Annotated in this window: 109 protein-coding genes and 1 tRNA gene (1 of these 110 only partly in view); 45 read left to right on the top strand and 65 right to left on the bottom strand. The window is 68.7% G+C overall.

The window, feature by feature from the left end:
• Both HFP15_RS23340 and HFP15_RS23335 read right to left on the bottom strand, forming a co-directional pair.
• A protein-coding gene (locus HFP15_RS23340; protein ID WP_168518850.1) for a salicylate synthase crosses the window boundary here: on the bottom strand, positions 1–170 show its 5' portion. The gene continues 1,105 nt to the left of window position 1, outside the view; the window shows 170 of its 1,275 coding nt (coding positions 1–170); its start codon is at positions 168–170; its stop codon lies off the left edge, out of view.
• Positions 167–1,435 (bottom strand): lysine N(6)-hydroxylase/L-ornithine N(5)-oxygenase family protein, encoded by a 1,269-nt coding sequence (locus HFP15_RS23335; RefSeq protein WP_246271964.1) that lies wholly within the window; start codon positions 1,433–1,435, stop codon positions 167–169. The genes HFP15_RS23340 and HFP15_RS23335 overlap by 4 nt, the downstream gene beginning before the upstream one ends.
• 107 nt (positions 1,436–1,542) lie before the next feature.
• On the opposite strand from HFP15_RS23335, the gene HFP15_RS23330 reads away from it, so the two are divergent.
• Complete coding sequence (locus tag HFP15_RS23330; RefSeq protein WP_168518848.1) at positions 1,543–2,487, top strand: methionyl-tRNA formyltransferase; 945 nt, start codon at positions 1,543–1,545, stop codon at positions 2,485–2,487.
• An 87-nt stretch (positions 2,488–2,574) separates the two neighbouring features.
• On the opposite strand, the gene ligD is transcribed toward HFP15_RS23330, so the two are convergent.
• A complete protein-coding gene (gene ligD, locus HFP15_RS23325; RefSeq protein ID WP_168518847.1) occupies positions 2,575–3,558 on the bottom strand; it encodes a non-homologous end-joining DNA ligase in 984 nt (327 codons plus the stop codon).
• On the bottom strand, positions 3,555–4,631 hold the full coding sequence (locus HFP15_RS23320) for an ATP-dependent DNA ligase (protein ID WP_312871712.1): 1,077 nt from the start codon (positions 4,629–4,631) through the stop codon (positions 3,555–3,557). Before HFP15_RS23320 ends, ligD begins: the two co-directional genes overlap by 4 nt.
• Before the next feature lie 173 nt (positions 4,632–4,804).
• Here HFP15_RS23320 and HFP15_RS23315 point away from each other — a divergent pair, with 173 nt between their 5' ends.
• Positions 4,805–5,710, top strand: a complete 906-nt coding sequence (locus tag HFP15_RS23315; RefSeq protein ID WP_168518846.1) for a mechanosensitive ion channel family protein — start codon at positions 4,805–4,807, stop codon at positions 5,708–5,710.
• Between the two features lie 54 nt (positions 5,711–5,764).
• On the opposite strand, the gene HFP15_RS23310 is transcribed toward HFP15_RS23315, so the two are convergent.
• A complete protein-coding gene (locus HFP15_RS23310; protein ID WP_168518845.1) occupies positions 5,765–6,145 on the bottom strand; it encodes a DUF6401 family natural product biosynthesis protein in 381 nt (126 codons plus the stop codon).
• Between the two features lie 113 nt (positions 6,146–6,258).
• Between HFP15_RS23310 and HFP15_RS23305 the strand changes: the two genes are divergently transcribed.
• From HFP15_RS23305 to HFP15_RS23280, 6 genes are all read left to right on the top strand, one after another.
• The gene (locus HFP15_RS23305) at positions 6,259–7,098 is read left to right on the top strand and encodes a mechanosensitive ion channel family protein (RefSeq protein WP_168518844.1); all 840 of its coding nucleotides are present in this window, start codon (positions 6,259–6,261) and stop codon (positions 7,096–7,098) included.
• Between the two features lie 11 nt (positions 7,099–7,109).
• Positions 7,110–7,796, top strand: coding sequence for a DUF429 domain-containing protein (locus HFP15_RS23300; RefSeq protein ID WP_168518843.1), 687 nt, complete (start codon positions 7,110–7,112; stop codon positions 7,794–7,796).
• 60 nt (positions 7,797–7,856) lie between these two features.
• Positions 7,857–8,243, top strand: coding sequence for a VOC family protein (locus tag HFP15_RS23295; RefSeq protein ID WP_168518842.1), 387 nt, complete (start codon positions 7,857–7,859; stop codon positions 8,241–8,243).
• Positions 8,240–8,875, top strand: coding sequence for a nitroreductase family protein (locus HFP15_RS23290; protein ID WP_168518841.1), 636 nt, complete (start codon positions 8,240–8,242; stop codon positions 8,873–8,875). The genes HFP15_RS23295 and HFP15_RS23290 overlap by 4 nt, the downstream gene beginning before the upstream one ends.
• Before the next feature lie 182 nt (positions 8,876–9,057).
• Positions 9,058–9,462 (top strand): nuclear transport factor 2 family protein, encoded by a 405-nt coding sequence (locus HFP15_RS23285; RefSeq protein ID WP_168518840.1) that lies wholly within the window; start codon positions 9,058–9,060, stop codon positions 9,460–9,462.
• The gene (locus HFP15_RS23280; protein WP_168518839.1) at positions 9,459–10,190 is read left to right on the top strand and encodes an SDR family NAD(P)-dependent oxidoreductase; all 732 of its coding nucleotides are present in this window, start codon (positions 9,459–9,461) and stop codon (positions 10,188–10,190) included. Before HFP15_RS23285 ends, HFP15_RS23280 begins: the two co-directional genes overlap by 4 nt.
• Before the next feature lie 100 nt (positions 10,191–10,290).
• On the opposite strand, the gene HFP15_RS23275 is transcribed toward HFP15_RS23280, so the two are convergent.
• Positions 10,291–12,234, bottom strand: a complete 1,944-nt coding sequence (locus HFP15_RS23275) for an oxidoreductase (protein ID WP_210717734.1) — start codon at positions 12,232–12,234, stop codon at positions 10,291–10,293.
• Positions 12,235–12,455: 221 nt separating this feature from the next.
• On the opposite strand from HFP15_RS23275, the gene HFP15_RS23270 reads away from it, so the two are divergent.
• A complete protein-coding gene (locus tag HFP15_RS23270; RefSeq protein WP_168518838.1) occupies positions 12,456–13,496 on the top strand; it encodes an ABC transporter substrate-binding protein in 1,041 nt (346 codons plus the stop codon).
• A gap of 61 nt (positions 13,497–13,557) precedes the next feature.
• Here HFP15_RS23270 and HFP15_RS23265 read toward each other — a convergent pair whose 3' ends face one another.
• The 5 genes from HFP15_RS23265 to HFP15_RS23245 are packed head-to-tail and all read right to left on the bottom strand — an operon-like array spanning position 13,558 to position 17,919.
• The gene (locus HFP15_RS23265; RefSeq protein WP_168518837.1) at positions 13,558–14,274 is read right to left on the bottom strand and encodes an ABC transporter ATP-binding protein; all 717 of its coding nucleotides are present in this window, start codon (positions 14,272–14,274) and stop codon (positions 13,558–13,560) included.
• Positions 14,267–14,989 (bottom strand): ABC transporter ATP-binding protein, encoded by a 723-nt coding sequence (locus HFP15_RS23260; protein ID WP_168518836.1) that lies wholly within the window; start codon positions 14,987–14,989, stop codon positions 14,267–14,269. The genes HFP15_RS23265 and HFP15_RS23260 overlap by 8 nt, the downstream gene beginning before the upstream one ends.
• The gene (locus HFP15_RS23255; protein ID WP_168518835.1) at positions 14,986–15,855 is read right to left on the bottom strand and encodes a branched-chain amino acid ABC transporter permease; all 870 of its coding nucleotides are present in this window, start codon (positions 15,853–15,855) and stop codon (positions 14,986–14,988) included. The genes HFP15_RS23260 and HFP15_RS23255 overlap by 4 nt, the downstream gene beginning before the upstream one ends.
• Positions 15,852–16,742: a branched-chain amino acid ABC transporter permease gene (locus tag HFP15_RS23250; protein ID WP_168518834.1), complete on the bottom strand. Its 891-nt coding sequence runs from the start codon at positions 16,740–16,742 to the stop codon at positions 15,852–15,854. Before HFP15_RS23250 ends, HFP15_RS23255 begins: the two co-directional genes overlap by 4 nt.
• A gap of 1 nt (position 16,743) precedes the next feature.
• Entirely contained in the window at positions 16,744–17,919 is a 1,176-nt protein-coding gene (locus HFP15_RS23245; RefSeq protein WP_168518833.1) for an ABC transporter substrate-binding protein, read from the bottom strand.
• Positions 17,920–18,066: 147 nt separating this feature from the next.
• Between HFP15_RS23245 and HFP15_RS23240 the strand changes: the two genes are divergently transcribed.
• Together HFP15_RS23240 and HFP15_RS23235 are read left to right on the top strand one after the other, a co-directional pair.
• Positions 18,067–18,819 (top strand): SDR family NAD(P)-dependent oxidoreductase, encoded by a 753-nt coding sequence (locus tag HFP15_RS23240; RefSeq protein ID WP_168518832.1) that lies wholly within the window; start codon positions 18,067–18,069, stop codon positions 18,817–18,819.
• Positions 18,820–18,830: 11 nt separating this feature from the next.
• Positions 18,831–19,622, top strand: coding sequence for an amidohydrolase family protein (locus HFP15_RS23235; protein WP_168518831.1), 792 nt, complete (start codon positions 18,831–18,833; stop codon positions 19,620–19,622).
• Between the two features lie 91 nt (positions 19,623–19,713).
• Here HFP15_RS23235 and HFP15_RS23230 read toward each other — a convergent pair whose 3' ends face one another.
• Together HFP15_RS23230 and HFP15_RS23225 are read right to left on the bottom strand one after the other, a co-directional pair.
• Positions 19,714–20,460, bottom strand: coding sequence for a FadR/GntR family transcriptional regulator (locus HFP15_RS23230; RefSeq protein ID WP_210717732.1), 747 nt, complete (start codon positions 20,458–20,460; stop codon positions 19,714–19,716).
• Positions 20,461–20,517: 57 nt separating this feature from the next.
• Positions 20,518–21,648 carry an acyl-CoA dehydrogenase family protein gene (locus tag HFP15_RS23225; RefSeq protein ID WP_168518869.1) on the bottom strand — a complete coding sequence of 377 codons (1,131 nt, stop codon included), beginning with the start codon at positions 21,646–21,648 and terminating at the stop codon, positions 20,518–20,520.
• An 80-nt stretch (positions 21,649–21,728) separates the two neighbouring features.
• Here HFP15_RS23225 and HFP15_RS23220 point away from each other — a divergent pair, with 80 nt between their 5' ends.
• The gene (locus HFP15_RS23220; RefSeq protein WP_168518829.1) at positions 21,729–22,493 is read left to right on the top strand and encodes an SDR family NAD(P)-dependent oxidoreductase; all 765 of its coding nucleotides are present in this window, start codon (positions 21,729–21,731) and stop codon (positions 22,491–22,493) included.
• Entirely contained in the window at positions 22,490–23,038 is a 549-nt protein-coding gene (locus HFP15_RS23215; RefSeq protein WP_168518828.1) for a nuclear transport factor 2 family protein, read from the top strand. The genes HFP15_RS23220 and HFP15_RS23215 overlap by 4 nt, the downstream gene beginning before the upstream one ends.
• 166 nt (positions 23,039–23,204) lie before the next feature.
• Here HFP15_RS23215 and HFP15_RS23210 read toward each other — a convergent pair whose 3' ends face one another.
• The 9 genes from HFP15_RS23210 to HFP15_RS43930 all read right to left on the bottom strand — a co-directional run bounded on the left by HFP15_RS23210 (position 23,205) and on the right by HFP15_RS43930 (position 33,065).
• Positions 23,205–24,407, bottom strand: coding sequence for a CaiB/BaiF CoA transferase family protein (locus HFP15_RS23210; protein WP_168518827.1), 1,203 nt, complete (start codon positions 24,405–24,407; stop codon positions 23,205–23,207).
• A 90-nt stretch (positions 24,408–24,497) separates the two neighbouring features.
• On the bottom strand, positions 24,498–25,955 hold the full coding sequence (locus HFP15_RS23205) for an aldehyde dehydrogenase family protein (RefSeq protein WP_168518826.1): 1,458 nt from the start codon (positions 25,953–25,955) through the stop codon (positions 24,498–24,500).
• Positions 25,955–26,416 carry a MaoC family dehydratase gene (locus HFP15_RS23200; protein ID WP_168518868.1) on the bottom strand — a complete coding sequence of 154 codons (462 nt, stop codon included), beginning with the start codon at positions 26,414–26,416 and terminating at the stop codon, positions 25,955–25,957. Before HFP15_RS23200 ends, HFP15_RS23205 begins: the two co-directional genes overlap by 1 nt.
• A gap of 5 nt (positions 26,417–26,421) precedes the next feature.
• A complete protein-coding gene (locus tag HFP15_RS23195) occupies positions 26,422–27,306 on the bottom strand; it encodes an HpcH/HpaI aldolase/citrate lyase family protein (RefSeq protein ID WP_168518825.1) in 885 nt (294 codons plus the stop codon).
• On the bottom strand, positions 27,306–28,472 hold the full coding sequence (locus HFP15_RS23190) for an acyl-CoA dehydrogenase family protein (protein ID WP_168518824.1): 1,167 nt from the start codon (positions 28,470–28,472) through the stop codon (positions 27,306–27,308). Before HFP15_RS23190 ends, HFP15_RS23195 begins: the two co-directional genes overlap by 1 nt.
• The gene (locus HFP15_RS23185; RefSeq protein ID WP_168518823.1) at positions 28,456–30,108 is read right to left on the bottom strand and encodes an AMP-binding protein; all 1,653 of its coding nucleotides are present in this window, start codon (positions 30,106–30,108) and stop codon (positions 28,456–28,458) included. Before HFP15_RS23185 ends, HFP15_RS23190 begins: the two co-directional genes overlap by 17 nt.
• Positions 30,105–31,121 (bottom strand): LLM class flavin-dependent oxidoreductase, encoded by a 1,017-nt coding sequence (locus HFP15_RS23180; protein ID WP_168518822.1) that lies wholly within the window; start codon positions 31,119–31,121, stop codon positions 30,105–30,107. Before HFP15_RS23180 ends, HFP15_RS23185 begins: the two co-directional genes overlap by 4 nt.
• Before the next feature lie 2 nt (positions 31,122–31,123).
• Entirely contained in the window at positions 31,124–31,891 is a 768-nt protein-coding gene (locus tag HFP15_RS23175) for an SDR family NAD(P)-dependent oxidoreductase (RefSeq protein ID WP_168518821.1), read from the bottom strand.
• 13 nt (positions 31,892–31,904) lie between these two features.
• Positions 31,905–33,065: an acyl-CoA dehydrogenase family protein gene (locus HFP15_RS43930; RefSeq protein ID WP_312871711.1), complete on the bottom strand. Its 1,161-nt coding sequence runs from the start codon at positions 33,063–33,065 to the stop codon at positions 31,905–31,907.
• A 129-nt stretch (positions 33,066–33,194) separates the two neighbouring features.
• Here HFP15_RS43930 and HFP15_RS23165 point away from each other — a divergent pair, with 129 nt between their 5' ends.
• Genes HFP15_RS23165 through HFP15_RS23155 form a run of 3 tightly spaced genes read left to right on the top strand, consistent with a single transcriptional unit; the run spans position 33,195 to position 35,891 of the window.
• Positions 33,195–34,370: a thiolase family protein gene (locus HFP15_RS23165; RefSeq protein ID WP_168518820.1), complete on the top strand. Its 1,176-nt coding sequence runs from the start codon at positions 33,195–33,197 to the stop codon at positions 34,368–34,370.
• Positions 34,367–35,119: an SDR family NAD(P)-dependent oxidoreductase gene (locus tag HFP15_RS23160; protein WP_168518819.1), complete on the top strand. Its 753-nt coding sequence runs from the start codon at positions 34,367–34,369 to the stop codon at positions 35,117–35,119. The genes HFP15_RS23165 and HFP15_RS23160 overlap by 4 nt, the downstream gene beginning before the upstream one ends.
• A 19-nt stretch (positions 35,120–35,138) precedes the next feature.
• Positions 35,139–35,891 (top strand): crotonase/enoyl-CoA hydratase family protein, encoded by a 753-nt coding sequence (locus HFP15_RS23155; protein WP_312871715.1) that lies wholly within the window; start codon positions 35,139–35,141, stop codon positions 35,889–35,891.
• Between the two features lie 48 nt (positions 35,892–35,939).
• Here HFP15_RS23155 and HFP15_RS23150 read toward each other — a convergent pair whose 3' ends face one another.
• The gene (locus HFP15_RS23150) at positions 35,940–36,704 is read right to left on the bottom strand and encodes an enoyl-CoA hydratase/isomerase family protein (RefSeq protein ID WP_168518817.1); all 765 of its coding nucleotides are present in this window, start codon (positions 36,702–36,704) and stop codon (positions 35,940–35,942) included.
• Positions 36,705–36,773: 69 nt separating this feature from the next.
• Between HFP15_RS23150 and HFP15_RS23145 the strand changes: the two genes are divergently transcribed.
• Entirely contained in the window at positions 36,774–37,508 is a 735-nt protein-coding gene (locus tag HFP15_RS23145) for a FadR/GntR family transcriptional regulator (RefSeq protein ID WP_210717731.1), read from the top strand.
• On the opposite strand, the gene HFP15_RS23140 is transcribed toward HFP15_RS23145, so the two are convergent.
• Complete coding sequence (locus HFP15_RS23140; RefSeq protein WP_168518816.1) at positions 37,505–37,696, bottom strand: ferredoxin; 192 nt, start codon at positions 37,694–37,696, stop codon at positions 37,505–37,507. The two genes, HFP15_RS23145 and HFP15_RS23140, sit on opposite strands and share 4 nt — an antisense overlap.
• Before the next feature lie 98 nt (positions 37,697–37,794).
• Here HFP15_RS23140 and HFP15_RS23135 point away from each other — a divergent pair, with 98 nt between their 5' ends.
• Entirely contained in the window at positions 37,795–39,030 is a 1,236-nt protein-coding gene (locus tag HFP15_RS23135; protein ID WP_168518815.1) for a cytochrome P450, read from the top strand.
• Here HFP15_RS23135 and HFP15_RS23130 read toward each other — a convergent pair.
• The gene (locus tag HFP15_RS23130) at positions 39,027–40,187 is read right to left on the bottom strand and encodes a S53 family peptidase (protein WP_168518814.1); all 1,161 of its coding nucleotides are present in this window, start codon (positions 40,185–40,187) and stop codon (positions 39,027–39,029) included. The two genes, HFP15_RS23135 and HFP15_RS23130, sit on opposite strands and share 4 nt — an antisense overlap.
• 861 nt (positions 40,188–41,048) lie before the next feature.
• Between HFP15_RS23130 and HFP15_RS23120 the strand changes: the two genes are divergently transcribed.
• The 3 genes from HFP15_RS23120 to HFP15_RS23110 all read left to right on the top strand — a co-directional run bounded on the left by HFP15_RS23120 (position 41,049) and on the right by HFP15_RS23110 (position 42,171).
• The gene (locus tag HFP15_RS23120; RefSeq protein ID WP_168518813.1) at positions 41,049–41,339 is read left to right on the top strand and encodes a type II toxin-antitoxin system Phd/YefM family antitoxin; all 291 of its coding nucleotides are present in this window, start codon (positions 41,049–41,051) and stop codon (positions 41,337–41,339) included.
• On the top strand, positions 41,336–41,614 hold the full coding sequence (locus HFP15_RS23115; RefSeq protein WP_168518812.1) for a type II toxin-antitoxin system RelE family toxin: 279 nt from the start codon (positions 41,336–41,338) through the stop codon (positions 41,612–41,614). Before HFP15_RS23120 ends, HFP15_RS23115 begins: the two co-directional genes overlap by 4 nt.
• Positions 41,615–41,841: 227 nt before the next feature.
• Positions 41,842–42,171 (top strand): site-specific integrase, encoded by a 330-nt coding sequence (locus HFP15_RS23110; RefSeq protein WP_246271963.1) that lies wholly within the window; start codon positions 41,842–41,844, stop codon positions 42,169–42,171.
• A 123-nt stretch (positions 42,172–42,294) separates the two neighbouring features.
• Here HFP15_RS23110 and HFP15_RS23105 read toward each other — a convergent pair.
• Positions 42,295–42,376 (bottom strand) — tRNA-Tyr (locus HFP15_RS23105).
• Positions 42,377–42,498: 122 nt separating this feature from the next.
• Between HFP15_RS23105 and HFP15_RS23100 the strand changes: the two genes are divergently transcribed.
• The 3 genes from HFP15_RS23100 to HFP15_RS23090 all read left to right on the top strand — a co-directional run bounded on the left by HFP15_RS23100 (position 42,499) and on the right by HFP15_RS23090 (position 44,440).
• On the top strand, positions 42,499–42,990 hold the full coding sequence (locus HFP15_RS23100) for a YajQ family cyclic di-GMP-binding protein (protein ID WP_168518811.1): 492 nt from the start codon (positions 42,499–42,501) through the stop codon (positions 42,988–42,990).
• A 48-nt stretch (positions 42,991–43,038) separates the two neighbouring features.
• Positions 43,039–43,248 carry a DUF4177 domain-containing protein gene (locus HFP15_RS23095; protein WP_168518810.1) on the top strand — a complete coding sequence of 70 codons (210 nt, stop codon included), beginning with the start codon at positions 43,039–43,041 and terminating at the stop codon, positions 43,246–43,248.
• A gap of 73 nt (positions 43,249–43,321) precedes the next feature.
• On the top strand, positions 43,322–44,440 hold the full coding sequence (locus HFP15_RS23090; protein WP_168518809.1) for a sialidase family protein: 1,119 nt from the start codon (positions 43,322–43,324) through the stop codon (positions 44,438–44,440).
• Here the strand turns inward: HFP15_RS23090 and HFP15_RS23085 are convergent.
• The 3 genes from HFP15_RS23085 to HFP15_RS23075 are packed head-to-tail and all read right to left on the bottom strand — an operon-like array spanning position 44,416 to position 46,541.
• Positions 44,416–45,060: a DsbA family oxidoreductase gene (locus HFP15_RS23085; RefSeq protein WP_168518808.1), complete on the bottom strand. Its 645-nt coding sequence runs from the start codon at positions 45,058–45,060 to the stop codon at positions 44,416–44,418. The two genes, HFP15_RS23090 and HFP15_RS23085, sit on opposite strands and share 25 nt — an antisense overlap.
• Before the next feature lie 18 nt (positions 45,061–45,078).
• Entirely contained in the window at positions 45,079–45,678 is a 600-nt protein-coding gene (locus tag HFP15_RS23080; RefSeq protein WP_168518807.1) for a TetR/AcrR family transcriptional regulator, read from the bottom strand.
• Positions 45,679–45,683: 5 nt separating this feature from the next.
• Positions 45,684–46,541: an alpha/beta fold hydrolase gene (locus tag HFP15_RS23075; protein WP_168518806.1), complete on the bottom strand. Its 858-nt coding sequence runs from the start codon at positions 46,539–46,541 to the stop codon at positions 45,684–45,686.
• Between the two features lie 88 nt (positions 46,542–46,629).
• On the opposite strand from HFP15_RS23075, the gene rfbA reads away from it, so the two are divergent.
• Positions 46,630–47,511, top strand: coding sequence for a glucose-1-phosphate thymidylyltransferase RfbA (gene rfbA / locus HFP15_RS23070; protein WP_168518805.1), 882 nt, complete (start codon positions 46,630–46,632; stop codon positions 47,509–47,511).
• On the opposite strand, the gene htpX is transcribed toward rfbA, so the two are convergent.
• Complete coding sequence (htpX, locus tag HFP15_RS23065; protein WP_168518804.1) at positions 47,508–48,371, bottom strand: zinc metalloprotease HtpX; 864 nt, start codon at positions 48,369–48,371, stop codon at positions 47,508–47,510. The two genes, rfbA and htpX, sit on opposite strands and share 4 nt — an antisense overlap.
• A 145-nt stretch (positions 48,372–48,516) precedes the next feature.
• On the opposite strand from htpX, the gene HFP15_RS23060 reads away from it, so the two are divergent.
• The 13 genes from HFP15_RS23060 (at position 48,517) to HFP15_RS23000 (ending at position 66,496) form a co-directional block, all read left to right on the top strand.
• Entirely contained in the window at positions 48,517–49,446 is a 930-nt protein-coding gene (locus HFP15_RS23060; protein ID WP_312871710.1) for a hypothetical protein, read from the top strand.
• A 34-nt stretch (positions 49,447–49,480) separates the two neighbouring features.
• Positions 49,481–50,353: an LLM class F420-dependent oxidoreductase gene (locus HFP15_RS23055; RefSeq protein WP_168518803.1), complete on the top strand. Its 873-nt coding sequence runs from the start codon at positions 49,481–49,483 to the stop codon at positions 50,351–50,353.
• A gap of 101 nt (positions 50,354–50,454) precedes the next feature.
• Positions 50,455–51,771 (top strand): nucleotide sugar dehydrogenase, encoded by a 1,317-nt coding sequence (locus HFP15_RS23050; RefSeq protein ID WP_168518802.1) that lies wholly within the window; start codon positions 50,455–50,457, stop codon positions 51,769–51,771.
• Complete coding sequence (locus tag HFP15_RS23045) at positions 51,761–52,948, top strand: glycosyltransferase family 4 protein (protein WP_376768888.1); 1,188 nt, start codon at positions 51,761–51,763, stop codon at positions 52,946–52,948. The genes HFP15_RS23050 and HFP15_RS23045 overlap by 11 nt, the downstream gene beginning before the upstream one ends.
• Before the next feature lie 142 nt (positions 52,949–53,090).
• The gene (locus tag HFP15_RS23040; RefSeq protein ID WP_168518800.1) at positions 53,091–54,422 is read left to right on the top strand and encodes a YveK family protein; all 1,332 of its coding nucleotides are present in this window, start codon (positions 53,091–53,093) and stop codon (positions 54,420–54,422) included.
• Positions 54,419–55,969 (top strand): Wzz/FepE/Etk N-terminal domain-containing protein, encoded by a 1,551-nt coding sequence (locus tag HFP15_RS23035; protein ID WP_168518799.1) that lies wholly within the window; start codon positions 54,419–54,421, stop codon positions 55,967–55,969. The genes HFP15_RS23040 and HFP15_RS23035 overlap by 4 nt, the downstream gene beginning before the upstream one ends.
• A 4-nt stretch (positions 55,970–55,973) precedes the next feature.
• On the top strand, positions 55,974–57,866 hold the full coding sequence (asnB, locus tag HFP15_RS23030) for an asparagine synthase (glutamine-hydrolyzing) (RefSeq protein ID WP_168518798.1): 1,893 nt from the start codon (positions 55,974–55,976) through the stop codon (positions 57,864–57,866).
• Positions 57,863–60,031 (top strand): bi-domain-containing oxidoreductase, encoded by a 2,169-nt coding sequence (locus HFP15_RS23025; protein ID WP_168518797.1) that lies wholly within the window; start codon positions 57,863–57,865, stop codon positions 60,029–60,031. Before asnB ends, HFP15_RS23025 begins: the two co-directional genes overlap by 4 nt.
• The gene (locus HFP15_RS23020) at positions 60,031–61,935 is read left to right on the top strand and encodes a heparinase II/III family protein (protein WP_168518864.1); all 1,905 of its coding nucleotides are present in this window, start codon (positions 60,031–60,033) and stop codon (positions 61,933–61,935) included. Before HFP15_RS23025 ends, HFP15_RS23020 begins: the two co-directional genes overlap by 1 nt.
• 14 nt (positions 61,936–61,949) lie before the next feature.
• Positions 61,950–63,461, top strand: a complete 1,512-nt coding sequence (locus tag HFP15_RS23015) for a right-handed parallel beta-helix repeat-containing protein (protein WP_168518796.1) — start codon at positions 61,950–61,952, stop codon at positions 63,459–63,461.
• Positions 63,461–64,660 (top strand): O-antigen ligase family protein, encoded by a 1,200-nt coding sequence (locus HFP15_RS23010; protein WP_210717730.1) that lies wholly within the window; start codon positions 63,461–63,463, stop codon positions 64,658–64,660. Before HFP15_RS23015 ends, HFP15_RS23010 begins: the two co-directional genes overlap by 1 nt.
• A complete protein-coding gene (locus HFP15_RS23005) occupies positions 64,657–65,826 on the top strand; it encodes a glycosyltransferase (RefSeq protein ID WP_168518795.1) in 1,170 nt (389 codons plus the stop codon). The genes HFP15_RS23010 and HFP15_RS23005 overlap by 4 nt, the downstream gene beginning before the upstream one ends.
• Entirely contained in the window at positions 65,816–66,496 is a 681-nt protein-coding gene (locus HFP15_RS23000; protein WP_312871709.1) for a phosphatase PAP2 family protein, read from the top strand. Before HFP15_RS23005 ends, HFP15_RS23000 begins: the two co-directional genes overlap by 11 nt.
• Here the strand turns inward: HFP15_RS23000 and HFP15_RS22995 are convergent.
• From HFP15_RS22995 to ddaH, 12 genes are all read right to left on the bottom strand, one after another.
• On the bottom strand, positions 66,471–67,952 hold the full coding sequence (locus HFP15_RS22995) for a right-handed parallel beta-helix repeat-containing protein (protein ID WP_168518794.1): 1,482 nt from the start codon (positions 67,950–67,952) through the stop codon (positions 66,471–66,473). The genes HFP15_RS23000 and HFP15_RS22995 overlap by 26 nt on opposite strands.
• Before the next feature lie 106 nt (positions 67,953–68,058).
• Entirely contained in the window at positions 68,059–69,363 is a 1,305-nt protein-coding gene (locus HFP15_RS22990; RefSeq protein ID WP_168518793.1) for a glutamate-1-semialdehyde 2,1-aminomutase, read from the bottom strand.
• Between the two features lie 3 nt (positions 69,364–69,366).
• Positions 69,367–69,909 carry a dTDP-4-dehydrorhamnose 3,5-epimerase gene (gene rfbC / locus HFP15_RS22985; RefSeq protein WP_168518792.1) on the bottom strand — a complete coding sequence of 181 codons (543 nt, stop codon included), beginning with the start codon at positions 69,907–69,909 and terminating at the stop codon, positions 69,367–69,369.
• Positions 69,906–71,069 (bottom strand): polysaccharide pyruvyl transferase family protein, encoded by a 1,164-nt coding sequence (locus tag HFP15_RS22980; protein WP_168518791.1) that lies wholly within the window; start codon positions 71,067–71,069, stop codon positions 69,906–69,908. The genes rfbC and HFP15_RS22980 overlap by 4 nt, the downstream gene beginning before the upstream one ends.
• Positions 71,066–72,010: a glycosyltransferase family 2 protein gene (locus tag HFP15_RS22975; RefSeq protein ID WP_168518790.1), complete on the bottom strand. Its 945-nt coding sequence runs from the start codon at positions 72,008–72,010 to the stop codon at positions 71,066–71,068. The genes HFP15_RS22980 and HFP15_RS22975 overlap by 4 nt, the downstream gene beginning before the upstream one ends.
• Complete coding sequence (locus HFP15_RS22970) at positions 72,007–73,233, bottom strand: MATE family efflux transporter (protein WP_210717743.1); 1,227 nt, start codon at positions 73,231–73,233, stop codon at positions 72,007–72,009. Before HFP15_RS22970 ends, HFP15_RS22975 begins: the two co-directional genes overlap by 4 nt.
• Positions 73,234–73,309: 76 nt before the next feature.
• The gene (locus HFP15_RS22965; protein WP_168518789.1) at positions 73,310–74,566 is read right to left on the bottom strand and encodes a DUF4910 domain-containing protein; all 1,257 of its coding nucleotides are present in this window, start codon (positions 74,564–74,566) and stop codon (positions 73,310–73,312) included.
• Complete coding sequence (locus HFP15_RS22960) at positions 74,563–75,585, bottom strand: NAD-dependent epimerase/dehydratase family protein (RefSeq protein ID WP_168518788.1); 1,023 nt, start codon at positions 75,583–75,585, stop codon at positions 74,563–74,565. Before HFP15_RS22960 ends, HFP15_RS22965 begins: the two co-directional genes overlap by 4 nt.
• Positions 75,586–75,588: 3 nt before the next feature.
• Positions 75,589–76,236 carry a PIG-L deacetylase family protein gene (locus tag HFP15_RS22955; protein WP_168518787.1) on the bottom strand — a complete coding sequence of 216 codons (648 nt, stop codon included), beginning with the start codon at positions 76,234–76,236 and terminating at the stop codon, positions 75,589–75,591.
• Positions 76,233–77,018, bottom strand: a complete 786-nt coding sequence (locus HFP15_RS22950; protein WP_168518786.1) for a sugar phosphate nucleotidyltransferase — start codon at positions 77,016–77,018, stop codon at positions 76,233–76,235. Before HFP15_RS22950 ends, HFP15_RS22955 begins: the two co-directional genes overlap by 4 nt.
• Positions 77,015–78,253, bottom strand: coding sequence for a class I SAM-dependent methyltransferase (locus HFP15_RS22945; protein WP_168518785.1), 1,239 nt, complete (start codon positions 78,251–78,253; stop codon positions 77,015–77,017). The genes HFP15_RS22950 and HFP15_RS22945 overlap by 4 nt, the downstream gene beginning before the upstream one ends.
• A gap of 231 nt (positions 78,254–78,484) precedes the next feature.
• Positions 78,485–79,315, bottom strand: a complete 831-nt coding sequence (gene ddaH / locus HFP15_RS22940; RefSeq protein ID WP_246271962.1) for a dimethylargininase — start codon at positions 79,313–79,315, stop codon at positions 78,485–78,487.
• Between the two features lie 73 nt (positions 79,316–79,388).
• Here ddaH and HFP15_RS22935 point away from each other — a divergent pair, with 73 nt between their 5' ends.
• The 4 genes from HFP15_RS22935 (at position 79,389) to HFP15_RS22920 (ending at position 83,738) form a co-directional block, all read left to right on the top strand.
• The gene (locus HFP15_RS22935) at positions 79,389–79,835 is read left to right on the top strand and encodes an Lrp/AsnC family transcriptional regulator (protein WP_168518784.1); all 447 of its coding nucleotides are present in this window, start codon (positions 79,389–79,391) and stop codon (positions 79,833–79,835) included.
• A gap of 8 nt (positions 79,836–79,843) precedes the next feature.
• On the top strand, positions 79,844–80,608 hold the full coding sequence (locus HFP15_RS22930) for an enoyl-CoA hydratase (RefSeq protein ID WP_168518783.1): 765 nt from the start codon (positions 79,844–79,846) through the stop codon (positions 80,606–80,608).
• A gap of 149 nt (positions 80,609–80,757) precedes the next feature.
• Entirely contained in the window at positions 80,758–82,665 is a 1,908-nt protein-coding gene (locus HFP15_RS22925) for a 2-oxoacid:acceptor oxidoreductase subunit alpha (RefSeq protein WP_168518782.1), read from the top strand.
• Positions 82,662–83,738 (top strand): 2-oxoacid:ferredoxin oxidoreductase subunit beta, encoded by a 1,077-nt coding sequence (locus HFP15_RS22920; protein ID WP_168518781.1) that lies wholly within the window; start codon positions 82,662–82,664, stop codon positions 83,736–83,738. Before HFP15_RS22925 ends, HFP15_RS22920 begins: the two co-directional genes overlap by 4 nt.
• 75 nt (positions 83,739–83,813) lie before the next feature.
• On the opposite strand, the gene HFP15_RS22915 is transcribed toward HFP15_RS22920, so the two are convergent.
• Together HFP15_RS22915 and HFP15_RS22910 are read right to left on the bottom strand one after the other, a co-directional pair.
• Entirely contained in the window at positions 83,814–84,887 is a 1,074-nt protein-coding gene (locus HFP15_RS22915; RefSeq protein WP_168518780.1) for a sunset domain-containing protein, read from the bottom strand.
• A 76-nt stretch (positions 84,888–84,963) separates the two neighbouring features.
• Positions 84,964–85,983: a polyprenyl synthetase family protein gene (locus HFP15_RS22910; protein ID WP_168518779.1), complete on the bottom strand. Its 1,020-nt coding sequence runs from the start codon at positions 85,981–85,983 to the stop codon at positions 84,964–84,966.
• A 213-nt stretch (positions 85,984–86,196) separates the two neighbouring features.
• Here HFP15_RS22910 and HFP15_RS22905 point away from each other — a divergent pair, with 213 nt between their 5' ends.
• On the top strand, positions 86,197–88,047 hold the full coding sequence (locus tag HFP15_RS22905; RefSeq protein ID WP_168518859.1) for an MDR family MFS transporter: 1,851 nt from the start codon (positions 86,197–86,199) through the stop codon (positions 88,045–88,047).
• A 308-nt stretch (positions 88,048–88,355) separates the two neighbouring features.
• On the opposite strand, the gene nuoN is transcribed toward HFP15_RS22905, so the two are convergent.
• The 17 genes from nuoN to HFP15_RS22820 form a co-directional block, all read right to left on the bottom strand.
• Entirely contained in the window at positions 88,356–89,918 is a 1,563-nt protein-coding gene (gene nuoN, locus HFP15_RS22900; protein ID WP_168518778.1) for an NADH-quinone oxidoreductase subunit NuoN, read from the bottom strand.
• Positions 89,919–89,920: 2 nt separating this feature from the next.
• Complete coding sequence (locus HFP15_RS22895) at positions 89,921–91,462, bottom strand: NADH-quinone oxidoreductase subunit M (RefSeq protein ID WP_168518777.1); 1,542 nt, start codon at positions 91,460–91,462, stop codon at positions 89,921–89,923.
• Positions 91,459–93,354 (bottom strand): NADH-quinone oxidoreductase subunit L, encoded by a 1,896-nt coding sequence (gene nuoL, locus HFP15_RS22890; RefSeq protein ID WP_168518776.1) that lies wholly within the window; start codon positions 93,352–93,354, stop codon positions 91,459–91,461. The genes HFP15_RS22895 and nuoL overlap by 4 nt, the downstream gene beginning before the upstream one ends.
• 10 nt (positions 93,355–93,364) lie before the next feature.
• Positions 93,365–93,664: an NADH-quinone oxidoreductase subunit NuoK gene (nuoK, locus tag HFP15_RS22885; protein WP_017986452.1), complete on the bottom strand. Its 300-nt coding sequence runs from the start codon at positions 93,662–93,664 to the stop codon at positions 93,365–93,367.
• The gene (locus HFP15_RS22880; protein WP_246271961.1) at positions 93,661–94,557 is read right to left on the bottom strand and encodes an NADH-quinone oxidoreductase subunit J; all 897 of its coding nucleotides are present in this window, start codon (positions 94,555–94,557) and stop codon (positions 93,661–93,663) included. Before HFP15_RS22880 ends, nuoK begins: the two co-directional genes overlap by 4 nt.
• On the bottom strand, positions 94,554–94,820 hold the full coding sequence (locus HFP15_RS22875; protein WP_168518775.1) for a hypothetical protein: 267 nt from the start codon (positions 94,818–94,820) through the stop codon (positions 94,554–94,556). The genes HFP15_RS22880 and HFP15_RS22875 overlap by 4 nt, the downstream gene beginning before the upstream one ends.
• On the bottom strand, positions 94,817–95,383 hold the full coding sequence (gene nuoI, locus HFP15_RS22870; protein ID WP_168518774.1) for an NADH-quinone oxidoreductase subunit NuoI: 567 nt from the start codon (positions 95,381–95,383) through the stop codon (positions 94,817–94,819). Before nuoI ends, HFP15_RS22875 begins: the two co-directional genes overlap by 4 nt.
• On the bottom strand, positions 95,370–96,689 hold the full coding sequence (gene nuoH / locus HFP15_RS22865; protein WP_168518773.1) for an NADH-quinone oxidoreductase subunit NuoH: 1,320 nt from the start codon (positions 96,687–96,689) through the stop codon (positions 95,370–95,372). Before nuoH ends, nuoI begins: the two co-directional genes overlap by 14 nt.
• 157 nt (positions 96,690–96,846) lie before the next feature.
• Positions 96,847–99,372: an NADH-quinone oxidoreductase subunit G gene (locus tag HFP15_RS22860; protein WP_168518772.1), complete on the bottom strand. Its 2,526-nt coding sequence runs from the start codon at positions 99,370–99,372 to the stop codon at positions 96,847–96,849.
• Positions 99,369–100,649 carry an NADH-quinone oxidoreductase subunit NuoF gene (nuoF, locus tag HFP15_RS22855; RefSeq protein WP_168518771.1) on the bottom strand — a complete coding sequence of 427 codons (1,281 nt, stop codon included), beginning with the start codon at positions 100,647–100,649 and terminating at the stop codon, positions 99,369–99,371. Before nuoF ends, HFP15_RS22860 begins: the two co-directional genes overlap by 4 nt.
• Positions 100,646–101,371 carry an NADH-quinone oxidoreductase subunit NuoE gene (nuoE, locus tag HFP15_RS22850; protein ID WP_168518770.1) on the bottom strand — a complete coding sequence of 242 codons (726 nt, stop codon included), beginning with the start codon at positions 101,369–101,371 and terminating at the stop codon, positions 100,646–100,648. The genes nuoF and nuoE overlap by 4 nt, the downstream gene beginning before the upstream one ends.
• The gene (locus HFP15_RS22845) at positions 101,368–102,744 is read right to left on the bottom strand and encodes an NADH-quinone oxidoreductase subunit D (protein ID WP_168518769.1); all 1,377 of its coding nucleotides are present in this window, start codon (positions 102,742–102,744) and stop codon (positions 101,368–101,370) included. Before HFP15_RS22845 ends, nuoE begins: the two co-directional genes overlap by 4 nt.
• Positions 102,741–103,493, bottom strand: a complete 753-nt coding sequence (locus HFP15_RS22840; protein ID WP_168518768.1) for an NADH-quinone oxidoreductase subunit C — start codon at positions 103,491–103,493, stop codon at positions 102,741–102,743. The genes HFP15_RS22845 and HFP15_RS22840 overlap by 4 nt, the downstream gene beginning before the upstream one ends.
• 6 nt (positions 103,494–103,499) lie before the next feature.
• The gene (locus HFP15_RS22835) at positions 103,500–104,042 is read right to left on the bottom strand and encodes a NuoB/complex I 20 kDa subunit family protein (protein WP_168518767.1); all 543 of its coding nucleotides are present in this window, start codon (positions 104,040–104,042) and stop codon (positions 103,500–103,502) included.
• A 9-nt stretch (positions 104,043–104,051) separates the two neighbouring features.
• Positions 104,052–104,456: an NADH-quinone oxidoreductase subunit A gene (locus HFP15_RS22830; protein ID WP_168518766.1), complete on the bottom strand. Its 405-nt coding sequence runs from the start codon at positions 104,454–104,456 to the stop codon at positions 104,052–104,054.
• A gap of 256 nt (positions 104,457–104,712) precedes the next feature.
• The gene (locus tag HFP15_RS22825; RefSeq protein WP_168518765.1) at positions 104,713–105,984 is read right to left on the bottom strand and encodes a geranylgeranyl reductase family protein; all 1,272 of its coding nucleotides are present in this window, start codon (positions 105,982–105,984) and stop codon (positions 104,713–104,715) included.
• A gap of 4 nt (positions 105,985–105,988) precedes the next feature.
• A complete protein-coding gene (locus HFP15_RS22820; RefSeq protein WP_168518764.1) occupies positions 105,989–106,684 on the bottom strand; it encodes a demethylmenaquinone methyltransferase in 696 nt (231 codons plus the stop codon).
• A gap of 103 nt (positions 106,685–106,787) precedes the next feature.
• Between HFP15_RS22820 and HFP15_RS22815 the strand changes: the two genes are divergently transcribed.
• The gene (locus tag HFP15_RS22815) at positions 106,788–107,654 is read left to right on the top strand and encodes a glycoside hydrolase family 43 protein (protein ID WP_168518763.1); all 867 of its coding nucleotides are present in this window, start codon (positions 106,788–106,790) and stop codon (positions 107,652–107,654) included.
• 47 nt (positions 107,655–107,701) lie between these two features.
• On the opposite strand, the gene HFP15_RS22810 is transcribed toward HFP15_RS22815, so the two are convergent.
• From HFP15_RS22810 to HFP15_RS22800, 3 genes are all read right to left on the bottom strand, one after another.
• Positions 107,702–108,058, bottom strand: coding sequence for a hypothetical protein (locus HFP15_RS22810; protein ID WP_168518762.1), 357 nt, complete (start codon positions 108,056–108,058; stop codon positions 107,702–107,704).
• Positions 108,059–108,176: 118 nt separating this feature from the next.
• Positions 108,177–109,307 (bottom strand): glycosyltransferase, encoded by a 1,131-nt coding sequence (locus tag HFP15_RS22805; RefSeq protein WP_168518761.1) that lies wholly within the window; start codon positions 109,305–109,307, stop codon positions 108,177–108,179.
• An 11-nt stretch (positions 109,308–109,318) separates the two neighbouring features.
• On the bottom strand, positions 109,319–110,440 hold the full coding sequence (locus HFP15_RS22800; RefSeq protein ID WP_312871708.1) for a glycosyltransferase family 4 protein: 1,122 nt from the start codon (positions 110,438–110,440) through the stop codon (positions 109,319–109,321).
• A gap of 165 nt (positions 110,441–110,605) precedes the next feature.
• Here HFP15_RS22800 and HFP15_RS22795 point away from each other — a divergent pair, with 165 nt between their 5' ends.
• On the top strand, positions 110,606–111,442 hold the full coding sequence (locus tag HFP15_RS22795) for an inositol monophosphatase family protein (protein WP_168518759.1): 837 nt from the start codon (positions 110,606–110,608) through the stop codon (positions 111,440–111,442).
• 474 nt (positions 111,443–111,916) lie between these two features.
• Here HFP15_RS22795 and HFP15_RS44290 read toward each other — a convergent pair whose 3' ends face one another.
• Positions 111,917–112,228 carry a DUF559 domain-containing protein gene (locus HFP15_RS44290; RefSeq protein ID WP_446680251.1) on the bottom strand — a complete coding sequence of 104 codons (312 nt, stop codon included), beginning with the start codon at positions 112,226–112,228 and terminating at the stop codon, positions 111,917–111,919.
• Positions 112,229–112,782 lie beyond the last annotated feature (554 nt).

Raw genomic sequence — 112,782 nt, 5'->3', positions numbered from 1 at the left:
GACCACGGCTCGTCCAGTTCCAGCGCGCCACGGGCACGCACGTGGGTGGCGTCGAGCGTGATCGAAGCGAGAGCGCCCGCCGCGAACGTCCAGACACCGTCCTTCTCGAAGGCGACGTAGTCCTCGAACCCGGCGCGCGCCAGCGCGGCGACCTGCCTCAACGCGTTCATGCCCACTCCTTCACGGAGAACACCGAAGGCCAGTCCACAGTGGATCCGCGACCGCCGGTGATCGAGCCGAGGATCTCCCCGACCCGCACGGCGGTGTTCGACAGCAGCGACGACGTGACGCCGTGCGTGTGCTCGGTGCCGCCCTGCAGATAGATGTTTCCCGCCAGTCCCGGCGTGACAAGCCGGTAGTCGCGCTCGACCCGCAGCCTGCCCTCGTCGTCCCGGCGGCAGCGTTCGCCCAGCTCGCCGAGCAGCGGCGCCGGATCGGCGGGCCGATAGCCGGTGGCGTAGACGACCAGGTCGGCCTCCAGCACCGACTTGTCCCCGGTGGTCAGCGATTCGAGCGTGACCCGGCCGTCCGGCGTGACCTCGATCGGACGGGAGGTGTTGAGGATCCGCAGCCGCCGCACGCCCCGCACCTTCTCGCTGTACAGCCGCCGGTACAGATCGTCGATCAGATCGATGTCCACGGCCGAGTAGTTCGTGTTGGCGTGGTAGCTCATCAGCCTGCGCTTGACGTCCTCGGGCGCCTGGTAGAACGCGTCCACGCCCTCGGGGTCGAAAATGCGGTTGGCGAAGGGGCTGTCGTCGGACGGGCTGTAGCCGTACCGCGCGAACACCGAACAGACCTCGGCCTCCGGGAACCGCTCGTGCAGGAAGGCGGTGACCTCCGCGGCGCTCTGCCCGGCGCCGATGACCACGCAGCGTTCGGGATCGTGCACATCGCCGATCCGGTGCAGCAGTTCGTGGTTGTGCCAGACCCGGTCACTCGTCGTGAAACCCTCCGGGATGTTCGGCCGCAGTCCGGTGCCCAGCACGAGATTGCGGGCCCGGTACACCGAACCGCCGGCGGTGCGCACCTCGAAACCGTCCCCCACCGACACGACTTCCTGCCCGTAGGTGACCTGGTCGCCGACCTTGGCCGCGGCCCATTCGAAATAGTCGTGGAACTCGATACGCAGCGGGAACAGGTTCTTGTGGTTGATGAAGTCGACCAGCCTGCCGCGGCTGTGCAGGTAGGACAGGAAGCTGAACTCGCTGGCCGGATTGCGCATCGTGACCAGGTCCTTCAGGAACGAGACCTGCATCGTCGCGTCCTCGAGCAGCATGCCGCGATGCCAGCCGAACCGCGGCTGTTTCTCCAGGAAATGGGCGGTCACGGGGTCGGCCGCGGCCGCGTTGTGCTCCGCGACCGCGATCGCCAGCGCAAGGTTGGAGGGCCCGAAACCCACACCGATCAGGTCGAACTCCGGCGGTATTGGCATGCCCATCCCCATCTCTCGACTTACGACCGAGGCAACCCTAACCTAAGTTAGGTGAGGCTCTGCTACTACATTCGGGCGTGATGTTGATCCCTGATCAAGGAGGACGGATGCGGGTCGCGATGTTCGGGTACCAGACCTGGGGGCAACGTACGCTGCGCGCACTGCTGGACTCGGAACACGAAGTGACGCTGGTGGTCACGCATCCGAAGAGCGACCACGCGTACGAGAAGATCTGGTCCGATTCGGTCGCCGACCTCGGCGAGGAGCACGGCGTTCCGGTCGTGCTGGCCGGCAGGCCGGACGACGAGGTGATCCGCAGGCTCGAAGAAGCCGAGCCGGACATCATCGTCGCGAACAACTGGCGCACGTGGCTGCCGCCCGAGGTGTTCGACCTTCCGCCGCGGGGAACGCTCAACGTGCACGATTCTCTGCTCCCGGCCTACGCGGGGTTCTCGCCGCTGATCTGGGCGCTGCTCAACGGCGAGCCGGAGGTCGGCGTCACCGCCCACATGATGGACGCCGAACTCGACGCGGGCGCCATCGTGCTGCAGCGATCGGTGCCGGTCGGCCCGCGCGACACGAGCGCGGATCTGTTCCACAAGACGGTGGACCTGATCGAACCGCTGGTGACCGAGGCGCTCGGGCTGATCGCGTCCGGCAGGACCGACTGGACGCCGCAGGACCGCGCGAAGGCCAGCTTCTTCCACAAGCGCTCCGTTGAGGACAGCCGGATCGACTGGACGTGGCCGGCCGAGGACATCGACCGGTTGGTACGCGCACAGTCCGATCCCTATCCGAACGCGTTCACGTTCCACAAAGGACAGCGGCTGCGCGTCACTCGTGCCTCGGTGTCGGAGGGCCGCTACGGCGGCACGCCCGGCCGGATCTTCATCAAGGAGGGCGAGGGGGTGGTGATCGTCGCGGGGGCGGACGCGCGGTTGGGCCGCAACCACGGGCTGCGCATCGAGCAGGTGCGCACCGAGGATGGCGCCGACCTCGCCGCGACGGAGTACTTCCGCACGATGGGCGGCTATCTCACCGCGCGGCCGTAGGGCATGGAGTCGTCCGCACGAGTGGCAACCACGACCCGGCAGGGCCGGACCACTTCGCGAGGCAACGCGCGAAGCCGCCCCGCCGGGTCAGCCCGGTTTCTTCGCGCGGCTCGGCGCGACCCGGGGCGGCTCGTTCGGCATCTTCGGGTACACCGGCGGCCACGGCGCGTCCATCAGACCGCTGGCCATGTCGCGGGCCGACATCTCCAGCAGCGGCTCGATCGACTGCGGTCGCGCGTCGGCCCACGGATCGCCGCGCTCGGTGACCAGCGCCGGCACCGTGGCGATCGTCAGCTCCGCCGGTTCGACGGCGTCCAGCTCCTCCCAGCCGATCGGCGCCGACACCTGCGCACCGGTCCTCGGCCGCACACACCACGCCCCGAAAACCGTCTTGTGCGGGGCGTTCTGGTTGAAGTCCACGAAAACGCGCTCGCCGCGTTCCTCCTTCCACCACTGCGCGGTGATCAACGCGGGATGCCGCCGCTCCAGCTCCCTCGCCAGCGCCACCGCTGCCGCCCGCACCTGGTAGCCGTCCCAATTCGGTTGCAGGGAAACGTAAATGTGCAATCCGCGCGATCCGGTGGTCTTGATCTGCGCCTGGATCCCCAGTTCGGTCAGCAGTTCGCGGGTCAGCCATGCCGCCTCGCGAACCTGGCCGAACGTCACGCCGGGCGAGGGATCCAGATCCACCCGCAGCTCGTCGGTGATCTCCGGGGTCGCGGCGTGAATCGGCCAGACGTGGAAGCCGATGCACCCGAGATTGACCGCCCACAGCACGTGCGCGAGATCGGCCGCGACGAGGGCATCGCTCGTCGTGCCGTTGGGCGTGGAGACCACCGTCGTGGTCAGCCACGGCGGCGCGGATTTCGGGACCCGCTTCTGGAACCACGATTTGCCGCCCGCACCGTCGGGATAGCGCTCCAGCAACAACGGGCGCCCGCCGAGCGTCGCGAGCAACGGCTCCGCGACGGCCTGGTAGTAGCGCACCAGATCGAGCTTCGTCTCGCCGCGTTGCCTGAAATAGATCTTTTCCGGATGCGAGATCGTGACGCCCTCGACAACGACGCTCATCTGGCCACCTCGGTGAACAACGACGCCAGCTCGGCGGGCGCGATCTCTTCCAGCTGCCCATAGGTACACGACTCGGGCGTGCGGTCGGGGCGGAACCGCACCAGCCTGGTGCCGTGCCGGAACCGTCCTGATTGGACATGTTCGTAGCGCACCTCGGCGACCAGTTCCGGCCGCAGCGGCTCCCAGGTGAGGTCCTTGCCCGCGCTCCAGCGACTCTGCGCACCCGGCAACCGGCCGCCGGCCTCTGCCTGCGCGACCGCCCACTCGCGCCACGGGTGATCCTCGGTCGCGTTCTCCCGCAACGGTTCCAGCTCGGTCACCAGCTCGCGACGGCGGGCGGCGGCGAAACTGCTCGCGACCCCGACGTGATGCAGCGTGCCGTGCTCGTCGAACAACCCGAGCAGCAGCGAGCCGACTCCCTCGCCGTCCTTGTGCCACCGGAAGCCGGCGACCACGCAGTCGGCGGTGCGCTCGTGCTTGACCTTCCACATCACCCGGCGGTCCTGTTCGTAGGGCTGCTCCGCCGGTTTGGCCATCACGCCGTCGAAGCCGGCACCCTCGAACCGGTTGAACCAATCCTCGGCTACCGCCGGGTCCGAGGTCATCGGCGTGAGGTGCACGCGCGCCAGCTCGCCGCCGACAACGCTTTCCAGCCTGCGCCGCCGCTGCGCGAACGGCTCGCCCATCAGGTCCTCGTCGCCGAGTGCCAGCAGGTCGAACACCACGAAGCTCGCCGGTGTCTCCGCCGCCAGTTTCCGCACGCGGGACGCCGCCGGGTGCAGCCTCAGCTGCAGGCTTTCGAAATCGAGCCCGTTCTCGGTGACGATCACGATTTCGCCGTCCACCACACACCGGGGCGGCAGGGCCTCTTTGAGCAGATCGACGAGTTCGGGGAAATACCGCGTCAGCGGCCGGTCGTTGCGTGAACCCAGTTCAACGTCCTCGCCGTCCCGGAAAACAATGCACCGGAAGCCGTCCCACTTAGGTTCGTAAAGCAAATTATCCGCGCGCGGAACCTCGTGCACGGCCTTGGCGAGCATGGGCCGCACCGGCGGCATCACTGGCAGATCCACAAAACGATGTTATGCCGCCTCCACAAGGTCTCTCCACTCATTCGGGGGATATTCAGTTCACCCGTTCCGGCAGGTCAGCGAGTTGCAGATAAACGGTTCTGCCCTTCCAATGTGTGGGACACGGCCGGAGGGGTACTCGCCGCGCATGCCCCGGCTGGGAAGGGAGTAAGGCAGTGGCAACATCCAATTTGGCCGCCGTCGACGTTGGACAGGGCATCTCGAACGCCTGGAGCACGGTCGCCACCTTCGTGCCGAAGCTAGTGGCGTTCCTGGTGGTCATGATCATCGGGTGGTTCATCGCCAAGGCGGTGGCCAAGATCGTCGACAAGGTACTGGAAAAGGTCGGCTTCGACCGCGTGGTCGAGCGCGGCGGCATCAAAAAGATGCTGGCCAAGAGCAAATACGACGCTTCCTCCATAATCAGTAAGCTCGTCTACTACGCGATCATCCTGATCGCACTGCAGATCGCACTCGGCGCGTTCGGGCCGAACCCGGTGAGCGCGATGGTGATGGGTGTCGTGGCCTGGCTGCCGCGGGCGGCCGTCGCGATCATCATCGTGGTGATCGCCGGCGCGATCGCCAAGGCCGTCAAGGACATGGTCGGCAGTGCGCTGGGTGGCCTGTCCTACGGCAAGGTGCTGGCCATGATCGCCTCGGTGTTCATCTGGGGCCTCGGCATCATCGCGGCACTGAACCAGATCGGCGTCGCCACCACGGTGACCATGCCGGTGCTGATCACGGTGCTCGCCACGGTCGCCGGTGTGCTCGTCGTCGGTGTCGGCGGTGGTCTCGTCCGGCCCATGCAGCAGCGCTGGGAGAACTGGCTCGGCCGCGCCGAGCAGGAGATGCCGGCCGCGAAGGCGCAGGCACAGGCATACCAGCGTGGGCGCGAGGACGCGACCAGGACGGGTGCGCCGAGCGAGACGCCGACGGAGCAGATGCGGCAGCCGACCGGGACCGCGGCGCGACCCGGTATGGGCGGGTCCGGTTACCAGCAGGGCACCATGCCGCAGAGCGGTCAGATGCCGCCTCACGGCCAGGGCCCCGGTCCGATGCCTCCGTCGGGTGGCCAGGGATAGATACGACCAACCGGGGTCAACGGGGCGGTCGGCCTTCGGGCCGGCCGCCCTTTTTCATGCGACGCTGACGTCGCGCCAGTCGTGGTAGTCCGGTTCGTCGATGCGCTTGGCGAGCGAACACACGGCGAGCAGGCGTGCGGTGAACCAGTCGGCCTGCGTCCAGTCCGCGGGCGAGGTCAACCGCCAGCCGGACTCCTTCGCCGCGTCGACCAGGCCGCGCGCGTAGCCCGCGAGCAGCACCACCCCGGCGACCGCGGCGGAGCCCTCCACGCCCATCGTCACGATGTCGCGGACCGCGGCGGAATGCTGATCGATCGCCGCGGTCAGCCCGGGAACCGCGGCCGCGACCAGCAGCCCGGCTCCGAGCTGGTCGTGCAGGCTCTTCAGCGTCCGGCGCGCCGAGAACTCCAGACCAAGGGCCGACAAACTCACCATGCCCACCAAGGTAACTCTTCCGTGGTTCAGTTCGGGATGCTCCGGGTCGAGATGTGACGTAGGATGCGCGACCCGCTGTGTAGAACCGCCGTCGGGTGGATATGTGATCGCCGATGCCACACACAGTCCTCGACATACTCAAACCCCTGCTCGGAATCCTCGCGATCCTGGTCGGCGCGTACCTCACGCGCTGGCTCGCGCACCGGTTGATCGACCGGATGACCACCGGGATCGCCGAGGGACGGATCTCCTCGCTACTGCACCGGCCGATCACCACGACCTCGGAAAGACGGGCCCAACGTGCGCGCACCGTAGGCTCACTGTTGCGCTCCGTCGCGTCCTTCGTGATCTACGGGATCGCGACCATCCTCGCGCTGAGCAAACTCGGCATCAACATCGCGCCCATCCTCGCCTCCGCCGGGGTGGTCGGGGTCGCCGTCGGGTTCGGCGCGCAGAACCTGATCAAGGACTTCCTGTCCGGGATCTTCATGATGCTCGAAGACCAGTACGGCGTCGGCGACGTCGTGGACCTCGGTGACGCGGCGGGCACCGTCGAGATGATCGGACTGCGCATCACCACGGTCCGGGACATCGACGGCACGCTCTGGTACGTCCGCAACGGCACGATCAGCGCGGTCGGAAACTCGACGCAGCGGTTCGGCGTCGCGGTCGTGGACATCCCCATCGGCTACACCGCCGACGTCGACCGGGCGCTGGAGATCGCCGCGCAGACCGCGCGGGTCACCGTCGAGCACCTCAAGGACGACGTGCTCGGTGAGGTCGAACTGCTCGGCGCGCAGGAACTCAGCCAGGCGTCCATCACCATTCGGCTGACCGTCACGACCAAGCCGGGACGCCAGTGGGCCGTCCGGCGCGCGCTGATGGCCGACGTCAAGATGGCACTCGACACCGCCGGGATCGCCGCCCCGCTGACCGCGTTCACACCGTCCTGAGGTGCGCGAAGATGGACCCGATGGTTCGGGTTCTCGGTGCTGACGCGTGCCGCGCCGGCTGGGTCGGCGTGACGCTGGACGACGTGCGCGCCTATGTCGCGGCCACCATCGGCGAACTGGTCGAGTTGGCCGAGGCCGACGGTCCGGTCGAGGTCGTCGGGATCGACATCCCGATCGGCCTGCCGGACCGCGGACGGCGCCAGGCGGACGTGCTGGCGCGGCAGGCGATCGGCCCGCTGCGCTCGTCGGTGTTCATGACACCTGTGCGCGCCGCGCTCGAAGCGCCGGACCATCGCACCGCCTCGGCGATCAACTGCGAACAGGCCGGCGAGGGCGTGTCGATCCAGGCCTACGGGCTGCGGATGAAGTTGCTGCAGGTCGACGCGTGGGTGCGCACGCAGGACCGGCGGGTCGTCGAGATCCATCCCGAAGTCACGTTCGCCGAACTCGCGGGCGCGCCGCTGACGGCGAGCAAGCACACGTGGGCGGGCGCGGCGACGCGAAACGGGCTGCTGGCGGACGCCGGCGTCGTGCTGTCGGACCTGGGCCCGGCCGGGCGCCGGGCCGGGGTCGACGACGTACTGGACACCGCCGCGGTCGCGTGGTCGGCACGCCGGGTCGCGGGCGGCACCGCCCGCGCGCTGCCGGATCCGCCGGAGGTGTTCGGCGACGGGCTGCCCTGCGCGGTGTGGACCTGACCGGTGAGTTTCGCGGCGCCGCGCGGTCGGTACGGACAGGACTTGTTCAGGAGGCCGAAGATGAAGATCACTCAGGTGACGACCGTGGGCGTGCCGGTCACCGACCAGGATCGCGCGCTGGAGTTCTACACCGGGACGCTCGGCCTGGCCAAGCGCATGGACGTGCCGATGGGCGGCGGGATGCGCTGGGTCGTGGTCGCGCCCGCCGGGTCGGCGGCGACGATCGCGCTGGAACTCGCGCGGCCGGACCGGCCCGCCGGTACCGACACCGGGATCCGGCTGACCACCGAGGACGCCGAGGCCGATCACGCCGAGCTGTCCGCGCGGGGTGTCGACGTCGACCCCGAGGTGATGCGCTGGCCGGGCGTCCCGCCGATGTTCGCATTCCGGGATCCGGACGGGAACCGGCTCGTCCTCGTGGAGGGCATGCCACCATCGCAGGCATGACGCCCGAGGAACTGCTGACCACCACCCGGACCGTGCGCAAGCGGCTCGACCTGACCAGGCCCGTGCCGCGCGATCTGGTCGAGAAGGCGATCACGCTGGCGCTGCAGGCGCCGACCGGCTCGAACCGGCAGGACTGGCGGTGGCTCGTGCTCACCGATCCGGAGCAGCGCGCGAAGATCGGCGAGCTGTACCGGCGGTCGTTCCGTGCCTACCGCGATGCCGGGGAGACGCCGGAGGAGCGCTACCCCGACGACGCGGCGCGAGCGGCGACCCAGCACCGCGTGATGTCCAGTTCCGACTACCTCGCCGAGCACATGGGCGAGGTTCCGGTGCTGGTCATCCCCGCGATCAAGGTGCCGGGCGGCGAATTGCCCCGCGGCAACCAGGCCGGCCTGTGGGGTTCGATCCTGCCCGCCGTGTGGAGCTACATGCTCGCCGCGCGCACCCTCGGGCTGGGCACCGCGTACACCTCGCTGCACCTGGTCTACGAGCGGGAGGCGGCGGAGATCCTCGGCCTGCCCGGCGACGTGCGCCAGGCCGCGTTGATCCCCACCGCCTTCCACACCGGCGATTCCTTCAAGCCCGCCAAACGGCAGCCGCTGTCGGAGGTGCTGCGCTACGACCGCTGGTAGGTCAGGGCGCGTCTCCGGCGAGACCACCGCGATGACGCGGTCGCTCGCCGGATCGGCCCAACGGACGCTCTCCGTACCGTCGATGTAACGGGCGACACAGCAACTCTGACGCGCCGGGGTGATCCAAGGCAAGATTTCCCTTATATTCATAGTAAGTGATTTCTTGTTGAAAGGATGCTTCGATGGATGCCCGCCTGGCCGAAGAAGTGCGGATGACCTTGTACCGGTACGCACGAGCGGTCGACGATCGCGAGCTCGACACCCTCGCCGCACTGGCCACCGACGACGTCGAACTGCGCCGCGTCGACGGCCTGCACACCGGCCGCGAGGCGTTCCTGCGGATATACCGAGATTTCTTCGCATCCGAGGTCGATTGGAGTCGCCATCTGGTGACCAACATCGAGGTCGAGGGCGATGGCGACCGGGCGTCGACGCGGGCGTACTTCGAGGCCGCGATGACCGCCGGTGCCGCGAGCTGGCTGGTTTTCGGCGAATACCGGCACGAACTCGTGCGTACCGGTGAAACCTGGCAGTTCCGGCGGAAGACGATCGACGTACAGCGCAAGATCGATGTGGTGAAGGCATGAGCGCCGTTGTCGTCACCGGTGCCGCGCAGGGAATCGGCGCCGCGATCGGGGAACGGTTCGCCCGCGGCGGGTACACCGTGTTCGGGGTCGATCTGCGCGAGGACCTGATGCGCGAACGCGTGCAGTCCTGGCCCGGCACGCACGTCGCCGTCGGCGCCGACGTGACCGACGAGGACGCCATGCGCGACGTCTGCGCCCGTGCCGGGCAGGACGGACTGGCCGCGTTCGTCGCGAACGCCGGACACGCCAAGGCCGGCACGAGCGTCGACTATGCGCGCGAGGACTGGGACAAGATGCTGGCCGTGCACGTGACCGGCGCGTTCGTCGGCGCGCGGCAGGCGGTGACCGCGGGCGCGCAGTCGGTCGTGATGGTGTCTTCGGTCAACGGCGCCACGGGTTTTCCCGGCCGGACCGCATACGGCGCGGCCAAGGCCGGGGTCGCCGGGCTCGTGCGGGGACTCGCGGTGGAGTGGGCCACGCGAGGCGTGCGGGTCAACGCGATCGCGCCCGGCTCGATCCGCACCGAGCTTTCCGCGGAGTTCATCCGGCGCGGCGTGATCGACGAGAACGAGTTCCTCGCCCGGATTCCCATGCGCCGCTTCGGCCGTCCCGAGGAGGTCGCCGAACTCGCGTTCTTTCTCGGCACGCCGGTGTCGAGCTACATCACCGGCACCGTCATCCCCATCGACGGCGGCTGGCTCGCGCAGGGCATAGCCGCACAGGAGTAGCTGCGGTTTCGTGATCCTGGTGACCGGCGCGAGCGGCGCTTCTGGCCGACCGCGTGGCCGCCCGCGCCGCCCGCCGCGATCCCGGCTGGGTCCGCAGCCGTCAGATCAGCTGCGCCAGCGCATAAGCCTGCCGGGTGGCGAAGACCAGCCGTCGCGGCGCGTACGCGTCACCCAGTACGTGCACCTGCTCGCGTCGTTCGCGAAGTTGTTCGTACAACGCCGAATCCGAAATACCGCCGCACGCCAGCACCACCGAATCGAAGCCGGTCAGCTTGCCTGCCCGGCCCGAGTAGACGTTCCGCACCGCGACGGCGTCCCCGGCGATCTCGGTGACCTCCTCCATGAACCGGAACTCGACGTCGCGCTCGCCGAGACGGCCGAGGATGCCACCGGCGATGTAGCGGCCGAGCAGCGGCGCCGGGCCGGGCGTCGCGTAGACCACCGTGACCTGGTGCCCGCGTTCGCTCACGTGGTCCGCGACGGCCAGCGGCGGCATGTGGTCGTCCTGCGCGACGACCAGCACCCGGCCCTCGACGGTCGCCGCTCCGGTGAGCACGTCGCGAATGTTCGCGGCGGTGTCGGCACCGGGGATCGCGGGCGTGCGCACCGTGGCGCCGGTCGCGACGGCCACCACGTCGGCCTGTTCGGCGAGCACGTTCTCCGCGTTGGCGGACGTGCCGAGCCGGACATCGACGCCCAGGCGGTCCAGCCGCCGGGTCTGCCAGTCCAGGTAGCGGGCGAACTGGTCGTAGGTCGGCGCGTTGACGGCGATCCGCAACTGCCCGCCGAGCCGGTCCCCGGCCTCCCAGATCGCGACGTCGTGCCCGGCCTCCGCGGTCAACGCGGCCAGCTCCATGCCCGCCGGGCCGCCACCGACCACCAGCAGGCGCTTGGCCACGTCGGCCCGCGGCCGCACCCCGTCGATTTCTTTGGCCGCGTGCGGGTTCACCGCACAGCCGAATGGCAGCCCCTCGACGTAGCGGCGGCTGATGCAGTCGTTGCCGCCGACGCACGGCCGGATGTCATCGGTCCTGCCTTCACGCGCCTTCACCAGGATCTCGGGATCCGCGATGTGTGCCCGCGCCATACCGACCACGTCGGCGTGCCCGTCCGCCAGCACCCGCTCGGCCACGTCCGGGCCGTTGATCCGTCCGGTGTGGACGACCGGAATGCGGAGGGAACGTTTGATCTCGCCGGCCAGCGCGGCCCACTGGCCCGGATCGTAGAAATGGGGCTGGATGTAGCTCGGATTGCCCCACGGCGAGCCGACCACCAGATGCACGAAATCGATGAGCCCCGTGGACTCCAGGTACTGCGCGATTTCCCTGCCTCCGCCCACGTCGTAGCCGCCGGGCACTTCCTCGCGCAGGTTCAGCCGGACACCGACGGTCATCCTGGTGCCCACCACGTCACGCACCGCGGTAAGCGCTTCTACAGCGAACCTGGCCCGATTCTCCGGCGAGCCGCCGTACTCGTCGGTGCGGTGGTTGGTCAACGGCGAAAGGAACCATTCGAGCATGTCGTCGTGGTTGAGGTGCATTTCGATGCCGTCGAGCCGCGCCTGCTGCGCGCGTTCGGCCGAATAGCGGTACTCGTCGACGAACCAGCGGATCTCGTCGCGGTTGAGCACGTGCGGCACCACGTTGGTGACCGGATTGCTCAGCGTCGGCGACGGCGCGTGCGGCACACCGCCCTGCATCGTCATCTGCGCGCTCACCGTGGCACCCGCCGCGTGCATCGTGTCGGCGAACTGCTGCACGCGCTCGACGAAGAACGGCAGCCGGTAGTAGCCCGTGTACTCCGCGCCGATGCCGGTCGGTTCGAAGCCGGGGATGAACCGGTTGCGGATGTGTCCCGAAACGCCGTCGATCCAGGCGACACCGGCCTCGGCCCTCGCCTTCCAGTAGGCGATATTGCGTTCGGCGTCCGCTTCGCTGCCCCAGAGGTTCCCGATCGCGGAGCCGTGCGGCGGCATCATCACGCGGTTCCGCAACCGCATCGTGCCGATCCTCAATGGACTGAACAGGTTGGGGTAGCCGGTCAACGTTGACCTCCTTGTGCCCGGGCGCGGGCTCGTCTACTTTCGGGAGACGCTCGAATATCTATCATAATCATTCTCAGTGTTGGAGGCCATCTCTCATGGAAGTGAAAATGCGCGGCCTACACAGGTTCGCCGTGCCACTCGCGGCCGTACTTGCGCTCTCGGCTTGCGGTTCGACCTCGACCGGATCGTCCTCGGGCGGGTTGCCCTCGACGGTGCATGTGTTGTCCATCAAGGAGATGACCGGTGCCGCGGCGTTCGCCGGCACGTCCGCCCAGAAGGGCGTCGAGCTGGCCGTCGACGAGATCAATCAGCAGCACTACCTCGGAGGCACGACACTCGCGGTCGATGTCGAGGACAGCCAGTACAGTGCGCAAACCGCGGCGAGCAAGGCCACGCAGGGCATCGCGGACAAGAAGTACGCCGCCATTTCCGGTCCCCTCTCCAGTCAGCAGGCGGCCGCGATCGCACCGGTGGCGCAGAAGTCGAAGATGCCGACGATCTTCACCCAAGCCTCCAGCGACGGGGTGCTGGTCGGCGACTACATCTACCGGGTCACCGCGCCTCAGACGACGTTCTACGCCGCCAATATCGGGCCCTATCTGCGAGACAAGAACGTCAAGACGGTGTCGGTGCTGTACAACTCCGGCTCCCCCACGCTCGTCGAACTGGCCACGAAGGTGATTCCCGACATGGCGAGGCAGTACGGGTTCACGATCAAGGACACCAACGCCGTTCAGCTATCCACACAGGACTTCACCACACCGGCCGCGCAAATGGCGGGCGGTAAACCAGACGCGGCGATCGTCCTGCTCATCGGGGCGCAGAACCCGGCGATGGTGACGCAGCTGCGACAGAGCGGGTACACCGGGCCGATCGTCGGCAACCAGTCGGCCAGCGGCAACAACATGGCCCCGGCGGGGCAGGCCGGCGTCGGTATGGCCTGGGCGACGGACTTCAACGTCGCCGACTCCTCGCCGGAGACGCAGAACTTCGTCTCGCGGTACCGGCAGAAGTTCGGCGAGGACCCGATGAACTACGCCGCCGAATCCTACGACTCGATCTGGATGCTGGCACGGGCGCTGAAGCAGGGCAACAGCGCCGACCGGCAGGAACTGCAGAAGGCACTCGACGCGGTGGCCGGCACCGGTTTCGACGGAGCGGAGGGCAAGCTGAAGTTCACCAACCGCGACCTGAGGCTGCCGGGCCTGCTCGTGCAGTGGGACGGCAAGAAGGAAGCCCTACTGAGCAAGGCAGCGGGCTGAAAGCGTGAGGGACCCCGTCATGGCGCAGAGCACCATGACGGGGTCCCTCACGGCAGGCGGATCAGGCGAGTGCGGCCGCGTCTCCCAGAAACGCGCGGACCACCGCGGCGTCCGAACGGGCCTGTTCCACCGAACCGCTGAACGCGACCTCACCGCGGGCCACGACGACCACGTCGTCCGCGATTTCCAGGCCCAGGTCGGCGTTCTGCTCGACCACCAGCAACGCGATCCCCGAATCGGCGATCTCCCGCACCGCCGCGAGCACGAGGTCCACCATCGCCGGCGCCAGGCCCATCGACGGCTCGTCGAGCATCATGACGCGCGGCGAGGACATCAGAGCCCGTCCGAACGCGAGCATCTGCTGCTCGCCGCCGGACAACAGCCCCGCCGCGCCCGTGCGCCGCTCGCGAAGGATCGGAAACATCTCGTACACCCGTTCCAGCGTCGAAGCCGCTTGCTGCTTCGACACGGTGTACCCGCCCAGCACCAGGTTCTCCTCGACGCTGAGCGGGGCCAGCACACGCCGGCCCTCGGGCACCAACGCCAAGCCCGCGCCGACGAGCTTGTGCGTCGGTCGGCCCGTGACATCCTTGCCGTCCAGCAAGACCGCACCCGACCGCACCGGTTGCAGCCCGGCCACGGCGCGCAGCGTCGTCGTCTTCCCGGCACCGTTCGCGCCGAGCACGAGCGTCACGCGGCCGGGCCCGGCCGACGCGCTCACCCCGCGCACGGCGTCGACCCGCCCGTAGGAGACATGCAGATCGCGGATCTCAAGCATGAGCACGTCCTCGCTTCCCGAGATAGGCTTCCCGCACGGCGGCGTTCTGCACGACCTCGTGCGGCGTGCCCCGCGCCACGACCGCGCCGAAGTTCATCGCCACCAAGTCGTCGCAGGTGTCGACCATCATCTGCACGTCATGTTCCACCAGCAGCTGCGCGAGGCCTTCCTCCCGAAGATCCCGCAGCAGCGCGGAAATCTCCTTGCGCTCGGCCTGGTTCATGCCCGCCGTGGGCTCGTCGAGCAGCAGCAGCCGCGGCCGCATCGCCAGCGCCCGCGCGATCTCCACCCGCCGCGCCATGCCGTAGGACAGCTCACCGGGCCATGCCGAGACGACATCGCCGATACCGGTTCGCTCGATCGCCTCCGCGGCGCCGCCCGCCTTGCGGCCGTGCAGGTCCGCGCCGACCTGCACGTTCTCCAGCACGGTCAGATCCGGTAGCAGCCGCACGGTCTGGAACGTGCGCGCGACGCCACGTTTCGCCAGCGACGCCGGTGCCGCGCGGTGGTACTCCTTGCCGTCGAGCAGTAGCCTGCCGCGCGTCAACGGAACGAGCCGCGTGATCGCCGCGAGCAGCGTGCTTTTTCCCGACCCGTTCGGCCCCAGCAGCCCGCAGATCCGGCCGGGCGTCAGCGTGAGGTCGATACCGTCGACGGCCTTGATGCCGCCGTAGTGCACGGCGACATCCTCGGCCACCAGCACATCCGAGGTCATGACGTACCTCCGATCGCCACCGCACGCCGCCGCCGGCGCCGGTACCCCTGTTGCAGCACACCGAGCAGGCCGCCCGGCACGAAGATCGCGGCGAGCGCGACGAGTGCGCCGTACACCACCGTCTGCCAGTCGCCGACGAACTCCAGCACGCTGGGCAGCCAGGTGAAGATGACCGCGCCGAGGAACGCTCCCAGCCACGACCGCGAACCCCCGACGATGATCATCGTGAGGGCGAGCACCACGAGCTGGAAGCCGATCTCGTCCGGCGAGACCGTGCTGCGCAGCAACGTGTTCATCGCACCGGCGCACGCGCCGAGTGCCCCACTGATCACAAAGGACAGTTGACGGATCGCGAGCACCGGCACACCGGTGGACATCGCCAGCTCCGGATCCTCGCGCACGGCGGCGATCCGCCGCCCGATCCGGCCCCGTTCGGACAATGCCAGCAGCACCACCACGACCACGGCGACGCCGACGACACCACCGGTGGTCAGATCACTGATGGCACCGAACAACCCTTGCGCGCCACCGGTCAGATCGCCGCCGTTGATGACGAACACCGAGAAGATGAGGGAGAACGCGATCGTCGCCATGCCCAGGTACAGCCCGCCGAGCCGTGACAACACCAGCGCGAGCACGTAACCGATGCCGGCCGCGAGCACGGCCCCGGCCGCGATCGCCGCGAACGCGGGCCATTCCAACCGGATCGTCACGATCGCCGCCGTGTACGCGCCGACACCGTAGCTGCCGATCCCGGCGAAGGAGAACACCCCGGCCCGCAACGGAACCTGGATGCTCAGCGCCAGCAGGAGACTGACGAACGTGGACTGGATGAGGACGATGTTCGCGTCGAACCAGTCGGTCATGTCCGGCGCACCTCCTTGCGGCCGAAGAGCCCACGCGGGCGGAACAGCAGCACCGCGAAGATCAACCCGAACGACACCGCGTCGACCCACATCCCGGAGGTCTGGGTGACGACCGCGGTTTCGGCGAGCGCGAGGATCATCGCGCCCGCGACGGCGCCGCCGACCGAGCCGATACCGCCGAGCACGATCGCGGCGAACGCCTTGAGCAGGAACCCGTCCCCGCTCTCCGCGGCGATCGATCCCAGGTAGTAGGTCAGCAGCACTCCGGCGACCCCGGCCAGCGCACCCGCGACCGCCATCGTCCCCAGCGCGAGCCGTCGCCGGTTCACCCCGAGGATCCCGGCGACCTCGGCGTCCACGCCGATCGCCCGCAGCGCGAGCCCGGCCCGCGCCGAGCGCAGCCACCAGCCGACGGATCCGGCCAGCACCAGTGCCGCCACGAGGATCACCAACTGCACGTTGGTCAGCTGCACCGGCCCGAGGTGGAACACCTCGACCTCGAACGTGCTCTTCGAATAGCCGAACGGGACGCTCTTGGTCAGGTGCTGCGCCACGGCGAGCGGAACGCTCGCGATGCCGATCCCGCCGACGAGGATCTGCAGTTCGGCGCGATGCGGATCGGGATTGCGCCGCTTGATCGGCTCGAACGCCAGCACCTGCACCAGCACCGACAGCGCCGCGCCCACCGCGAGCCCGATCAGGATCAGCACCGGCATCGGCAACGCGACGTGCTGCACGAGCAGGTAGCAGGTGAACGAGGAGAACATGAAGATCGAGCCGTGCGCGAAGTTCAGGATCCCGATCGTGCCCCACGCGAGGCTCATGCCCAGCGCGAACAGCAGGTACAGCGATCCGAGCGTGATCGCGTTGATCAGGTTCTGGGCCATGTCAGGACCGCGTTCCCGGGACGATGATCTCCTTGCCGCCGTCCCAGCCGGCGAGCACGCCCTGCACCCGCAGGTCGTTGCCCTCGAACGTCAGCTTGCCCTCGGCTCCGTCGAAACCGGCGGCGGCGACCTTCGCCAGCCCCTGCTGCATCTTGATGCGATCCGCGCTGCCTGCCTCCTTGATGCCGCGCGTGAGGAACCAGGCGGCGTCGTAGGCCTCGGCGGCGTAGTTGTTCGGGAGCTCGCCGTTGTACTTCGCCTTGTACGCGTCCACGAACTTCTTGCTGCTCGCGTTCTCCGCGAGCGCGCTGAAGTCACTCGGCCACACGGCACCCGCGGCGGCCTGTCCGGCGGAGGCGAGGTTCCCGGCGCCCATCGAGGTCATGCCGACGATCTCGCCGCGGTAACCGTTCTGCCGCAGCTGCATGATCGCCGTCGGGTTCTGCGGCCCGTTGAGCAGGACGAACACCGCACCGGGATTGGCCGCCGCGATCTTGCTGCCGTTGGCCGTGAAGTCCTGCGCGCTCGTTTGCACACCGTCGGAGCTGGTGATCGTGAAGCCGTACTTCTGGCCCAGCTGCGGCGCGGTCTGCTGGCCGAGTTCGGCGAGCGTCGGGTTGCCGCTGTTGTAGAGCACGGCCGCGGTCTTCACGCCCTTGCGCTGCAGGTACTCGCCCGCGAGCTGGAAGTACGAGCTCGCCGGGGCGGTGACGCGGAAGGTGTAGTCGCCGGTGAGCACCCCGTTACTACCCGCCTGCGTGTAGATGACCGGCATCTTCGACTTCTGCGCGATCGGGGAGATCGCGGCGGCCTGCGCGCTCGCGGCCGGACCGAGAATGGCCGAGTAGTTCTTGTCCGACAGTGCCTGGGTGGCGTAGCTGGCCGCCTCCTGCGGACTGGCCGCACTGTCCTTGAGGTCGATCTCGAGCTTGGTGTCACCAAGGAACTTCTGCTTGGCGATCTCGTCGACGGCCAGGTCGACGCCCTTGGTCGCGTTCGTGCCGGCGAACGCGACGGCGCCGGTCATCTCCTTGATCGACATGATCTTGATCGTCTGCGGCAGGCCGCCCCCGCTCGTGCCGGCACCGGACGAACCGCCACACGCCGTCAGTCCCGCGACCAGTACCGCTGCCCCGGCGAGCACCGTCGCCGGACGTGACCACCTAGCGATCTTCATTGACGCCTCCGATGGAGAACGAATCTATGATTATGATTCGTATGAGTTGCCATACGGTAAGCCGCGACCGTAGATCTGTCCACCCCTTCGAGACCTCTTGACAGCACTGTAATTCAATATAACGTTTATCAGCAATAGGAGGTTTTGATGGGTGTACTCCCGGCAACCACGGTGGCACTCGTGACCGGCGGTGGCTCCGGCATGGGGCGCGCCACCGCGCATGCCTTCGCCGACGCCGGGGCGCGCGTCGTGGTCGCGGACCTCGACGCAGAGGGCGGCAAGGCCGTCGCGGGCGAGATCGGCGGCCATTTCGTGCACACCGACGTGACCAGCCCGGCCGCGGTCGAGAACATGGTCGCCGAGACGGTCGCGCACCACGGCAGGCTCGACTACGCCGTCAACAACGCGGCCTGTCCTCCCGACACCACGCGGATCGTGGACGCCGACGTGGAGTCGTTCCGGCGGGTGCTGGACGTCAACCTGACCTCGGTTCTGCTGTGTCTCAAGTACGAGATCGCGCAGATGCTCGCTCAGGACGGTCCGTGCGCGGTCGTCAACATCGGCTCGATCCGCTCGATGCGCGCACAGGCCGGTTCGCCCGCCTACACCGCGGCCAAGCACGCGATCATCGGGCTGACCCGCACCGCCGCGCTCGAATACGCGGCGGCGGGCGTCCGGGTCAACGCCGTGTGCCCCGGCGCGATCAACACGCCGATGGTGCTCAAGGCGCGTACCGCACGCGGGGAGAGCGAAGCCGATATGGCGGCCCGGCTCAGCCTGCTCGGGCGGCTGGGCACGCCGGAGGAGGTCGCGCAGGCGAGCCTGTGGCTGTGCTCCCCCGCGTCCTCGCTGGTGACCGGCCAGGCACTCGTAGCCGACGGCGGCTATCTCATACGTTGAAGGGAAAACCTGTGATCATCGACGCACACACCCACGTCTGGCCCGACGCCATCGCCGAAAAGGCACTCACCGCGAACCGGCTTCCCGGGCTGCGGGCGGTCAGCGACGGCAAGGCAGCGACCCTCGCGGCCGAGATGGCGGCGCGCGGCATCGGGCACAGCATGGCGCTCGGAGTCGCCGGTGCGGCCAAGCACGTGGACCGCACCAACGAATTCGTCGCTTCCCTCGACCGCGCCACGTTCACCCCGTTCGGCACCGTGCACGTCGACCTGAGCGTCGAGGAGAACCTCGCGAGCCTGCGGCGGCACGGGATTTCCGGGGTGAAGGTGCATCCGCTGTTCCAGGGCTTCGGGCTGATGCACGAGCGGCTGTGGGAGCTGTTCGAGGCGTTCGGTGACGAGATCGGCGTGATCGTGCACGTGGGCGCGGGCGGCAGCGGTGAGGTGAACTCGCTGTCCACGCCATCGATGGTGCGGAAGATCGTGCAAGCGTTTCCACGGCTGCGCTTGGTGGTGTGCCACTTCGGCGGCTACCACATGCTCGCCGAGGCGGAGGAAGAGTTGCGGGGCCTGGACGTCGTGCTGGAGACGTCGTGGCCACCCGCACTGGCGAACGTCGACCCGGAGACGGTGCGGCGCATCATTTCGCGCCACGGCACGGAGCGCGTCGTGTTCGGCTCGGACTGGCCGATGACCGACCCCGCGGAGGAGATCGCCGCGATCCGCGCGCTGGGCCTGGGCGACGACGCCGAAGCAGCGATCCTGGGCGCCAACCTGTCCCGCGTGATGCGCCTGCCGGTGTAGGGCGGGAGTTGCGGCCGTTCTTCCGACCCGGACTGCCGCGCCGTCATTCGCCTTGAGCCCGATGCCGTAAGGGTCCCTCACGGCATTGGGCTCACCGCCAGTCCACGACCTCGTTCATCAGATGCGGCTCGCGTTTGGCAGTGGCCTTCGCATAGTCGCTCATGTGCTCGCGCATCAGTTGCTCGGCGACCTCGGCCTTGCCCTCGATGATCGCGTCCGCGATATCCGCGTGCACCTGGCGTACCTTGTCCCGCCGCCGCGGCACGTAGACGCTCGAAGCGCGTTCGGTGAAGATGTCCTTCATCGCCCGCGAGAAGATGCTGAGCAGGCCGTTGCCGGCCATCGACAGCACTTTCGCGTGGAAGGCGTTGCTCGCCGCGAGCCATTCCGCGTCGGTCTTGGCCGCGAAACCCTGCTGCACGATTTGCCGCAGTTCGTCGTTGTCGCCCGGGTCGTGGCGTTGCGCGGCGAGCCTGGCGATGAGCGGCTCCAGGATGAGCCGCGCCTCCACCAGCTCGCTGAACTGGATGCCCTGCACCTGAAAGAACAACGTGGCCATCCGGCCGAACTCGGCACTGTCCACTTCCGACACGACGGGTCCGCCGCCGGGGCCGGGCTTCATCCGGATGAGTCCGTGCACCTCGAGGATGCGCAGCGCTTCACGCAACGACGCGCGCGCCACCTGGTAACGCTGGAGCATCACGCTTTCGGACTCCAGCATGTCACCCGGAGCGAGCTTGCGCTGCGCGATATCACGCACGATTTCGCGCGCGATGATCGACGAGACCTTCTCGCCCCGGCGTCCCCATGCCGGTCCTGCCGATCCGATTTCACTCACAATGATTGGCAGCATACCGGCGTGCCGCGTACCCGCTGGGCAAGACCACCGGAACAGCTAACGGGTCAAACCTTTGACGAGCTGTTTGGCCAGCGAGTCCAGAATAACCTCGGTGGAACCCTCGTAAACCCGCATCGGCCGGGCCTCGCGGTAAAGCCGTTCCATCTTGCCGCCGCGCACCAGCCCGAACCGGCCCATGACCTGCACGGCCCGGTCCACAACACGCGCCGCGACCTCGGTGGCGCCAACCTTGGCCATGGACGACAGGTGCAGGTTACCCAGCGGATCCCGCGCGGCCGCGGCGGCGGCACGGTAGGTCAGCGTGCGAGCCATTTCGATTTCGGTCCACGCCATCGCCAGGTCACCCGGAATCGAGCCCAGCCGCGCCAGGCTCACCCCGAACTGCTCACGCCCGGCGGCGTGCCGCACGGCCTCCTGCAGCGCGGACTGCGCGAGCCCGACCGCGGCGCCCGCGACCGAGACACGGAACGTCGCGAGGGTCGCGAGCACCAGTTTGAAGCCCTGACCAGGTTCGCCGAGGCGGTTGTCCGCCGGCACCCGCACATCGTCGAACACCACGTCGCCGAGCACGTGCGGCGCGATGATCTGGTGCGGTTTGGTGACCGAAACCCCCGGCGTGGACGCGGGCACCAGTACGAGCGAATAACCCTCGCCCTCGCGGGCGAGTACCGAATAGAAATCGGCGTCGCCCGCATTGGTGATGAACGATTTGTGCCCGTTGACCACCAGTTCCCCGTCGCGTTCGGCGACACTGGTCGTCAACGCCTTCAAATCCGAGCCCACGCCAGGTTCGGTGAGCGCGAGCGCGGCGATCGCCTCCAGCCTGCCCACCTGCGGCAGCAATTCCGCGCGCACGGACTCGCTGCCGCCCACGCTGATCGCGTAGCTGCCGATGCCCTGCATCCCCAGCATCGAGTCCAGGTGACCGCTCTCGGCTGCGAACGCCTCGCGCACGACAGTCACGGCCAGCGAGTCGACCCGCTCGTACCGGCCGCCGTAGGCCGCCGGGACCATGATCGACACGATTCCGCTCGCGGCCAGGCGTTTCCGCATCTCCGGATCGATGTCGTCACCCTCGTCCGCACGCTCGGCGATGTCCCGTACGGAGGCCGCGAACTCCCGCGCCTCACGCTGCAAGGCCGTGTACGCCTCGGGCAGTTCGAACATCTCCACGGCGGACTCCTTCGACTCTGAGAAGATTCATGATTACCATAACAAGGAATTCGACCGCCCGCGAGGAGGCAGGAATGACGTTCGACCCACGACAGGCGTTCGATCTCACCGGACGCGTGGCGATGGTGACCGGGGGCAGCCGCGGGCTGGGCAGAGCGATCGCGTTCGGCCTGGCCCGCGCGGGAGCCGACGTGGTGATCGCGAGCCGCAAGCTCGAGGCATGCGAAGAAACCGCCACCGAGATCGAGCGGGAGACCGGCCGCGAGGCCATACCGATCGCCGCGCACGTCGGCAAATGGTCCGCGCTGGACGAGCTGGTCGAGCAGGTGTACCAGCGCTGCGGACGGCTCGACGTGCTGGTGAACAACGCCGGGATGTCGCCGGTCTACGACACGCTGCTGGACGTGAGCGAGGAACTGTTCGACAAGGTCATCGGCGTCAACCTCAAGGGCCCGTTCCGGCTGAGCGCACTCGTGGGTGCACGGATGGCCGAGGCGGGCGGCGGGTCGATCATCAACATCAGCAGCGCGGCAGCCGTGCACCCGCGGCCCGCGGTCGTGCCCTACGCGGCGGCGAAGGCGGGACTCAACGCGATCACCGTCGGCTTCGCGCGTGCTCTCGGCCCGTCGGTTCGGGTCAACGCGATCATGGCGGGCACGTTCCTCACCGACATCAGCACGTCGTGGGATCCTGCCGCTTTTGCCGAGCGCGCAAAGGGCTTCGCACTCGAACGCGGCGGCGAGCCGGACGAGATCGTCGGCATGGCCCTGTATCTCGCGTCGGACGCGTCGTCTTACACCACCGGAGCAGTACTCACCGTCGATGGAGGTCAACCGTGACATCAGTGGAAGAACGCGTCGCCCGTATCGAGGACCGGACCGAGATCACCGACCTGGCCGTGCTGTACGGCTACGTGATGGACGAGCGTGACGTCGAGGGCATCCGGCGCATTTTCTGCGACGACGCCACGCTGCGCTCGGCCGACGGCGTGTTCGCGGCGAGCGGGATCGAGGAGATCGTGCGCACCTACGAGGGCCGGTTCGCCGCGCTCGGGGCGACCAACCACTTCACGCACGGGCACGTGATCCGCTTCGACGGCCCCGATTCGGCACGCGGACTGCTCGCCTCGCACGCCGAGGTGGTGCGTGATGGCAAGCCGATGGTGGTGGCGTTGCGGTATCAGGACAGCTACCGCCGTACCGCGCAGGGCTGGAAGTTCGCCGACCGGCTGATGTCCTATATGTACTACGTGGATGTGCGTGAATACGCCGAGGCGCTGGGTACCGCACTGCGCGTCCGCGCGTACGGCGACCAGCGCCCGGCCGACTGGCCCGAGGTCCTCAACGGCACCCCGCCCACCTGGCTCAAGAATTACCTGCGCTGACGCGCAGCGATCCAAAGCCCGACCCGAGCGTCCGCAACACCCGACTCGGGCCCCCGGAAAGCTCGACTCGGCCGCACGCAACGCTCGACTCGCGCGCCCGGAACGCTCGACTCGCGCGCCCGCAAAGCCCGACTCGGGCGCACGCAAAGCCCGACTCGCGGGGTGGTCAGGCGGTGACTACGCCGTCGGCGGCCAGGGCCTCCAGGGCTCCGGGCGAGAGGCCCAGGTCGCCGAGGACCTGCGCGGTGTGCTCGCCGACGGTGGGCACACCGTCGTAGCCTGGACCGTCGTAGCCGGCCAGGTGCAGCACCGGGCCGGGCATCCGCACCGACTCGAACCCGGCACGGCCGGTGATGCCGACCAGCGTGCGCTCCACGAAATGCGGATCGGTCACGATGTCGGACGCGTCGTTGACCGGCGCGCTCACCACCTCGTGCTGGTCCAGGACCGCGAGCGCCTCGTCGCGCGGCAGGGACGCGACCCAGTCGCTGACGTACTTCTGCACCAGGTCGTTGTTCTCCAGCCGCGCGGCACCGGTGGCGAACCGCGGGTCCTCCATCAGCCGCGGCAGGCCCATCGCGGTGAACAAGCGGGTAGCGATGACCTGGTTCGACGCCGCGATGGACAGGAACTTCCCGTCCGCCGCCTGGTAAATCCCGCGCGGGGACGCGGCGCCGGTCGCGTTGCCGATGCGGCCCTGCACCTCGCCGAGCCCGGTGTACTTGAGCACCATGTCGCCGACGATGAACATCAGCGGTTCGTACAGCGCCACGTCCACCACGTCGCCCTGCCCGGTACGTTCACGCCGGAACAGCGACATCGCGGTGCCCATGGCGGCCGAGATACCGGCGATCGAGTCCGCGAACCCGAACGGGGGCGAGGTCGGTGGCAGGTCCGGCCAACCGTTGATCTGCGCGAACCCGCTCGCGGTCTCGGCGACCGTGCCGAAGCCGGGGCGCGCTCGGTACGGCCCGGTCTGCCCGAAACCCGACACTCTGGTCAGCACCAGGCCGGGGTTCTCCGCGCTGAGCACCTCGTAGCCAAGGCCCCAGCCTTCTAGGCGGCCAGGCCGGAACGATTCGACCACCACGTCGACCCGCGCCGCCAGGCGCCGCACGAGATCGCGGCCGTCCGGCCTGCGCAGGTCGATGCCGATCGAGCGTTTGCCCGCGTTGAGCCGGCAGAATCCGAGCGAAAGGCCGTCCTTCTGCGGTACCCACTGGCGGGCGTAGTCGCCGGTGACCGGATCCTCCGCCTTGATGACGTCGGCGCCGAAGTCGCGCAGCATCCGCCCGGCCGTCGGCGCCGCGTATCCGGCCCCGAGTTCGAGCACGCGCACTCCGGCGAGCGGCCCGTCAGTTCTTGCCATGTCTTCCTACCTTCGCTACGTCTTGGTGAGCGGCCCGCACCGCCTCAGGTTCCGCTACCCGCACCGCCGAGCAAGTCATATCCACGTTTCTCATACGCGCCACTGGATGTGCCGGGGCTCGAGGTATTCGTGAATGCCCCACTCCCCGAGTTCCCTGCCGACGCCGGACCTGCCCGACCCCCCGAAGGGCGCATCGGGCCGCATCGCCCCGCCGCCGTTGATCCACACCGTCCCCGCCCGCAACTGCTCCGCGACGCGGCGGCCCTCGTCCAGATCCGGGCTCCACACGTTCGCCGCGAGGCCGTACGCGGTGTCGTTGGCCAGCCGGATCGCCTCGTCGGTGTCGGAGAACGGCAGCACCACCGCGACCGGCCCGAAGATCTCCTGCTGCACCGCCCGTGCCGTGTGCGGCAAACCGCCGAGCAGCACCGGATTGATGAAATACCCCTTGTCCGGCACCGGTTTCTCCACCGACAGCAGCACCTTGCCGCCCTCGTTCGCCGCACCGTCGATGAAGCCCTGCACGCGTTCGCGGTGGTCGGGCCGGATCATCGGGCCGATGTTGGTCTCCGGATCCCACGGATCGCCGACCTTCATCTGGTCGAACGCCGCCGCACCCGCCTCCAGGAAACGGTCGTACAGGCTTTCGTGCACCAGCAGCCGCGCGAGCGCCGCACAGCCCTGGCCGCCGTTACGCGACCACCGCAGGTGCATCTCGACCGCGAAGTCCTCGACCTGGCAGCCGGGCAGCACGATGTTCGCCGATTTGCCGCCCAGTTCCAGCGTCACCCCCGACAGGTTCGCCGCCGCCTGCTCCATGATCTTCGCGCCGACCACGTCCGAACCGGTGAAGGACACCTTGTCCACACCCGGGTGCGAGGACAACTTCTGCCCGACGTCCGCCCCGCCGATGATGACGTTGAAGACGCCGTCCGGCAGCCCGGCCTCGCGCGCGACGTCACCGAAGAACAGCGTGGTCAGCGGGGTGCGCGGCGAGGGCAGCAGCACCACCGTGCAGCCCGCCGCGAGCGCCGCGCCGAACTTGAAGATCGCCAGGTTGAGCGGGTAGTTGTAGCCGGTGATCGCGGCGACCACGCCCACCGGGTAGTGCGTCACGTCGCTCATCGTCGGCACCGGCTGGTCGAACCCGCCGAGGTGCACCGTGCGGTCCTTCTTCGCCGCGTCGGCCTGCCAGCGCAGATGCATCAGGCCCAGCTTGACCTGCATCCCCTCGGCCAGCGACACGGGCGTGCCGACCTCGTTGACGATCGACGCGAGCAGCTGGTCGGTGCGTGCTTCGAGCGCGTCGGCCAGCCGGTGGATGGCGGCCGAGCGCTCCTGCCCGGACAACGCGGCCCAGCCGCCGAACGCGTCGCGAGCGGCACGCACGGCCTGGTCGACCTGGTCCGGCGAGGCACCGCCGACGGTCGCGATGACCTGTTCGGTGGCGGGGTTGACGACCTCCCACTGCTCACCGGCGGGTTGCACCGGTTTGTTCGCGATCGTCAGTGTGCGAACGTCCGGTACGAAGTCTCGTTGCGCTGTCATCAGACACCTTCCTTCGGCTTCTTCAGCATCAGCCCGACCCGGTGCATCTCGCAGATGAGCACGTCGTTCTGGTTGTACCCACGGTGTTCGAACCAGACGATCCCGGAATCGTCGCGGCTCTTGGACTCGCGTTTGTCCAAAATGGTGGTCTCCGCGCGCAGGGTGTCGCCGTGGAACACCGGATGCGGGAACTTGATCTTGTCGTAGCCGAGGTTGCCCAGCGTCGTGCCCATCGTCAGCTCCGGCACGTGGAACGCGCCGATCAGCGCGACCGTGAACAGGCTGTTCAGCACACGTGCGCCGTGCACAGTGGTCTTGGCGTACTCCTCGTCCAGGTGCAGCGGCGCCACGTTCATCGTCAGCGACGTGAACATGACGTTGTCCATTTCGGTGATCGTGCGGCGGAACGCGTGTTTGTACTCCGCCCCGATCTCGAACTCCTCGAAGTAGAGACCTCGCATGGCGGTCACGCCTCCCCTGCGATGGCCTCGGCCCGGGCGAGCCAGTCCACCGCCTTGTCGTAGTGCGCCTTGTCGATGTGCAGGCCGCGGTAGCGCAGCGCACCCTTGCCCTCCGCCGCGGCCTTCTCGTACGCCTCGGCCAGTCCCCAGTAGAACGCGATGTCCTCTTCGGACGGTGAGAACACTTCGTTGATCACCGGCACGTGGGTCGGGTGGATCGCGATCATGCCGCGGAAACCGAGCTGCCTTCCTCGGCGCGCGAAGTCCCTGAGCCCGTCGAGGTTCGCGAGGTCCTCCCACAGACCGGTGATCGCGTGGATCCCGGCTTCCCGGCACGCCAGCAGGATGCGGCTGCGGTGGTACAGAGTCTCGGTGCCCTCGGGCGTCCACTCGTAGCCCACGGCCCTGGCGATGTCGGCGTGCTCCGCGGTCGGGCCGATCATGGCGCCGACGCGCGGGGACGCGGTCGCGATCTCCAGGCAGCCGTGGATCGCGCGCACGGTCTCGACCGGCACGATGTACTCCAGGCCTTCGACGCCGCCCCGGACCTCGAAGTGGTCCAGCAGGGCGTCGTAACGCAGCACGTCGGTGGCTCGCTCGATCTTCGGCGCGAACACCCCGGTCAGCCCCGGGACCACGACCGCTTCCAGATCACCGCCGGTCAGCCGGGTGTCCAGCGGGTTGACCCGCACGAACACCCCGACATCCTCAGTGGACTCCCGCACGCGAGCGATCGACTCGGCGACCGTCGCCCGCGCCGAGACCTTCTCGGGCTCCGGCACGGAGTCCTCCAGGTCGAGCACGATCGCGTCCGGTTTCGCCTTGAGCGCCTTGTCCACCCAGTTCGGCCGGTGGCCGGGCAGGAACAGGATCGAACGGTACGGCCGCATCAGTAGCTCCTCGGCAGTCCCATGACGTGCTCGGCGATGTAGTTGAGCACCATTTCCTGGCTGATCGGCGCGATGCGCATCAGGCGGGCCTCGCGGAAGTACCGCTCGATGTGGTACTCCTTCGAGTAGCCGTAGCCGCCGTGCGCGGACAGCGCGGCGTCCGCGGCGAAGAACCCGGCCTCGGCGGCGAGGAACTTCGCTTCGTTGGCCTCCTTGCCGCTGGGCTTGTCGTTGTCGATCAGCCACGCGGCCTTCTGGCACATCACATCCGCCGCGTCCAGTTGTACGAGCGCCCTGGCCAGCGGATGCGAAATGGCCTGGTTTCGCCCGATCGGCCGGCCGAAGACGACCCGGTCGGTCGCGTACCGGCTGGCCCGGCGCAGCGCGGCCCGGCCGATACCGATCGCCGCGTTGGCCGAGATGACCCGCTCGGCGTTGAGCCCGGCCAGGATCGTGCGGAAACCGTCGCCGACGTCGCCGATCACGTCGGAGTCGGGCACGAACAGCTCGTCGATGAACAGCTCGTTGGTGTCCACCGCGTTGCGGCCCAGCTTCGGGATCTTACGCACGGTGACGCGTTCGCGGTCCATCGGCGCGAAGAACAAGGTCATCCCGGCCGTCCTTTTCGGACCGGCGTCGCGCGGCGCGGTGCGGCACAGGATGATCAGCCGTTCGGCCTCCTGCGCCTTGGTGATCCACACCTTCTTGCCGGAGATCGACCAGCCGCCGTCGACCTTCTTCGCGAAGGTCGAGATGTTCGTGGTGTCGGTGCCCGCGTCGGGTTCGGTGACCGCGAACGACACGTGGAGGTCACCCGCGACGAGCCGGGGCAGGAAGCGCTGCTTGAGGTCCTCGCTGCCGTAGCGAATGATCGACTCGAAGCCGAAGATTCCGATATGGACGGAGCTGCATCCGTTCATGCCCGCGCCGGAGGCGGAAATCTCCTGCTCCACGATCGCGGCCTCGGTCACCCCGAGGCCGCCACCGCCGTACTCGGTCGGCACCGTGAGCCCGAGCCACCCGCCTTTCACGACGGCGTTGTAGAACTCCCACGGGAATTCCTGGGTCTGGTCGTGCTCGGCCCAGTAGTCGTCACCGAAGTCGGAGCACAGCGCGCGCACCGCCGCCCGGATGTCGTCGTGGGTCGTGTCAACGTGGAAGTCCATGCACCTTCTCCTGCCGGTCGAACGTGTCGCTCGTGATCCCGTCTTCGCGCAGCGCCGCCTTGCGCACCTTCTCCGAAGGCGTCTTGGGCAGCGCGTCCACGAAACGGACGAAGCGCGGGATGGCGAACTCGGGGATCCGGCCCTTGCACCAGTCGAGGATCTCCGCCGGCTCGACGGGCTCGCTCGCCACGATCGCGGCGAGCACCTCGTCCTCCCCGGCCTCGACGTCGGCGGGCACGCCGATCACGGCGCATTCGGTGACCGCCGGATGCCCGAGCACGGCCTGCTCCACCTCGTAGGAGCTGATGTTCTCGCCGCGGCGGCGCAGCGCGTCCTTGTACCGGTCCACGAAATAGAACCAGCCGTCGGAGTCCATGCGCAGCGCGTCGCCGGTGTGGAACCAGAGGTTGCGCCAGGCCTCGACGGTCTTCTCCGGCATCCCGTAGTAGCCGTTGCTGCATGTGCCCGGGAACTTCGGCCGCACCACGAGTTCGCCGATCTCGCCGACCGGCACCTCGCGGTCGGTCTCGGGATCCACCAGCCGGATGTCGAACCAGTCCGCGTTCTGCAGCCCCGCGGCGCCATCGGGACGCGGCATCCCGTAGGGCGACATGATCGGCGCGCACGTCTCGGTGAGCCCGAACGCGTCCACGAACGCCTCGATGCCGTACCTCTTCTTGAAGTCCTCGACGATCGAACTAGCCGTCGGCGCCGCGTAGACGGCCCGCAGCTTGTTGTCCAGATCGTCCGGCCGCGGCGGCTGCTTCCACGCGAAGTCCATCATCACGCCGACGAAGTTGGTCACCGTGACCCCGGAATCGCGAACGTGGTCGATCCACCGGCTGGCGCTGAACTTCGGGCGCACGACCGCGCTCGCCCCCGCCACGAGCGCCGGGTACACCGCCATGAACTGCGCGTTGCCGTGGAACAGCGGCGTCGTCGTCAGGTAGCGGTCGGCCGGGGTGAGCCGGGTCAGGCAGACCACGATCTGGGCGAAGAAGTACAGCTGCGAATGCGGCATCGCGACGCCCTTGGAAGGGCCGGTGGTGCCGGAGGTGAAGAAGATCGCGCCGAGGTCCTGCGGTTTGGGCGACGGCAGCTCCAGCACCGGTCCGTCTTCGAGCTCGTCCCAGAGCGCGGCGGCCCACCCGTTGCGGCGTAACAGGTCCACGGCCTCGGCCCCGCCACCGGTGTCGATGACCCAGAACTGCTCGATACCCCGGGCATGCTCGGCGATCGCGACGAACCGTTGGGCGAACGCGTCGTCGATCACCGCCCACCGCGCCTGGACCGTGGCCACCTGGTGGCGCAGGAACTCGCCCTCGTAGTTGGTGTTGATCGGTACCTCGACCAGGCCGCCGACGCCCGCGGCGAACCAGCTGCGCACGAGCCGCGAGGAGTTCGCCGCCATGATGATCAGCCGGTCACCGTACTCGGCGCCGCTCTTGGTGAGCGCACCCGCGATCCGTTCGGCACTGCCCAAGATCTCCGCGTAGGTCCACTCCAGACCTTCCTCGGGGGTGATCAGGAACGGCGCGTCGGGCTGTTCGGCGACGTGGTGGCGCAGCACGGTGTTCAGCGTCCAGTCGTCGGGATCACCGAAGTTGAGCTTGAAATCCTCGTACACCCGGGTCATTTCCCGCCCTCCAGCGCGAGAATCGCCGGTGCGACGTCACGGCCGAAGCGGTCGATCGCGGCGATCGTCTCGTCGGCGTTCATCGACGGCCACTGCGGGCGGATGAGCAGCGGGTCCACCGGCAGCTGCGTGATCAGCTCGGTGAGCTGGGCGATGACCTCGTCTGGCGAGCCGAGCACGGCGTGCCCGGCGATGGTTTCGGCGAAGGACTCCTCCAGCTCCTTCTTGTCCATCATGTCGAAGCCCTTGCTGGCGTAGCTCAGGTACTTGCCCTTGGCGACCCGCGCGTACTCCTCCAGCGCCTGCTCGCGACTGTCCGCGACGAGCACGTTGCGGCGCAACGGCTGCGGCGTGAACTCCTTGCCCCGCGCGGCGAATCCCTCGCGCACCGCGTCGTAGCGGGCGCGGGCCTCTTCGAGCGAGGCCTCGGGCGGGCACGCATAGGCGTCACCCAACCTGCCCGCGCGACGTACGCCAGGCATCTTCTGCGCGCCGATCCAGATCGGCGGGTGCGGTTGCTGCGTGGGCCAGATGTGCGGCGCCACGTCGTCGAGCTGCCAGTGCTTGCCGTGGTAGGTGACCTTGTCCTTGGTCCACAGCTGCCGCATGATCTCGAGGCTTTCGTCCATCCTGGACGCGCGTTCCTTGAACGGGATGCCGAGGTAACCGAATTCCTCCGGCCGGTAACCGATTCCGGCGCCGAAGATGAGCCGCCCCTCGGTCACGACGTCGAGCGTCGCGATCTCCTCGGCCAGCACCACCGGGTGGTAGGCCGGGACGATCATGATCTGGGTGACCAGCTTGACGTTCGGGTCCACGTGTGCGGACAGGCGTGCCAGCAGCGGCACCGGCTGCAGCCAGCGCAGTTCCCCGTAGAGGAAGTGCTGGCCGATCGCGATGTAGGTGAACCCGTTGCGCTGCGCGGCTTCGGTGATGCGCAGGACGTCGGAGAACTGCTGCTGCGGCGAGACGGACTTGGGGACGTCGGAGAGGAGAAGACCGATCTGGACCATGGTTACTTCGCCGTCAATCCGCCGTCGACGGGGATGGTGACCCCGGTGACGTAGCTCGCGTCGTCGCTGAGCAGGAACGCGATCACCGACGCGATCTCCTCCGGTTGTGCCCCTCGGCCCAATGGGATGCCGCTGACGAAGTTCTTGGTCAGCTCGGACACGTCCGCGCCGGGCTCGCGTCCGAAGAACTGCGCCAGCATCGGCGTGTGCACGGTGCCGGGGCAGATCACGTTGACGCGCACCCCGTCCGGCGCGCCGACCAGCGCGAGCGACCGCGCGAACGGCACCAGCGACCCCTTCGTCAGCGAGTAGATCGGGCTGAACGGCGAGCCGATCAGCGCCGAGGTCGACGAGGTCATCGAGATCGCGCCCCGGCCCGCCTTGAGCAGGTCGAAGCCCAGCGTGCAGGTGTAGTAGGCGCTCTTGACGTTGACGTCGATGTTCTTTTCCCACTGCGCGTCATCGACCTCGATACCGGCCGGGCCGGGCATGCCGACCTGCGCGTGCAGCCCGTGCAGCACGCCCTTCTCGGTGCGGATGCGGTCGAACAGCGCGTTCAGGCTGCCCTTGTCGGTCGCGTCGACCTGCTGCGCGGTGGCGTTGCCGCCCGCCGCGGTGATCTCCTTCGCGACTCCCTCGGCCGCGTCCCCCGCGAGGTCGGCGACGTAGACGTACGCGCCCTCCTCGGCCAGCCGCAGGGAGATGGACCGGCCCATGCCGGATCCGCCGCCGACGACAGCGACCGTGCGGTCTTCGAAGCGGTGTGTCATGGTCTTCCCTTTCTCAACGTCGCTGGTCGAACGAGCGGCCGAGCAGTTCCGAGACGATCCTGATGCGCTGCATCGCCGGGGTTCCCCCGGCCAGCGCCCAGCCGTGCGAGTCACGGTGGAGCCGTTCGATGCCGAACTCCTCCGTGTAGCCGTTGCCGCCGTGCAGCTGCATGGCCAGATCGGTGACCCGCTTGGCCATCTCGTTCGCCGTGCACTTGGCGAGCGAGACCTCCAGCGAGTCGGGCAGCCCGTCACCGAAGTCGGCGGCGCGGCGGATCAGCAGCCGCGCGGCCTCGACCTGCAGCAGCATGTCCGCGAGCGTCATCTGCACGTTCTGGAACTCGATCAGCGGTTTGCCGAACTGGATGCGTTCCTGCACGTAACGGGTGGTGCGATCGAGCGCTGACTGGCCGAGCGCGAGGCTCATCGTGGCGTTGCCGAGCCGTTCGATCGAGAACGTGCCGAACAGCTCGCGAAACCGGCCCGGCCCGATGACGATGTTGTCCGCGGGCACCTCGACGTCGTCGAACAGCACGTCGGCCGACGGGATGCCGCGAAAGCCCATCAGCTTCTCGCGCTGGCCGAAGCTCACGCCGGGCCGGTCGGCCTCCACCAGCACCGCGCCGATCGCCTTCGAACCGGGCTCGTCGTTCATCCGCGCGTAGACCAGGTAGTAGTCGGCCTCGCTGCCGTTGGAGATCCAGCGCTTGCCGCCGTTGACCACGACCTTGTCGCCGCTTCTCACCGCTTTGGTCTTCATGTCCGTCGCAGCCGAACCCGCGTCCGGTTCGGAGATGGCCACCGCGAGCGTGCCCTCGCCGCGGATGATCGGCGGCAGGAAGCGTTCGCGCTGCTCCTCGGTGCCAAGGCGGGCCACGACCTGCGCCGGACCCGTGTTGGACTCGAAGACCTGGAAGGCCGCGGGACGGCATTCCTTGGCCAGCTCCTCGATCACGGTCAGCGCGTGCTGGAGCGGAGCGCCCCCGCCACCGTAACGTTCGGGAAGTGCGATGCCGAGGAAGCCGAGCTCACCGAGATACCTGCGCTCCTCGCGCGGGAAGGCGGTCCGGGTGCGGTCCCATTCCTCGGCCTTCGGCGCGTAGCGCTCGACGGCGAGCTTCACGGCCACTTCCTTCAGGGCCCGCTGCTCGTCGGTGTCGATCACCGATCCCACCGGCTCCACCCCACTTTCGTAGTAATCATCATCATAGTCTTGCCGGGATTGCGGTCAAGCTTGCTCGATCGGGGACCGCCTGTGCAAGATGTTCCTGGTTATCATCATCATAGATTTGAGGAGGCGGCAATGGGCCGGGCAGTCATCGTCGACGCGGTTCGCTCCCCGATGGGGCGCGGAAAGTCCAGCGGCGCGCTCGCCGGCGTTCATCCGGTCGACCTGCTCGCGCAGGTCCTCGCGCAGCTCGTGGCGCGCAACGACCTCGATCCCGGCCTGATCGACGACGTGCTGGTCGGGTGTGTCGGGCAGAACGGCGAACAGTCCGCGACGCCCGGCAGGCAGGCGGTGCTCGCGGCCGGATTCCCCACGCACGTGCCGTCCGTGACGATCGAGCGCAAATGCGGTTCGGGCCAGCAGGCACTGGATTTCGCGGTGCAAGGCGTGACGGCGGGGGCGTACGACATCGCGATCGCGGCCGGTGTGGAGTCGATGAGCCGGGTACCGATGGGATCGGCACGCGGGGACGCCGATCCGTTCGGGCCTGGCGTGCGCGAGCGGTTCCCGGACCTGGTGCCGCAGGGCATCTCGGCGGAACTCGTTGCGGCGAAATGGAAACTGAGTCGCGACGAGCTGGACGAGTACTCCGCGCGCTCGCACGCGCGGGCGGCCGCGACATCATTCGAGGACGAGATCGTGCCGATCACGACACCGTCCGGAGTGGTCACGGCCGACGAGACCATCCGCGAGGGCACCACCGCCGAACGACTCGGCGAGCTGAAGCCCGCGTTCGCGCGTGAGCCCTACCTCGGCAGGTTCCCCGACCTGGACTGGCTGATCACCGCGGGCAACTCCTCGCAGATCACCGACGGGGCGAGCGCGCTGCTGGTCATGTCCGAGGAGAAGGCGGCCGCGCTCGGCCTGCGTCCGCGTGCGACGGTGGTGGCGACCGCGGTCGTCGGCGACGATCCGACCCTCATGCTCACCGGCCCGATTCCCGCCACCCGCAAGGTGCTGGCGCGGGCGGGAATGTCCGTTTCGGACATCGCGGCCTTCGAGGTCAACGAGGCCTTCGCGCCGGTGCCGCTCGCGTGGCAGCGGGAGATCGGCGCGCCGGGCGAGGCGCTCAACCCGTGCGGCGGGGCGATCGCGCTCGGGCATCCGCTCGGCGCGTCCGGTGCACGGCTCGCGACCACACTGCTCGGGCATCTGGAGCGGACCGGCGGCCGGTACGGGCTGCAGACGATGTGCGAAGCGTGCGGGATGGCGAACGCGATGATCATCGAGAACCTGACGGGAGCGAAATGAAACTGGACAACTCGTGGGCGGTCGTCACCGGCGGCGCGTCGGGGCTGGGGCTGGCGACCGTGCGCCGGTTCGCCGAACGCGGCGTACCGACGGTGATCGTCGACTTGCCGGCGTCGGATGGCGAGCGGGTGGCGAAGGAGGTCGGCGCCGTGTTCGGCCCCGCCGACGTCGCCGATCCGGACGCCGTGAACGCCGCGCTCGACCTCGCCGAGGGGCCGATCCGCGCACTGGTGCACTGCGCGGGGCGCGGCGGCACCGTGCGGGTCGTGGAGCGCGACGGGCAGCCGGGCTCGCTGGAGATGTACGAATCCATCGTGCGCACGAACCTCATCGGCACGTTCAACATGCTCCGGCTCACCGCGGCGCGGATGGTGACCAACGAGCCGGTCGAGGACGAGCGCGGGGTGTGCGTGCTGACCGCGTCCGTCGCCGCGTGGGAAGGGCAGATCGGGCAGATCCCGTACGCCTCCGCGAAGTCCGGGGTGGTCGGGATGACGCTGGTGGCGGCGCGGGATCTGGCTCGTAAGCTCGTACGGGTGTGCTCGATCGCGCCCGGCACCTTCGACACCCCGATCCTGTCGCGGTTCTCCGACGAGATCCGGGACGGCCTGGCGCGGCAGACCCCGCATCCGCAGCGACTGGGGCGTCCGGACGAGTTCGCCGCACTCGCACATCACATCATCGACAACCCGATGCTCAACGGTGAGACGATCCGCCTCGACGGTGCGATCCGCATGCCCCCGAAATGAAGGAGAGCGCGAAGTGAGTGTGTTGACCGAGCAGGTCGACGGGGTCCAGGTCGTCACGATCGACCGGCCGGAGGCGAAGAACGCGATCAACACCGCGACCGCCGAGGCGATCGCGGCCGCGATGGACGAACTGGACAACCGCGACGACCTGGTGGCCGGTGTGATCACCGGTGGCGGCGGGACGTTCTGCGCCGGCATGGACCTCAAGGCGTTCCTGCAGGGCGAAAAGCCGATCGTGCCGGGGCGCGGGTTCGCCGGCATCGTGCAGCAGCCACCGGCGAAGCCGCTGGTCGCGGCGGTCGAGGGGTACGCCATCGCGGGCGGTTTCGAGATCGTGCTGGCATGCGACCTGATCGTCGCGGCACGGAACGCGAAGTTCGGCCTGCCCGAAGTGAAACGGGGCCTCGTCGCCGCCGGCGGCGGGCTGCTGCGGTTGCCCGAGCGCGTGCCGTATCACCTCGCGGTCGAGTGGTCGCTGACCGGTGAACTGGTCGACGCCTCCCTCGCGCACGAGGTGCACCTGGTGAACCGGCTGACCGAGCCGGGGAAAGCACTGGAAACGGCGCTGGAGCTGGCCCGCTCGATCGCCCGCAACGGCCCGCTCGCCGTGCGCGCGACGAAGGAAATCCTCGGCGCGGCACGGGACTGGCCGTCGAACGAGGCGTTCCAGCGGCAGCACAAGATCGTCGACCCGGTCCGCTCGTCGGAGGACGCGCGGGAAGGCGCACTGGCGTTCAAGGAGAAGCGGGCACCCGTCTGGAAGGGCCGCTGAGCGTAACGAGGCGGGGTGCCATAGCACGGCACCCCGCCTTCGAGCGTCTCACTGCGGCGGCGGGAACCGCGGCTTCCGCTTCTCCAAGAACGCCGTCGCGCCCTCGATCATGTCCTCGCTGCCCACCGCCTGCACCAGCATGCCGAGCCCGGTCGTGAACGAGTCGCGCGCGGAGTTCCACCAGATGTTCGAGCTGATCTTGGTGATCTCCAGATAGCGCGGGCTCAGCCGCGCAAGGTCGGCACACCACTCGGTGACCGTCGCCTCCAACTGGTCGTCTTCGACGACCGCGTTGACCAGGCCCATCGCCTCGGCCTGCTCGGCGCTGTAGCGGCGGCACAGCATCGACAGCTCCTTCGCGCGCTTCTCCCCGATCTGCACGCCCATCACGTTCGTCGCCCCGGTCACCGGCGCGCTGCCGACCTTCGGCCCGGTCTGCCCGAACGTCGCCGACCGCGCCGCGATCGCGAGGTCGCAGGCCACAATGAGCTCGTTCCCGCCACCCGCCGCCGCGCCGTTGACGGCCGCGATCACGGGCCGCGGGCAGTTGCGGACCGCGTCGAACAGCCGCAGCGAGGACTGGTACAGCCCACGCATCTCCCCCACCGTCGGCGTGCTCAGCTGTTGCAGCGAACCACCCGCACAGAAGCTTCCGCCCGATCCGGTGATGACCACGGCCCGCGCGTCGGCCGCACTCTCCAGAGCATCCACAATGGACGCGGACATCTTGGGATCAAAGGCGTTTCGCCGCTCCGGCCGGTTCAGGCGGATCCAAAGGTTATCTCCGTCGCGTTCGACGAGAACGTCGGTCATTCGGCACCTCCCGGTAAATATCCATTATAATAATAAGCCTTGTTTGATGTGCGACCAAGGAGCGAGCGGATGAACGCGGACTACAAGCGCCCCAAGGCGGCGATGGTGATCGCGCAGCAGATCGTCCGCGACGTGGGCAGGGAGTCGCTCCAGGCCGGCGACCTCCTGCCGCCGGAACGCACGATGCTCGACAAGTACGACGTCGGCCGCGGCACCCTGCGCGAGGCCCTGCGCCTGCTGGAGTTCCAGGGCGTCATCGCACTCAAGCCGGGCCCGCGCGGCGGCCCCGTGCTCCTCGACCCGGACGCCAGCCACCTGGCGAGCACCGTCGTACTGCTCATGCAACTGAAGAAGGCGCCGTTCCAGACGATCGTCGAGGTCCGAAACGCGCTCGAACCGATGATCAGCTGCCTTGCCGCCGAACGCATCACCGACGCGTCCCTGGAGGTACTCGGCGGCACGATCGAGCAGATGCGCGACAACCTGGGCGACCAGACCGTGTTCCTCGAAGCCAACAAGCGCTTCCACGATGTCATCGCGTGGTCGTCCGGCAACGCACTGTTCGGTTATATGGTCGATTCACTACTGGGCATCATGGACGGCACGGTGATCGGCATCGACTACCCGGCACCGCGCCGAGCCGCGATCCTGACCGCGCACGAGGAGATCCTGGGAGCGCTGACACGGCGCGACCCGAAGGAGTCCGAGCAGCGGATGCGGGAGCACATCGACGCCTACACCCGCTACGCGCAGCGCAAGTTTCCCGACGTGCTCACCGAAATCATCCCCTGGGACGGACGTTAGCCCACGTTGATCGCCCGCTCGGGGCAGGAATCCGCGCCTTCGCGGGCGGCCGTGGCGAGGTCGCCGTCAACTTCCTCTTCCAGTACGTACGCGTGCCCGTCCTCGTCACGCAGCGCGAACACCTGCGGCGCCGTCATCTGGCACAGCCCGTGGCCCTGGCACTGGTTCGCGTCCACCTGAACCCGCATCGGCTTTCCTTTGCTCTCGACGTTGACAGCTTGGGTATCTAGTATAACCATTATCAGGTCAACGACGAGGTTGGCAGACTGAAAGGCGCGAAGAGAGCATGACCGAACAGCAGCGTTGCCCGGTTGTCCATTTCGACCACAACTCGGTTGAACATGCGGAAGACCCGGTCGGTGCCTATCGGTCGCTGCGCGCGGGGGCGAAGCGCGGCTGGACCGACGCCAGTGGCGGGTACTGGGTTCTTTCCGACTACGAAAGCGTGTTCGAGGCCGCTCGCGACGACGACGCGTTCTCCTCGGCGCGGACGAACCACGGCGGGGAAGGACTCTCCGTCGTGATCCCGAAGACGCCGATGAAGCTGCACATCCCCATCGAACTCGATCCGCCCGACTTTCGGAAGTACCGCAAGATTGTCAACCGCATCACCGCGCCCGCCGCCGTGGAGAAGATGCGCGGAATGGTCGAGCGGCACACGACGGCGTTCATCGACAGCGTCATCGAGGCCGGGGAATGCGACCTGACCTCGGTGATCGGGGTGCCCTCGATCGTCACCATCGACTGGCTCGGGCTGCCGATCGAGGAGTGGCAGCGGTACTCGCACGCGCACCATGCCGTGCTCGCCGAGCCGCAGGGCAGCCCGGCCTACGAGCAGGCGACGAAGGTGGATCTGCCCTACCTGTTCGACCAGCAGTGGGAGACGATCCGGGCGCGCAGGGCCGCGCCACGCGACGACATCATCAGCTACCTGGTGCAGCAGGAGGTCGACGGCAGACCGATGACCGACGACGAGGTGTTCGGCATCGTGGACCTGCTGGTCTCCGGCGGGGTCGGCACCACCGCGTCGCTGGTCAGCCAGGCGCTGGTGTGGCTGGCCGAGCACACCGACGTGCGGCAGCGGCTGATCGACGACCCGAGCCTGATGGATCGTGCGGTGGAGGAGTTCCTGCGATTCTTCTCGCCGACGCAAGCGCTTGCGCGCACGGTGATGAAGGACGTCGACTTCCACGGCTGCCCGATGAAGGCCGGGGATCGCGTGCTGCTCGCCTGGTCGTCGGCCAACCGCGACGAGTCCCTGTTCGACAACCCGGACGAGATCGACATCGAACGCTGGCCGAACCGGCACACCGCGTTCGGCGTCGGTGTGCACCGGTGCGCCGGTTCCCACCTCGGTCGTCTGATGTCGAGGACGTTGATCTCGCAGGTGCTGCAACGGATGCCGGACTACACAGTCGACTTCGCAGCGTTGAAGCGGTATCCAAGGCAGGGCGTGAACATGGGCTTCGTGAGCATCCCGGCCCGCTTCACGCCCGGCAAACGGCTGCTGCGGGGCAGCTAGAACGCCCCGGTCCCGTTCGGCGTGCCGAGCCCGGTCGGCCCGTCGTAGCCGGCGCCGGCGGTGCACAGGTAGTTGCCGCAGGAACCGTTGCTGCCGCTGGTGACGTCGTTGAGCGAGCCGGTGTGGGCGTACGGCAGGGCGGCCGCGCTGCCGGAGAACGACCCGGCCAGTGCGTAGACGCTCGCGACGATCGGCGACGACACGCTGGTGCCGCCGAACTCGAGCCAGCCCTTACTGCTGCTCGGGCCGTGCAGGTAGGTGTCGTAGACCGCGACGCCGGTGTTCGGGTCGGCGACCGCGCTGACGTCGGCGACGGTCCGCTTGGCGCAGCCCGGGTCGGTCTGCCACGAGGGCTTCGGCTCGTAGGCGCTGCAGCCGCTGCCCCCGCCGCTCCACGCCGTCTCGCTCCAGCCGCGGCTGTTCGACGCGCGGGACAGGCTCGTGCCGCCGACGGCCACGACCTCGGGTGAGGCGGCCGGGTACTCGACGCCGTAGCCGCTGTCGCCGGAGCTGGCCGTGACCGCGATGCCGGGATGGTGGTAGGCGGCGTCGGCGGAGGTCTCGCCGGAGTACTCGCTGCCGCCGTAGCTGTTGCTGATCGCGGCGGCCCCGCGTCCGGCCGCGGTCTTGACACCCGCGCTGAGGTCGGTCAGCGCCGCGCTGTCGGCCTCGACCAGGAGGATCTTGCAGTCAGGACAGGCGGCGGAGACCATGTCGACGTCGAGGGAGATCTCCTCGCCCCAGCCGGTGTCGCCGCGCGGGTACTTGGTGCCGCCGCGCTGGTCGATCTTGGTGAAGCAGCCGTTCGCCGTGGTGCACGCGGGGAGCCCGAACTTGGCGCGGTAGACGCCGAGGTCGCTCTCCACGTTGGGGTCGTCGAAGGCGTCGACGATGGCGACCGTCTTGCCCGCGCCCGCGGTGGTCGGGAGCTTGTAGGCGCTCTGGAGGTCGGCCGGGACCAGGCCGACGGGTGAGGGGCTGGCGGCCGGGGCGCCGGAGGCGTCGACGCCGACCTTGGCGTGGCAGCGGGCCGTGCCCGGGCTGGTGGCGCCGCAGACGTCCTTGGCGGCATGCGGCGCGGCCTGCGCCGGCGCCAGCACGAGCGTGGTGGCCGCCAATCCCGCGGTGACGATCAACGCCTTCAACCCGGTACCCATCGCACACTCCTTGGTCGTGACCACGCCGGGTACGGACTGTAGGTCGCCAACACGCCCCGCGCCTAGCTCAAACGGGTGCCGAGTTCCCCCGAGCGGGCGAGAATTTCTGTCATCTCTTGCATCTGGTTGGCGCGTCGAACCGATCAGAATGGTGAGCCCTTTTCCAGGCAGGCGACGATCGACGGGCTGGTCAGCGGCATCGACGACGAGGCGGCGCGCCAGGACGCCGGCGGCCGTGATCTGCGTCTGCGCACGCACAAGATCGGTACCCAGAACAAACCTCCACATCAAGGTCATCGAGCGAAGCGACGCGACCATCGAGATCGACGGCCACGGCGGGCCGGCCCCGTCGGTGCGGACCTTCGCAGCCGTGTGGCGAGCTGCGGCCGATCGCCTCGAAGCTTGCTGCGCGGGACGCGGTATTCACCGAAGAAGTCGCTGCCGGACCGCTCGCGAAGCGTCACTATGGCTTGCTACGCGGATGTGTCTCAGCCTGGCCGTACTGCTGAACGTCTACGCCAAGTGCCTCGACGGCGGGGAACAGGCAGCGCGCGACCGTGCCGAGCGCGCCATGCGCGGCTGGTGAAGCCGTGGGACAAGATCGGCCCGGCGACCTGTTGTCACAGGTCACCGGGCCGATCAGGCTGGTGTGGCGGGTACAGGATTCGAACCTCTGAAGGCAGTGCCGTCTGATTTAGAGAGCAGCCGGAATACCGCCTCTGACCTGGCATTTTTCAACCAAGAGGCAGCCACACGGGCACACATTGGGCACACAGAAACGACACATGTGACCACACATGTGAACAACATGTCTGGTCACATGTGTCGTCAGCGCCACCCGGGTTCCGTATCCTGGAGAGCGTGAGCGAGCCAACCAGCACGGTACGAGCTGAGGACCAACCGTCCTGGGTCGATGTCGTACGCCGCACCGAGCACGGGGAGACGGTCTCTGTCGTCGCGCACGGCGAACACGTCGCTGACGTGGTGCCTTCCGGCGAACTCGACCGACTGCGCGAGACTATCGACGTGCTATCCGACACCGACCTCGTCCGCGACCTGGCAGAAGGCTTGGCCGACGCGCGCGCAGGGCGCGTCTTCTCAGCCGACGACATCGCCGCTGACCTCGCCGCCCGCCGCGAAGCTGGCGAATGACGAACGCTCTCCCCTACGCCGTCACCTTCACTCCGGCGGCTCGCCGAAGGCTGGCCAAGTTGCCCTTCGCGGCGGCTGCCGCTCTGTACGAGCACCTGACCGGCCCAGTCGCCGGTAACCCGTACCGGCTCGGCAAGCCGCTCGATGAGCCGTTCCACGAGGTCTGGACGACCCGACGCGGCGACTATCGAGCGCTGTACTCAATCGACGATGACGAGCAGGTTGTCACCGTGCTCGCGGTCGCACATCGTCGAGACGCATACCGGCCCCGATAGACAGTCGGCAAACGCGCAGACCACCCGTTGTGTCACCCAAGAAGTCGCAAGAGCTGAAACATCAGCGCTGGGGTGATATCAATCTGGAAGGAGCGCGCCCGGAGGTCGGTGCACAGTGGACGGATACCGGCGAGGCATCCGAGGAAGGGCCGCTCAAGCACCGCGACAGCGATACCGGCCGCACCGTCCCGTGCCCTCCCGTACTGACGGAGCTATTGCACCACCACATGAACACCTTCGGTACCGCTCGTGACGGCAGGCTGTTCCGTGGAGCACGCGACGGCGGTCGGGTTGGCAGCACGGTCTACGGCCGAGTATGGGGTACCGCGCGAGCGCGAGTGTTCACGCCGGAGGTCGTCGCCGGACCGCTCGGCAAACGTCCGTACGATCTTCGCCATGCGGCGGTCTCGACGTGGCTCAGCGGCGGTGTGGAGGCCACGCGCGTCGCGAAGTGGGCCGGGCACAGTCTCGCCGTGCTGCTGCGGGTGTACGCGAAGTGCCTCGACGGCGGGGAGCAGGCAGCTCGCGACCGGGTGGAGAAGGCACTCGGCGGCTGAGGGGTGGGCACGCATTGGGCAAAGAACCCCGTTGAGTGCCGGACACGACCGGACGGAGCCGGACCATACAAGATCACCCCCGTTCCCTGTCTTCGCAGGTCACCGGGGGTGATTTCGCTGGTGTGGCGGGTAGAGGATTCGAACCTCTGAAGGCAGTGCCGTCTGATTTACAGTCAGATCCCTTTGGCCGCTCGGGCAACCCGCCATGGCCGGTCCAGCCAGCCGAGACACAGCGTACAGAAGGCCCGTACGGCCGGAGCAACCGGGTTGGCCCTCAGCGCTATGGTGTGGCCTACCCGACAAGCGACAGTACATAGGTAGGAACACGTGGCCGATCCGTCTTTCGACGTCGTGAGCAAGGTCGATCGCCAGGAGGTGGACAACGCCGTCAACCAGGCGGTCAAGGAGCTGTCCACCCGGTTCGACTTCCGGGGGGTCAACGCGAAGGTCGCCTGGGCCGGCGAGGAGGCCATCGCCATCGAGGCCGAGACCGAGGAACGCGCCCTCGCCGCCGTCGAGGTGTTCAAGGAGAAGCTGATCAAGCGCGGCATCTCCCTCAAGGCGTTCGAGGCCAGCGAACCCGCGTCGTCCGGGAAGATCTACAAGATCAACGGCAAGATCATCCAGGGCATCGACTCGGAGAAGGCGAAGAAGATCGCCAAGTTCATCCGCGACGAGGGCCCCAAGGGCGTCCAGGCCCAGATCCAGGGCGACCAGCTGCGCGTCTCCGGCAAGAAGAAGGACCACCTGCAGGAAGTGATCTCCCTGCTCAAGGGCAAGGACTTCGAGATCGCGCTGCAGTTCACCAACTACCGGTAACCACCGCGCGCTTGCCCGCTCCACGCTCCGGTCGCGATCATCGACGGCATGAGTGAGCGCTACGAGTACCGGGTCATCCAGCTGCGCGAGGGCCTCATCGGCGGCAAGATGTCCGGGGCGAAGCTGGAGAAGATCCTCAACGACGAGGCCGCGGACGGCTGGCGGCTCAAGGCGATCACCGGCGCCGATGTGAAGGGCCGCGTCGGGCCGGGTGGGGTCGAGGGGTTGCTCATCACCTTCGAGCGCCGGGTGGACTGACCCGGTTTCGAATGGGCGCCAAGATCCACACGTGGTCTAATGCGCGTGCTCGACTCGAAGGAGGACGCCGGGTATGCGCCGCTGGGCCAAGGTTCTCGCACCCCTGCTGGTCTTCGTGCTGGTCACAGCCGTCGCCCCCGCCGCGGAGGCAGCCACCGGGACGCGCCTGATCACCGGGGCCTACCCCCGCCTGGTCCGCCTCGAGTACGGCGCCTACAAGAATCGCATCGTCGCGACGGTGTCCAGTTGGGACGCGCAGGGTGCGTTCGCGCCGATCTTCGAGAGCACCGACGAGGGACGCAGCTTCCGCAAGATCGGCGAGATCCGCGACCCCGAACCCGGCGAGTGCTGCGGCACCCTCTACGAACTCCCCCAGCGCGTCGGCAGGCTCCGCGCCGGCACGCTGCTCTGGGCCGCCAGCTACGGCCAGGACGCCGGCCCCAACCGCCGCGTGGGCATCAAGCTCTACGCCAGCCGCGACGGCGGCCGCCACTGGTCGTTCCTGTCCGAGGCGGCCCGCTCCCACAACACCGACGGCGTCTGGGAACCCGAGATCACCGTCGACGCGGGCGGCACGCTGTGGGTGCACTACGCCGACGAGACCGAGGCACCTCGCTTCGCCCAGGTGCTCACCCGCGTCGGCTCCACCGACGGGATCAACTGGGGCACGAAGCAGATCACCATGGCCATCCCGCCCAGCCGCGTCCGCCCCGGCATGCCGATCGTTCGCCGCCTGCCCGACGGCCGCTACTACTTCGCCTACGAGATCTGCAACTACGGCGACCGCTACTGCGACCCGTACTTCAAGATCTCCCCCGACGGCGCGAACTTCGGCTCGCCGGGCGACCCCGGCACCCGCGTCACCACAGCCAGCGGCGCCTACTTCCAGCACGCGCAGACGGTCACCCTGTTCCCCGGCAACCGGCTGGTCATGGTCGGCCAGCTCTACACCGACCGCAAGGGCAAACCGCTGCCGGGCAACGGGCAGATGCTGCTGGCCAACGACAACCTCGGCGCGGGCGACTGGTACGAGCGCCCCGCACCGGTGCAGGTTCCCAAGGCCTACAACAACTGGTGCCCCAACTACAGCTCGGCGCTGCTGCCCGTGGACGACGGCCGCAACGTGCTGGAGATCGCCGCCGACTACGACAACGGTGTGTGCACGACCTACTTCGGCAAAGGCCCGGCGTAGGCCTGCCGCAACGCGGCCTCGAACGTCTCGATCGACTGCGCGCCGGACACGCCGTAGCGGTCGTCGAGCACGAAGAACGGCACGCCGTTGACACCCAGTTCGCGTGCCCGGGCCACATCGGCACGCACGTCGTCGGCGTACTCGTCGCTCTTCAGCACGCGCCGTACGTCGTCGGCGTCCAGACCGGCATCGGTCGCGACGGACACCAACGACTCCTCGTCGAAGACCGACCGCCGCTCGGTGAAGTACGCGCTGAAGAACCGTTCCGTCACCTCCGCCTGCAGGCCCCGCTCCCGCGCCAGGTGCAGCAGCCGGTGCGCGTCGAAGGTGTTGCCGATGACGCTGTCTTCCAGGTTGTACTCGAGCCCGTCCTCGGCGGCGAGCCGCGCGAGCCGCGCCTCCATGGCGTGCACCTCGGCCTCGCCCTTGCCGAACTTCTTCGCCAGCAGCGGCACCTTCGGCACGGCCTCGCCGCGCGGCATCCGCGGATCCAGTTCGAACGAGTGGTAGACGACCTCCACCTCGTCGCGGTGCGTGAACCCGGCCAGCGCCCGCTCGAACCGCCGCTTGCCCAGGTAGCACCACGGGCAGACCACATCGGACCAGACGTCGACTCGCACGATCAGGCGAACGTGCGCTCACCCATCGGTATTCCGCAGCAGCGCGAAGAACCACACGCCGAGCACCTGTTCGACCTCGGCGCGGGTGGCCGCCGGGTCCTCCGACTCCGCGATCATCCGCGCCGCTTCCATGACCGTGCTCAGCACGAGCTGCGCCAGCGCCCGCACGGGCTGCGGCACCAGCAGCCCGGCATCCATGAAGCGGCCCAGCGCGTCGACCAGCAGTCCCAGCCCGTACTCCGCCTCGATCTCCCGCCACACGCCCCAGCCGAGCACCGCGGGGGCGTCGGTGAGCGAGATCTGCCGCACGTCCTCGCGCAGGCATGCGTCGAGGAACACGCCCAGCGCCGTGACCATCGCGACGAGCGGCTCGTCGGTGTTCGCCAGTGCGGCGGCGACCTCCTCGGTCAGCTCGCGTTCCAGTTCCTCGGCTACGGCACGGAACAGGCCCTGCTTGTCGGAGTAGTGATGGTAGAGCGCGCCACGGGTGACACCCGCGGCGCGCACGATCTCGTCGGCCGGGACGGCCTGGTACCCGCGAGCGGCGAACAGTTCGCGGCCCGCGGCGACGAGTGCCGCCTTGGTGCTGTTGGAACGGTCCTGCTGGGTGCGTCGCACGGCACCTAATCTGCCATGGCGCCTGCGAACTCCACGACGTGCCGTACCACGGCCTCCGGCTTGTCCTCGGGGATGAACGTGTACGCGTCGGCGACCTCGACCAGCCGCGCGTCCGGGAGCAGGGCGGCCAGGCGCTGGGCGAGGCGGATCGGGAACAGCTTGTCCTCGCTCGCCCACAGCAGCAGCACCGGGCGGTCGAACCCCCGCAGCTTCTCGGCCGCTTCGAGGGTGTACTTCGAGTCCACCGCGCGCAGGAGTTTGCGCACGTCACGACGGACACCGGCGGAGCGGAGCAACGGCGTGAAGTAGGCGTCGGCGATCTCCGGCGGCACCGGACGCTTGGTCACCCAGCCGAACAGCACGGGCAGCCGATGCAGTGCCTTGACCTGCAACAACCGGGCGAGCAGGGGCATCGCACCGGGGAGCCGCACGAACTTGGGCAGCGGCCGGAAGATCGGCGGGAAGAAGTACTCGAAGCTGTCCGAAGGCAACAACACCACACGGGCGACCCGTTCGGGGCGGCGCGACAACATGATCTGGCTGAGCGCGCCGCCGGTGTCGTTGCCGACCAGGACCACGTCGCGCAGGTCGAGCGCTTCGAGGAAGTCGGCGATCACGTCGGCCGCGCCCGCGGGGGTCAGGTCGGCGTCCGGGTGCATCGGGATCTCGTGCGCGCCGAGCGGCCAGTCGGGGGTGATGCAGCGGAAGCCCGCGGCGGCGATGTCCGGCACGACCTTGCGCCAGAGCAGCGCGTTGGTGAAGACGCCGTGCACGAAGACCACGGTCTGCCCGGAGCCGCTTTCGTAGTAGCGCACCTCGCCCTGCGGCAGCGTGACGCGGTGCTCTTGCCCTAGGTTCGTCATGCCTCGAACATACATACATGCCGTACGTATGTAAATGGGGGCGCTAAAGTGGACCCCCGAACGGCTGAACCGGACAAGGGGGACCTTGATGAAGGGCATCGTGCTGGCGGGCGGCAGCGGAACGCGGCTGCATCCGATCACCCAGGCGGTGTCCAAGCAGCTGCTGCCGGTCTACGACAAGCCGATGATCTACTACCCGCTCTCGGTGCTGATGCTCGCCGGAATCCGGGAGATCCTGATCATCTCGACGCCTTCGGACCTGCCGAACTTCGAGCGATTACTCGGGTCGGGCGATCAGTTCGGGGTGAGCTTCAGCTATGCCGAACAGCCCAGCCCCAACGGGCTCGCCGAAGCCTTCGTGATCGGCGCGGATTTCATCGGCGACGATTCGGTCGCGCTCGTGCTCGGCGACAACATCTTCTACGGCCAGGGATTCTCCAGCCGGATGCAGGACGAAGTGTCCTCTTTGGATGGCTGTGTGCTGTTCGGGTATCCGGTGAAGGACGCGCAGCGCTACGGCGTCGGCGAGACCGACGGAACCGGCAGACTGGTGTCGATCGAGGAGAAACCGCCGAACCCGAAGTCCAACAAGGCGATCACGGGGCTGTATTTCTACGACAACCAGGTGGTCGAGATCGCCCGCGGCCTCACCCCTTCGGCGCGCGGCGAGCTGGAGATCACCGACGTCAACCTGACCTATCTGGAGCAGGGCCGGGCGAAGCTGGTCGATCTGGGGCGCGGTTTCGCGTGGCTGGACACCGGGACGCACGACTCCCTGCTCGAGGCCGGGCAGTTCGTGCAGGTGCTGGAGCACCGCACCGGCGTGCGGATCGCGTGCCTCGAGGAGGTCGCGCTGCGGATGGGCTACATCACACCGGACGAATGCCTCGCGCTGGGGCAGAAGATCTCGAAGTCCGGTTACGGCGACTACGTGGTCGCGGTGGCCCGTTCGGCGGGCGCGGGAAGCTAGGGCTGGAAACCGCGCCGCCGCGCCATTTCCTCCAGACGCGCGATGCGGTCCTCGATCGGGGGGTGGGTCGAGAACAGCCGCGAGAACGACTCGCCGGGGCGGAACGGGTTCGCGATCATCAGGTGCGACTGCGAGACCAGCTTCGGCTCCGGTACGAGCGGGGCGCGCCGCGTGCCCATCTCCAGTTTCCGCAGGGCCGAGGCCAGCGCGAGCGGATCGCCGGTCAGCTGCGCGCCCGACGCATCGGCCTGATATTCCCGCGAACGGCTGACGCCCATCCTGATGACCGCCGCCGCGATGGGGCCGACCAGCACGAGCAACAGCGCGACGAGCGGGTTGCCGCCCTCACGATCGTTGCCGCCGAAGAACAGTGCCAGGTTGGCCAGCACGCTGATCATGCTCGCCAGCGCGCCGGCGACACAGGAAATCAGGATGTCGCGGTTGTACACGTGCGACAGCTCGTGCCCGAGCACGGCGCGCAACTCCCGCTCGTCGAGCAGGTCCAGGATTCCGGTGGTGCAGCAAACCGCGGCGTGCCGGGGATTCCGGCCGGTCGCGAACGCGTTGGGGGCGGCGGTGGGGCTCACGTACAGCGCGGGCATCGGCTGGCGCGCCGAGGTCGCCAGCTCGCGCACGATCCGGTACATCGCGGGCTGCTCCGGCTCGGAAACCGGCCGCGCGCGCATGGCCCGCAACGCGAGTTTGTCCGAATTGAAGTACGCGTAGGCGTTCATTCCGAGCGCGAGCACGAGCCCGATCAGCAGCGCGCCGCGCCCGAACAGCGAGCTGATCGCGATGATGATGGCACTCAGCAGGCCGAGCAGCAGCGCGGTCTTGAGCCCGTTCTGGTGCTTGTGCACGTGCCCTGCGCCTCCCTTTCCGCGTCGCCTCGATCAGTAAAACGCGCAGGCGGAACGTGAAAGTTCCACCTGTCGTGTTTCTCATCCCTCCATTTGGACCAACATCACACTGCCAAGCGAGTTAGGGTTTGGCCAGGAGGGTGCGGTGATCGTAAATCGTCGTGGGCTGTTCGTGCTGGTAGCGGGCCTGGGACTGGCATCGGCCGCACCCGCGTCGGCGTCGCCGAAGGCCTCGGCCGTGGAGGTCTGCCGCGGTCCCGGCGCGGTGGTGGTGAACTCCGCCACCGGCGGCGTCTACGTCGCCGGCGACGACGGCACTCTGACCATCCTGAACGAGCGCGACGTCCAGGTCGGACAGGCCGGCAACGTGGCGGTCGACGAGTCCACCGGCCGGGTGTACGTCACGAACCGCGGGGCGGGCACCGTCGCGGTGCTCGAAGCCAATGGCGACCCGCGAAGCATGGTGCCGTGCGGTCCCGGCGCCACCGCACCGGCCGTGGACGCCGAGACCGGCAAGCTCTACGTCGGCAGCGCGTCCGCGGGCTGTGTCGCCGTGGTCGACACCGTCGCCAGCGTCGTCGACGCCGTGCTGAGCAGTCCGGTCAGGGGTTTCGAAGCCATGTGCGTGAACCCCGGCCCGCAGGTGGGCTACCTCACCAGCCCCGCCACAAACACCGTCGAGGTGCTCGACCTCGCCTCGGGCAAGTTCACCGCGAGCGTGCCGGTCGGCAAGGCGCCCACGGGTTTAGCGGTGCACGAAGCGAGCAACACGGTGTACGTGGCGAACTCGGGCATCCACCATCTGTCGGTGGTCGACGGTGACTCGCGGACCGAACGCGCGACGATCCTGCTGCGCAGCGAGGCCTCCTCGGTCGCGGTGCACCAGGCGAGCCATACGGTGTACACCAACGGCGGACCGGACGGGATCGTGAAGATCGACGGCGCCACGGGCGCGATCACCGGTGAGCTCTCGCTCGGCATCAATCCCGGTCAGGTCGCGGTGCACCAGCGCACCGGAACGGTTTACGTCACCGATCCGGTGCACGATTTGCTGCACGTGATTACGGATTTCTGAGCCTGGAGTTACTCCGGGTATAGGGTTGGGTTACATGAAACTCGGACTACAAATTCCCGACTTCACCTGGCCGAACGGCCCCGCGAAACTCGGCTCCGAACTCGCCGGGGTCGCGCGCGCCGCGGACGAGGCCGGTTTCGAATACCTCGGCGTGATGGATCACTTCTTCCAGATTCCGGCGGTCGGCCCGGTCGAGAATGACATGCTGGAGGCCTACACCACGCTCGGTTATCTCGCCGCGCACACCGAGCGCGCGAAGCTGCTGACCGTCATCACCGGCGTGATCTACCGCCAGCCCGGCGTGCTGGCCAAGGCCGTGACCACGCTGGACGTGCTGTCCGGTGGACGGGCGGTGCTCGGGATCGGCGCCGGCTGGAACGAGGAGGAGTCGCGCGGGCTCGGCTTCCCGTTCCCGCCCACGAAGGAACGCTTCGAAATGCTCGAAGAGGCGCTGCGGTACGTCCTGCGGATGTGGTCGGACGACGACGGCCCATTCGAGGGCGACTACATTCACGCGGAACGGCTGATGAACGTTCCGCAAGCGCTTTCCAAACCGCACCCGCCCATCATGGTCGGCGGTTCCGGGGAAAAGAAAACACTGCGGTTCGTCGCGAAATACGGCGACGCGTGCAACATCTTCAACGGCCCGGACCTCGAACGCAAACTGGATGTGCTGCGGCAGCACTGTGCGGCCGAGGGCCGTGACTACGACGACATCACCAAAACGGTCTACCACATTCTCGACGTGGGTTCGAACGGCGAGAAGGCCGACGAGCTCAAGACCGAGCTGCGCCGGCTGGCGGGGCTCGGCGTCGACGCCGCTATTGGCGTGGTGCCAGGAATGCCGGACCTGAAGCTGCTCGACATCTTCGCCAAGGACATCATTCCCGAGGCGGCCGGTTACTAAGTCCGGAGCCGAATCGACGGTTCTTCACGAAACGGTTCCGTGTAACAAGACTCCCGCCGCGGCCGACCCTTGAGGCAGTCGGATGCGGCGGGAGTCTTTTCATGAGAATCAGCGTCTTCGGGCTTGGCTATGTCGGCTGTGTTTCCGCCGCGTGCCTGGCCTATCGCGGGCACGAGGTCGTCGGGGTTGACGTCAACCCGGTGAAGGTCGACCTCGTCCGCGACGGGAAGGCACCCGTGGTGGAGGACCGCATCGGTGAGCTGACCGCGCAGGTCGTGGGCACCGGCGCGCTGCGCGCGACGTCGGACGTCGCCGAGGCGATCGCGGCCACCGACGTGTCGCTGATTTGTGTTGGCACGCCGTCGGAACCGAACGGCAGCCTGTCCACGGCGTTTCTGGAGCGGGTCACCGAACAGATCGGCGAAGAGCTGGCCGTCAAGCAGGCCCGGCACACCGTGGTCTTCCGCAGCACGATGCTGCCGGGCACCTGCCTGGAACTGCTCGTGCCGATACTGGAAAAGGCTTCCGGCCTCACCGCGGGCCCCGATTTCGGCGTCGCGGTCAACCCGGAGTTCCTGCGCGAGGGCACCAGCGTTAAGGACTTCTTCGAGCCACCGAAGACGGTGATCGGCGAGATCGACGAGGCCACCGGCGATATCGTGGCCGCGCTGTACGAGGGCCTGCCCGGCGACGTGTTCCGGGTGCCGATCCCGGTGGCGGAAATGGCGAAGTACGCCGACAACGCCTTCCACGGGCTCAAGATCGGCTTCGCGAACGAACTCGGCGCGATCTGCCGCGCGCTGGGGCTGGACTCGCATCGCGTGATGGACGTGTTCCTCGCCGACCGCAAGCTCAACATCAGCCCCGCCTATCTGCGCCCGGGTTTCGCGTTCGGCGGGTCGTGCCTGCCGAAGGATCTGCGCGGGCTGGTCTACGCCGCGCATCGCGCTGACGTGTCGGTGCCGATCCTCGCGCACGTGCTGCCCTCCAACGACGAACATCTGCGGCGCGCCTACGAACTGGTCGTCCGCACGGGCAAGCGCAGGATCGGCCTGTTCGGGCTGTCGTTCAAGCCCGGCACCGACGATCTGCGTGAGAGCCCGCTGGTCGAGCTCGCGGAACGGTTGCTCGGCAAGGGCTACGACCTGCGCATCTACGACGCGAACGTGAGCCTGTCCCGGCTGATGGGCGCCAACCGCGAATACATCGAGAGCCGCCTGCCGCATCTGGGCCAGTTGCTCGCCTCCTCGGTCGAAGAAGTCCTGGCACACGCCGAGGTGTGTCTCGTCGGCTCCACCGATCCGGCCGTGCTGGCCGCGTTGCCGCGCGGCGGCGATCGCGTGCTGATCGACCTCGTCCGCCTTCCCGACGCCGACGCGCGCCGGACCGAACAGGGGTATGTGGGACTTGCCTGGTAAGAAAGCGCTCATTCTGGTCGAGAATCTCTCGGTGCCGTTCGACCGGCGGGTGTGGCAGGAATGCACCACGCTGCGCGACGCGGGCTGGGAGGTGAACGTCATCTGTCCACAAGGGACGAAGAGGGACACCGAGCCCTACGCGGTGATCGACGAGGTGCGCATCCACCGCTACCCGCTGAAGGCGGCCACCGGCGGCCCGGCCGGGTACCTGCAGGAGTACGGCAGCGCGCTGTGGCACACGTTCCGGCTCGCGCGCAAGGTCGGCCCGGTCGACGTCGTGCACGCGTGCAACCCGCCGGACCTGCTGTTCCTCGTCGCGCTGATGCTCAAGCGGCGAGGCGCGAAGTTCGTCTTCGACCAGCACGACCTGGTTCCGGAGCTGTACCTGTCGCGGTTCGACCGCGGCGAGGACCGGCTCTACCGCGCGGTGTGCGCGCTGGAGCGGATGACGTACCGGGCCGCGGACGTCGTGATCGCCACCAACGAAAGCTACCGCGATGTCGCGCTTTCCCGCGGCCGGAAGCGACCCGACGACGTGTTCGTCGTGCGCAGCGCACCGGCGGTCGAGCGCTTCCGCCGGGTGCCCGCGGAGCCGGAACTCAAAGGCGGCAAACCCTACCTGCTGTGCTATCTCGGCGTGATGGGCCCGCAGGACGGGGTCGACTACGCGTTGCGGGCACTGCGGTTGCTGCGCGACGAGGTCGGGCGCAGCGACTGGCGCGCCGTTTTCGTCGGCGCCGGCGACACCTTCGACGACATGGTCGCGCTCTCGCGCGAACTCGGTCTCGCCGACTGTGTCGAGTTCACCGGCCGCATCCCCGACGAGGATCTGGTCCGCTACCTCTCGACGGCCGACGTGTGCCTGTCGCCGGACCCGCGCAACCCGCTCAACGACGTGTCCACAATGAACAAGATCATGGAATACATGGCGATGGCGCGGCCGATCGTGTCCTTCGATCTGCGTGAGGCACGGGTTTCGGCCGGCGAGGCCGCGGTGTACGCGCCCGCGAACGACGAGCTCGAATTCGCGAAGCTGACGGCGCGTCTACTGGATGATCCCGAAGAACGCAAGCGAATGGGCGAACTGGGACAGGCTCGGGTCGAGGGACCACTCGCTTGGAGCAATTCCGCGAAGTCACTTGTTGCCGCGTACGAACACGCAATGGAGAACAACTAACCGGATCGGTCGCGTTTTCAAAAAGACACAGGCTGGTCTGTAACCATCCGCGCGAACCGGCCGACGGGTTAGAGGGAGGCCGGCCACGCGGAAACACACGACGCGCCGTGGGCCTCGAACTTTTCGAGGGGAGAATCCTGCCTTGAGTGACGATACGGTGCGCCTGTCCCTGATCGGGCAGGTCGTCCGCCATCGCTGGCGCTTGCTCGTTGTGCTCGCGGTGGCCGGAGCGCTGGTGGGGGCCGGTGCGTCGCTGCTGTTCTCCCCCGGCTACCAGACCGAGTCCAATGTCCTGCTGCAGGGCCCGCGCCAGGCCGACGAACTGCTCACCGAGGCGCAGGTCGCGGGCAGCACGGTCGTGCTCGACCGCGCCGCGGGCGAGCTGAGCTGGCAGACCACGGGCACCGACCTGGCCAAGCACGTGACGACCTCGGTGTCCAACGGCAACGTCGTGACGATCACGGTTTCGGCCGACAGTCCCGAGCGAGCCCAGGAGCTGGCCAACAAGGTCGCCGAGCAGTTCGTCCGCTACTCGACACAGCTGATCAGCAGCACCGCCGACGCGGCCGCGCAGGTGCAGCAGGCACAACGTGAGGCGCTGCGGCAGCAGGTCGCGCAGACCAACCAGCGCATCAGCGACATGGCGCAGCAGCTCGGCTCGACGCTGACGGTGGAGAGCGTGCAGGCGCGCACCGAGCTGGAGGCACTGCGCACGTCGCTGCAGCAGGCGATCAACAACCTCAACCAGGCCGACGCGGCGACCAGTCAGGCGAACATGGCGGTGCTCGGCTCGGCCGAGCTGCCCAGCGGCGCGGCGTCGCCGACGATGCTCCAGTTCGTCGTGGGCGGGGCCGTGGTGTTCTTCCTGCTCGGCGTCCTCGGGCACCTGTGGTCGGCGCGGACCGGCAAGCGTGCGCGCGACGAGTCGGAGATCGCTGCGGCGCTGGGCTCGAAGGTCCTGACCACCGTGGACATCCCGGACGAGCGCGCGGAGGCGGGCCACGGCTGGCCGGCGAGACTGCGCAGGCTGCTCGGGGCCGACCGCCCGTGGCACCTGCCGCAGGTGCCGGTCTCGGCCGACAAGCTCAACCGCGACGCGCGGTACCAGCGCGTGCTCGCCCGCGTCGGCCGTGACGCCGGTCAGGTACTGGTCGTGCTCACCGAGGACGACGCGCCCGCGCACCGCGCGCTCACCCAGCTGGTCGCCGCGGCGGGCGGGCATCCCGTACTGCGGGTCGCGGAGGTGACCGCGGACCGGCCGGTCGTGCCCGACGGCAGCGACGGTGTGCTCGTCGTGCTCACCGCGGGCTCGCGCACCGGCTGGGAACTCGTCGCGATCGCCGAGGCGTGCGCCGACGCCGGGCGCGAAATCGTGGGCGTCGTGCTGGCCCATCCCGTTCAGGTGAGGAGACAACCGCCGGACCACCCGTCCGAGGCCGGTTCCGACCGCGAGGCGATGGCAGGTTCAGTGTGACCACACCCAGCACGTCCTCATCACTTGTCGACCTGCAACGGCTTGTCGTCGCCATCCGGCGCAAGCGGCGGCTGTGGCTCGCGATGGCGCTGATCGGCCTGATCGCGGGCGCCGCGCTGGCCGTGGTGCTGCCCAACCCGCCGACCGCGGTCACGAAGATCCTCGTCATCCACAAGGACGACTCCCCCACCGACAGCGGCACCCTGATGAAGACCGACATCTCCGTGCTGCAGACCACCAAGATCGCCGATGCGGCACTGAAGACGGTCGGCAGCAACGAAAAGCCCGAGGACTTCCTGAAGGAGTACCAGGGGCTCGGGCTGACCAACAACGTCATGCAGATCAGCGTCGAGGCCAAGTCCGGCTCCGACGCGGTGGCGAAGGCGAAGGCGCTGGCCGACGTGTTCATCGCCGACCACGTGCAGCGCAACCAGGCCGCGGCCGACGCCGAGTCCGCCGCGCTGATCAACCAGCGCAACCAGGCGCAGGCCCAGCTCGCCGACGTGGACAACCAGATCGCGACGCTGACGAACAAGGGCGCCCGCGCCAACGCGACCGACCTCGAATCGCTCTACGGGCGCCGCGCGGACCTTTCGTCGAAGATCACGGACCTCAACAGCCAGGCGCAGCAGGCGGGAATCGGCTCCCCCAACATCGCCGCGGGCACGCAGATCGTCGACGCACCCAGGCTCATGCCGAACGCCCTGCTGAAGACCACGGCGACCAACGCCGGTGTCGGGCTGGCACTGGGGCTCGCGATCGGGCTCACCCTGGCCGCCGTGACCGCCGTCGTGCGGGACCGGCCGGTGCTGCGGCGCGAGCTCGCGGCGAACCTCGGTGCGTCGGTCATCGCCCAGCTGCCCCCGCGGCGGCGCGGCCTGGCCAGGCTGGTGTGGCGTTCGCGCGCGACCTCGAACCGCAAACGGGTGGCCGCGACGCTGGCGCGCGCGATCCGGACCGGCTCGGGAACGGTGTCGCTGCTGGACCTCGGTGCCCCCCGCGTCACCGGTGCGCTCGCCTTGGACGTCGCGACCGAGCTTTCGGCGGACGGCCCGGTCACCCTCATCGACGACCTGCCCGGCTCCGTGGCACCGGCCGCGGACGGCGACGGGGCGGTCCAGATCATCGACCCGGCCGAAACCTCGCTGCCGGTGCAGAGCGGGCGGGTGCTCGGCGCCGGTTCGGTCGCGCCCGGCGCCGCCTGGACGGACCTGTCCCACCTGGGCACGGAGACGATCCTCGTGGTGCGAACCGGCTACGCGAACACCACGTGGCTGCACACCGTGGCCCGGCAGCTGGCCGACTGCCAGATCGGCGTCATCGGCATCGTCGTGGTCGACCCTGATCCCCGTGACCGCACGGACGGCACGTTGTGGGACGGGCTGCACATGGCGCTGCGCGGCCGCTTGCCGCACGCGACGGCGGACGAGAACACCAAGGCCTTCACCCCGGTCAAGAGCAACGGCAGGGATGCCGCCCCGCACAACGGGGAGTCGCCCACCAGGCGGTTCGCCCCGGTCCGCTCCGAGGACGTGGAGGTCTCCTAAACACATGTGCGGTATCGCAGGCGCGTACGGCTGGCCTGACGGCGGCCCGCTCACCGACCGGCTCACCAAGACGCTGGCCCACCGCGGCCCGGACGGTGCGGGCCGCTACGACCACCGCGATGTCCACTTGGGACACCGGCGGCTGTCGATCATCGACCTGTCGGAGACCGGGGCGCAGCCCATGGTCTCCGGCGGGCTCGCGCTGACCTACAACGGCGAGCTGTACAACGCCCCGGAACTGCGCGCCGAGCTGGAGGCCGCCGGCGTGCGCTTCCGCGGCACGTCGGACACCGAGGTGCTGCTGGAGGCGTGGCGCCGGTGGGGCACGGACAGCCTGCCGCGGCTGCGCGGCATGTTCGCGTTCGGCATCTACGACGAGCGCACCGGCGAGCTGGTGCTGGCCCGCGACCAGCTCGGCATCAAGCCGCTGTTCTTCGTGCGGCGCGGCGGCGGCCTGGTGTTCGCCTCCGAACTCAAGGCGCTCGCCGGTGAACTCGGCGGCTCGCTGCACATCGACGAGGCCGCGCTGGTCGCCTCGCTGCTGTACTACTGGGTGCCCGACGCGCGCTGCGCGTACACCGAGGCCGAGAAGCTGCCGCCGGGCACGTGGTTGCGCTGCCGCCCGGACGGACAGGTCGAGCGTGGGCGGTTCTGGTCGATCCGCGACGTCGCCGCCGAGGCGCAGGAGGGTCCGGAAGCGGACCTGGCCGCCGTGATCGAGGACTCCACCCGCAAGCACCTGCTCTCCGACGTCCCGGTCGCGACGTTCCTCTCCGGCGGGCTCGACTCCAGCTACCTGACCGCGCTCGCGGCCCGCGCCCAGCCCGGAATTTCCGCCTACACCATCGGTTTCCGCGCCGAGGACGCGAAGTTCGAGGCGATGCCGGACGATCTGCGCTACGCCCGTCAGGTCGCCGCGCGGTTCGGTGTGGACCTGCACGAGATCGAGATCGCGCCCAAGGTGCTGGACCTGCTGCCGAGGATGACCTACCACCTCGACGAGCCGATCGGCGATCCCGCCGCCATCAACACGTTCCTGATCTGCACCGCGGCGCGCGAGGCCGGGGTCAAGGTGCTGCTGTCCGGGATGGGGGCGGACGAGCTGTTCGCGGGTTACCGCAAGCACTTCGCGAATCTGCTCGCCCTGCGGTACCAGAAGGTGCCGGGCGCGGTGCGGCGTCCCGTCGAGTCCGTTGTGGACAGAATGCCGGTGGCGGGGGCCAAACGCGGATACCGGTCGGTGCGGTTCGCGAAGCGGTTCCTGTCCTTCGCCGAACTTCCCGAGGAAACCGCATTCCGTCGCAGCTACACGATGTACGACCAGCAGGAGCTGATCGGGCTGCTCAACCCCGATCTCGCGCCGGCCGTGGACGACGTGCTCACCGAGCACGCCGACACCTACCACGACAACGCGCTGAACGACTTCGTCAACCGCATGTGCCTCGCCGACGCGAGACTGTTCCTGCCCGGCCTGAACCTCACCTACACCGACCGGTCCAGCATGGCCGCCTCCACCGAGGTCCGGGTGCCGTTCGTGGACGTCGAGGTGGTCAAGGCCGCGTTCAGCCTGCCCGGCAACCGCAAGATCGTGGGACGGCAGGGGAAGGCCGCGCTCAAGCAAGCCGCGTCGAGCGTCCTGCCGCGCGAGATCGTGTACCGGCCGAAGGGCCTGTTCAGCGCGCCGCTGCGGGCCTGGATGAGCCGCGATCTCGCCCCGCTGATGCGCGAGGTCGTGCACGACGGCGTGCTGGTGAAGTCGGGCTTCCTGCGGCAGGAGGCCTTGCAGCGCCTCGTCGACGAGGACGCCTCGGGCCGCGAGGACCGGTCCAAGCACCTGTGGCACGTCCTGACTTTGGAGTACTGGTACCGGAGTGCGACCCACCAAGGAGCGTCGTGAAGCAGGTTGTGCAGAACTACAAGAGCGGGGAGCTCGCCCTCCTCGACGTTCCGGTCCCGGCCTGCAAGCCGGGCGGGGTGCTCGTCCGGACGGCGTTCTCGCTGATCTCCACCGGCACCGAGCTGATGAAGGTCTCCGAGGCCAGCATGTCGCTGGTCGGCAAGGCGCGCTCGCGTCCGGACCAGGTCGCGAAGGTGATGCAGAGCGTCGCGACCAACGGGCTGGCCGCGACCTACCGCAAGGCCATGAACAAGCTCGACTCCTACACGCCGCTCGGTTACTCGCTCTGCGGTGTCGTCGAGCAGGTCGGTGCCGGGATCGACGACGTGGCGGTCGGTGATCTCGTGGCGTGCGCGGGCAACGAGCACGCACTGCACTCCGAGCTGAACTGGGTGCCGCGCAACCTCTACGCGCGGCTGCCCGCCGGGGTCGCCGCACAGGACGCGGCGTTCGGCACGGTCGGCGCGATCGCGATGCAGGGCGTGCGCCGGGGTGAACCGCAGCTCGGCGACGTGGCGCTGGTGATCGGGCTCGGCCTGATCGGGCAGCTGGTGGTGCAGCTGCTGACCGCGTCCGGCGTGCGGGTCGTGGGCGTCGACCCCGACCCGAGCCGGTGCGCGCTCGCCGAGGGGCTCGGCGCGATCACGTGCGGCGCCCCGTCGTCGGACACGATCGACAACGCGGTCGCCGAGCTGACCGGCGGCCACGGCGTCGACCAGGTGTACCTCGCCGCGGGCGGCAAGACGAACGAGCCCGTCGAGCTGGCCGCGCGGCTGAGCCGCGACCGCGGCCGCGTGATCGACATCGGCAAGTGCCGGCTCGACCTGCCGTGGAACGCCTACTACGAGAAGGAACTGGACGTCCGGTTCTCGCGCTCCTACGGCCCGGGCCGCTACGACGCGTCCTACGAGCTGGAAGGCCGCGACTACCCCATCGGCTACGTGCGCTGGACCGAGCGGCGCAACCTGGAGTGCTTCCTGGACCTGCTGGCCCGGGATCGCGTCGACGTGAAGCCGCTGATCACCCACATCGCCGACTTCTCGACGGCCGTGGAGACCTACCAGAAGCTCAACGAAGGCGAGCTGAAGGCGGTCGCGGTCCTGTTCCGGTACCCCGAAGGAACCGATGCCACGGCCGAACGGGTCGTGGCATCGGCGCCGGTGCCCGCCCCTGCCACCACCCCGCGCCGGCCGGGCACCGTGCGGATCGGGTTCATCGGCGCGGGCAACTACGCGTCCTCGATGCTGCTGCCGCATCTCGTGGAGCTGCCGCGAGCCGAACTGCGCACGGTGGCGACCACGTCGGCGCTGTCCGGGGCGAACGCCAAGCGCAAGTTCGGCTTCGGCCAGGCCACGACCGACGCGGACGAGCTGCTCGCCGACGACGGGATCGACGCCGTGTTCATCGTGACGCGGCACAGCTCGCACGCCGAACTGACCCGCCGCGCGCTGCTGGCCGGCAAGGCCGTGTTCGTCGAGAAACCGCTGGCACTGTCCGAAGAGGACCTCGGGAAGGTGCTCGGCGCGGTGGAGGAGTCCGGCAACGACCGGCTGCAGGTCGGCTTCAACCGCCGGTTCGCCCCGCTGCTGCACGAGGCCAGGAAGCAGTTCGGCAGGCGGATCGGCCCCGCATCCGTGCGGTACCTGGTCAACGCGGGCCGGCTGGAATCGGGCAGCTGGTACAACCAGTCCGACACCGAGGGCACCCGCTTCGCCGGTGAGGGCGGGCATTTCATCGACACGGTCAGCTGGCTGCTCGATGCCGACCCGACGTCGGTGTATGCGTGCGCCACTCCCGGGCAGAGCGATCTGCAGATCATCCTGCGCTACCCCGACGGCTCCGTCGCGACCGTCGGCTACGCGACCAGCGGGTCCACCGGTTTCCCCAAGGAGACGCTGGATCTGCTGGCCGACGGCAAGGTGCTCAAGTTCGACGACTTCATGCGCGCCTCGGTCTACTCGCGCAAGCGGTGGACGGGTCCGCGCATCCCGCGCGGGCGCGACAAGGGCCAGCAGGCCGAGGTCGCGGCGTTCGTCGACGCGGTGGCCTCCGGCGGCCCGATGCCGGTGCCGCTGGAGTCGCTGGTCAGTACCACGCTGGCCACGCTCGCGGTGGCCACGAGCCTGGAGACCGGTGGCGCGGTGCGAATCGAGGTGCCCTCATGATGAGTCCCGGCTGGTACGTGCGGCGGCTGTCGCGGATGAGCCCGAACGAGGTGGGCGGCCGGTTCGCCGACGCGGTGCGCAAACGACGGTGGCGGCGGCTGCTGGACACGCCCAGCGAAGCCGCGTGGCTCGCGCAGCGCCGGTTCACCACGACGCTGGACGCCGAGGCGCTGGCCGCGGTGCCGCCCGCCGCGAAGGCACGTGTCGTGGCGAAAGCCGACGAGCTGATGGACGGCTACGCCGAGTACTTCGGTCACGTGCGCGACGACATGATCAGCCCCGACTGGTCCTACGACCCGAAGACCGGCAGGCGGGCACCGGCCGACGCGTACTCGTTCGGCATCCCCTACCGCAAGGAAGAGGCCGTCGGCGACATCAAGCAGCTCTGGGAGCCCTCCCGGCACCAGCACCTGACCGTGCTGGCCGCCGCGTACGCGTTCACCGGTGAGGGCGCCTACGCGGAACGGGTCGCCGACCACCTGAAGTCGTGGTGGGCGGCGAACCCGCCGATGCGCGGGGTGCACTGGCTCAGCGGCATCGAGCTGGGCATCCGCTTGCTGTCGTGGGTGTGGGTCCGGCGCCTGCTGGCCGACTGGCCCGGCGCGCCGGGCCTGTTCGAGGAGAACCCCGAGGCGCTGCACCAGATCTGGCACCACCAGCGCTGGCTGGCGGCGTTTCCCAGCCGCGGTTCCTCGGCGAACAACCACGTCATCGCGGAGGCGGCCGGACAACTCGCCGCGTCGTGCGCGTTCCCGTGGTTCCCGGAGTCGACGCTGTGGCGCACCAAGGCGACCCGGTCGCTGGACGACCATCTGCGGCGCAACACCTTCGACTCCGGCCTCAACCGCGAGCTGGCCACCGAATACCACGGGCTGGTGCTCGAACTCGGGCTCGCCTCGGCGGTGGAAGCCGAGGCCGCCGGGACGCCGGTGCCCGAGTCCACCTGGGCGGCGCTGCTCGGCATGACCGACGCGCTCGCGTCCATTGTGGACGAACAACTGCGGCCACCGAGGCAGGGCGACGCCGACGACGGCCACGGCCTGGTGCTCGATACCGCCGACCGCTGGGAATCCCTGCTGGCCACCGGCGAACTCCTCTTCGGCAGGCTGGACTGGTGGCCGCGGGCCCGCGTGGCCGACGTGCGGACGCCGCTGCTGACCGCGCTCGTCCGCGGCAATGAGCCCCGCCCGGCCGGCGACCGTCCCGTCGAGCGGCCACACCACTTCGCCGACGCCGGGATGACGATCCTGCGCGACGGCCCCGTGTGGTGCCGGTGCGACGGCGGCCCGCACGGCTTCCTGTCCATCGCCGCGCACGCCCACGCCGACGCGCTGTCGGTGGAGGTCCGGCACAACGGGGTCGACGTGCTCGCCGACCCCGGCACGTTCTGCTACCACGGCGAGCCCGAATGGCGGTCCTACTTCCGTTCCACCCTCGGGCACAACACGCTGCAACTGGACGACAAGGACTCCTCGACCGCGGGCGGGCCGTTCCTGTGGACCAAGCACGCGCGCACCCGGATCCTGTCGCACGACTCGCATTCCTGGTCGGCGGAGCACGACGGCTACGCGCCCGCCACGCATCGCCGGTCGGTCGAGCTCACCGACGGGACGCTGCGCATCCACGACGAGGTGCTCAGCCCGCGGCGGCACCAGTCCAAGCTGGTGTTCCACCTCGGCCCGGAGGTGACCGTGCAGCTGGACGGGGCGCGCGCCGAGCTGAAGTGGGAGGGCGGCAACGCCGTGCTCGACCTGCCGCCGCAGCTGTCGTGGACCGAGCACCGGGGGTCGGCCGGGCCGCCGCTGGGCTGGTTCTCGCCGGGTTTCGGCCGCAAGGTGCCCACCTCGACGCTGGTGGGCCGGGGCTACGCCGCCGAACTGACCACCGTGCTCCGGTTCGGCTAGGCGAGGTCGGGCTCGTGAGAAGGTTCCGCTGGCTACCGCTGCTGCTGTGTCCCGCCGTGCTCGTCGCGTGCAGTTCGACGTCCACACAGGACACTCCACCCGCGAGCCCCGGCGTCACCGCCGAGGCGGCGTCGGCGGCGGCCGTGTGCGACCGTGAGCCCTCCGGGCCGGCGACGCCGCCGGCCCGGGCCGTGACCGTGGATCCGGCGGTGCCCGGTGATCTCGTCGCGAAGACGCGGGCGAACCCGCCGGGCACGACGTTCTGGCTGGCACCCGGCACGCACTCGCTCGGCGCGGACCAGTACGCGCAGGTCACCCCGAAAGACGGCGACACGTTCCTCGGCGCGCCCGGCGCGGTCCTCGACGGCAGGAAGGTCAACCAGTACGCCTTCACCGGGCACGCCTCCGGCGTGAAGATCGAGCACCTCACCGTGCAGGGTTTCGTCGCACCCCACGACGAGGGCGTGGTCAACCACGACTCCGGCGACGGCTGGGTGGTCGAGCACAACACCATCCAGCGCAACGCCGGCGCGGCCCTCATGGCCGGCGCGCGGCAACAGGTGCGCGGCAACTGCCTTCGCGACAACGGCCAGTACGGGATGAACGCGTACAAGGGTGACGGCACCATCACCGGGCTCGTGGTGGAAGGCAACGAGATCAGCGGCAACAACACCGACGACTGGGAGACCCGCAGCCCCGGCTGCGGCTGCACGGGCGGCGTCAAGTTCTGGAGTGTCAACGGCGCCGACATCCGCGGCAACTGGGTGCACGGCAACCACGGCGTCGGGCTGTGGGCGGACACCAACAACAACGACTTCCTCATCGAGGGCAACCTGTTCGAGGCCAACGACGGCCCGGCGATCGAGTACGAGATCAGCTACAACGCCACGATCCGGAACAACACGTTGCGCAACAACAACTGGGCCGACGGGCGCAAGTACACCGACCGCGGTGACGCCTTCCCGGTCGCGGCGATCTACATCTCCGAGTCCGGCGGCGAACCACGGATCCCGGCCAGGACGGCGAAGGTCGAGATCGAGGGCAACCTGCTGGAGAACAACTGGTCCGGCATCACGTTGTGGGAGAACGCGGACCGGTTCTGCAACAGCCCGGCGAACACCTCGAGCGGAACGTGCACGCTCCTGGTGCCGGACCAGGCCAGGTGCGCCCAGCCGGGCATCGCCTCGCCGCCGCTGTACTCCGACTGCCGCTGGAAGACCCAGAACGTCGACATCCACGACAACCGGTTCGTCCTCGACACCAAGGCGATCGGCTGCGAGGTGACGTGCGGCCGCATGGGCCTGCTGTCGAACTACGGGACCTATCCGGACTGGTCGCCGTACAAGAACGACGTCGTGGCGGACGCGGTCACCTCCCACCAGAACAACCGCTGGCACGACAACACCTATCTCGGCCCGTGGACGTTCATGGTGCACGACACGAGCAACGTGCTGGACCGGACGGCGTGGCAGGCCGCCGACTCCAAACAGGATATGGGCAGCGTCTTCACGAGGGGGTCCGGCTGATGGCCACGGTCCGGCTCGAACCCGAACTCGCCACCCCGGTCCGGACTCCCCGGGCCGTGGCCGTGGCGTGGGGGCTGTTGATCCTCAACACGCTGGGCTCGACGGGCGCACAGACCGTCATCCCGTTCCCGCGCTCGGTCATGCAGCTCGTCACGATGGGCTCGCTCGTCATCGCGTTCGCGATCGCGCTCGTGCTCAATCTGAGGCTCCGCATCCGGCCCAGCGCCTACCTGCTTCTGCTCACGCTGCTGCTCGTGGTGAGCATCGTGTCGAGCCTGCACCTGGAGTCCGGGCTCGGAGCGCTGTTCCGGTGCTTCCGGCTGTCGCTGTTCGTGAGCACCCTGTGGCTGCTCACGCGCTGGTGGGACGGCGGCTTCACGTTCGTCCGGCACCACATCCGCGCGTACGGCGTCGTACTGGTGACCGTCGCGGTGGGGCTGGTGATCGCGCCCGGCAAGGCACTGCCCGCCATTTACGGCGGCCGGCTCTCGGGCGCGGTGTGGCCGCTCACGCCGCCGCAGGTCGCGCAGTACGCGGCGGTCATCGCGGGACTGGCGCTGCTGCTGTGGCTCGGGCGCCGGACCGACCGCAAGAGCGCGCTCATCGTCGCGATTCCCGCGATCGGGCTGCTGATGCTCACCCACACCCGCACCGCGACCCTCGGGCTGATCATCGGCCTGCTCGTCGCGATCGGATCGCTCACCCTGACCAACGCCCGCGCCCGCAAGGTGTTCACGGCGTTGCTGCTCCTCGCCGGGTTCTCCGCGATCGCGCTGGGTTCGCTGCTGCAGACGTGGTTCCTGCGGGGCCAGAGCCAGGACAACTTCTCCACCCTGACCGGCCGCGCGAAGGTGTGGGACGCCCTGCTCTCGGCGCCGCGCTCGGTCAGCGACAGCCTGTTCGGCGTCGGCCTCGGTGACAAGTCCTACAACGGTCTGCCGATCGACAACAGCTGGCTGGCCGTGTTCCACGAGCAGGGTTACGTCGGTGTGCTGCTGGTCGCCGCGTTCCTGCTGGTGCTCGTGTTCGTCGCGCTGCTGCGGCCACCCTCGCTCGCCCGCGCCTGCGCGCTGTTCCTGATCACCTACTGCATCTCCGCGTCCTACACCGAGGCCGGGCTCGGGGACGCCTCGCCCTACCTGCTGCACCTGGCGGTGGCCGCGTCGTTGCTGGCCACGCCGAGTCGGGAGACCACGTGAGAGTTCTGGTAGTCCACAACCGCTATCGCTCGGAGCAGCCCAGCGGCGAGAACCACGTCGTGGACCAGGAGATCGACCTGCTGCGGTCGGCCGGCCACGACGTGCGCCTGTTCGAACGACGCAGCGACGACATAGCGTCGATGTCGCTGCCCGCCAAGGGGGCCGTCCCGTTGCGGGTGCCGTGGAACCCCGCCAGCCGCAGGGATCTGGCCGCGGAACTGCGGCGCGAGCGGCCGGATGTGGTGCACATCCACAACACGTTCCCGTTGCTGTCCCCGTCGGTCGTCGCGGCGTGTCAGGACGCTCGCGTACCCGCGGTGGCGACGCTGCACAACTACGGCATGGTGTGCCCGCCCGGCACGCTGTTCCGCGACGGCGAGATCTGCGGCGAATGCGTGGGCAGGCAGCCGTTGCCCGCCTTGGCGCACGGCTGTTATCGCTCGTCGCGCCTGGCCACGGCGCCGATGGCGTTGAGCGTCGCGATGAACCGCCGCCGCTGGTGGACGGGCATCTCGCGGTTCTTCTGCATCTCCGACGCCCAGCGCCGGCTGCTGGTGCGGGCGGGAATGCCGGAATCGCGGATGACCGTGAAGCACAACTTCATCCCCGATCCCGGCCTGCGCCGCTCCCTGCCCGGCGAGCATTTCCTGTTCCTCGGCCGCATGAGCGAGGAGAAGGGCGTCCGCGTGCTGATGCGGGCGTGGGAGCGCGCCTCGACCGGGGTCCCCCTTGTGCTGGCGGGCGCCGGCCCGCTGCAGGACGAGGTCGCCCAGTGGGCACAAGCCCGTCCCGACGTCCACTACCTGGGCCTGCGCGGCAAACAGGAGTGTCAACGCCTGATGGCCAACGCGGTCGCGGTGGTCGCCCCCTCGGCCTGGCTGGAGGCGTTCGGACTGGTCGTGGTGGAGGCGATGGCCGCCGACGTACCCGCGGTCGCGCCCGCGCACGGCGCGTTCGTCGAGCTGATCGAGCACAAGGTCTCCGGCCTGCTGTACCACCCGGGCGACGCCCACGCACTCGCCGAAGCGCTCCGTCGCGCCGCTGAGCCCGCGCGCAACCGCGAGATGGGCGAGGCGGCCCGCGTGCGGTACGAGAAGGACTTCACCCCGTCGGTGGGCCTGGACCGACTGCTCGCCGGATACGACGAGGCGATTCGTGGCGCCTAGCAACGACCAGCGGCGCAGACCCGTTGTGCCCAGCGTGAACCTTGCCTCCGCGCCGCCGGCGATGCCGCGCCCGTTGCGCCTGCCGTTGTCGGTCACGGCCGGGCTCGCCGCGATCGTCGTGCTGGTGCTGGGCATCGCGCACGCCGGCGCGGTGGACGACGAGTGGGCGGCGCCGATCGTGTGGCTGCACGGCGCGGTCTGGTACCTCGCCAACGCGATCGACTTCCTCGGCGAGCCGGCCGGATCCACGATCGTGTTCGTCGTGCTCACGGTCGCGTTCGTACTGGCCGCGCGCCCACGGTCGGCGCTGCTGGTCGTCGCCGGGCCCGGTCTCACCGTCGCCGCGACGACCCTGCTCAAACCGGTCGTCGGCAGGCGGATCCACGAGGTGTACCTGTCGTTCCCGAGCGGGCACACCGCGTTCGCGACGGCGATGGCGCTGGTCATCGGGATGCTGCTGGCCGGACGGCTCGCGCTCGGCGCGGTGCGCGGCACCGTGCTCGTTCTCGGCCTCGCGCTGCTCGCGGCGGTCGTCATGGGCTGGGGCGAGGTCGCCCTCTCCGCGCACTACGTCACCGACGCCGTCGGCGGTTTCTGCACCGCGCTCGCGATCGCGCCGCCGGTCGCCCTCGCCGTGGACAAGCTCAGCACGACGGTGCTGCGCCGGTGAAGGAACTGCACGCGTCCTGCCCGTAGGCCGACTGCCACTCGGCGGCGGACACCCGTCGCGAGGTGTCGTGCGGCACGTACGTCCACGTACCCGAGTAGGTGTTGCCGCGCCAGACGTTGCCCTGCGACAGGATCGCGTCCTGCACCACCGTGCCCCGGTACGGCGACCAGTCCGGGTAGCTGCCGTAGTTGGACAGGATCGCCATCCGGGCACACAAGCCGTCCCCGCACAGGGCGTCCGACACGCGGAAGGTGTTGCCGGTGATCGCGACGCGCTGGGTCTTCCACCGGCAGTCGTCGTAGAGCGGGCGGGTGGCGATCCCCGGCTGGACGCAGGTGGAACGGTCCCGCACCAGCAGCGTGCAGTAGCCGGAGGACGTGTTGGCCGGACTGTCGCAGAACCGGTCGGCGTTCTCCCACAACGTGATGCCCGACCAGTTGTCCTCGAACGTGTTTCCCGAAATCTGCACCGACGACGTGCGGGCGGGCACCCGTGGCTCGCCTCCGGACTCGGAGAGGTAGACCGCCGCCGACGGGAAGTTGTCGCCCCGCGCGGCGCGGGCCTTGCCCGCCACGATGTTGTTGCGCCGGAACACGTTGTCCCGCAGCACGAGGTTGTAGCTGATCTCGTAGAACACCGCCTCGGCGTCGTTGTCCTCGATGGTGTTGTCCACGATCAGGAAATCGTTGTCGTTCGTGTCGGCCCACAAGCCAGGACCGTGGTTGCCGTGCACCCAGTTGTGCTGAATGTCGGCGCCGTTGACCGCCCAGAACTTCGCGCCACCGCTGCACCCGCAGCCGGGCACCCGCGTCTCCCAGTCGTCGGTGTTGTTGCCGGCGATCTCGTTGCCCTCCACCACCAGCCCGGTGATCCCGTCCCACGACTGGTAGGCGTTGAGCCCGTACTGGCCGTTGTCACGCAGGCAGTTGCCGCGCACGACCTGCCGCGCCCCGGCCATCAGCCCGGCGCCGCGGTTGTCCTCGATCGTGTTGTTCTCGATCACCCAGCCGTCGCCGGAGTCGTGGTTGACCACGCCCTGGTCCTGTGGGGCGGCGAACCCGCGCACGGTCAGCCCGCGGATCGTGACATCCCGCGCCCGCCCGGTGAACGCGGCCATGTTCGTCCCGCGCCCGTCGAGGGTCCCGCGCCCGTCGAGGACCGCACCGGGCGCGCCGAGGTAGGTGTCGCCGTCCTTGGGCGCGACCTGGCCGTAGGGATCGCCGCCGAGCGTGTACGTGCCCGGACCGAGCCAGAACGTCGTGCCCGGCGGGCTTTCCTGTGTCCGCACCGCCAGCTCGTTGTCCGCCGCACGGACCACGACCGCCCCGGCGGGCGCGGCCGGAGCCGTCGCGGGCAGGTGATCGCACACCGCGCCGGCAGGGGCTGCGGCCGCGACCGGAGTCGGCCCGAGCGAGAGCAGCACAGCGCAGGTCAGGATCGACAGGCCACGAACCATGCGGCACAAGCTACGCAGCCCGCGGCCGCGATGAGATCACCCGGAAGCGCGGACTGCCTGCGCCATCGCATGATCAGCGTGCGGCGCCGGTCAGTGAATTCCACACCTACGCGTACTTGCGGAACACCGGCTTGACCGCGCGCCCGCCCATCCAGGCGGCTGGGTCGTCCGCGTCGAGCGCCTTGCGGTAGACCGCGCACGCCTGCGCGACCGTGTCCACCGTTCTGTCGATGTCCTCTTCGGACAGGGCACTGCTGACCACAAAGGACGGTCCGAGCACGCCGCCGGTGATCAGCTGCCGCATGAACAACGTGCGGTACTGCGGCGAGGGCCGCAGATCGGGCCCGAGCGTGGCGAACACGAGGTTGCTCGCCCGGCCCCGCACCTGGACGTGGTCGGCGACACCCATGCCGGCCGCGACCGCACGCACCCCGTCCGCGAGCCGCCCGCCCAGCTCGTGCAGCCGCGCGATGATCCCCTCCTCGGCGTAGGTGTCCATCACCGCCATCGCCGCCGCCAGCGAATGCGTCTCCGCCCCGTGCGTGGTCGACAGCAGGAACACCCGCTCCCGCGGGTCGCGCAGCCCGCCCAGCTCCATGATCTCGCGTCTTCCGGCCAGCGCCGACACGGCGAAACCGTTGCCGAGGGCCTTGCCGAACGTCGACAGGTCCGGCTGGACCCCGTAGAGCCCCTGCGCACCGGCCTCCGACCAGCGGAAACCCGTGATCATCTCGTCGAAGATCAGCAGTGCGCCGTAGCGGTGGGCGAGCTCCCGCAGCCCGGTGAGGTATCCCGGCGGCGGCGCGGTCTGCGTCTCCACCTCCAGGATCAGGCACGCCACATCCCCGCCGCGCAACACCTGCTCGGTCGCCGCGAGATCGCCGTAGGGGAAGGAGATCGTGGGCTGACCCGGGATGCCGGCGTCCATCGGGGTGGTGCCGATGAACCAGTCGTCGGTGGAGAAGAACGGCTGCTCCCGGCAGACCGCGACCCGCGTGTGCCCGGTGTGCGCCCGGGCGAGGCGGACCGCGGCCGTGGTCACGTCGGACCCGTTCTTCGCGAACTTGACCATCTCCGCCGTCGGCACGGTGGCCAGAAAACGTTCCGCCGCCTCGATTTCGAGGACCGAGGGGCGGACGAAGTTCGAACCGCGCTCGAGTTCGCGCCGCACCGCCTCGACGACGCGTGGATGCGCGTGGCCGAGGCTCACCGCCCGCAGGCCCGAGCCGTACTCGATGTAGTCGTTGCCGTCGACGTCCCACACGTGCGCGCCGCGGCCGTGCGTGATCACCGGGGCCAGCCCCTCCGGGAACTGGTCCTCCCCCTTGGCGTAGGTGTGCCCGCCACCGGGGATCAGCGCGTGCAGCCGCTCGTTCGCGGCGCACGATCGGGGTAGCTCACCGGTCCGCATGGGTCATCTCCCTAAGACCTGGGCGAGCGAAGGCGCCAGCCGGTCCCGCTCGGACATCATGGTGACCGGCAGCGGCCACGGAATGGCCAGCTCCGGGTCGTCGAAGGCGATCGTCACGTCCTCGGCGGGATCGTGCTCGCGGTCGATCCGGTACGACACGTCCGCCGGATCGGTCAGTGCCTGGAACCCGTGTGCGCAGCCCGCCGGGATGTAGAGCGACACCTGGGTCTGCCCGGACAGCTCGAAGTACTCCTGGTTGCGGAAGGTCGGAGAGTCCGGCCGCAGATCGACGACGACGTCGAAGACCTCGCCGTAGGAGCAGCGCACGAGCTTCGCCTCGCCCGCGCCCGAGCGCAGGTGCATACCCCGCAGCACCCCCTTGCGGGACCGGGACACGCTGTCCTGGACGAAACCGTCCGGATCGATGCCGACCGAGCGCATCACCTCCTTGTCGAAGGTGCGGCTGAAGAACCCGCGCTCGTCGACGTGCGGGGTGGGCTCGAACAGGTGCGCGCCGGAGATCGCCGGCACCGGAATCGCTTTCATGGCTTCCCCTCGACAATCGCGGACAATGCGGCGAACTGCTGCTTGAGCCGTTGCTCGGACACGGCGTTGCGCTGCGCCAGCGTCTGTTTCAGCTCGTCCGAGCGCCGTTCCAGCTCGATGAACTGCTCGATGAGCTGCGCGGCGTCGACCGAGCGCGCCGGGTGGGTGAACTCGCCGAGCCCCATCTCCGCCAGCAGCACCTGATTCTTGGCCGCGTAACCCACCGAGATCGTCGGGCGGCACACCCGCAGCGCGCACAGCACGTTGTGGTAGCGCGTGGCGACCACGGCGTCCACCGCCGCCATCTCGCGCATCAGATCGTCCAAAGAGGACGCCTGGGAGGCGGTGGCCCCGGTCTCGGCGACGATCTGGTCCACCACGGGCCGGTCCACCTCATCGCCGCTGAACAGCCGCACCTGCCTGCCGTTCTCGGTCAGCCAGCGGACGAAGCGTGTCATCCCGTCGACGTAGGAACGGTAGATCTCCTCGGCCCGCGAACGGTCGTCGTTGCCGCCGCGGAAGGCCATCACGCCGACGCCCACGGTGCCCGGGGTGGCGGCCGCGGACGGCACGGGAAGCCCGAAGGCAAGGTCCGGGTAGACGTCGTCCCGTGACGTGTCCACGCCCATGGCCCGCATCGCGTCGCGCGAGATCTCGTCGCGGTAGGACCGGTACGAGGCCAGCCGCGCCGCGAGCTTCACCACCGCGCGGGTGGCCCGGTCGTTGATGACGTTCGCCCCGACGCTCACCAGCGCGACCTTCGTGCCCATGAGCCTGCCGGCCGCGCACAACAGCAGCAGCGAGTACGGAAATCCCCACGGCCGCAACGGAAGCGTGGCCTCCAGCACGCCCATGCCCGGCACGATCACGACGTCCTGCCTGCGCACCCAGGCGGCCGTGCGGACCACGTCGACGAGCTTGCCCAGCCCCTTCGCCGCGATCGAGCGCACGGTGGACGCCGTCCGGTACTCGCCGCCGTACCAGTTGAGCGGAACCGCGTCGAGGCCGAAGCGCGCCGACACCGCGGCCGGACCGCCGCACATCGCGTGCAGTTCGGCATCGGGATGCTCGGTGCGCAGGTACCGCAGCACCGCCTCCAGCGATCCGTCGTTGCCGAGATTGCCCGATCCGAGCAACCCGAACAGCCCGATCCTGCTCATCGCACCCGGCCCTCCCGGCCCGCGACGATGTCGTCGATGGAGAACTCCTGGAAGTCGACCGGAGCCCGGTCCTCGATGCGCTCGCCCCCGCCGCCGCGCGCCCGGCTCGTGGCCCATTCGAGCAGGTAGCGGTAGCACTCGGTCCGCTCGGCTGCGGACAGCGGCGCGCGCCGGATCGCGCCGACGAAACCGAGCACGTACTCGCCGAGCAGCCGCACCATCGGATGCCGCAGCTTGTCCGCGCGCTTCGGGTCGAGGTTGGCGCAGCGCTTGCGCAGCGTGGGATTCGCCCGTTCCGCGCGGCCCGGGTGGTCGCGGCGGAAGTACAGCAGCTCCGGCACCTGGTGGAACGGCCCGTGCAGGGCGATCTCCGCGACGAACGTGCGGTCGGCGTGGTGGTAGCTGTCGTGGGGTTTGACCCGCCGCAGCACGTCGGCGCGCATGACGCCGTAGAAGTCGTCGCCGCCGGGTTCGAACAGCAGGCTGCGGAACCGCACCGGCGCCCGCGGCGAGTCGGTCTCCAGCCGGTAGTCGAACGGGTAGGTGACGTTGCCTTCCCCGTCGATGACCGCGTTGTGCACGTGCGCGAGGATCACCGAAGGCCGCTCGTCGAGCGCCTCCACGCACCGCTTCAGCAGATCGCGGCCGTAGAGGTCGTCGTGCGAGCCCCATTTGAACAGCTCGCCCCGGCACTGGCCGAACACGTAGTTGTGGTTGCCCGCCGCGCCGATGTTCTGCTCCAGCCGCAGGTACCGGATGCGCGAGTCCTTGGCCAGATAGGTGCGGCAGATCTCCTCCGTGCCGTCGGACGAGGCGTTGTCGGAGATGACCAGCTCGAAGTCCTCGAAGGTCTGGCCGAGCAGCGCGTCGAGCGCCTCCGCGAGGTAGTCCTCGCCGTTGTACACGGGAAGACCGACGCTGAGCCGGGGGACGGTGGTCATGAGGTCCTCATTTCCGCGGAGTACTGGCGCAGCCCCAGCCGCAGCTGGAACCACCAGAGGATCGAACCGGTGAGGGTGGCGGCGGCGGTGCCCCACGCCGCCCCGACGGCACCGTCGGCCGCGGCGCCCGCGAGCGCGAACGACGCGTAGAGCAGCGACGAGAACAGCTGCGAGCGCAGGCTTCGTTTCGACTGGCCCAGCGCGCGCAGCCCGGACGCGGCCCCGGTGGAGAAGCTCGCGCCCACCACCGAGAACGTGGTCGGCACGATCAGCTGTGACGCGCCCGGCCACACCGAACCGAGCAGGTGCACACCGACCCATTCGGGCAGCAGGAACAGCAGCGCCATGCCCCACAGCAGCGCCGCGGCCGCCTGGCCCGCGCCCAGCAGCAGGCAGAACTGCCACAGCCGGCGCCCCGACTTGCGCAGGACACGGGCGGCCTCCGCGACCGTCACCAGCGACAGTCCCATCAGCAACGCCTGGAACGGGCCCTGCAACAGCTCCGCGCCGCGCACCGTGCCGACCGCGGCCAGGCCCGCGATCGCGCCCAGCCCGTAGGACTTGATCTGCGAGGCGCCACTGTTGCTGACGTTCTCGACGAGATAGCGGAAGCTCAGGTCGCGCTGTGCCCGCATCCAGCCCAGCGCCGCGGACGGCCGCGGCAGCAGACCCGCCTGGAAACCGCCGAACACCGCCGCCACCGCGCCGGAGGCACCCCACGCGATGACGAACCCGAGCACGGTGCCGTTCTTCGCGGCGAGCAGCATCGCCGGGGCGAGCGCGATGCCCCACACCACGTCGTTGATGAACGCCTTACGCCCGTGCCCCGAGGCGAAGAACGCGAACCGCCACGCGTCCTGCAGCATCAGGCCGGGCAGCACGATGCCGAGGCCCACGAAGGCGAGCCCGATCGCGCCGCCGATGGCCAGCCCGGCGAGCACGCTCAGCACGCCGCTGGCGACACCCACCAGCAGCGCCGTTCCGGTCGCGCGCCCCGTCGCGGTCCGCCACGCGTCGGCCGCGACGCCGCTGAACCGCACCATGAGCGGGTCGGTGGCCAGGCCGCGGGACACGTTGATGATCACGCCGTAGGTCACCCACGCGAGGCTGAACACGCCGAACGCGGTCGCGCCGAGCGAGCGGGCGACGTAGAGCCCGACGGCGAAGTTGGTGAGGCTGGACACCGCCTGGTCGCCGAGGCCCCAGCTGAGCCGTCCGGCCATCGCGCGCATGCCCTGCCGCGGCCGCGTCAGGCGGTGTCTGCCGCGCTGGCTTCCTTCCGTGACCGCGGCCATGACCTCACTCCTTGATCAGGGACGCGCCCTGTAAGGCCCGTGCCGCCGCCGCGACGCTGTCGAAGGGCAGTCCGGAACGCTGCGCGATGTCGAGCAGGCTGTGCTCGCCGTCGGAGAAGTTGAGCACCCACAGCATCGCCATCTGGGTTTCCTTGGCGTCGCTGCGCCCGCCGAGCGAGTCGTAGAGTCCGCGCTTGCCCAGCTGTGGTTCGCCGTACGGGCTCAGGTTGACGTAACGCCGGTCGCGGTCGAGCACGGAAAACGCTTCCCGGCAGACGGCCAGCGTGTCCTCCATCGCTTGCGGCGAAACGAAATCCGGGTTGTCGGCCGAGGTGTGGTACTCGGGGTAGCCCGCGTACTGCGTGCGGCACAGTGAACCGACGCCGAGGTTGAAGCCGGGCGAGCAGAACTGCCGCTCGTCGTAGCCGTACGGCGAGAAATCGACGACCTTGTGCTGCCGCTCGCGGAGCACGTACCGCAGCACGCGGTCGATGTCGGCGTCCCCGCGGCGGCTCTTCTTGTACGTCAGCTGTCCCCGGTCACCGGCGCACGCGAGCACCAGACCGTGCTTGACCTTGCCGATGCGCTCGTGGTTGCGCGCGAGCCAGGTGATCGCGCCGATCGTGCCCGGCATGAACAGGAACCGGTACGTGTAGTACGGGTTGTCCAGCGACTGGGCGAGTGCCACCGCGACCGCGATGCCTGCCAGGTTGTCGTTGGCCAGCGACGGATGGCAGGTGTGGCAGGAGATGATCACCTCGTCGGTGACCTGGCCCGGCACCACGTGCTCGGCGTAAGTCAGCGAGCCATCCTCCACAGTGGAGTCGATGCACACCTCGTACTCGCCGTCGGGCATCGCGTCGAGGGTGTCCTGCGCGAGGCAGAAACCCCAGTTCGGCGCGTAGTAGCTGGTGCGGTAGGGCACCCAGGACGGGTGTTCGGGCAATGTGTGCAGATGCGGCCGCAGCTCCTCCAGCGTCATCCTCGCCGACACCGGGGTGCTGTAGCCGACCACGTGCAGGTTCAACTGCTGGAAGTCCACCACCCGGTTGCCGGAGGCGTCGGCGATGTAGGCGTCGCGGATGTTCCACTCCTGCGGCACCGTCCAGTCGAAGACCTCGGTGCCCGTGGGCACCTCGAAGATCTCCAGCGGGATGTGCTCGCCGACGATCTCCAGCGTGCGGCGGACCCCGTTGCCGGTGATGCTGCGGCACAACGGGTACAGACGCTCCACCAGAGCGTGCATCTGGGCGCCGTTCATGCGTGCCGCAACGTCTCGTCGACGGCGCCGGCTTCGCGGCGCTCGCGCAACCAGGCCAGCCGGGTGAACTTCTTCTCGAAGTCCGCCGTGGTCAGCCCGTACCGCTGGTAGGCGTCGACCAGCTCGATCGCGCCGTCCTTCACACTCCACTCGCACGCGAAGCCGGGAATCGCCTCGCGGAAACGGGAGAAATCGACCCGGTAGGAACGCGGGTCGGCCCCGGCCTCACCGGTGATGACGAGCCGCGAGCCCGGCACCGCCTCGACGACCTGTTCGGCGATCTCCGCGACGGTCACGTTGTTGCGCTCGGTGCCGATGTTGAACGCCCTGTCGTGCACGGCTTCCTTCGGCGCGACGAGCGCGGCGGCGAAGGCCTGCGCGATGTCGCGGGCGTGCACCAGCGGCCGCCACGGCGTGCCGTCGGAGAGCACCAGCACCTCACCGGAGAGGACCGCGTGGCCGACCAGGTTGTTCAGCACGATGTCCGCGCGCAGCCGCGGCGAGTAGCCGAACGCGGTGGCGTTGCGCAGGTAGACCGGCGTGAAATCGGCGTCGGCCAGCTCGTGCAGGTCGTCCTCGACCCGGACCTTCGACTCCGCGTACGGGGTGACCGGCCGCAGCGGCGCGTCCTCGTTCACCAGCCCGCTGCCCCCGGAGGCGCCGTAGACCGAGCACGTGGAGGCGTAGAGAAAGCGCTGCACGCCCGCGTCCCTGGCGAGCCGGGCAAGCCGGACAGCGGCACGGTGGTTGATGTCGTAGGTTAGCTCCGGCGCGAGCGCGCCGAGCGGGTCGTTGGACAGCGCGGCCAGGTGAATGACGGCGTCCACATCGGACACCTGCTGGTGCGTGACGTCGCGCAGGTCGACCGTGTGCCCGGCGGGATCGGCCGGCACCGGACCGAGCACACACGGCTCGAACAGCCCCGAGTCGAGGCCGACGACCTGATGCCCGGCCTCCGTCAGCAGCGGAGCCATCACGGTGCCCAGGTAACCCTTGTGCCCTGTCAGCAGCACTCGCATGGCTCAGCCCTCCAGGCCCAAAATCATCTTGTTCACGAAGAACCCTTCCGCGTAGCGCGAGCTGCATTCGATCCCGCGGATGCGAGCGAGACCGAGGAAGGCTTCCTTGTCGTACCAAGGACGATGTCGCTGCGAGGCGTAGTGTTGTTGCAGCAGTTCGACCTTTTTTTCCGCGATTTCACGTGACAGCGGCTGGTAGGCGTTCGGGCGCCCGAGATCGCCGTCCCATTTCACGATCTCGTAACCCAGTACGAGGTGATCGCGGAACGCCGTGGGCACGAGCTTGGCCAGGCCGCGATGGTCCTGATGCAGATCATCGGTGCGGGGCGCGAGGATGAGATCGGGATCGGTGCGCCCGCGCAGTTCCTCCAGCGCGGACTTGGCCTCGTCCCAGTGCGCGGGCAGCCTGCCGTCCGGCATCTTCAGCACCGTCACCGACAGCCCCGCGTTCGGGGTGAAGGCATCGAGCGCGGCGCGTTCCTCCTCCTCGCGCTCGCTGCCACCGCCGGAAAGAACCAGCGCGTCCACTCGCACGCCCGGCCGTGCCGCGCAGATCGACAGCAGCGTGCCGCCCGCACCGATCGCGATGTCGTCGCAATGGGCGCCCAGCGCCACCACCCGGTCGATCCGGTTTCCCCCCAGCCGGATCACGCGACTCGTTCCCGCTCCCACAACGCCCACGGGCGCTCGCCCCTGGTGTAGGCCTCGTCCAGCGCGGCGCGTTCCTTGACCGTATCGGTCGGCTTCCAGAAACCGCGGTAGGGATAGGCCAGCAACCTGCCACGCTTGGCCAGTTCGGCACACCCGTCCGCGACGAGATCGCCGTTTTCCGGGATGTGGTCGAAGACGTCCTGGCGCAGCACGAAGTACCCGCCGTTCTCCCACAGCGGCATCTCGCTGACCGCCGTGATCGAGCCGACGAGCCCGCCCTCGTCCATTTCGACGCAGTGGAACGACGACTGCGGCGGCACGACCATCATCGACGCACCCGCGTCGGAGGCGACGAACCGGTCGATCATCTCCGGCAGCGGCGCGTCGGTGAGCACGTCGGCGTAGTTGGCGAGGAACATCTCGTCACCGTCGAGGTGCTCGCGCACCCGGCGCAGCCGCTCCCCGATCGGCGATTCGATGCCGGTGTTGACGAAGGAGATCGTCCAGTCCGCGATGTCGGTGGACAGCAGCTGCGGTTTCCCGCCGCGCAGCACGAAATCGTTGGACGTGGTCTCTTCGTAGTTGAGAAAGAAGTCCTTGATGTGGTGCGCCCCGTAGCCGAGGCAGAGCACGAACTCGGTGTGGCCGAAGTGCGCGTAGTAGCGCATCACGTGCCAGATGAGCGGCCTCGGCCCGACCATGGCCATCGGCTTGGGCACATCCGAAGCGGTGCCGTTGCGCATCCGCATTCCGTAGCCCCCGCAGAACAGGACGACTTTCACGACGACTTCACCTCGACGATTTCCAGGCGCGGAATGGGGAAGACCAGCTTGCCGCCCCACTCCTCCACATAGGACAGTTGCGCGGTCAGTTCGGTCCTGAGGTTCCACGGCAGGACCAGGACATAGTCGGGCCGGTCCGCGGCGATGCGTTCCGGCGGCAGGATGGGGATTCGGGTGCCGGGGGTGAACCGGCCGTGCTTGTAGGGGTTGCGGTCGACCGTGTAGGCGAGCAGGTCCGGCCGGATGCCGCAGTGGTTGAGCAGCGTGTTGCCCTTGCCCGGCGCGCCGTAGCCGACGACGGTCTTGCCTTCGTCGGCCGCGTCGATGAGGAACCGCAGCAGGTCCCGGCGGACACGGGCCACATTCGCGGCGAATTCGGTGTAGCCGGAGAGTTCGTGCAGGCCGGCTGCCTTCTCCGCGGCCAGCACGTCGGTCATCGCCTGGCTCGGCTCCCCCGCGATCTCGACCGGCTGCGCCCAAAGCCGGATGGAGCCGCCGTGCGTCGGCAGCAGTTCCACGTCCACAAGGGACAGGCCGCCGGTGGCCAGCGCACGCCGGGCGGATTCGACCGTGTAGTACTGGAAATGTTCGTGGTAGATCGTGTCGTACTGGATCTTCTGGATCAGCGTCAGCAGGTGCTGGACCTCGATCGCGACCCAGCCGTCGTCGGCCACGAGCGCGCGCAGGCCACGCGTGAAGCCGATCACGTCGGGGATGTGCGCGTAGACGTTGTTGGCCACCACGAGGTTCGCGGGACCGTGCTCGGCGCGGACTGCCTCACCCGTCTCCTGGCTCAGGAACGCGGTGTGCGTCGGCACGCCCTTGTCCCTCGCGGCCTGGCCCACGTTGACCGACGGTTCGATACCGAGGCAGCGGATCTGTTGCGCCACAACGTGTTGAAGCAGATAACCGTCGTTGCTGGCCACCTCCACGACAAAGGACTTCTCATCGAGCCCGAGCCGCTCGGTGGCGGTTCGCACGAACTGGCGCGCGTGCTCCACCCACGACTCGGAGAACGACGAGAAGTAGGCGTACTCCGTGAACGTGTCCTCGGGCGTGATCAGCGGCGGGATCTGCGCGAGCCAGCAATCGGTACAGACCTCGAGGTGCAGCGGGTAGGTCGTCTCCGGCTCGTTGAGCTGCTCCGCGGTGAGAAAGCGCTCACACGGCGGCGTCGCGCCCAGATCGACGACGCTCTCCATGCTCGTCGAACCGCAGAGTCGGCAAGTGGTCATTGACTGGGCTCCCAGGCTTCGCGAACACGGCGGGCGTACACACGTGATTCGGGGCCCACCGGAGTGTTGTTACAAAGCCCGGCACTGGCGCCTACCACCGATTCTGAAATGCAACATCGCGCGCCAGACCTTACCGGGGCAGGCAAGTAAGCGGTCGGCCATTGGCCGATCTTGCTGCCGGTATACTCGCGCGCCTCCAGTTCGTGCTACGCCGGATGATCGACGGGTGGCCTACTTGCGGATCTCCAGCGTGCAGCACTTGGGCCCGCCGCCGGCCTTGCGCAGTTCGGAGATGTCGACCAGCACCGGCTCGTACCCCCGGTCGGCGAGCCGCGACGCGAGCGCCGTCGCCTCCAGCGGCAGGACCACGTTGCGCCCGTCCGAGACGCCGTTGAGCCCGAAGCACTCCGCGTCCGCGGCGTCGGCGGGCACCGCGTCCGCGAACAGCCGGGCCAGCACCCGCCGCGAACCCGCCGAGAACGCCTCCGGGTAGTACGCGATCTGCGCCGGCGCGCTCTCGGTGGCCTCGCTGAGCACGAACAAGGCCGTGTCGAGGTGGTAGTAGCGCGGCTCGACCAGCCGCAGCGACAGCACCGGAACGCCGAGCACCTCCTGCGCCTCGGCATGCGCCGCCGGATCCGTGCGGAATCCCGTGCCGGCGAGCAGCAGCCGCCCCGTCCACGCGAAATCGCCCTCGGCCTCGTTGATCCGCGACGGCATCGTCACATCGCGGTACCCGTGCTCGACGAACCAGCGCCGGAAGTGCTCGGCCTCCGCCGCCCGCTCCGCGGCCCGGAACCGGGCGCCCAGCACCCGCCCGTCGATCACCGTGCCGGAATTCGCCGCGAACACCATGTCCGGCAGCCCCGGCTGAGGCGCGATCTCCTCCACCGTGTGCCCGAGACGGCGATACGTGTCGCGCAACTCGGCCCACTGTGCCATGGCGCGGCCCGCGTCGACCGGTTTCGACGGGTCCATCCACGGGTTGATGGCGTACTCGACGGCGAAGTGACGCGGGGGGCACATCAGATAGCGGCGGACGAGCGGCACCCGGGGTGTCATGTCTTCACGGTATGGCTCGATTCAGCGACACACAATCACGCTCCATTGCGGATATACCTGCTAAACATTGCGTGTGAACTCGATAGATCAGCGAATCGTTTCGTGCCTGGTCGCCAACGCGCGGGCCAGCTACGCCGATATCGGCAAGATCGTCGGGCTGTCCGCACCCGCCGTGAAACGGCGCGTCGACCGGCTGCTCGAAACCGGCGTGCTGCGCGGGTTCACCGCGGTCGTCGATCCGGAGGCGCTCGGCTGGGGCACCGAGGCGTTCATCGAGGTGCACTGCCGCGGCAACGTGCCGCCCACCCGCATCCGCGCCCGCCTCGAACCGCTGCCCGAGGTCGTCGCCGCCTACACGGTCACCGGTGCGGCCGACGCGATCGTGCACCTGCGGGCCGCCGACATCCACCAGCTGGAGACCGCCTTGGAGCGCCTGCGCGGGCTGGACATCGTCGACCGGACCGTCTCGACGGTCGTGCTGTCGAGGCTGCTGGAGCGGCCGCCGACGCCGGGGACATGATGTTCGGCATGACCGAACGGATTCTGGCCGAACGCGTGGGCAAGGTCGCCGTCATCACCGTCGACGCCCCGGACCGGCGAAACTCGCTCACTCTCCCGTTGTCCGCCGACCTCGAGCAGGCGGTCGCCGACGCCGAGGCGGACCGGGACGTGCACGCGCTGATCGTCACCGGCACCCCGCCCGCGTTCTGCGCCGGCGCGGACCTCACCGCGCTCGGTGAAGCGCGGGAGGAGGGACTGCGCGCGGTCTACTCGGGTTTCCTCGCCGTCGCCCAGTCCACGCTGCCGACCATCGCCGCGGTCGGCGGTGCCGCCGTCGGGGCCGGGATGAACCTCGCGCTCGCCGCCGACGTGCGCATCGCCGGACCCCGCGCCAAGTTCATTCCCCGATTCCTGGAACTCGGCCTCCACCCCGGTGGAGGGTTCACCTGGATGCTGCAGCGAGCGGTCGGGCCGCAGCGCGCGCGGGCGATGGCGCTCTTCGGTCAATCGCTGGACGCGCAAGGCGCGCTGGAAGCCGGTCTCACTATGCGGACAGTCGATGGAACTCACGAAGAGTTACTATCGGCAGCCCTCGAACTGGCCAGGCCCGCGGCCGACGCGCCGAGGGAAGTCGTGCTCGCGACCAAGCGTTCCATGCGGCTGACCATGCCTCTGGCCGAGCATCTTGACGCAGTGGACACTGAAATCGTGCCCCAGCTCGAGTCACTGAATTCGGCCGAGTTCGAGCGGCGGCTCGCTGCCATGCAGGCGACGATCAAGCGCAGAAAGTAACCATTACCGTTAGTAACGGGTAAGCCGGATCACACCGCAATCCGCGGGCTTCAAAGGCGAAGTAAGGTGGAGCTATCGGCGGAAGTGCGCCCGGCGCAACGAGTGTCGATGGGGACACAGTCAGTCGGGAGAGAGGGATTCCCTGACCTATGAGCACGAGTGCCAACGGCAACGGTGCGTTGTCGGCCACCCGGGCCACCGAGATCTCCAAGCTCGACCGGGTGGTCATCCGGTTCGCGGGTGACTCCGGTGACGGTATGCAGTTGACCGGTGACCGTTTCACGTCGGAAGCCGCGGCGTTCGGGAACGACCTGGCGACCTTGCCGAACTACCCGGCCGAGATCCGCGCCCCGCAGGGCACCATCCCCGGTGTCTCCTCGTTCCAGGTGCATTTCGCCGACTACGACATCCTGACTCCCGGTGACCGGCCGGATGTGCTGGTGGCGATGAACCCGGCCGCGTTGAAGGCCAACATCGCCGATCTGCCGCCGCAGGGCACGCTGATCGTCAACACCGACGAGTTCAGCAAGCGGAACCTGACCAAGGTCGGCTACGACGCCAACCCGCTGGAAGACGATTCGCTGTCGGCGTACCAGGTGCACGAGGTCGCGATGTCGACGCTGACCCAGGGTGCGCTGGCGGACACGGGGCTGGGCAAGAAGGACGCCGAGCGCTGCAAGAACATGTTCGCGCTCGGTCTGCTGTCGTGGATGTATCACCGGCCGACCGAGGGCACCGAGCAGTTCCTGCGGGAGAAGTTCGCGAAGAAGCCGGACATCGCCGAGGCGAACATCCTGGCCTTCCGGGCGGGCTGGAACTACGGCGAGACCACCGAGTCGTTCGTGACGACGTTCGAGGTCGCCCCCGCGAAGCTGGCGCCGGGCACCTACCGGCAGATCACCGGCAACACCGCCCTGGCCTACGGCATCGTGGCGGCCGGGCAGCAGTCCGGGCTGCAGGTGCTGCTGGGCACCTACCCGATCACCCCGGCCTCGGACATCCTGCACGAGCTGTCCAAGCACAAGAACTACGGCGTGATCACGTTCCAGGCCGAGGACGAGATCGCCGGTATCGGTGCCGCGCTGGGCGCCTCCTACGGCGGCTCGCTCGGAGTCACCTCCACCTCGGGCCCCGGTATCGCGCTCAAGAGCGAGACGATCGGCCTGGGTGTGATGCTGGAGCTGCCGCTGATCGTGATCGACGTGCAGCGCGGTGGCCCTTCGACGGGTCTGCCGACCAAGACCGAGCAGGCCGACCTGCTGCAGGCGATGTACGGCCGCAACAGCGAGTCCCCGATCCCGATCATCGCGCCGCAGTCCCCCGCGGACTGTTTCGCCGCGGCGATCGAGGCCACCGAGATCGCGCTGAAGTACCGCACGCCGGTGATGATCCTGTCCGACGGGGCGAACGCCAACGGCTCCGAGCCGTGGCTGATCCCCGACGTGGAGAACCTGCCGGACCTGCGCGTGACGTTCGCGTCCGAACCGAACGCGGCCGACGGCTCGGGCGAGTTCTGGCCCTACATGCGGGACCCCGAGACCCTGGCCCGCGAGTGGGCCGTGCCCGGCACGCCCGGCCTGATGCACCGCATCGGCGGTCTGGAGAAGGCCGACGGCAAGGGCAACATCTCCTACGACCCCGACAACCACGACCACATGGTGCGGCTGCGGCAGCGCAAGATCGACAACATCGCGGTGCCCGACCTCGTCGTGGACGACCCCTCCGGCGGCAAGGCCCGCGTGCTGGCGCTGGGCTGGGGATCCTCCTTCGGCCCGATCGGCGCCGCGTGCCGCCGGGTACGCAAGGACGGCCTGCCCATCGCGCAGGCGCACGTGCGCAACCTCAACCCGCTGCCCGAGAACCTGGGCGACATCCTGCGCTCCTACGACAGGGTCGTGGTGCCGGAGATGAACCTCGGACAGCTCGCGTGGCTGCTGCGCGCCAAATACCTCGTCGATGTCCACTCCTACACCAAGGTCGCCGGCCTGCCCTTCAAGGCCGAAGAACTCCAGCACGTCTTCACCGACATCATCGAGAAGGAGGTCGTCGCCCGATGACCGCCACTGACCTCGGCCTGCCGACCCTGACCGGTGGCCTGGACCTCGTCCCGCACACCGACGAGCCGCAAAAGGCCAAGGAATACAAGTCCGACCAGGAAGTCCGCTGGTGCCCCGGCTGCGGTGACTACGTCGTACTCAACACCGTGCAGTCGTTCCTGCCCACGCTCGGGCTCAAGCGCGAGAACATCGTGTTCGTCTCCGGGATCGGCTGCTCCAGCCGGTTCCCGTACTACCTCAACACCTACGGGATGCACTCCATCCACGGCCGCGCCCCCGCGATCGCCACCGGGCTGGCCACCACCCGCCCGGACCTGTCGGTGTGGGTGGTCACCGGAGACGGCGACGCGCTGTCCATCGGCGGCAACCACCTGATCCACGCGCTGCGTCGCAACATCAACATCAAGATCCTGCTGTTCAACAACCGGATCTACGGGCTGACCAAGGGCCAGTACTCGCCCACCAGCGAACCCGGCAAGGTCACCAAATCCACCCCGATGGGCTCGGTCGACACCCCCTTCAACCCCGTCTCGCTCGCACTCGGCGCCGAAGCCACCTTCGTCGGCCGCGCGCTGGACTCCGACAAGGCCGGCCTGACCGAGGTCCTCACCGCCGCCGCGCAACACCGCGGCTCCGCGATCGTGGAGATCTACCAGAACTGCCCCATCTTCAACGACGGCGCCTTCGACGTCCTCAAGGACAAAGACGAAGCCGCCCAGCGCATCATCCCGCTGCGCGCCGGCGAGCCGATCCGCTTCGGCCGCGAGGGCGAATACGGCGTCACCACCACCGGCTGGGGCGGCTTCGAAATCGGCAAGGTCTCCGAAATCACTGCGAGCGGCGGCGAAATCGTCGTCCACGACCCGTCCATTGCCGACACGGCGTACGCCTTCGCGCTCTCCCGCATCGGCGACCAGCACCTCAACCACACCCCCACCGGCATCTTCCGGCAGGTGCAGCGCCCCACCTACGACGACCAGGCCCGCAGCCAGGTCGAGGATGCCCGCACCGCCAAGGGCCCCCACCTGCAAAGCCTGCTCACCGGCAAGGACACCTGGACCGTCGTCGGCTGAGTCCTCTAAGCACGAAAGAGCCTCCTTCCGCTGCGGCGAAAGGAGGCTCTTTGTTCTTCTATCCTTTATGGACGCTCAGTGCAGCGGCCGGAACCCGACCCGTTCCGCGTCGGCCGCCGAGCGGAACCACACCTCGGCCACCATGCGCGGGAACTGCTGCGAGTCCTCCGTGCAGTAGCGCAAAGCCGTCACGCTCGCCTTGACGGTGAACTCCTCCGACGGGCTCGCCCCGCCGGGCAACGGCATCGCGGACCCGGGGCCGAACGGCCCCGGCGCCACGTGGCTGTCCGCGGTGTGCGCACGCGCGGGCGGCGGCTCCGGCGCGGAGTGCGCCCCACCGGACTTGGGCCGCACCACCGGTTCGAACAACGATCCGCTGCGGCCGCCCTCGTCGGCCTGCAGCGGCTCCCGCCGCTCCATCGCCCGCATCGACGGCTGAATCGGTTGCGGTGCCTCGAACCCGCCACGCGGCGGGGTGCGCGGCTGGCGCCGCGGCAGGGTGTGCGTGGTCTCGGCAGCCACCTCGTCCTGTTCCGGCGGTTCGGCGTCACTGAACGCGAACGCGGGCGGCGAGTCCGGCGCCGACACCGGCTCGGCCTGCTCATAGGACGGGTCGAACAGCGAGCCCCGCTGCGGCTGCCGCTTCTGCTCTTCCGCCGCGCCGAAGGTCCCCTCCTCGGCGGAGGTCCGGTAGCTCTCGGCGCCGTTCTCCGGCGCGAACACCGAGGTCGGGGACGGCTCGTGCGCGACAGGCTCCTGCGGCCGGAAAACCGAGGTCTGCTCGGCGGCCGGCTCCGGCTCCAGCACCGAGCTCACGTGCTGACCCGAACCGGCGAAACTGTCTCGTTCGTACCAGCCCGGCCGCGGCTCACGCCGCTGTTCCTCGGCCGCGGCGGGCTCGGCGGCGGCGCGCGACGCCGCGACCGGCGCGGGTACGGCCCGCTCCTGCGGCTCCACCGGTTCGGGCTCGAAGGTCCGGGTGGCCACCGGTGCCGGGGGCGCCGACTTCTCGTTGCGGGCGGCCAGCAGTCTGCGCTCGAGGACGCGGTTTCTGGCCTGTGCAGGCCGGACAAGGAACACCCAGGTCAGCAGCACCCCGATGAGGAACGCCGCCGCACTCCACAGCCAGACCTGTCCGAAGATGGACATCCGCGCTGCCCTTCCTTTCCTACCGCGACCGGTGACACTCTGAGTGACACCACCGCGGCCGTTTCATGACGCGGCGTCAGCGAGTCCGCGCCACGAGATAGTCGGCGACCGACTCGCAAGCCTCCCGCGCGGCCGACGCGGGCAGGGCCGTCAGCTCAGCCCTCGCGCGACGAGCGTAGTCCGACAACGTGGCCATGGCGCGGTCTATCCCGGAAGACGCCCGCAGCAGCTCCAGTGCCTCCTCGACCAGCGCGTCCTCGGTGATCGGCCCCTGCAGCAGGCTGACCAGCCGCGGATCGGCGTCCGGATCGGCCAGCGCGAAGTGCATCGGCAGCGTGCGCACGCCTTCCCGCAGGTCAGTGCCGGGTGTCTTGCCCGATTCGTGCGACGGCGAGGCGATGTCGATGATGTCGTCGGAGATCTGGAACGCGGTGCCGACGATCTCGCCGAACCGCGTGAGCGCCTCGATACGCGCCGGCTCGGCGCCGGAAACCATGCCGCCGAAGCGGCCCGCGGTCGCGATGAGCGAACCGGTCTTCTGCGCGATCACGCTCAGGTAGTGCTCGATGGGGTCCTCATCCTCGCCCGGGCCCACGGTCTCGCGCATCTGCCCGGTGACGAGCTCACCGAAGGTCTCGGCGATGATGCGCGCCGCGTCGGTGCCGAGGTAGGAGACCAGCCGGGAGGCGTGCGCGAACAGGAAGTCGCCGGTGAGGATCGCGACCGTGTTGCCCCAGCGGCTGTTCACGCTCGGCGCCCCGCGGCGCATGGTGGCCTCGTCCATCACGTCGTCGTGGTACAGCGTGGCCAGGTGGACCAGTTCGACGGCCGCGGCCGCGGTCACGACGCCGTCATGGTTGCCGTCGCCGAACTCCGCGGCCAGCAGCGTGAACATGGGACGAAAACGTTTGCCACCGGCCTCGACCAGGTGGGAAGCGGCCTCGTGCACGGCCTTGACGTCGCTACGGGCGGTCTCGCGCAGCAGGTTCTCGACGTCGGCGAGCCCGCCGGCGAGCGTGCGCAGCAGTTGCTCATCGGCGATCCGGAGGCCGACGCTCGCGCGCAGGTCCTCGATGGTGCCACTCTGAACCGACACTTTGCCTGCCCTCTCGCACTCCTGTTACACGTCTTCACCAGCGTAATGGCAAGCCCTGGTCACACGATCGCCCGCACGGCAAGGGCATGGGTGACGAACGCGACAGACGCCCCTTCCACCATCGGGTGAGGAACCGGTCGAATCACGTTCTGCGCCGTTAGCCTTCGGCCTGTGACCAGCAAAAAGACGCAGAACACCATCGTCGGGGCGATCATGCTCGGGATGCTGCTGGCAGCGCTCGACCAGACCATCGTCTCGACCGCGTTGCCGACGATCGTGGCGGATCTCGGCGGGGCCAACCACCTGTCCTGGGTGGTGACGTCCTACCTACTCGCCGAGACGATCATGACGGTGCTGATCGGGAAGTTCGGCGACCTGTATGGCAGGAAGAAGGCGTTCCTGGCCAGCGTCGTGTTGTTCCTCGTCGGCTCGTTCTTCTCGGGCTGGGCCGATTCGATGGTGTGGCTGATCGCGTTCCGCGCCGTGCAGGGGCTGGGCGCCGGTGGCCTGATGGTGACGTCTTCCGCGGTCATCGCCGACGTGGTGCCGCTGCGCGAGCGCGGGAAGTACCAGGGCGCGATCGGGGCGATGTTCGGTGTCTCGACGGTCTGCGGTCCGCTGCTCGGCGGGCTGTTCGTGGACCACCTGAGCTGGCGCTGGGCGTTCTACGTCAACATCCCCCTTGGCGTGCTGGTCATCGTCGTCGCGGCGGCCGCGCTGCCGTCGGTGCGCTCGGCGCTGCAGCCGCGCATCGACTACCTGGGCATCCTGCTGATCGCACTGGCCTCGACGGGCTTGACGCTGGTGACGAGCTGGGGCGGCACCGAGTACGCGTGGGGTTCGCCGACGATCATCGCCATGGCCGTCGGGTCGGTGGTACTGCTCGCGTTGTTCGTGCTGGTCGAGACCCGGGCCGCGGAGCCGATGCTGCCGATGCGCCTGTTCCGCGGCCGGGTGTTCACGGTCGCGAGCGCGCTGAGTTTCATCGTCGGCTTCGCGATGCTCGGCGGTATCACCTATCTCCCGACATATCTGCAGCGTGTGCAGGGTGTGAGCGCGACCGAGTCCGGGTTGCGGATGCTGCCGCTCGTGGTCGGTCTGCTGCTGACGGCGATGCTGAGCGGCACGGTGATCAGCCGGACCGGTCGCTACAAGATCTTCCCGGTCGCCGGTTCGCTGGTCATGGCGCTCGGCTTGTTCCTGCTGTCCAATTTGGAGCAGAACACAAGTTTCTGGGTGACGTCGGGCTACATGATCGTGCTCGGACTGGGGCTCGGTTGCTGTATGCAGGTGCCGACGATCGTCGTGCAGAACACCAGTGACTACGAGGATCTGGGAGTCGCGACCTCGGGTGTGAGTTTCCTGCGGACACTCGGAAGTTCCTTCGGCGTGGCGGTTTTCGGCACGATCTTCAGCAACCATCTGCCCGCGCGGCCGACCGTGACGTCCTATGTGGATGCGATTCAGATGATGTTCCTCATCGCGGCGCCGATCGGCATCCTGTCGTTCCTTGTCGCGCTGTTCCTCAAGGAAATCCCCCTGCGCGACAGCACGAAGGCCGTCGCGTCGAACAGCAGCGGCTTCTCCGAACCGACCACGGGTGACTCGCGGCAGGAACTGGAGCGGGTCGTGGCGGCGTTGTGGCGCAAGCAGCGCGACGACCCGGGCCCGGCCATTCTCGCGCGCTCCGGCGTTCCGCTGACGCACGCGCAGGCCTGGCTGTTGGTGCAGATCTACCGCAACAGCGTGGAGGACGGCGACGCCACTCTGCACGAGGTCGCCGAGCAAACGTCGGTGCCTGCCGGGATTTTCGAGCCCACCGCGACGCAACTGGTCGATTCGGGATACCTCGACGAGGCCGACGGGCACTACCGGTTCAGCGGTCTCGGCACGGAAACCTGGACCCGCCTGGTCGGCGCGTGGCGCGTGTGGCTGCTGGCCGAGATCGCGGAACGAGAAGGCACCAAGGAGCACGATTTCCGTGCGTCCATCGAACAGATCGCCGAACAGCTCATCAGCAACGGCCGTGAACTCTCCACAGCGCGGCATGCGGTACCGGTGTAGCTAGCTGTTCGAGCAGCCGGTCACGCGTCCGGCGTCAGCGCCACGCGTCGGCGGCCGGACGGAATCCATCCACAGCCACCCACTTATCCACAGCTCCCCGATCCTCTCCCCCAAACCCCGGCTCCCTCAGGGCAAGCTGCTGAGTACCACCTCGACCAAGCCCGAAGGGGACGAACCGATGATCGACGCCATTCAGTCGCACCGCGCCCGCAATCGCGTACTGCGCGCAGAGTTCGTGGCCGCCGCGCTCACGGCATCGCCCGCCGGCACCTCGCGAAGCCGCACCGCCTCGCGAGTGCCGGCGGCTCTCAGAACGCGAAGGCCCCGGCTCCGGCCCAGTCGAGCGCGAACGACGGCGCCACCCCGAGCAGCAGCGTCACGACCACGCCGAGCGTGATCGCCGCGGTGGTGAACGCGCCCGGCACGGTCACCGTCGGCCCTTCGGGGGCGGGCTGAGAGAAGTACATCAGCACCACCACACGCAGGTAGAAGAACGCCGCCACCGCGCTGAACACCAGCGCGATCACCACCAGCGGCGCCATGCCGTCCGCCAGCGCGGCGGAGAACACCGCGAACTTGCCGACGAAGCCGCTGGTGAGCGGAATGCCCGCGAGCGCGAGCAGAAGGAAGGTGAACACCCCGGCGAGCACAGGCGAGCGTTTGGCGAGCCCGGCCCACGCGGACAGGTGCGTCGCCTCGCCCGAGGAGTCCCGCACGAGCGACACCACACCGAACGCGGCCAGCGTCGTGAAACCGTAGGCGAGCAGGTAGAACAGCGTGCCCGACAAGCCCTTGTCGGTCATGGCGATCGTGCCGACCAGCAGGAAACCGGCGTGCGCGATCGACGAGTAGGCGATCATGCGTTTGACGTCGGTCTGGGTAAGGCCGAGGATCGCGCCGATCACCATCGAGATGATCGCGACCGCCCAGAGCACACCGCGCCATTCCCAGCTGGTCGACTCGAAGCCGACCGTGAGCACACGCAGGATCCCGCCGAACGCGGCCACCTTCGTGCAGGCGGCCATGAACGCGGTCACCGGGGTCGGCGCGCCCTGGTACACGTCCGGGGTCCAGGTGTGGAACGGGCCGACCGAACCCTTGAACAGCAGACCCACCACGAGCAGGCCCAAACCGGCGAACAGCAACATGTCCGAGCGGTCCGAGCCCGCGGCGGCGTGCGCGATGTCGGCGAGCTTCACCGAGTTCGCGTACCCGTAGAGCAGCGCGAGCCCGTACAGGAAGAACGCCGACGAGAAGGCGCCGAGCAGGAAGTACTTCACGGCCGCTTCCTGCGACAGCAGCCGGCGCCGGCGGGCGAGGCCGCACATCAGATACAGCGGGAGGCTGAGCACCTCCAGCGCGATGAACATGGTGAGGAGGTCATTCGCGGCGCAGAAGGTCATCATGCCGCCGAGCGCGAACAGCGTCAGCGGGAACACCTCGGTCTGCATGCCGGTCGAGCCGACCTGGGCACGGTCCTGGAACGTGCCCGGCCGGATGGACGCCTGCGCGACGAACGCGCCGCCGGGTTCCACCGAACGGTCCGCGATCAGCAGGATGGCGCCGAGGGCCAGCGCGAGCAACGTGCCCCACAGGAACAGCGACGGCTTGTCCACCGAGATCGCGCCGGAGAAGGTGGTCAGCCCCGCCTTGGGCGAGCCGCTCACGTACACCGCGAGCGCGACGCCCGCGGCGGCGATCCCGGTCAGGCTGAGCACCACCTGTCCCGGCCAGCGCATGTGCCGTGGCAGGAAGGCTTCGAACAGCACGCTCACGCACGCCGCGGCGAGCACGATCAGCACCGGCAGGACGGCCGCGTACTCGATTTGCGGCGTCGCGATCTGCCCTTGCTGGGCCAGCACTCCGATCACTTTCAGTGCCCTCCTTGCACGGCCGAAAGCGTGGCCTGTACCGACGGTCCCACCGTGTCGAGCACGGGTTTCGGATAGAACCCGAGGCCGATGATCAGTACGACCATCGGCACCAGGATCGTGATCTCCTTGCCACCGAGATCACGGATGGTCTTGCGCGCGCCCAGCTCCGGCGTCATCGCGGTGCCCGGCCCACCGCCCGCGCCGACGAGCGCGTTGCCGCGCACCGGACCGGTCATGAGCCGCTGGTAGAGCCACAACACATAAGCGGCGGCGAGCACCATGCCGACGGTCGCCAGGATCGCGTACACCGGCTGGGTCTCGAACGCACCCAGCAGCACCAGGAACTCACTGACGAACGAGTTGGTACCAGGAAGGGACAAAGTGGACAGACCAGCGATGAGCAGCATGCCGCCCAGCAACGGAGTCACCTTGTACATCCCGCCGTAGTCCGAGATCCGCGTCGAACCACCGCGCGAGATCACCAGGCCGAGCACGACGATCAGCATTCCGGTCGCGAGGCTGTGGTTGAGCATGTAGGTCACGGATCCGACCGTCGCCTGCTGGGTGAAGGCGAAGATGCCCAGTGCGATGAAACCGAAGTGGGCGATGGACACGTAGGCGACGAAGCGCTTCATGTCCTGCTGCCCGGCCGCGAGGATCGACCCGTACAACACGCCGATCACGGCCAGCACGAGCACCAGCGGCGCGAGTGTCTTGCTGGCCTGCGGGAACATCGGCAGGCAGTAACGCAGGAAGCCGAAGGTGCCCACCTTGTCCAGCACGCCGACGATCAGTACGGCCACCCCGATCGGTGCCTCACCGGCCGCATCGGGCAGCCAGGTGTGGAAGGGCACGAGCGGCGCCTTGATCGCGAACGCGAGGAAGAAACCGAGGAACAACCAGATCTGTGTGCTCAACGGGGCGTCGCGAACGACCGTCACGAGCGTGGCCCAGTCGAACGTGCCCTTGCCCGGCACCAGCGCGTAGGCGCCGATCGCCGAGGCGAGCATGATCAGACCGCCGAGGAAGGAGTACAGGAAGAACTTCACCGCCGCGTACTGCCGGTTCGCACCGCCGTAGCCGCCGATGAGGAAGTACATCGGGATCAGCATGATCTCGAACAGCACGTAGAACAGGAACACATCGGTCGCGGCGAACACCGCGATGGTCAGCGCCTCCTGCACGAGGATCAGCGCGAGATAGCCGCCGGCACTGCGTCCCTCGGGCAGCTTGTCCGCCCTGCCCAGCATGCCCATCACGATCGGCACGAGGAACGTGATCACCGCGATCATGATGAGCGCGATGCCGTCGACACCGAAGGAGAGGTGAATGCCGAACGCGGGAATCCAGTCCATCGTGGTCGTCTGCTGCAGGCGCGCCCCGCTGGGGTGGTAGGTCGCCCACATCGGGATCATCAGGAAGAACTCGAGCACCGCGAACGCGAGCGCGACGTGCAGCGCGTCGTTGTCGTTCTTCCGCATTCCGGAAAGGACGACCGCGCCGACCAGCGGCAGCAGGATGAGGGCCAGTAGCCACGTCATGAGAACCTCACCAGAAGCAGAGCCGCGACCAGGACGAACGAACCGGCCAGCATGGACAGCGCATAGGACCGGACGAATCCGGTTTGGAGCCTTCGTAGTCGCCCGGAGCCGCCGCCGAGCGCGGCCGCGAGGCCGTTGACCGCGCCGTCCACTCCGCGGTTGTCGAGGAAGACCGAGAACCGGGTGAGCCACATGCCCGGGGTGGCGACCAGGGCCTCGTTGAGCGCGTTGCCGTAGAGGTCCTTACGCGCCGCCCGCACCAGCGGGGACACGTTCTGCGGCCGCTCGACCGGAGTTTCCCTGCGACCGACGACGAACCACGCGACCACCACACCCAGTGCGGAAAGGAGGATCGTCAGCCACGGGATGAGTGCCTGCGGCAGCACGCTGTGCCCGGCTTCGGTCAGCTCACCGAGCGAAGGAGTCAGCCAGTCGGTGAGCCGGTGGCCGAGCGAGAAGAACGCACCGGCGCCGACCGAGCCGATCGCCAGGATGATCATCGGGATCGTCATCACGCGCGGCGACTCGTGCGGGTGGAACTCCTTGCCGTCCTCGGTGCGCAGGTCCTTCCACCGCTCCTTGCCGAAGAAGGTCATCAGCACCAGGCGCGTCATGTAGAAGGCGGTCAGTGCCGCGCCGAGCAGGGCCGCGAGGCCGAACACCCAGCCGCGCCAGCCTTCCTGGCCGAACGCGGCCTCGATGATCGCGTCCTTGGAGAAGTAGCCCGACAGGAAGGGGAAGCCGATGAGTGCCAGGTAGCCGAGTCCGAAGGTGGCGAAGGTGATCGGCATTCGCTTGTACAGCCCGCCGAACTTGCGCATGTCGACCTCGTCGTTCATGCCGTGCATGACCGAACCGGCGCCGAGGAACAGCCCGGCCTTGAAGAAGCCGTGCGTGAGCAGGTGCATGATGCCGAGCGCGTAGCCGAACGGCCCGAGCCCGACGGCGAGCATCATGTACCCGATCTGGCTCACGGTGGAGTACGCGAGCACCTTCTTGATGTCGTCGTAGGCACAGCCGATGACGCATCCGATGAGCAACGTGACCGCGCCGACGAGGGTGACGATCAGCCGTCCGCTCTCGGTCTCGTTGAAGATCGGGTTCGCGCGGGCCACCAGGTAGACGCCCGCGGTCACCATGGTTGCCGCGTGGATGAGAGCCGACACCGGGGTCGGGCCTTCCATCGCGTCGGGAAGCCAGGCCTGCAGCGGGAACTGACCGGACTTACCGCAGGCACCGAGCAGGAGCAGGATCGCGATCGCGGTGATCACGCCGGGTGGCGCGTGACCGATGTTCGCGAACACGCCGGCGTAGGTGACGGTGCCGACGTACTTGAACATCAGGAAGATCGCCAGCGCCAGGCCGACGTCACCGACCCGGTTCATCAGGAAGGCCTTCTTCGCGGCGGTCGCGGCCGAGGGCCGGTCGGTGTACCAGCCGATGAGCAGGTAGGACGCCAGACCGACACCCTCCCAGCCGAGGTAGAGCGTCACGAAGTTGTTGCCGAGCACCAGAACCAGCATCGAAGCGACGAACAGGTTGAGGTACCCGAAGAACCTGCGCCGGTCGGGGTCCTCGGCCATGTAGCCGATCGAGTACACGTGGATGAGCGAACCGACGCCGGTGATCAGCAGGACGAACACCAGGGAGAGTGCGTCGATCCGGAACCCGAAATCGAGCGAGAGGTTGCCCACCGGGAACCACGAGTAGAACGTCGTGTCGGACGCGCTGCCGTTCTCCGAGAAGAACAGCACCAGACCGTACACAAAGGACGCGATGACGGTCGCGCAGCCGAGCAGGTGCCCCCACGCGTCGGTTCGCCTGCCGCCGGCCAGCAGAATCAGCGCGCCCAGAGCCGGGAACGCGACCAGCAGCCACGATGATGCGATCACTCTCGAGCTCCTAGTACTTGAGCAGGTTGGTGTCGTCGACCGAGGCCGAGCGCCGGGTACGGAAGATCGCCATGATGATCGCCAGCCCGACCACGACCTCCGCGGCGGCGACGACCATCACGAAGAACGCCATCACCTGGCCGTCGAGCCCTCCGTTGATCCGGGAGAAGGTGACGAGCGAGAGGTTCACGGCGTTGAGCATCAGCTCGATGCACATGAACACGACGATCGCGTTGCGCCGCACCAGCACGCCGACCGCGCCGATCGAGAACAGCAGTGCCGACAACAGCAGGTAGTAGGTGGGAGTCATTTCTCCTCCTCCGTACCGGCGGCGTGGGCCTCGCTCGCCGGATGGTTCCCGGCAGCCCCGCCGCTCGCGGATGCTTCACCGGTGTGCGACTCGCCCGCGCCGACCAGTGCGTGTGCGTCGGCGTGCGGCTCGGTGCCCTCCACGACCTTGCGCTCCGCTTCGAGCTGCGCCGTCGGGGTCGACTCGATGATCGCCGAGAGCGATTCCGGCGCGACCGATCCGTCAGGAAGCAACGCGGGGGTCGTGACGGAGTGGGAGGTGGCGAAGACGCCGGGCCCCGGTTTCGGCGAGATCCGCTCGTACTCGCCGCGGAAGCGGGCCTCGACCAGCTCCTTCTGCGTGCGGCGGCCGCGTTTCTCGGTGAAGGCCAGCACCATCGCGCCGAGTGCGGCCGTGATGAGCAGCGCGGAGGTGAGTTCGAACGGGAACAGGAAGTCGGTGAAGATCAGGCGGCCGAGCCCACCCGCGCCGCCGTTCGGCGGTGTCGCCGGGACGACGTTGGTGAAGGCGCGGGTCAGCGCCGTGGCCATCAGCCCGGCGATGCCGATGCCGAGGATCGTGCCCCAGAGCCGTTGCCCGCGAAGGACTTCCACCACCGAGTCGGAACTCTCCTTGCCGACGAGCATCAGCACGAACAGGAAGAGCATCATGATCGCGCCGGTGTAGACGATGATCTGGGTGAAGCCGAGGAACGGCGCCTGCTGCACGATGTACAGCACACCGAGCGAGAACATCGTCATCGCGAGGAACAGCGCCGAATGCACCGCCCCGCGCGCGAAGACCAGCCCGAGCGCCCCGAACAACGCGATCGGCCCGAGAATCCAGAACGCGACGGCCTCGCCGGTGGACACCGTCTGGTCAACGCCCTGCGCGAGAATTAACGAGGTCATCATCGAGTCACCCCCGCACGGATCACGACACGTCGCGCGGACCAGCGCTCGGCGTCACCCGCGCGCGAAGTCTCGGCACGGCGCCCCTGCGAGGTCACGCCGCCGCTCGCGCGCGAAGTCTCGGCACGGCCCGCGCGGGAGGTCACGCCGCAGTCCGCGCCCGTGGACTCGCCAAGGCGCACGTGTGAGGCCACGCCGCCGCGCCCATGCGCGGTCACGCCACGGCACTGCTCACCGGTCGGCGCCGGGAATGCGCGGCCCATCATGAGATCACCTGCTCGTGGGTGGTTTCCACCGTTTCCCCGGCCGGGACTCCCCGGCCGCGCGCCAGCTCCGGGCCGTTGACGTAGTAGTCCTGCTCGTCGTCGCCGAGGCGCATCGGGTGGGGTGGTTGTTCCATGCCCGGCAGCAGCGGCGCCAGCAGATCTTCCTTCGTGTAAATCAGCCGCTGGCGGTCGTCGTCGGCGATTTCGTAGAAGTTGATCATAGTCAGGGAGCGGGTCGGGCAGGCCTCGATGCACAGGCCGCAGCCGATGCAGCGCAGGTAGTTGATCTGGTAGTCCTTGCCGTACCGCTCACCCGGCGAGTAGCGCGCTTCCTCGGTGTTGTCGCCGCCCTCGACGAAGATCGCGTCCGCGGGGCACGCCCACGCGCACAGCTCACACCCGACGCACTTCTCCAGACCGTCCGGATGCCGGTTCAGCTGGTGCCGGCCGTGGTAGCGCGGCGCCGCGGGGGCGCCGATCTCCGGATACTCCTCCGTCGCCACCTTCTTGAACATCATCGAGAAGGTGACCCCGAAACCCTTGAGGGGATCAAACATTCCCATCGGAACTCCCTACCTGGGCAGGTTCGCCGGACCGCACGGCCCGGCGACGCTTCTTCTTCGTGCGGTCCGGCACCTGCGGCACCTTCAGATCCAGCGGCGGCAACGGATACCCGCCGCCGGTGATCGGCACGACGTCTTCCTCCGGCACCCGCTTCTCCGGCACCAGCAACGCGATCGCGATCGCCACGACGATGACCACGGCGCCGCCGATCAGGATCTGCGCCGTCGTCAGCCCGCCGCTGTTGCGGATGGCGCGGATCGCCGACACGACCACGATCCACACGAGGTTCGCCGGGACCAGGATCTTCCAGCCCAGCTTCATGAACTGGTCGTAACGGAACCGCGGCAGCGTGCCGCGCAGCCAGATGAAGCCGAACAGCAGGGCGAACAGCTTGATGCCGAACCAGATGATCGGCAGCCAGCCCTTGTTCAGCGGCGAGTCGAGGCCGACGAACGGGAACATCCAGCCGCCGAGGAACAACGTCGTGCAGAACGCCGAGACGATCACCATGTTGACGTACTCGGCGAGGAAGAACATCGCGAACTTCATCGACGAGTACTCGGTGTGGAAGCCGCCGACCAGCTCCGACTCCGCCTCCGGCAGGTCGAACGGGGCGCGGTTGGTCTCACCGACCATGGAGATCAAATAGATCACGAAACTCGGCAGCAGCAGGTAGAAGTACCAGCCGTGCGCCTGCGCGTTGACGATGTCCCCTGTGGACAGTGACTGCGCGTACAGCACCACCGCCACGATCGACAACCCCATCGCGATCTCGTAGGAGATCACCTGCGCCGCCGACCGGAGCCCGCCGAGCAGCGGGTACGGCGAGCCGGAGGACCAGCCCGCCAGCACGATCCCGTACACACCCACCGACGAGCAGGCCAGGATCACCAGCACCCCGACCGGCAGATCGACCAGCTGCAGCACCGTGCGGTGCCCGAAGATCGACACCTCCGGACCGAACGGGATCGCCGCCAGCGCGATCAGCGACGGCACCACCGCGATCACCGGCGCCAGGAAGTACACCTTCCGGTCCGCGGTGTCGGGAATGATCTGTTCCTTGAACGGCAGCTTCAACGCGTCGGCGAGCGACTGCAGGTAACCGCCGGGCCCGACGCGGTTGGGCCCGGGCCGGTTCTGCATCCGGCCGACCGCCTTGCGCTCCCACACGATCAGGAAGATCGTCAGGATCGGCCCGATGAGCAGGATCACGACGGCCTTGATCAGGATCAGCCACCAGGGGTCGTCGGCCAGCAGCTCGGCCCTGGTCATCGGCTCCGGTGCCTGTGCCAGCAACGGGATCATCGCGCACCTCCATGCCCGACCTGCGTAGCCGCCACGACCAGCGGCCGGGCGCCCGCACTGCTCCGCCCGGCACCGCTTCGCGCCGGGCCGCCGGGAATCCGCGACCCGCGCGCCACGGCACCGCTCGACGCGGGCGGCACACCCATCGAGAACCCAGTCATTCCGCACCTCCGCGGATCGACACCACAGCCCCGTGCCCGGCCCCGAGTGTGGCGCGGACGGTCGAGCCGTCCGAGTTCGCCGGGAGCCAGACCACTCCTTCGGGTAAGTCGGCCGCCTCGACGGGCACCGTGATCGCGCCCCGGTCGGTCGACACCGTCACCGTCTCGCCGAGTTTCTCCGCCATCCCCGGCGACACTCGCGCGACGACCTTGCGCGCGGTGCCGGCCAGGTGCGGCTCGTCGACCTGCAGCGACCCCTTGTCCAGCAGTTGCCGCCAGGTCGACAGCCGCGTTTCGCCGTTCACCGAACCCGCCGGAACCGCCGTGAAGGACGCCCGCGCCGAGGCGGTGCCCAGCCGGGACAACTCGCCGTAGGCCGCGGCCGGAGTCTGGGTGAACAGGTCCGCGTCCATCTCGACGGCGAGCGTGTCGAGCACCCGGCAGTCCGAGAGGGCCCCGGTGTTCTCGATCGTCGTGTCGAACTCGCGGCGACGGCCTTCCCAGTTGACGTAGCTGCCCGCCTTCTCGACGTCCGGCGCGATCGGCAGCACCACGTCGGCGTGCTCGGTGACCGCGCTCGGCCGCAGTTCTAGACTCACCACGAACGACGCCTTCTTCAGCGCCTCCACAGCGAGTGCGGGGTCCGGCAGGTCGAGCGGGTCGACACCGCCGACCACCGCGCCGGACAGCCAACCGTTCGCCAGTGCGGTGACGATCCCCGCGGTGTCGCGGCCCGGGGTGGCGGGAATCGAGACGCCCCAAGCCTTTTCGATCTCCGCGCGGGCGGCGGCGTCGGCCACCGGGCGGCCACCGGGCAGCAGCGCCGGCGCCGCACCGGCCTCCAGCGCGCCCCGCTCACCGGCGCGGCGCGAAATCCACGCGACCCGGGCGCCGGTTTGCGCGGACAACGCGTCCACCGCCGAGAACAGGCCGGGCACCTCGGCCGCACGCTCGCCGACCAGGATCACCGCGCCCTCGGCCGACAACGCGGCGTGCAGGTCGCCCGCGTGCTGCGCGAGCCCGGCCAGCGCCGCCGGTTCACCACCGGGCGCGCAAGCCAGCAGCTCACCGAAGGTCTTGCGCACCGACGTCGTCGTCCACTGTCCCAAGTGGACGACCTTGGTGCCGCGCTTGCGAGCCGCCTTGCGCAGCCGCAGGAACACGATCGGCGCCTCGTCCTCGGGCTCGAACGCCACGCACAGCACCGTCGGAGCGTGCTCCAGCGCCGCGAACGTCACGCCGTCCTCCGGGCCCACACCGACCACCCGCGAGGCGAGGAACGACAGCTCCTCGTCCGAATGCGCCCGCGCCCGGAAGTCGATGTCGTTGGTGTGCAGGGCGACCCGCGCGAACTTCGCGTACGCGTACGCGTCCTCCGTCGTCAGCCGCCCGCCCGCGAGAACGCCGACGCCGCCGTTGTCACGAGCCGCGGCCAGCCCGGCCGCCGCGACGCGCAGCGCCTCGGTCCAGGACGACTCCTCCAGCTCGCCCGACTCGGAGCGGACGAGCGGGCGCCGGATCCGGTCCTCGGCCTGGGCGTACCGGAACGCGAAGCGCCCCTTGTCGCAGATCCATTCCTCGTTGACGTCCGGGTCGTTGCCCGCGAGCTTGCGCATCACCTTGCCGCGCCGGAAATCCGTGCGCTCGGCGCAGCCCGACGAGCAGTGCTCGCACACGCTCGGCGAGGACACCAGATCGAACGGACGGGAGCGAAACCGGTACTGCGCCGAGGTCAGCGCGCCGACCGGGCAGATCTGGATCGTGTTGCCGGAGAAGTAGGACTCGAACGGCTTGCCCGAAGACGTCTTCGAGGCCATGTCGGCATCTTGCGGGGCACCCGCACCCAGTCGGTCCTCCTGCGCCCCCGCTCCTGCGTCGCGGCGGCTTCGTGCGGCGCCTCCGATCACATCCGCCGTCTCCGCAGTCCCGATCTGCTGATGCCAACCCCGCTCCAGCAGGTCGATGAACGGGTCACCGGCGATCTGCGCGGAGAACCGCGTACACCGCTGGCACAGCACGCACCGCTCGCGGTCGAGCAGCACCTGCGTGGAGATCGGCAGCGGCTTCGGGAAGGTCCGCTTCGTGTCGACGAACCGGGAATCCGCACGGCCGTGTGCCATCGCCTGGTTCTGCAGCGGGCATTCGCCGCCCTTGTCGCAGATGGGGCAGTCCAGCGGATGGTTGATGAGCAGCAGCTCCATCACACCCTGCTGCGCCTTGTCCGCGACCGGCGACGTGAGCTGCGTCTTGACGACCATCCCGTCGGCGACCGTCATCGTGCACGAGGCCTGCGGTTTCGGCATCGGCCGCCCGCCCATCTCGACCTCGACGAGGCACTGCCGGCACGCACCTGCCGGGTCGAGCAGCGGGTGATCGCAGAACCGCGGGATCACCGTGCCGAGGCGTTCCGCGGTGCGAATCAGCAGCTCGCCCTTCGGCGCGATGACCTCCTCGCCGTCGATCGTGAGCTTCACGTGGCCCTCGGGGACCTCGACCTTGGGCTCTTCAGGCGCCATCGTCATGACTGCGCTCCCACCAACTCGCGCTTGTTGCTCTCGCACAAGGCCAGGAACTCGTCCCGGAAGTACTGGATGCCGCTGGTGATCGGGCTGACCGCACCGTCACCGAGCGCGCAGAACGCCCGGCCCAGGATGTTGTCGCACACATCGAGCAGCGTGTCGATGTCCTCCTCGGTGCCCCGGCCGTCGACCATCCGCTCCAGGATCTGTGCGAGCCAGTACGTGCCCTCCCGGCACGGCGTGCACTTGCCGCAGGACTCGTGCTCGTAGAACTTGGTCCACTTCATCACCGCCCACGGCACGGAGACCGTCTCGTTGAAGACCTGGACCGCGGTGGTGCCGAGCATCGAGCCCGCCTCGGCCGCGCCCTCGAAGTCGAGCGGGATGTCGAGATGGTCCGCGGTGAACATCGGCGTGGACGAGCCGCCCGGCGTCCAGAACTTCAGCGGTATGCCGTCCTTCATGCCGCCGCACAGCTCCAGCAACTCGCGCAGCGTCGTGCCGAGCGGGGCCTCGTACTGACCCGGCCGCTCGACGTGCCCGGAGATCGAGTAGATCTTCGGGCCCGGCGACTTCTCCCGGCCCATCTGGCGGAACCAGTCGGAACCGCCGAGCACGATGTAGGGCACCGACGCGATGCTCTCCACGTTGTTGACCGTGGTCGGCGCGGCGTACAGGCCGGCGGCGGCGGGGAACGGCGGCTTCAGCCGGGGCTGGCCGCGGCGCCCTTCGAGCGAGTCGAGCAGCGCCGTCTCCTCACCGCAGATGTAGGCACCCGCGCCCGCGTGCACGGTGATGTCGAGGTCGAAACCCGAATCCAGGATGTTCTTGCCGAGGTAACCCGCGTCGTAGGCCTCGCGCACCGCCGAGTTCAGCCGGCGGATGCAGTGCAGCGCCTCGCCGCGCACGTAGATGAAGCAGTGGTGCGAGCGCATCGCGTACGAGGCGATGACGCAGCCCTCGATCAGCGAATGCGGGTCCGCCATCATCAGCGGAATGTCCTTGCAGGTACCCGGTTCGCCCTCGTCCGCGTTGATGACCAAATAATGAGGCTTGTCCTCGTTGGGCGGCATGAACGACCACTTGAGCCCGGTCGGGAAACCCGCGCCGCCGCGGCCGCGCAGTCCGGCGTCCTTGACCAGCTGGACGAGCTGCTCCGGCGTGCCGCGCAGCGCCTTGCGCAGCCCCTGGTAGCCCTCGAGCTGCTCGTACACCGACAGCCGCCACGAGTTCGGCGAAAGCCAGCGCTTGGTGAGCACTGGGGTCAGCGGATCGCTCATTTCTTCTCCACCTCCGGCAGCGGCGCGTCCTCGGCGACCGGCGCCGTCCAGCCACGCTCGGCCGCGAGCTGCGCACCACGCAACGTCTCGACCGCCTGCGACGGACCGTCTACTTCGGACCTGTAGATCTGCTCGTCCTCCGGGAAGAACCCGGCCAGCTGCCGCTCGGCGCCCTTGAAGTCGGTCAGCGGCGCACCACGCGTGGGTGCGGGTTTTTCCCCGCGCCGCAACGCATCCACCAGCTCGACCGCGGACTCGGTCGTCTGGCGGTCGTAGTACTCGTAGTTGACCTGCAGCACCGGCGCGAGATCGCAGGCCGCCAGGCATTCGGCGTGCTCGAGCATGATCGAGCCCTGCTCGCCCGGCTCGCCGGCGACCTCCTCGTGCCCGACGCCGAGATGCTCGGACAGCTTCTTGTAGATCGCGTCCCCGCCGAGCGCCGCGCACAACGTGTTGGTGCAGACGCTGACGAGGTGCTCACCGCACGGACGCCGCTTGTACATCGTGTAGAACGTGACGACGGCGCCGACCTCGGCCTCGGACAGGTCGAGCTGGCGGGCGCAGAAGTCGACGCCCTCCTGACTCACGTAACCCTGCACGGACTGCACGAGGTGCAGCATCGGCAGCAGCGCCGACCGCGACTGCGGATACCGGGCGATCAGTTCCTGCGCCTTCGCGACGACGTCCTCGTCGAACAACTGAACTTGTGACTCTGTACTCAACGGTCAACTCCACCCATCACGGGGTCGATCGAGGCGACCGCGGCGATCACGTCCGCCACGAGCCCGCCCTCGGACATCGCGGGCATCGACTGCAGGTTCACGAAACTGGGTTCGCGCACGTGCACCCGCATCGGCCGGGTGCCGCCGTCGGACACGACGTGGAAGCCCAGCTCCCCGCGCGGCGACTCGACCGGCGCGTACACCTGGCCCGGCGGCACCTTGAAGCCCTCGGTGACCAGCTTGAAGTGGTGGATCAGCGATTCCATCGACTGGCCCATGATCTTGCGGACGTGCTCGAGCGAGTTGCCCATGCCGTCGCTGGAGATCGACAGCTGCGCGGGCCACGCGATCTTCTTGTCCTCCACCATGACCGGGCCCGGCTCGTCGAGCCGCTTGAGGGCCTGCTTGATGATCCGCAGCGACTGGTGCATTTCCTCGACGCGGCAGAGGTAACGCCCCCAGCAGTCGGCGTCGGTCGAGGTCGGGACGTCGAACTCGAACTCGTCGTAGGAGGAGTACGGCTCGACCTTGCGCAGGTCCCATGGCAGCCCCGCCGAACGCAGCACCGGACCGGTGACGCCGAGCGCGAGGCAGGCGTCGATGGGCAGGTAGCCGACGCCCTTGAGCCGGTTGCGCCAGATCGGCTGGCCGGTGAACAGCTTGTCGTACAAGGGAAGCCGCTTGTCCATCACCTTGATGAACTCGCTGATCTTCTGCTTCGCGTCGGTCGGGAGGTCCTGCGCGACCCCGCCGGGCCGGATGAACGCGTGGTTCATCCGCAGCCCGGTGAGGAACTCCAGCAGGTGCAGCACTTCCTCGCGCTCGCGGAAACCGAGCGTCATCGCGGTGGTGGCGCCGAGTTCCATGCCGCCGGTCGCGATGTAGACCAGGTGCGAGCCGATCCGGTTGATCTCGCACAGCAGCACCCGGATCAGCTGCGCCCGCTTGGGCACCTCGACCTGCAGCAGCTTCTCCACCGCGAGGCAGTAGCCCAGCTCGTTGAACAGCGGGGACAGGTAGTCCATCCGCGTCACGAACGTGACGCCCTGGGTCCACGTGCGGTATTCGGTGTTCTTCTCGATGCCGGTGTGCAGGTAACCGATGACCGATCGCAGCTGCGTGACGGTCTCGCCTTCCAGCTCCAGCACGAGCCTGAGCACGCCGTGCGTGGACGGGTGCTGCGGACCCATGTTGATGACCATGCGCTCGTCGTGCACGGCGTCGGAGAGGACGTCGTCCCAGTCCCCGCCACTGACGTTGTACACGCGGCCCTCGGTGGTCTCGCGTGACTCCGCGTACTCGGTGCTGCTCGCACCCTCGGGCGTGGTGTCGGTGCCGGTCGTGACGTCGGACAGTCGTTCGGTGTTGGTCATGAGTACGACCTCCGCTGATCGGGCGGCGGGATCTCCGCGCCCTTGTACTCCACCGGAATCCCGCCGAGCGGGTAGTCCTTGCGCTGGGGGAAACCGTCCCAGTCGTCCGGCATCAGAATCCTGGTCAGCGCCGGGTGCCCGTCGTAGACGATGCCGAACATGTCATAGGTCTCCCGCTCCTGCCAGTCGGCGGTCGGGTAAACCTCCACAATGGACGGCAGATGCGGGTCCTCGATATCGAGGGTGACCTCGAGCCGGATGCGCCGCCGATAGGTCATCGAGGTCAGGTGGTACACCGAGTGCAGCCGCTGCGGCACCTCGGGGCCGTAGTCCACACCGGACACCGAACTGCACAGTTCGAAGCGCAGCCCGGCGTCGTCGCGCAGGATGCGGCACATCTCCACCAGGCGCGATTTCTCGACGTACAAGGTGATTTCGCCGCGGTCGACGGTGATCTGCAGCACCGACTCCGCGGGAATGTCGTGCTCGGCGAGCGCGGCGAAGAACTGGTCGGCGAACTCGTCGAACCAGCCGCCGAACGGGCGCTCCGCGGGCGGCGGCGTGTAGGCGGGCAGCCGCAGCCCGCCGTAACCCGAGGTGTCGCCACTGTCGTGGACACCGAACATGCCCTTGCGCGCGCGGCCGGCGACGACCGGCTGCGCCGGGCGGACCCCGGTGGGCTCCAGCCCCGTCTCCGCCCGTTCGGCGCTGGACTGCTCGCCGCCGGTCTCCGGTTTCTGTTCAGGCATCGCGGATCACTTCTTCGCGTACTTGATCGACGAGGCAACGAGTTCGGTGCGCTTGCCGGCCCGCAGCGCGGCGCGGCGCGGCCCCATCGGCTCGTCCTGGATCTTGGCGTGCAGCTTGAGAATCGCGTCGAGCAGCATCTCCGGCCGCGGCGGGCAGCCGGGCAGGTACATGTCGACTGGCACGATGTGGTCCACACCCTGCACGACCGCGTAGTTGTTGAACATGCCGCCCGAGGAAGCGCACACGCCCATCGCGAGCACCCAGCGCGGCTCGGCCATCTGGTCGTAGATCTGCCGCAGCACCGGCGCCATCTTCTGGGTCACCCGGCCCGCGACGATCATCAGGTCCGCCTGCCGCGGCGTCGCGCTGAACCGTTCCATGCCGAAGCGCGCGATGTCGTAGCGCGACCCGCCGGTGGTCATCATCTCGATCGCGCAGCACGCGAGCCCGAAGGTCGCGGGCCACAGGGAGTTCTTGCGTGCCCAGTTGACCAGACCTTCGAGGCTGGCCAGCAGGATTCCGTTGGGGAGCTTCTCTTCCAGACCCATGACAGTTCCCTAGTTCCAGTCGAGCCCGCCGCGCCGCCATACGTAGGCGTAGGCGAAGCCGACCGTGGCGATGAACAGCACGATCTCCACCAGGCCGAACAGGCCGAGCACGTCCGCGTTCACCGCGAACGGGTAGAGGAAGACCATTTCGATGTCGAACAGGATGAACAACATCGCGGTGATGTAGTAGGCGACCGGCATCCGGCCGCCGCCCACCAGCGGCTGCGGCGACGGTTCGATGCCACATTCGTAGGCCTGCAGCTTCGCCTTGTTGTACCGGCTCGGGCCGACGAGGGGGCCGAGCAGCACCGACAACACGGCGAAAGCCGCCGCCAGGACGAACAACAGAACCAGTGGCACGTACATCGCCGGGCTCGTTGGCGCGGCCTGTGCGACTAACACGGCGTGACCCATCCCTTCCGCTCCGTCGCGGGGCTTGTGAATTTGTTCACAAGCTTCCCGACGAAATTGTGAAGCGGTTCACAAAGCATGGGGGCAGTGTAGGACGTGCCTCACATCGTTGTCGCGGGGTCTCTTGTTTAAGGCAGGCCTAACCTTCGACAGGTCCGATAAGGGACCTCAGGCCCTAGACCTGGGACAAAAGGATCAAGATCGGGCGAGGCGCCGACTTATACGGAGAGTCAATGTGACGTAACCCACGCGAGGTGCGTCACACGCTCGGGGTAAGGCGCGCCGCGAGTGAGATCATCCGGTCCACCACGTCGCCGCCCTTGGCGTCGTAACAACCGGAAAGACCCTTGTAGATCAGCGGAATCAGAGGGTTGACACGAAGGCCGTACTTCGTCGCCGCGCGCATCACCTTCGGCTTGCCGATGGCCTTCGCGAACACGTTGCCGAGCCGGTAGTAGCCACCCATCAGCTCCTTCAGTGCCAGTGGGTAACCGTTCAGCGCCCGCTCGCGCGACGGCCCCGCCGGCCGGGCGAGGGCCTGCACCACGAACTCGGCCGCGAGTTGCGCCGACTCCATGGCGGCCGAAATGCCCTCGCCGTTGAACGGGCTGACCATCCCGCCCGCGTCGCCGAGCAGCAGCAGCCCGTCGCGGTAGTGCGGGGTGCGGTTGAACCCCATGGGCAGCCCGGCGCCACCGATCCGGCCGACCGCGTTCTCCTCGCGGTAGCCCCATTCCTCCGGCGTCGAGTCCAGCCATTGCCGCATCAGGGCGCGATAGTCGGTGTTGCGGAAGGACTTCGTGGTGGACAGCATGCCGAGCCCGACGTTCACGGTGCCGTCGCCGAGCGGGAACGCCCAGCCGTAGCCCGGCAACAGCTCCGGGCGGCGCGGATCGCTGCGGTCCCACAGCTCCAGATGACCCTCGATGAACGGGTCGTCGTGGCGCGGGCTCTTGTAGTAGCGGCGCACCGCGACGCCCATCGGCCGTTTGTCGTCGGTGTCGATGCCGACCGAGCGCGCGAGCCGCGCGGACACCCCGTCGCACGCGAGCACGAGCGGCGCGCGGTAGCTGACCGGCGTCTTCTCCGGGCCCGTCTTGGCTTCGACGCCGATGACCCGTCCGGTGCGCTCGTCGGTGATCGCGCCGGTCACGGTGGTGCGTTCCTGCAGGCGCGCGCCCGCCTTGACCGCGGTCTTCGCCAGCAGGTCGTCGAAGTCGTGCCGGGTGCGGGAGACACCGTAGGGCGGGTAGCTGGTCAGCTCCGGCCAGTCGAGTTCGAGCGTCAGGTCGCCGGTGAGAATGCGCAGGCCACGGCTGTGCACCCAGCCCGCTTCCGCACTCGTGTCCAGCCCGAGGTCGATCAACTGCTTGACGCCACGAGGGGTCAGGCCGTCACCGCAGACCTTCTCCCGCGGGAACGCGGTCTTCTCCAGGACCAGCACGTCGACCCCGGCACGCGCCAGGTAGGTGGCCACGGTCGATCCGGCGGGTCCGGCGCCGACGACGATTACCTGGGCGTCGTGAGTCATACCCTTACTCTACGGGGGGCTTGATCGCGCGATGGATGGCGACGACGCCGAAGGTGAGGTTGAGCCATTCGACGTTGCGCCAGCCCGCGGCCGCGATGGTCTCCGCGAGCGTGCGCTGATCGGGCCACGCGGCCATCGATTCGGCCAGGTAGGAATAGGCCTCCGGGTTGCTGGAGGTGAACCGGCCCAGCAGGGTCATCGCGCGCAGCAGGAACTTGCGGTAGACGAACCGGATCGGCGGGAACGGAGGCGTCGAGACCTCGCAGATCACCAGCCTGCCGCCGGGCTTGACCACGCGGGCGATCTCGACCAGCGCGGCTTTGGTGTCCACGAAGTTCCGGATCCCGAAACTGATCGTCGCCGCGTCGAAGGCCTCGTCGGCGAAGGGAAGGTGCAGCGCGTCCGCGGCGACCATCGGTACGCCGCGGTGCTTGCCGCTCCGGAGCATGCCCACCGAGAAGTCGGCCGCAAGGCACCACGCCCCACCGCGGGCGTACTCGCTGGTGGAGACTCCGGTGCCGGCGGCGAGGTCGAGGATGCGCTCCCCCCGTTCGGCGTCGAGCACGCGTGCCGTCGTGGTGCGCCAGCGGCGGTCGAACCCGAAGGTCATGAACGAGTTCGCGCGGTCGTACCCGGCCGCGACGCCGTCGAACATGGCCGCGACCTCGTGTGGGTCCTTGTCGAGGTTCGCTCGGGACATGCAGTGAACTTAATTGCCGGCGGCCCGCTCGCCGCTGTGGGGGTGGTCCTTCGATCGAATGAACCACGTGTGGAAATCGATCTTGGCGGCAAGCAGAAGGAGTATGTGGAGAAGGACGACACTCGCGCTGGCGGTTGCCTCCCTCACGGGTCTCGGCACCGTCGCGGCGCACGCGGACGAGCAACCGAAACTCGCGATCAATCACGATTTCGCCGATCCCGGCATACTCGACACCGGTTTCGGCTATCGCGCCTACTCGACCAACAGCGACGCCGGCCGGATCCCGACCGCGACCGCCCCGAAGGCGGACGGGCCGTGGACCATCCGCGGCGACGCACTGCCCACCGCACCTTCGTGGACCGCACCGGACGCCGGTTTCTGGGCGCCGGACGTGACGCAGCGCTCGGACGGCAAGTACCTGATGTACTTCGCGGCCAACAACGCCGCCGGTGGCGACATGTGTGTCGGCGCCGCCACCAGCTCCCAGCCCGGCGGCCCCTTCGCCCCCACCGGCACCCCGGCAGTCTGCGACCGGGGTGGTGACATCGATCCGCAGGGCTTCACCGACCGCGGGCACCGGTACCTGCTGTACAAGAGCAACGCCGCGCCGACGACGATCTGGCTGCAGGAAGTGGGGTCCGACGGGCTCACCCCACGCGGCCCGCGCACTCCCCTGCTGCACGCGGACCGCCCGGAGGAGAACGGAAACGTCGAGGCGCCCGCGCTCGTCAAATCCGGTTCCCGCTACCGCCTCTACTATTCGGCGGCCGATTTCGCCAGTCCCGACTACCACACCTCCTACGCCGATTCGCCGTCGATCACCGGTCCCTACGCGAAAAACGACGCGCCCGTCCTCAGCACCGGCGGGCCGCTGCGCTCTCCGGGTGGCGCCGACGTCGCCGGCGGCCACCTGTTCTTCCACTCCTGGCTCGGCGACGGGCATCAGGCACGCGGAATGTACGTGAAATAAGGAGAAACGGGGCCCGGCCTCCCCAGGCCGGGCCCCGCATCCGCTCGTCACTTGCCCTGTGCGGACCCACCGTCGACGATGCCGCCGGAAGCGCAGTTGTAGGGCTGCTTGTCCATTCCGGTGGTCGGATTCTCGCCCGGGGACAGGATCGGCACACCGACGCCGTTGAGCGAGTGCCGGATCGGCACCTGAACGCCGAGTGCGTTGATGTCGTTGCCGCAGGCGCCGAGCACGCCGTTGACGTTGTGCGCGACGTCGACGTTGTGCACGTTCACCAGGCCGACCTGGCCGCCGCCGTCGTCGTGGCCGTGGCCGTGGCCTCCCTCGCTCGCCGAAGCGACACCGCCGAACATCAGCAGCCCGGTCGCGGCGGTCGCGGTCACGAGACCGATCTTCTTGAGCACCAATAACTCCTCGGGTTTGTCTGGGACAGGGAAACGGGCCCGTGTGAACGAGATTGGCAGTCTCGCGCCGACTCAAACAACCGAGGACACGATCGTGTAAGGATCGCGGGAAGGCTTGTCACACAACAGGGTTGGGCACGTTTAGGCTCTGCATCGCACTCAGCATTCCGCGCACCGAGGACGTCCAGGTGAACTCCTCCGCACGCGCCCGTGCGGCGGCACGCCTTGTCTCCTCCGGACTTTCGAGCAACCCCGTCACCGCGGAGGCGAACGCGAGCGGTACGTCCGGCACGGCGGCACCACACCCCGGCCGCACGATTTCCCGCAGCGCGGAAGAGGCCGACACCACCACCGGCGTGCCCGAGGCGAGCGCCTCCAACGCGGCGAGGCCGAACGTCTCGTGCGGCCCCGGCGCGAGCGACACGTCCGCGCTCGCCAGCAGTTTGGCGACCTCCGCGCGGTCGGACAGAAAACCGAGGAATGTCACGGGTAATCCACGCGCCCGCCGCTCCAGCGCCCGCCGCCGGGGGCCGTCACCGGCGATGACCAGCCGGACCCGGTCACCCGACTCGGTCAGCTCGGCCACGGTGTCCACGCTGCGCTCGACGTGTTTCTCCGGCGACAAGCGTCCACAGTGGACGAGCAGCGCGTCCGCGCCCTCGGCCAGCGTGTACCGCCAGCCGTCGTCGCGATACCGCGGCGCGAAGGTGGTCAGGTCCACGCCCAGCGGAACCCGCTGCACGTTGGGCGCGCCGATCCGGTCGAACTCCTCACGGGCGAAGGAGGTCGTGCACACGACCCGGTCGTAGCTGCCGGCCATCCGCCGGTTGGCGGCGTCGGCGAGGCGGCGCGCCAGCGGGCTCGGCATGAGGAACTGCTCCAGCAGCCGGTCCAGCCGCTCGTGGGAGATCACCATGCTGGGCACCTCGTTGCGGCGGGCCCACGTGCCCATGCCGCGCAACGTCAGCCGGTCCGAGACCTCCAACCGGTCCGGTTCCAGACGCCGCAACAGGGTTCGCACGCGGTACGGGTCGACGGCGCGGTAACCGCCGGTGCCCGGGATTCGCGGCGCGGGCAGGGTGTAGCGCCGCACACCTGTGGCCAGGATCTCCTCGGCGTAGCGCGTGCCGGGAACGACGAGCGTGACGATGTGCCCGCTCGCGACATACCCGGCGCCGAGGTGGTGCAGCGCCGTGCGCAGTCCGCCGGAGCGAGGGCCGTAGAAGTTGGCCAGCTGGACGATGTGCATGCCGCGGCCGCTCACGCAGCGCGGGCGATGCGGCCCGTCACGGCCTCGTAGTGCCCGACGAGTTCCGCGCAGACGGCGGGCCAGGTGCGGCCGAGTACGACCTTGCGTGCCTTGTGCCCCAGTCGTTCACGCAGCGCCGCGTCACGCAGATTGTTCACCTTCGCGACAAGTTCCCGTTCGAAGCCGGCCCGGTCTGCGGGCAGCAGATAACCGGTGCGGCCGGGTAGGACGAGGTCCCTCGGTCCGCCCGCGTCCGGAGCGAGCACCGGCAGCCCGGAGGCCATCGCCTCCTGCACGGCCTGGCAGAAGGTCTCGTGCGGACCGGTGTGGACGAACACGTCGAGGCTGGCGTAAGCGGCGGAGAGATCGTCGCCGTAGCGGGCGCCGAGGAAGGCCGCGTCCGGAATCCGTTCCCGCAGCGGTTCGAGCTCGGGCCCGTCGCCCACCACGACGACGCGTACCCCGTCCATGCCCGCGAGCGCGACCAGCCGGTCGACCTCCTTCTCGGGCGCCAGCCGTCCCACGAACCCGACCAGCAGTTCCCCGTTCGGCGCGAGTCGCGCGCGCAGCCCGGGGTCGGCGTGCCCCGGCGAGAACCGTTCGATGTCCACGCCGCGGCCCCACTTGTGGACGCGGGGGATGCCGTGTTCGAGCAGGTTGTTCATCGAGTCGGTGGACGGCGCCAGCGTGCGGTCGGCCCGCGAGTGCAGCCTGCGCACCCAGCGCCACGCGGCCCGCGCGCCGAGGCCGAGGCCGTACGCGGTGGCGAAGCCGGGAATGTCGGTCTGATACACGGCGACGGTGGGGATGCGCAGGCGTCTCGCGGCGGCGAGCCCGCGCGCGCCGACGACGAACGGCGAGGCCAGGTGCACCACGTCCGGCGCGAAGGCCGTCATCGCGGTGAGCACGGTTCCGGTGGGCAGCCCGATCGGCAGGGAGTTGACCACGGGCAGGTCCACCGCGGGGATGCGGATCACCGGAGCGCCTTCGTACTCGGCGGGACCGGTCAGTCCGGGGGCGATCACGATCACGTCGTGACGGCGTTCCCGCAGGTGCTCCACGACTCGCAGCACGGAGTTCGTAACGCCGTTGACCTGCGGAAGGAAGCTTTCGGTGACGATGGCGACGCGCACGGGGCTCAAGGTTTCACGAAGCCCGGTTCGCCCGGAAACGGGTTTGTGACGACTGTGAGAACGCTGCCGGAACTCTTCGAAGCTCGCCCCGATTGGTCTGCCCGGACTACACACTTCATCTGTACGTAGCCCTCCGGACACTCTCGGCCTCCACACTAGACCGGCGTGACACTCTTATCCGCCCGCCCGTCCCAGCCGGTCGAACCCGGCCTGCTGTCACGAGCGCTCGAGGTCGCTGGACGGCTGGCCAACGATGCCACCGACGTGATCACCGCGACCGCCGGACGAGGGGCACATCCCGATGTCAAGGATTCGCCGTTCGACTGGGTCACCGACACCGACCGGACCCTCGAGCGGCACACCCGACGTGTGCTGACCGCGGAGTTCCCCGGGATCCCGGTGGTCGGCGAGGAGTTCGGCGCCGATCACGGTGCGGCGGGCGCGCCGTACCGTTGGGTGGTCGACCCGGTCGACGGCACGGCGAACTACGTGGCCGGCGTGCCGTGGTGCGCGTACTCGCTGGCGTTGATCGACGCCTCGGGCCCGGTGGTCGGCGTGGTCGCCGATCCGTACCGGGCCCAGATCTACGCCGCCGCCCGCGGTCGCGGCGCCCGCGCGAACGGGAAGCCGGTGAAGCTGGTGGACCGCGGCAGCACGAAGGGCGCGATCGTGTGCACCGAGCTGGCGCGCAAGGGCCCGTGGCCCGGCATGGGCGAGTTCATCGAACGCGCGGCGGCGGCCCAGTCCGGCGTGCGCGTCCTTGGCTGCGCCGCGCTGGCGATCGCTCAGGTGGCGCTCGGCCACGCGACGGCCGCGGTGCTGCACAGCTACCACGAGTGGGACGTCGCGGGCTCGGTGGCGCTGGCCATCGAGGCGGGGGCCGTGGTCCTGGACCGCCGCGGCGCGGGCACGGCCCTACCCGCGGACGGCCTACTGGTAGCAGCCCCCAGCGTGGCCGAAGAAGTCCTGTCCTGGTGGCAGGAAACCGCCACCCCCCTCTAACCCGCGAGTCCAGCCTTCCCCGCCCCCGAGTCCAGACTTATGCGCGCGCGAGTCCAGCTTTCCCTGCGCCCGAGTCCGGCCTTCCGCGCGCCCGAGTCCGGCCTTCCGCGCGCCCGAGTCCAGACTTATGCGCGCGCGAGTCCAGCTTTCCCTGCGCCCGAGTCCGGCCTTCCACGCGCCCGAGTTCGGGTTTCCAGGTGCCCGAGTCCGGACTTCTGCGCGCGAGTCCTGGTCTTCGTGAGCCCGAGTCGAGACTTCCATGCGCCCGAGCTGGGGTTCTTGCGAGCCCGAGTTCGAATCTCCGCGCATCCAAGTTCCGGCTTCCGAGTCCGGAGCTCCACGCGTCCGAGCTCCGGTCTTCGCGAGCCCGAGTCCAGACTGCCGAGCGTCCGAGTTCGGCCTTCTGCGAGCGCGAGTTCGGTGTTCTGTGAGCGCGAGTTGGCCTCGTACGAGCTTGAGCCCGGACTTTCCTGGTTACTCGGTGAAGCCTCGTCGCTGAAGGGCCGCTCTGATTCGCGCGATCAGAGCGCTCGGCTCCTTCAGATCGTCGATGCCGGCCCGGATGATCACCCAACCGCGGCGCCGCAGATCTTCATCGCGTCTTGCGTCGCGGTCCTGACGATGCTCATGAGCTTCGTAGCCGTCGTACTCGAGGCCGACCTGCGCCGCGTTCCAAGCGAAGTCCAGGCGGTAGATCTCCCTGCCCTCGAGGTCGCGAATCACGAACTGCGGCTCCGGCAGTGGTAGGCCAGCGTCCGCGACTGTTAACAGTAGCCAGCTCTCCATCGGCGACTCGACACGTCCGCTCGCCAGATCAAGCAAGGAAAGCCCCTGACGACGACCCCGCGGATCCGGCCGCGTCCTGATTCGCTCCTCCACGCAGGCACGGAATTCCGCGCGCTCGCTCCCGGGCACCAAGGCGAGTGCCTGGTCGGCGCACGACATCGCGGTTCGACGATCATCGCGGCAAAGCACCTCGGCCAGCGCGACTTCGAGAACGACCGTCCGCAACCCGCCAATCTCGACGACGTCCTGCGGTTTGACTGCTCCGCGGTGAACCACCAGGCCTGCCCTTCGCTCGACATTGCGGAAGTAGGGGACGGTGACGTGGATCGGAGCGGGTTCGGCGCAAGCGCACCCGTGCAGAACCAGCGCACTTTGCCCGCTGAGCATCGCCTCCGGCCCGGCGAAGAGCAGCGACGCCGCAGCGCGGGTGGGACTGTAAAACGAGCGGTGTAATTCCCGATCATGGAAGTGCACCTGATGACCGACATGATGTCCGGCGTGGAGAACGCTGAGGACTTGAACCCCGTGTCCGGGCTGGATGGCCTGGACGAGCA

The organism is Amycolatopsis acididurans (genome assembly GCF_012328925.1).
In the GTDB taxonomy this organism is placed as follows: domain Bacteria; phylum Actinomycetota; class Actinomycetes; order Mycobacteriales; family Pseudonocardiaceae; genus Amycolatopsis_E; species Amycolatopsis_E acididurans.
The sequence above is the reverse complement of the archived record's forward strand: the minus strand, read 5'-3'. Positions and strand labels throughout refer to the sequence as shown.

What these genes read in the sequence shown, in the direction of transcription:
- HFP15_RS23225 (WP_168518869.1), bottom strand. Translation starts at nt 21,648, where the DNA reads ATGTTCGAACTGCCCGAGGCGTACACGGCCTTGCAGCGTGAGGCGCGG.
- HFP15_RS23255 (WP_168518835.1), bottom strand. Translation starts at nt 15,855, where the DNA reads ATGACCGACTGGTTCGACGCGAACATCGTCCTCATCCAGTCCACGTTC.
- nuoI (WP_168518774.1), bottom strand. Translation starts at nt 95,383, where the DNA reads ATGGGAATGTTTGATCCCCTCAAGGGTTTCGGGGTCACCTTCTCGATG.
- HFP15_RS22945 (WP_168518785.1), bottom strand. Translation starts at nt 78,253, where the DNA reads ATGACCACTTGCCGACTCTGCGGTTCGACGAGCATGGAGAGCGTCGTC.
- HFP15_RS22815 (WP_168518763.1), top strand. Translation starts at nt 106,788, where the DNA reads ATGTGGAGAAGGACGACACTCGCGCTGGCGGTTGCCTCCCTCACGGGT.
- HFP15_RS23205 (WP_168518826.1), bottom strand. Translation starts at nt 25,955, where the DNA reads ATGACAGCGCAACGAGACTTCGTACCGGACGTTCGCACACTGACGATC.
- HFP15_RS23245 (WP_168518833.1), bottom strand. Translation starts at nt 17,919, where the DNA reads ATGAAGATCGCTAGGTGGTCACGTCCGGCGACGGTGCTCGCCGGGGCA.
- HFP15_RS22995 (WP_168518794.1), bottom strand. Translation starts at nt 67,952, where the DNA reads ATGGTTCGTGGCCTGTCGATCCTGACCTGCGCTGTGCTGCTCTCGCTC.
- HFP15_RS23010 (WP_210717730.1), top strand. Translation starts at nt 63,461, where the DNA reads ATGGCCACGGTCCGGCTCGAACCCGAACTCGCCACCCCGGTCCGGACT.
- HFP15_RS23310 (WP_168518845.1), bottom strand. Translation starts at nt 6,145, where the DNA reads ATGGTGAGTTTGTCGGCCCTTGGTCTGGAGTTCTCGGCGCGCCGGACG.
- HFP15_RS23175 (WP_168518821.1), bottom strand. Translation starts at nt 31,891, where the DNA reads ATGACACACCGCTTCGAAGACCGCACGGTCGCTGTCGTCGGCGGCGGA.
- HFP15_RS23020 (WP_168518864.1), top strand. Translation starts at nt 60,031, where the DNA reads ATGAGTCCCGGCTGGTACGTGCGGCGGCTGTCGCGGATGAGCCCGAAC.
- nuoF (WP_168518771.1), bottom strand. Translation starts at nt 100,649, where the DNA reads ATGAGCGATCCGCTGACCCCAGTGCTCACCAAGCGCTGGCTTTCGCCG.
- HFP15_RS23260 (WP_168518836.1), bottom strand. Translation starts at nt 14,989, where the DNA reads ATGACCTCGGATGTGCTGGTGGCCGAGGATGTCGCCGTGCACTACGGC.
- HFP15_RS23130 (WP_168518814.1), bottom strand. Translation starts at nt 40,187, where the DNA reads ATGGGTACCGGGTTGAAGGCGTTGATCGTCACCGCGGGATTGGCGGCC.
- HFP15_RS23090 (WP_168518809.1), top strand. Translation starts at nt 43,322, where the DNA reads ATGCGCCGCTGGGCCAAGGTTCTCGCACCCCTGCTGGTCTTCGTGCTG.
- HFP15_RS23190 (WP_168518824.1), bottom strand. Translation starts at nt 28,472, where the DNA reads ATGGACTTCCACGTTGACACGACCCACGACGACATCCGGGCGGCGGTG.
- HFP15_RS23180 (WP_168518822.1), bottom strand. Translation starts at nt 31,121, where the DNA reads ATGGTCCAGATCGGTCTTCTCCTCTCCGACGTCCCCAAGTCCGTCTCG.
- HFP15_RS23135 (WP_168518815.1), top strand. Translation starts at nt 37,795, where the DNA reads ATGACCGAACAGCAGCGTTGCCCGGTTGTCCATTTCGACCACAACTCG.
- HFP15_RS23290 (WP_168518841.1), top strand. Translation starts at nt 8,240, where the DNA reads ATGACGCCCGAGGAACTGCTGACCACCACCCGGACCGTGCGCAAGCGG.
- HFP15_RS23210 (WP_168518827.1), bottom strand. Translation starts at nt 24,407, where the DNA reads ATGGCAAGAACTGACGGGCCGCTCGCCGGAGTGCGCGTGCTCGAACTC.
- HFP15_RS22820 (WP_168518764.1), bottom strand. Translation starts at nt 106,684, where the DNA reads ATGTCCCGAGCGAACCTCGACAAGGACCCACACGAGGTCGCGGCCATG.
- HFP15_RS23300 (WP_168518843.1), top strand. Translation starts at nt 7,110, where the DNA reads ATGGACCCGATGGTTCGGGTTCTCGGTGCTGACGCGTGCCGCGCCGGC.
- HFP15_RS22880 (WP_246271961.1), bottom strand. Translation starts at nt 94,557, where the DNA reads ATGATGACCTCGTTAATTCTCGCGCAGGGCGTTGACCAGACGGTGTCC.
- rfbC (WP_168518792.1), bottom strand. Translation starts at nt 69,909, where the DNA reads ATGAAAGCGATTCCGGTGCCGGCGATCTCCGGCGCGCACCTGTTCGAG.
- HFP15_RS23140 (WP_168518816.1), bottom strand. Translation starts at nt 37,696, where the DNA reads ATGCGGGTTCAGGTGGACGCGAACCAGTGCCAGGGCCACGGGCTGTGC.
- HFP15_RS23185 (WP_168518823.1), bottom strand. Translation starts at nt 30,108, where the DNA reads ATGACCCGGGTGTACGAGGATTTCAAGCTCAACTTCGGTGATCCCGAC.
- HFP15_RS23200 (WP_168518868.1), bottom strand. Translation starts at nt 26,416, where the DNA reads ATGCGAGGTCTCTACTTCGAGGAGTTCGAGATCGGGGCGGAGTACAAA.
- HFP15_RS23165 (WP_168518820.1), top strand. Translation starts at nt 33,195, where the DNA reads ATGGGCCGGGCAGTCATCGTCGACGCGGTTCGCTCCCCGATGGGGCGC.
- HFP15_RS22895 (WP_168518777.1), bottom strand. Translation starts at nt 91,462, where the DNA reads ATGACGTGGCTACTGGCCCTCATCCTGCTGCCGCTGGTCGGCGCGGTC.
- HFP15_RS22980 (WP_168518791.1), bottom strand. Translation starts at nt 71,069, where the DNA reads ATGAGCAGGATCGGGCTGTTCGGGTTGCTCGGATCGGGCAATCTCGGC.
- HFP15_RS22845 (WP_168518769.1), bottom strand. Translation starts at nt 102,744, where the DNA reads ATGACCAACACCGAACGACTGTCCGACGTCACGACCGGCACCGACACC.
- HFP15_RS22830 (WP_168518766.1), bottom strand. Translation starts at nt 104,456, where the DNA reads ATGGGTCACGCCGTGTTAGTCGCACAGGCCGCGCCAACGAGCCCGGCG.
- HFP15_RS23220 (WP_168518829.1), top strand. Translation starts at nt 21,729, where the DNA reads ATGACGTTCGACCCACGACAGGCGTTCGATCTCACCGGACGCGTGGCG.
- HFP15_RS22835 (WP_168518767.1), bottom strand. Translation starts at nt 104,042, where the DNA reads ATGGGTCTGGAAGAGAAGCTCCCCAACGGAATCCTGCTGGCCAGCCTC.
- HFP15_RS22905 (WP_168518859.1), top strand. Translation starts at nt 86,197, where the DNA reads ATGCTCGGGATGCTGCTGGCAGCGCTCGACCAGACCATCGTCTCGACC.
- HFP15_RS44290 (WP_446680251.1), bottom strand. Translation starts at nt 112,228, where the DNA reads ATGGAGAGCTGGCTACTGTTAACAGTCGCGGACGCTGGCCTACCACTG.
- HFP15_RS22840 (WP_168518768.1), bottom strand. Translation starts at nt 103,493, where the DNA reads ATGCCTGAACAGAAACCGGAGACCGGCGGCGAGCAGTCCAGCGCCGAA.
- HFP15_RS23110 (WP_246271963.1), top strand. Translation starts at nt 41,842, where the DNA reads ATGAACACCTTCGGTACCGCTCGTGACGGCAGGCTGTTCCGTGGAGCA.
- HFP15_RS23150 (WP_168518817.1), bottom strand. Translation starts at nt 36,704, where the DNA reads ATGACCGACGTTCTCGTCGAACGCGACGGAGATAACCTTTGGATCCGC.
- HFP15_RS23265 (WP_168518837.1), bottom strand. Translation starts at nt 14,274, where the DNA reads ATGCTTGAGATCCGCGATCTGCATGTCTCCTACGGGCGGGTCGACGCC.
- HFP15_RS22965 (WP_168518789.1), bottom strand. Translation starts at nt 74,566, where the DNA reads ATGAACGGCGCCCAGATGCACGCTCTGGTGGAGCGTCTGTACCCGTTG.
- HFP15_RS23280 (WP_168518839.1), top strand. Translation starts at nt 9,459, where the DNA reads ATGAGCGCCGTTGTCGTCACCGGTGCCGCGCAGGGAATCGGCGCCGCG.
- HFP15_RS23115 (WP_168518812.1), top strand. Translation starts at nt 41,336, where the DNA reads ATGACGAACGCTCTCCCCTACGCCGTCACCTTCACTCCGGCGGCTCGC.
- HFP15_RS23050 (WP_168518802.1), top strand. Translation starts at nt 50,455, where the DNA reads ATGAGAATCAGCGTCTTCGGGCTTGGCTATGTCGGCTGTGTTTCCGCC.
- HFP15_RS22990 (WP_168518793.1), bottom strand. Translation starts at nt 69,363, where the DNA reads ATGCGGACCGGTGAGCTACCCCGATCGTGCGCCGCGAACGAGCGGCTG.
- ddaH (WP_246271962.1), bottom strand. Translation starts at nt 79,315, where the DNA reads ATGACACCCCGGGTGCCGCTCGTCCGCCGCTATCTGATGTGCCCCCCG.
- HFP15_RS22970 (WP_210717743.1), bottom strand. Translation starts at nt 73,233, where the DNA reads ATGGCCGGACGGCTCAGCTGGGGCCTCGGCGACCAGGCGGTGTCCAGC.
- HFP15_RS23075 (WP_168518806.1), bottom strand. Translation starts at nt 46,541, where the DNA reads ATGACGAACCTAGGGCAAGAGCACCGCGTCACGCTGCCGCAGGGCGAG.
- nuoK (WP_017986452.1), bottom strand. Translation starts at nt 93,664, where the DNA reads ATGACTCCCACCTACTACCTGCTGTTGTCGGCACTGCTGTTCTCGATC.
- HFP15_RS22860 (WP_168518772.1), bottom strand. Translation starts at nt 99,372, where the DNA reads ATGACGATGGCGCCTGAAGAGCCCAAGGTCGAGGTCCCCGAGGGCCAC.
- HFP15_RS22875 (WP_168518775.1), bottom strand. Translation starts at nt 94,820, where the DNA reads ATGATGGGCCGCGCATTCCCGGCGCCGACCGGTGAGCAGTGCCGTGGC.
- HFP15_RS23285 (WP_168518840.1), top strand. Translation starts at nt 9,058, where the DNA reads ATGGATGCCCGCCTGGCCGAAGAAGTGCGGATGACCTTGTACCGGTAC.
- HFP15_RS23055 (WP_168518803.1), top strand. Translation starts at nt 49,481, where the DNA reads ATGAAACTCGGACTACAAATTCCCGACTTCACCTGGCCGAACGGCCCC.
- HFP15_RS23335 (WP_246271964.1), bottom strand. Translation starts at nt 1,435, where the DNA reads ATGCCAATACCGCCGGAGTTCGACCTGATCGGTGTGGGTTTCGGGCCC.
- HFP15_RS22925 (WP_168518782.1), top strand. Translation starts at nt 80,758, where the DNA reads ATGAGCACGAGTGCCAACGGCAACGGTGCGTTGTCGGCCACCCGGGCC.
- HFP15_RS23250 (WP_168518834.1), bottom strand. Translation starts at nt 16,742, where the DNA reads ATGGCCCAGAACCTGATCAACGCGATCACGCTCGGATCGCTGTACCTG.
- HFP15_RS22805 (WP_168518761.1), bottom strand. Translation starts at nt 109,307, where the DNA reads ATGCACATCGTCCAGCTGGCCAACTTCTACGGCCCTCGCTCCGGCGGA.
- rfbA (WP_168518805.1), top strand. Translation starts at nt 46,630, where the DNA reads ATGAAGGGCATCGTGCTGGCGGGCGGCAGCGGAACGCGGCTGCATCCG.
- HFP15_RS23160 (WP_168518819.1), top strand. Translation starts at nt 34,367, where the DNA reads ATGAAACTGGACAACTCGTGGGCGGTCGTCACCGGCGGCGCGTCGGGG.
- nuoH (WP_168518773.1), bottom strand. Translation starts at nt 96,689, where the DNA reads ATGATCCCGTTGCTGGCACAGGCACCGGAGCCGATGACCAGGGCCGAG.
- asnB (WP_168518798.1), top strand. Translation starts at nt 55,974, where the DNA reads ATGTGCGGTATCGCAGGCGCGTACGGCTGGCCTGACGGCGGCCCGCTC.
- HFP15_RS23330 (WP_168518848.1), top strand. Translation starts at nt 1,543, where the DNA reads ATGCGGGTCGCGATGTTCGGGTACCAGACCTGGGGGCAACGTACGCTG.
- HFP15_RS22960 (WP_168518788.1), bottom strand. Translation starts at nt 75,585, where the DNA reads ATGCGAGTGCTGCTGACAGGGCACAAGGGTTACCTGGGCACCGTGATG.
- HFP15_RS23195 (WP_168518825.1), bottom strand. Translation starts at nt 27,306, where the DNA reads ATGCGGCCGTACCGTTCGATCCTGTTCCTGCCCGGCCACCGGCCGAAC.
- HFP15_RS22930 (WP_168518783.1), top strand. Translation starts at nt 79,844, where the DNA reads ATGACCGAACGGATTCTGGCCGAACGCGTGGGCAAGGTCGCCGTCATC.
- HFP15_RS22975 (WP_168518790.1), bottom strand. Translation starts at nt 72,010, where the DNA reads ATGACCACCGTCCCCCGGCTCAGCGTCGGTCTTCCCGTGTACAACGGC.
- HFP15_RS23295 (WP_168518842.1), top strand. Translation starts at nt 7,857, where the DNA reads ATGAAGATCACTCAGGTGACGACCGTGGGCGTGCCGGTCACCGACCAG.
- HFP15_RS22920 (WP_168518781.1), top strand. Translation starts at nt 82,662, where the DNA reads ATGACCGCCACTGACCTCGGCCTGCCGACCCTGACCGGTGGCCTGGAC.
- HFP15_RS23145 (WP_210717731.1), top strand. Translation starts at nt 36,774, where the DNA reads ATGAACGCGGACTACAAGCGCCCCAAGGCGGCGATGGTGATCGCGCAG.
- HFP15_RS23305 (WP_168518844.1), top strand. Translation starts at nt 6,259, where the DNA reads ATGCCACACACAGTCCTCGACATACTCAAACCCCTGCTCGGAATCCTC.
- ligD (WP_168518847.1), bottom strand. Translation starts at nt 3,558, where the DNA reads ATGAGCGTCGTTGTCGAGGGCGTCACGATCTCGCATCCGGAAAAGATC.
- HFP15_RS23095 (WP_168518810.1), top strand. Translation starts at nt 43,039, where the DNA reads ATGAGTGAGCGCTACGAGTACCGGGTCATCCAGCTGCGCGAGGGCCTC.
- HFP15_RS23240 (WP_168518832.1), top strand. Translation starts at nt 18,067, where the DNA reads ATGGGTGTACTCCCGGCAACCACGGTGGCACTCGTGACCGGCGGTGGC.
- HFP15_RS22915 (WP_168518780.1), bottom strand. Translation starts at nt 84,887, where the DNA reads ATGTCCATCTTCGGACAGGTCTGGCTGTGGAGTGCGGCGGCGTTCCTC.
- HFP15_RS22825 (WP_168518765.1), bottom strand. Translation starts at nt 105,984, where the DNA reads ATGACTCACGACGCCCAGGTAATCGTCGTCGGCGCCGGACCCGCCGGA.